Below are 108,033 nucleotides of genomic sequence, written 5' to 3'. Positions count from 1 at the left end.
GATTTGGTCGCGCCCGACGGGCACGCTGTTGGCTTTGAACATCAGAATATCGGCGGTCATTAAGATTGGGTAGCTGTATAAGCCCATTTCAATTTCGTAATCAGGGTCTTGATTTTCGGCGATATTTTTGTCCACAGAGGCTTTGTAGGCATGGGCGCGGTTCATCAAGCCTTTGGCGGTGATGCAGGTTAAAATCCAGTTGAGTTCTAGGATTTCAGGGATGTCGGATTGGCGGTAAAACGTGGTGCGTTCGGTGTCCAAGCCGCAGGCGAGCCATGTGGCGGCGACGGCGCGGGTGGATTCGTCTATCATCGCTGGGTCGTGGCATTTGATGATGCCGTGGTAGTTGGCGAGAAAGAGGTAGGATTGGGCGTTGTCTTGCGCGGCGGCGCGGATGGCGGGGCGAATGGCGCCTACATAGTTGCCCAGATGGGGGATGCCTGTGGTGGTTACGCCTGTGAGGATGCGGTGGGTCATGGGGATGCTCGTTGTGTTAAAAAGAGGGGGCAAATCTTAACACAGGCAGCCTGAAAAATCGCTATAATCGCGGTTTTTTCACACCCTATCAAAGGACACAACAATGAGCATTCAAGAGCAGATTAAAGAAGTGGTTACCACGCATCCGATTGTTTTATTTATGAAAGGCACGAAGCAGTTTCCGCAATGTGGGTTTTCTTCTCGCGCGGTGCAAATTTTGAAAGCGGCAGGCTGCGAGAGCTTTGCCACGGTGAACGTGTTGGAAAACGATGAAGTGCGCCAAGGCATTAAGGAATTTAGCAACTGGCCTACGATTCCGCAGCTTTATGTGAAAGGCGAATTTATCGGCGGGGCGGATATTTTGGCGGAGATGTTTGAGGCGGGGGAATTGCAGGAATTGTTGCAGAGCGTTGAAGCGTAAGCGTTGACGGATGTTTTCAGGCTGCCTTTGGGTTTGTTCCATAAGGCAGCCTGAAATGTTTTTGTAACAGGGGGATGGGGTTTCAGGCTGCCTTTGTTTACTTAAAGGCAGCCTGAAAATGAGATGCGCGATGGAGCGGTGACGGCTCGTCGCCAAATGTGTATTCAATGGACTTTGCTGGTTGGCAAGATGTCGGCGAGCCGCCGACGGGCTATCGGTTACAGGTTTGGCAAAGGTTTCAGGCTGCCTTTTGCGGTGCAATCCAAAGGCAGCCTGAAAACAAACGAATGCGGCATCATAATGAACGCGGGCGAAAATATTGGCAGCCTGAAATGGTTACCCCGCGTTCTTACGGCTTGCTGGCAAGCCGTGCGCTGGCAAAAGTTGAGGTTTAACGCGCGATTAGTCTTTTGGCGACGAGCCGTCGCCGCTCCATTTATGCGGCAGCCTGAAAACTATCATTACCCATTCTTGCGCTGAAATTCACGCATAAAGCTCGCCAGCGTTTCCACGCCTGCGAGCGGCATGGCGTTGTAGATGCTGGCGCGCATGCCGCCGATGGTTTTGTAGCCCGCCAGCGATTGCATGCCGTTTAGCGCGGCTTCTTGGATGAAACGCGCGTCTAGCTCGGGGTTGCCCGTGCTGAAAATCACGTTCATGCGCGAGCGGGCTTCGGGGGCGATGGGGTTTTGGTAGAAGCCGCCGCTTTGGTCTATGGTTTGGTAGAGTAGGGCGGCTTTGCGTTCGTTGACGGCGGCGATTTTTGCCACACCGCCTTGGGTTTGCAGCCAGCGGAACACCAAGCCTGCGATGTAGACGGCGTAGGTGCAGGGGGTGTTGTACATGCCGTTGCGGTCTAGGTGGACTTGGTAGTTCCACACGTTGGGGATTCGGTCGGTGCAGCGTTGCAGCAAATCTTCGCGGATGATGACCACGGTTGCGCCCGCCATGCCGATGTTTTTTTGCGCGCCTGCGTAAATCACGCCGAAGTCGGACACGTTAATCGGGCGCGACAGGATTTCGGAGGAAAAGTCGCATACCACGGGCGGCGCGTCGCTGCCGAGCTTGGGGACGGGGTGGTATTGCACGCCGTTGACGGTTTCGTTAATCACATAATGCACAAAGGCGGATTGGGGGCTGATGTCCCATGTTTCGGGCGCGGGCAGGTTGGTGTAGTTGAACTGTTCGCCACCGTGCGCGGCGATGTGAACATTGAGATGCGGCGAGAGTTTGCCCATTTGCTCGGCGGCGATGCGCGACCAGTTGCCTGTAATCACGGCATCTACGCGCTGATGGTTTTGCGCGAGGTTGAGGGCGACTTGGGTGAACTGCGCCAATGCGCCGCCTTGCAAAAATAGGATTTTGTAGTTGCCGGGGATGTTCATCAGGCTGCGCAGGTCTTGCTCGGCGTGGTGCAGGATGCTGAGAAAGGCATCGGAGCGGTGCGACATAGTCATCACGGATATGCCTGTGCCGTTGTAGTCCAGCATTTCTTGCTGGGCGGTGCGCAGCACGCTTTCGGGCAGGGTGGCGGGGCCTGATGAGAAGTTGTAAACGGGCATGGTGGGCGTTCCTTTTTGGGGTGGGGAAATGGTGGGGATTGTAGGCGCGGCGTGTTAAGTTTTGCAAGGATGGCGTGGCTGCGCTTAATTTTCAGGCTGCCTATTATTTCAGGCTGCCGTCTTTGTAAGAGCTGTAATCAATGGAGCGTCGGCGGCTCGTCGACATGGTGCCAACCCGTAAAGCTGTTACACATTAAACATGCTCTTTGGCGACGAGCCGTCGCCGCTCCATTTTGTGTTTCAGGCTGCCTATCGTTCCAGCAACGCCGCTAAATTCTGTTCACACGCGCCCGCCAGTTCATCCAGCGTCATGCCACGCAATTCGGCAACGATTTGGGCAACGCGCAACACGTTGGCAGGCGTGTTTTGCTTTTCAGGCTGCCCAAACGGGCTGTCGGTTTCCAATAACAAAGTGTCCAACGGCAACTGCTGCGCGGCAATGCGGGCTTTTTTGGCGCGCGGGTTGAGCAGCAGCGAGCCGATGCCGATTTTGAAGCCGCGTTGCATCAGCAGCCGCGCTTCTTCTAGGCTGCCTGAAAAGGCGTGGGCGATGCCGCCTTGCGTGAATTTTGCCGACTGGATGGCTTGGACGATGGCGGCGGTGGCGCGCAGATTGTGCAGAATAATCGGGCGGCGATATTGCTGGGCAAGCGCAAGCTGGGCTTGGAAGGCTTGGATTTGCGCGGCGCGGCGTGCGGGCGGCTCGGTTTTATCGTAAAAATCCAAGCCGATTTCGCCCACCAGCAGCGCAGGCTGTTGCGCCAAATGCTGCGCCAATTCGTGCAACACGCTGGCGTTGGCTTGCTCGGCATACCACGGATGGATGCCCAGCGCGATGGCGCGGATTTCAGGCTGCCTCAACAACGCGAGCGCGTTTGCCCAATCGGCGTGTTCGGCGGTGGGCACGATAAACTGGCTCACCTGTGCGGCGCGGGCTTGGGCGATGATTTGCGGCAGCCTGAAAAACAGGGCGGGGTGGGTGAGATGGGTGTGGGTGTCGGTGAACATGGCATTAATCGTTAACATAAAGCGTGTTACTTTTAACACAATTAAACAATGATTAAAATGGTGCGCACTCATCGGCGCGGCTGTTTATCGTTTAATAGGCAGCCTGAAAACGGGTTGAGCCGTGCCGTTTTAGCCGTTTTCAGGCTGCCTTTGGGAACTTTTATGCCGAACCATACCCCAACCCAAATCATCCAAACCGCGCAACAATGCGCACTCGCGCAACGCGCCCAGCAAGCCAACCATTTGAAACGCTGGAAACAGGCAGCATTTGCCGTTGCCATTTTTCCGCCGCTGTTGAGCCTGATTTTAGCGTGGCGACACACGGGCGAATTACCCACATCGCTGCTGCTGTGGTTTGCTGTGATGCTTTTGATTGCTGTTAACGTGTTCAAAAAGCCCCAATAACCCCAAGCCGTTTTCAGGCTGCCTTTCCATTCCAACCGATAGCTCCTTATGACCCGAAACACCCTCACCCTGCAAAACCGCGAACTCACCGCCTACCTCCCCGCCCGCCACCGCCCCGATGCCCCCACGCTGCTGATGTTCCCCGACAGCCCCGCCGAAGCCGACGCGCTCGCTGCACTGCTGCCCGACTACATCGCACTACTTGCCCTGCCCGAAGCCCACTGGGAACACGCCTTCACCCCGTGGCGCGCGCCCAAGCTGTTTGCCAAAGGCGCAGATTTTGGCGGCAGCGCAGACGAAACCCTGCGCCAATTAACCGAACAAATCCTGCCCGAAGCCGAGCGCGAACTCGGTTTGCAGCCGCAATGGCGCGGCTTGCTCGGCTACTCGCTGGCGGGGCTGTTCGCGCTCTATGCCGCCTACCGCAGCGATTTTTTCCAACGCATCGCCAGCGTTTCAGGCAGCCTATGGTTTGACGGCTGGGGCGATTTTGTTGCCACGCACACGCCCGAAACGCTGCCGCAAGCCGTGTATTTCTCGCTGGGCGGCAAAGAAGCGCAAAGCCGCAACCCGCGCATGGCCGCCGTGCAAACCGCCACCGAAGCCGTGTTCGCCTGTTGGCAGCAATACGCCTGCCCCACCACGCTGGAAATCAACGCAGGCGGGCATTTTGACAATGTGCCGCAGCGGCTAGCCCAAGCCGCAGCATGGTTGATAAAGGCAGTTTGAAAAGCGCATAATAGCGGCTTAGCGATTGTTTTTTGTGTGTTTTTTTTTTTGTGAAAGGATAGCACGATGAGCGACAACAAAATTCTCCCCGCCATCATTCTCGCCGCGGGCATCGCATCAGGCGCAGGGCTGCTGGGGGCGCAATTCAAAAACCTGCGCCAACCCGGCACGATTACCGTGAAAGGGTTAGCCGAAGCGCAACACAACGCCACACTCGGCACATGGCGCGTGGGCGTGGAAGCATGGGGGCAGGATTATGCCGCCGCGCTTAAAGCCAACAAGAAAAACCTTGCCGTGCTCCAAGGCTTTTTGAAAAAGCAAGGGTTCCCCGATGATGCCTTGCAGCTGGGGGAAGTGGACGTATCCGGCCACAGCGAAAGCTATTACGATGACAACGGACGCGAGCGCACGCGCAAAAACGGCTACGATGCCGCGCGCTACATCACCGTAACCACCAAAGACCTCGCCGCGCTGCAAAAAGCCCTGTCCGCCATCCAAGGCTTGCGCGCCGAAAACGAAAACATCACCTTTGGCGAACCCAAATACTTTTTGGACAATTTGGAAAGCATTAAGCGCGATTTAATCGCCAAAGCCACGCAAGATGCGAAAGTGCGCGCCGATGAGTTCGCCAAAACAGGCAACGCCCGCGTGGGCGCGATGACTTCCGCCTCGCAAGGCTCGTTTGACATCAAAGCCGCAGGCGTAACCGATGAAGACGGAGACGACAGCTACGGCGGCAGTTACAGCACCAGCACGATTGAGAAAAAAGTGCGGCTGGTGGTAACGATTCAATACACAATTGAATAACGGCTAAAACCACGCTTTGCCGCGCTGTTTACAGCAAAATCAGGATGACTAAATATTTTAGTCATCCTTTTTTTGTAAAGCATTTGACACACACGCTTACACATCCTTAACATACGCGACTACATCTCACTACATCCTAAGGAGAAAAGAATGACCGTTTCTGTAAGCGCATTGGGCGCAATCGTGGCATTGGTGGTTGCCATTGGTTTGATTTTGCGAAAAGTGCCGCCTGTTTACGGCATGATGGCAGGCGCGTTGATTGGCGGCTTGGTGGGCGGCGCGGATTTGGTGCAAACCGTTACGCTGATGATTGACGGCGCCAAAGGCATCACCACCGCCGTGATGCGGATTTTGGCGGCGGGCGTGTTGGCAGGCGTGTTGATTGAATCGGGCGCGGCAACCGTCATCGCCGAAACCATCGTGAAAAAGCTGGGCGAAACCCGCGCCTTGCTGGCATTAGCCGTTGCCACGCTGATTTTAACGGCGGTGGGTGTGTTTATTGACGTTGCCGTGATTACCGTGTCGCCGATTGCGCTGGCTTTGGCGCAGCGCGTGGATTTGTCCAAAATGGCGATTTTGGTGGCGATGATTGGCGGCGGCAAAGCGGGCAATCTGATGTCGCCCAACCCCAATGCGATTGCCGCTTCCGACACGTTTAAAATACCGCTTACCTCGGTGATGGTGGCGGGCATTATTCCCGCGGTTTTCGGGCTGGCGCTAACCTATTTGCTTGCCAAACGCCTAACCAAAACAGGCACGGCGGTCGCGCCCGAAGAAGCGATGGCGCACACGCCCGATGGGCACTATCCCTCTTTTGCCGCCGCGATTGCTGCGCCCGTGGTCGCCATTGTGTTGCTGGCGTTGCGCCCGATTGCGGATATTAAAATCGACCCGCTGATTGCTTTGCCTGTGGGCGGTTTGGTGGGCGCAATCATTATGGGGCGGTTTAGCAAAATCAACGATTACGCCGTAAGCGGCTTGGGCAAAATGTCGGGCGTGGCGATTATGCTGCTGGGCACGGGCGCGCTGGCGGGGATTATCGGCAATTCAGGCTTGAAAGACGTGTTGATTGATTCGCTCACCGCTTCGGGCTTGCCCGCCTATCTGCTCGCCCCCGTTTCAGGCAGCCTGATGTCGCTGGCGACCGCTTCCACCACTGCAGGCACCGCCGTTGCATCCAACGTATTCAGCGGCACGCTGCTGGATTTGGGCATCAGCAGCTTGGCAGGCGCAGCGATGATTCACGCAGGGGCAACGGTGTTTGACCATATGCCGCACGGCTCATTCTTCCACGCCACAGGCGGCAGCGTGGGCATGGCGATTAAAGAGCGGCTGAAAGTTATCCCTTATGAAACCGCGGTGGGCTTTATTATGACGGTCGTCTCCACCTTGATTTTTGGCGTGTTTCGCTGGTTTGGCTAGGCGGTTTGGTTTCAGGCTGCTTTGATGCGCAGAGGCAGCCTGAAAACAGGATTACCCATTTCAGGCTGCCTCAGCTAGGTTTAGCCAGAGCACGGCTTGCCAGCAAGCCGTAAGGGCGCGTGGACAATTTTCAGGCTGCCCACTATCGCGCCCGCGTTTAGCCGTAGGGTGGGCAACTCGTTTGCCCGCCGTAGCCAAGGGAAATATTTTCAGGCTGCCTCAAACGCAGGCGAAAATATTGAGGCAGCCTGAAAACAGTTTCGCGCCGCTAGATTGGCGTAGGGTGTGTGGCTTTGCCACGCACCATTTATTCAGCATGGCTAAACTGTGTGTGGCTGCCTGCGCCGCACACCCTACTTACTTGCCCAAATGCAGGCGTAAGATAAAGCAGCCTGAAACGCAATGGAGCGGCGATGGCTCGTCGCCAAACAGTTAATTCAACGTGGTTTGTTGGTTAGCAAGATGTCGGCGAGCCGCCGACGCTCCATCGGTTGCAGGTTTTGTAAAGATTTCAGGCTGCCTCAAACGCAGGCGAAAACATTGAGGTAGCCTGAAAACGGTTTCGCGCCGTAAGGTGTGTGGCTCTGCCACGCACGCGGTTTGAAAAATCTCAACCTAAGCCCGCGTGCGTGCCTACGGCACACACCCTACTTGCTAGGGCTGTTTGCAACAAGTGTGTAGGATGGGCAACTCGCTTGCCTACCGTAGCTAATGGAAAACATTTGCTGGGCAGCCCGTTGCCCACCCTACACCCCAAACTCCTTTTCAGGCTGCCTCCCCCTCGCCCCGCTTAAACGCGGGCGCAACATAAGGCAGCCTGCGTAGCGAAGCGGAGTTGCGAAGCTAAAACACCCCCCGCGCCCCCTACGGCTTGCCCGCAAGCCTTGCGCTTTCCCCAAACCAACAAGGACACCCCCATGAAAATCATCATCGCGCCCGATTCCTTTAAAGAAAGCCTCACCGCGCTGGAAGTCGCCGAGGCGATTGAAGCGGGCTTAAAAGCCATTATGCCCGATGCCCAATACGTCAAAATCCCGATGGCGGATGGTGGCGAAGGCACGGTGCAATCGCTGGTTGATGCCACCGCTGGCACGCTGCACACCGCCGAAGTAACCGCGCCGCTTGGCAATCGCATCGCCGCGCACTATGGCATTTCGGGCGACGGCAAAACCGCGATTATTGAAATGGCAGCAGCTTCGGGCTTGCATCTGGTGCCGCCCGGCGAGCGCAATCCGCTCATCACCACCAGCTATGGCACAGGCGAATTGATTTTGGCGGCGTTGAATCACGGCGTGGAAAAAATCCTGCTCGGCATCGGCGGCAGCGCAACCAACGATGGCGGCGCGGGGATGCTGCAAGCCTTGGGCGCAGATTTGCTGGATGAACACGGCGCAGCCATTGGCTACGGCGGCGGCAGTTTGGCGCAACTGGCGCGGGCGGATTTTTCCCGCTTGGATGCGCGTTTGCAGCAGGTCACGCTGGAAGTGGCTTGCGATGTGAACAATCCGCTGTGCGGCGAAAAAGGCGCGGCGGCGGTGTTCGCTCCGCAAAAAGGCGCAACGCCCGAAATGGTGCGCACGCTGGATGCCAATCTGGCGCATTTTGCCCAAATCATTCAACGCGATGCAGGCAAAGACATTGCCAGCGGCGCAGGCACGGGCGCGGCTGGCGGCATGGGTGGCGGCGTGTTGCTGTTGCCACAAGCGCAGCTGAAATCGGGCGTGCAAATTGTGATTGATTACGTCAAGCTCGCCGACCAAATTCGCGATGCCGATTGGGTGATTACAGGCGAAGGGCGGATGGATGCGCAAAGCGTGCACGGCAAAACGCCTGTTGGCGTGGCGCGGGTGGCGAAACAGTTTGGCAAGCCCGTGATTGCCTTGGTGGGCTGCCTGCGCGCCGATTATCCCGCTGTTTACGATTGCGGCATTGACGCGGTGTTCCCGATTATTCGCCAGTTAGACACCTTGGAAGCCACGTTGCAGCATGGCAGGGCGAATTTGCAATCGGCAGCGGAAAATGTAGCACGCTTGTATTTCGCTTTAAAATGAAAAACATGGCTCAACAAATCGGCTGATGCCAATCCAAACAGCCTCTTTTGTTGAGCCTTATTTTATTTTTAGATATTAAGAACGATTTGTATTTGCTACTCAACATCCGTATAATCCGCGCTTCGCTATTTTTTGTAAGAATAGGAAAATTTATGTTAGTGGCGTTTCTCATCATGCTGCGTGAGGGCATTGAGGCGGCTTTGATTGTTGGCATTGTGGCTGGCTTTTTAAAGCAGTCGGGTTATTCGCACATGATGCCGAAAGTGTGGGCGGGCGTGGTGCTTGCCGCGTTGATGTGTTTGGGATTGGGCTTGTGGATTCACAATAAAACAGGCGAAATCCCGCAAAAACAACAGGAATTTGTGGTGGGCGCGCTGGGCTTGTTTGCCGTTGCGATGCTCACTTACATGGTTCTGTGGATGAAAAAAGCTTCACGCAGCCTGAAACAATCGTTGCAGCAATCGGTGAGCAGCGCGTTGCAGCGCGGCGAAGGGCATGGCTGGGCGTTGGTGAGTATGGCGTTTTTAGCCGTGGCGCGCGAAGGCTTGGAAAGCGTGTTTTTCTTGATTGCAGTGTTTAACCAAGCGCCCACCGCAGAAATGCCGCTTGGCGCGGTGTTGGGCTTGGTTGCTGCCGCCGTAATCGGCTATTTGATTTACAAAGGCGGCGTGAAAATCAATCTGGGCAAGTTTTTCCAATGGACGGGCGTGCTGCTGATTTTTGTCGCCGCAGGATTGCTGGCGGGCGCATTCCGTGCGCTGCATGAAGCGGGTGTGTGGAATATCGGGCAAACTATTGTGTTTGACAGCTCGCATATTTTGCACAACGACAGCGTGATGGGTGTGTTGATGGGCGGCTTTTTCGGCTACACCGACCACCCTGTTGTGAGCGATTTGGTCTTGTACTTTGCGTATTTGATTACTGTGTTGTACTTGTTTTTCAGGCAGCAAAAGGCAGCCTGAAACCTTTGTTTGTTTTATTTTCTTAAAGGAATGTTTTATGAAAGCAAAATATTTATCCGTTGTAACTTTGGCTGCCTTGGTTGCTTTGACCGCTTGCCAACCGCCCGAAAGCAAAAAATCCGAGCCTGCGCCTAGTGCAGCATCTGGCGCGGCTTCCCAAGCTGCTGCTTCTGCGCCCGCTGGCGAAACCCCACGCAATGCCGATGGCAGCATTTCCGTTGCTGTGAACGACCACGCTTGCGAACCGATGCAAATCACCGTGCCCAGCGGTCAAACCGTGTTCCAAATTAAAAACGACAGCACCCGCAAGCTGGAATGGGAAATCTTGAAAGGCGTGATGGTGGTGGACGAGCGCGAAAACATCGCCCCATCGCTGTCTGACAAAATGACCATTACCCTGCTACCGGGCGAATACGAAATGACTTGCGGCCTGCTCACCAACCCGCGCGGCAAGCTGATTGTTACCGACAGCGGCTTTAAAGACACCACCGATGAAGCCGCGCTGGAAAAATTGGCGCAACCACTCGGCGAATACAAAAAATACGTTCAAGGCGAAGCCAAAGAGCTGGTAACCAAAACCGAAGCCTTTGTTGCCGCCGTGAAAGCGGGCGATATTGACAAAGCCAAATCACTGTTCGCTTCCACCCGCGTGCACTACGAGCGCGTTGAGCCGATTGCCGAATTGTTTAACGAGCTAGACCCCGCCATTGACGCGCGCGAAGACGACTTCAAACTGGGCGCAAAAGATTCCATGTTCACAGGCTTCCACCGCATTGAACACGCGCTGTGGGTGCAAAAAGACGTGAAAGACGTGCAAGCCACCGCCGATAAATTGCTGGCAGACGTGAAAAAACTGCAAGCCGAAATTGATGCCTTGTCATTCCCTCTGGGCAAAGTAGTCGGCGGCGCGGCAGAATTGATTGAAGAAGTCGCCAGCAGCAAAATCACAGGCGAAGAAGACCGTTACAGCCACACTGATTTGAGCGACTTCCAAGCCAACATGGACGGTTCACAAAAAATCGTAGAGCTGTTCCGCCCACAAATCGCCGAGAAAAACCAAGCCCTGCTGGATAAAGTGGACGCGAACTTCAAAACCGTCAACGACATTTTGGCGAAATACAAAAACGCAGACGGCAGCTACGCCGACTACGAAAAACTCACCAAAGCAGACCGCAACGCCCTGCAAGTGCCCATCAACGCACTGGCAGAAGACCTAGCGCAACTGCGCGGCACCTTGGGCTTGAAATAAGCCAGCAAAGGCAGCCTGAAAAGCCCACAATTGCTTTTCAGGCTGCCTTTTCACATTTATTTTGCTAGCGCACGGCTTGCCAGCAAGCCGTAGAGACGCGAATACCGTTTTCAGGCTGCCTATTCTGTCGCGCCCGCGCCCAAATATCGCAATCGCAACGCATAAGGCAGCCTGAAACGAAGTTCAGCGTAGCTAAAAACCATTCACCCAACGCAACCGCACCATACCCCCCAACAAAAAAGGAAACCCACCATGAGCGAACAACTCCAATCCCCCAGCAAACGCACCCTATTCAAAACCGCCGCCGCTGTTGGCGCAACCCTAGCCACAGGCAGCCTAATCGCCTGCCAACAACAGCCCGCCGCCAGCCCAAGCAACAGCCCAGCCAGCGGCGCATCAAATCCCACCCCCGCCAACAACGACGCTTGCGGCGGCAGCGGACACTCCAACACCAGCATTCCCTGCCACGGCGCACACCAAGCAGGCATCGTTACCCCCGATAAAGAACAGCCCTTCGGCACGCTCTGCGCCTTTGACGTGCTCGCCAAAACGCCCAAAGAGCTGGAAAACTTCTTCCGCACGCTCACCGCCCGCATAGAGTTTCTCACCCAAGGCGGCGAAATCGCCGATATTGACGACAAACTGCCCCCGCCCAGCAGCGGCATTTTGGGCAAACAAGTGCCGCCCGACGGCTTAACGATTACCGTTGGCGTGGGCGTGAGCTTGTTTGACAACCGTTTTGGCTTGGCAAAACACAAACCGCTGCGCTTGGAAGAAATGCGCGATTTTCCCAACGACAAACTGGTTGCCGATTGGTGCGACGGCGACATCAGCCTACAAATCAGCGCATTCAGCCCCGAAACCTGCCAAAACGCCCTGCGCGACATCATCAAAAACACCAGCCACGTCGCTACAATCCGCTGGTCAATCGACGGCTGGGCACCGAAAACCGAAGCCCCCGATGCTGCCGCCCGCAACCTATTTGGCTTTCGCGACGGCACAGGCAACCCCAATATCCGCGATCCCAAAGTCGCCGACACCATGCTGTGGACAGGCATCACCGAAAACAGCCAAGACGAACCCGCATGGGCAAAAAACGGCACCTACCAAGCCATACGCATCATTCGCCAAATGGTAGAATTTTGGGACAGAACCCCCCTGCAAGAACAACAAGACATCTTCGGGCGCGCCAAATACTCCGCCGCACCGCTGGGCAAAAAACACGAACACGACGCGCCCGACTACGCCAGCGATCCGGACGGCAAACGCATTCCCAAAGACAGCCATATGCGCCTTGCCAACCCGCGCGACCCCGAGTTTTTGAAACGGCACCAGCTTTACCGCCGCCCTTATAACTACTCGCTGGGCTTGTCCACCGCCAAGCAGCTGGATGTGGGCTTGATTTTGACCATGTATCAGGCGAATTTGGCAGACGGCTTTATTTTTGTGCAAAGTCTGCTTAACGGCGAGCCGCTGGAAGAGTACATCAAGCCGTTTGGCGGCGGCTATTTCTTTGTGCTGCCCGGCTTTGAGCAAGGCGGTTATTTGGGCGACGGCTTGATTAAGCTGGTTCAACCGCAGCAGTAAGCAGTAGTATCTGAATAAAAATAGGCAGCCTGAAAGCGTAGAAATGGCGTTTTAGCTTCGCAGAAGCTCGTAAAACCCGCTTTCAGGCTGCCTTTTGATTGAAACATGGTTTTCGCTTCGCTGAAATTTGCCTTGCTCGTTTTCAGGCTGCTCTTAAACCGTCAGGCAGCCTGAAACCTACTCCTGAGCAATCGCAATCACCTTCTCAGGCAGCAATTTGGTCATGCAATCAAAATGCCCCAGCGGGCATTCGCGTTTAAAACACGGGCTGCAAGCCAAATTCAGCGTGGCAATCTTCGCCTTGTCGCTCAACGGCGGCGTGTGTTCGGGGCTGGATGAGCCGTAAATCGCCACCAGCTTGCAGCCCACCGCCGCCGCAAGGTGCATCAAGCCGCTGTCGTTGCAAAATACGGTGTCGGCGCAGGCGAGCAAATCAATCGCTTCGTCCAAGCTCGTTTTGCCGCATAAATTGGTGCACAGGCAGCCTGAAAGCCGGTTAATCTCCTCGCCCAAAGCAAAATCTTTGTGCGAGCCAAACAGCCAAATCTGATAACCGCGTTGCGCGTAATGCTGCGCCGTGGCGGCAAAGTGGCGCGGCAGCCAACGCTTCGCCACGCCGTATTCCGCGCCGTGGCAAAACGCAATCACAGGCTTGTCCAAATCCAGCCCATGCGCCGCCAACGCCGCCGCTTGGCTTGCCGCGCTAATGGTAAAACTGGGCTGCGAAGATTGCCCGTTAAACGCCGCCTGCGATTCGTGCGCCAGCGCGGTGTACCGGTCCACCATCAGCGGCAACGCCGCCTTATCCAGCTTGCGGATGTCGTTCAGCAGCCCATAACGCTGCTCGCCCACATAGCCCGTGCGCTGCCTGATGCCCGTGGCAAACGCCAAAAAACCCATTTTCAGGCTGCCTGCGGTGGCAATCACTTGGTCGTAACCGCGCTTGCCCAGCATCCGCCCCACGCGCCAACGCTCGCGCAGTTGCAACGCGCCGTGCCCGAACGGGTTGTCCAAAATCTCGTTCACCTCGTCCATGCGCCGATACACCGCTTGCGACCACTTGGGTGCAAACACATCAATCACGCAATCGGGATGCAATTCGCTCAAGCGGCGCAACATCGGCTGCGTCATCACGCAATCGCCAATCCACGACGGCGACAAAACCAGTATTTTTTTAGCCATTTCATCCTGTTTTCAAAACAAAAAACGCGCCGATTGTAGGGCGAAAAACTGCCGCGCGCAAAAGTTTCAGGCTACAATGCCGCCTTTCGTTTACCAGCCCAACCACCCAACATGACCGCCACCCGACGCTACGCCAACGCCCGCCTCACCGCCATCCGCCATATCCCGCACGAAGACAAACTGATTTTGAGCTTTGATGAACACGAAGACTGCGAGTTCACCGGCGTGGTAGATTTTTCGCTTAACGGCTTTTATCCGCACAACATTTTGTTTGATTTATACGAATACGACCTCGCCTCGCTGCCCCCGCGCATTGCCGCCGATTTCCCCAATCTGTCGTATTACATCCACAGCGGCGAAAACTGGCAGATTTTCCACCTGTCGCCGCAAGCAGGCATGGGCGGCGTGATTGTGTGCGCCACGTTTTAGCCGCAAACCAGCGTTTTAGCTTCGCTACGCAGGCTGCCTTATCGCGCATAGGCAGCCTGCGTAGCGAAGCGGAGTTGCGAAGCTAAAACCCAAATATGGAGCGGCGGCGGCTTGTCGCCAAACGGCGCATAAAACGGCACAGGCTGCAACATCGGCAAGCCGAAAACACACTATGTCTAGTTTTCAGGCTGCCTCATCCCGCAAAAACCACACTCCGCCCCCAATTCCCCTATTCAGGCAGCCTGAAACTTCCCCCGCATCCCATTTTCCGTTAAAGTACACATCTGACAAAAACCCATAATCACAACAAGGATTTACACCGAAATGGCAAAAACCAAAAACAAAACAAGTAAAACAAACAAAACAACCAAAAGCAAAAACACCAGCCTACGCGCCCAAGACCCCTATCTGGCGCGTGAACAACAAAAATACCCCCACCCCTTGCCCAGCCGCGAATGGATAATCCAGCTCCTAGAAACCGCAGGCGTGCCGCAAAAAATCCCCAGCCTCGCCCAACAGCTGTCCATCAGCGAGGGCGAATACGAATTTTTTGAACGCCGCCTCAAAGCCATGGCGCGCGACGGGCAAATTCTGATTAACCGCCGCAATCTTGTGTGCGCCGCCGAAAAATTGGAAATCGTCAAATGCCGCGTGGAAATGCACAAAGACGGCTTCGGTTTCGCCGTGCCGCTCATCCCCACGGGCGAGGGCGATTTGGTGCTGTATGAACGGCAAACGCGCGGTGTGATGAACGGCGACATCGTAACCGTGCGCCCATTGGGGCTAGACCGCCGCGGGCGGCGCGAAGGGCAGATTTTAGACATCATCGAACGCGCCCAAACGTCTATCGTGGGCCGGTTTTACTTGGAACGCGGCATCGCCGTGCTAGACCCCGAAGACAAACGCCTCACGCAAAACGTGATTTTAGAGCCCGACAGCGTGGCGCAATTTGCCCCCAGCGAAGGGCAGGTGGTGGTGGCTGAAATCACCGCCTATCCCGAAAACCATCGCCCCGCCGTTGCCCGCATCACCGAAGTGTTGGGCGATTATGCCGACAGCGGCATGGAAATTGAAATCGCACTGCGCAAACACAAATTGCCGCACGAATTCAGCGCAGGCTCCCTGAAAGCCGCCGCTAAAATCCCCGAAAAAGTGCGCCCCGGCGACCGCAAAAACCGCGTGGATTTGCGCGATTTGCCATTGGTAACCATAGACGGCGAAACCTCGCGCGATTTTGACGACGCGGTGTACGCCGAAAAAATCGGGCGCAACTATCGCCTGATTGTTGCCATCGCCGATGTGAGCCATTATGTGAAGCCCGACGATGCCATCAACCAAGACGCGCAAGAACGCGCCACCAGCGTGTATTTCCCACGCCGCGTAATCCCGATGCTGCCTGAAAATCTATCCAACGGCATTTGCTCGCTCAACCCCGATGTGGAGCGGCTGTGCATGGTGTGCGACATGGAAATCACGTTTGCCGGCAACATCAAATCCTATCGCTTCTATCCCGCCGTGATGAAATCGCACGGCAGGCTTACCTATAACCAAGTGTGGGAATGGATTAGCCAAAAAACGCAAAATCCATACAGCGAGCAGCTCAACACTTTATACAAATTATTCAAAATATTGCAGAAAAAACGCCATGCACGCGGCGCGATGGAATTTGAAACCAGCGAAACGCAAATGCTGTTCAACGACAACGGCAAAATTGACCGCATCATCCCCGTGGTGCGCAACGACGCGCATAAATTGATTGAAGAATGTATGCTGGCGGCGAACGTGTGCGCGGCGGATTTTCTGTTAAAAAACAAGCATCCCGCCCTCTATCGCAATCATGCTGGTCCTACGCCCGAAAAACTAGCCGCGCTGCGCGAACAACTGGGCTTCCTGGGCTTGAAACTGGGCGGCGGCGATAACCCCACGCCCAAAGATTATGCCGCCCTTGCCGACCAAATCGCCGAGCGCGATGACCGCGAATTGCTGCAAACCATGCTGCTGCGCTCCATGCAGCAAGCCCAATACGAGCCGCACAACGCAGGGCATTTTGGGCTGGCGTATGAGCACTACACCCATTTCACCTCGCCCATCCGCCGCTATCCCGATTTGCTGGTGCACCGCGCCATCAAAGCCGTGTTGGCGGGCACACAATACCAAGCCGACTGGCAAGCGCTCGGCGCGCATTCGTCGCATTGCGAACGCCGCGCCGACGATGCCAGCCGTGATGTGGAAAACTGGCTGAAAACCTACTATATGCGCGACAAAGTGGGCGAAGTGTTCGCGGGCAAAATCAGCGGCATGGCGAATTTTGGCATTTTTGTTACGCTGGACGACATCCACGTTGAAGGCATGGTGCACGTGAGTGATTTGGGCGAGGATTATTTCAACTACCACCCCGAAACGCTGTCGATGATAGGCGAGCGCAGCGGCGTGCAATTCAAAATGGGCGACCGCGTAGTCATCAAAGTTGCCCGCGCTGATTTGGACACCAGCAAGATTGATTTGGTGCTGGTGTCGGGCGGCGAATCGCGCTCATCGCGCAAAGCGAAAAAACAAGCGGCGAACGATAGCGGCAGCCTGAAAAAGGCACGCGGCAAGAAAGCGGCGGAAACTGCGGCTGCACCTATTGAAGGCAGCGCGGGCAAGAAATCACGCAAAGCCAAAGGCAGCCTGAAAACGAGCAACGCGAGTTTCAGCGAAGCTAAAACCGAAGGCGCCAACGAAGCTAAAACGAACCAAGCAAAAACAGCGGATGCGAAGGCAAACCAAGCCAAACAAGCCGCTAAGCCAAGCTCATCGCGCAAAGGCAAAAAGCAAGCCACGGCAGAGGATTCAGGCAGCCTGAAAGCAGCGCATAGCAATGCCAACCCGACTGCCGGCGAAAAAGCCGCCGCGTCCATTGCCACCTCAGCCGCTGACGCACCCGTTGAAAAGATTGAACCCGCCCAACAAAAGCAATCGCGCAAAGGCAAAGGCAGCCTGAAAAGCAACCAAGCCAATCGCGATGCCGCCAAAGGCAGCCTGAAAACGAGCAACGCGGGTTTCAGCGAAGCTAAAACCGAAGGCTCCAATGAAGTGAAAACGGGCAAACCGCGCCAAGCCCAAAACCAAGCCGCGCCCGCCCCATCCGCCACGGGCACGCTCAAAATGGTCAATGGCAAAATCACCCTTGTGAAAAAGAAAAAATAGGCAGCCTGAAAACCCAAAACGGCACAGAATTCATCCTGTGCCGTTTTTTATTTGGGCTGCGCCAAACGCGCTTGCTCCGTTTCAACCTTGTTTTCAGGCTGCCTCATGCGTTTGCGCCGCCTGCAACGTATTCTCCAACAAACTCGCAATCGTCATCGGGCCCACCCCACCGGGTACAGGCGTAATCGCAAACGCGCGTTCTTTCGCCGCCGCAAATTCCACATCGCCGCACAGCGAGCCATCCTCCAAGCGGTTGATGCCCACATCAATCACCGTCGCATTCGGCTTAATCCACGCGCCTTTAATAAAATTCGGCTTGCCCACCGCCACAATCAAAATATCCGCCGTTGCCACTTCCAACGCCAAATTTTCCGTAAAACGGTGGCAAACCGTAGGCGTGCCGCCCGCCAGCATAATCTCCAACGCCATCGGCCGCCCCACAATATTCGACGCGCCCACAATCGTAACCTTTTTGCCTTTCACCGGAATTTGATACGCATTGAGCAGCGTAATCACCCCCTTGGGCGTGCACGGACGCAGCGTGGGCATCCGTTGCAGCAGCCGCCCCACGTTGTAAGGATGAAAACCGTCCACATCCTTGTCGGGATGAATGCGCTCCAACACCTCTTGGCTGTTGATATGCGGCGGCAAAGGCAGCTGCACCAAAATCCCATCCACATCATCTTGCGCGTTCAACGTGTCAATCAACGCCAGCAGTTCCGCTTCGCTGGTGTGCTCGGGCAAAATATGCGAAAACGATTGAAAGCCCACCTTGTCGCAGGCGCGTTGCTTATTGCGAACATAAACCGCGCTGGCAGGATTTTCGCCCACCAAAATAACCGCCAAACCCGGGGCGCGTTTGCCTTCGGTTTGGCGTTGTTGCACTTGCTCGCTGATGCGTTGCAAGCATTGCTCGGAAACTTCTTTGCCGTTGATGATTTGAGCCGTCATGGGGTTGCTTTCGTTGTCGTAAAAAGAAAGGCTTATTATCGCATTTTTACAAATGGGTTTACAAATAGCGGCAATGAGGCAGCCTGAAAGCCGAAGGCTTCAACGAAGTTAAAACGAGCAACGCGAGTTTCAGCGAAGCCAAAACAATGGGCAGGGATGATTTTCAGGCTGCCGCCGAAGTTTCGCCAAGGCTTTGCCTGGATATTGAAAATGCCCAATTCGCTGTTTTTAGATTTTTTATTCTTGTTTGTTTTAAAATTTTCCAAAATTAGTTTTGTTTAAAATCAAAAGATTGCATTTATTTTACAAAATAATAATAACTATCATTTGCATAAAGAAACGAAAAAGCGTACTATTCGTTTCACCAACTACACGGCAACAGAAATTGTTCGCAAACTTTGCTGCTGTGTAGTCCATTTGGTAGTGGTTTGTGTTCCTTTTGTGCCCCCGTTGAAAAACGTGGGGCAATTTTTTTGTGGCTGCGCTGTTGCGTGGCGCAGCGATTGGAATAAAAGTTTTAGAAATTGATTTTGAAATTTGCTGATTATTGGCGTTTTTTGTTTTAAATCCATTAATTTTTAAAATTAAATGGCTGCTTGCTATTTTGGCTTGTCAAGATTTGTAAGCAGGGATAGAATTCGGCTTACATTGAATTACAAAAATAAAAAATAACAGACGAGAAATATTCAACCTATTCGGTGCGGGTTTCGTGCAAGCGAAACTGTGTGCTAAATCGCTTTGCTGTGCTGCTTTTTCTCTCCTTTCGGGCAGCATGGCAGGGGCAGGCGAGAGCCTGCATTGTTTGTGAAGCGTAAAATCTCTGATTGAGGTATTTGTGGCAGCTCTTTTTGAGCTGCCTTTTTTTGTTTTCAGGCTGCCTATGCGGGGGAAGGCAGCCTGAAAACTCAATCATCCGGCAAAAAACCGTTTGGCAGAGCACCAAACGGTTTTGCTTTTTCAGACTGCCGCCGGCTTTTGCACAGTGCGGGTTTTCAGGCTGCCTCATCAAACCGCAACACCGCCCAGCCATGCGCTTGGGCGTGTGCCAGCAAGGTTGCGTCGGGATTAACGGCAACGGGTTCGTCCACAAGGTTCAGCAGCGGCAAGTCGTTTTGCGAATCGCTGTAAAAATAGGTTTTGCCGTAGCTGGCAAGGGTTTCGCCCCGCGCGGCGAGCCATTGGTTGAGGCGGGTGATTTTGCCTTCTTGCAGGCTGGGCGTGCCAACGATGTTGCCTGTAAACAAGCCGTTGGCATCGGTTTCTAGCTGCGTGCCGATGATGTTATCAATGCCGAAGATTTGTTGGCAGATGGGGGCGATGATGTATTCGTTGGTGGACGAGATAACCAGCAATTCGTCGCCTGCGCGGCGGTGTTGGTTTACCAAGTCTTTGGCGGCTTGGCTGGCATGGGGGGCGATGTATTGTGCTTGGAATGTTTGGTGCAATTTGTTGCGCTGCTCGGGGGTAAGCTGGGCGATGGGGCTGATTTGAAAGCGGACGAAATCGGCAACGTTGAGGCAGCCTGAAAGGTAGTCTTGATAGAATTTTTCGTTTTGCGCGGTGGCGTAGTCGGCATCCAGCAGCCCTTGTTCTATCAGGAATTTGGGGAAGGCGTTGTCGCTGTCTGTGTTGATGAGGGTGTGGTCTAAATCAAAGATGGCGAGGTTTTTCATGGGCGGGTTTTCTGTTGTTTGAGCAGGCGGCGCAGCAGGGGTAGGGTGATGGGCTTGCCTTGGCTGATGGAATAGTTGGCAAGGTCGTTGAACATGGTAATCAGGCTGCCGAGATCTTGCCGCCAATGGTCTAGCAGGTATTGGTAGATGCCGGGGTCGATGTTGAGCTGGCGGGTTTTTGCCATGTTGGTGAGCGCGGTAATTTTTTCTTCGCGGCTGAGCGATTTGACTTCATAGGCGAGGCAGTATGCCATGCGGGTACGCAAATCTTCGCGCAGGTGGAGTTTGCTGGGCGGGGTGTCGGCGGAAAGCAGCAGATGCCCGTGTTTGCTGTTGCGAAAGTGGTTGAAGATGTAGAACAGGGTGGCTTGCTCGGCATCGTTGAGTTTTTCTATTTGGTCGATGGCGACGAAATCGGCTTGCACGGCGCTGTCGGTGAGCGGGGTGGTGCCTGCGTCGATGTATACGGCAGTTTGCCAGTTTTGCAGGGCTTGCCCCACCCATGCTTGCAGGATGTGGCTTTTGCCTGAGCCTTGCTCGCCCCAGATGTAGAGGAATTGGTCGTGCTCTTGTTGCAGGATGTAGATGAGCTCGGCGTTGGCGTTGCCGAGCAGTTTGTCGAAACGGGGATAGGCGGGGTCGTTGAAATCGAAGGCGGTTTGTTGCACGGTGGGATGGGGTGTTTGCAAGATGGTGGGATGGGGGATTGTAATGTTTTGTGAAGGGGGGTGCAAAGGTTTCAGGCTGCCTTTGGGGTGGGCAGCCTGAAAATGGGTTGGGATGTGTTTTAGGCTGCCTTTTTATTCCAGCCAGTGCACGGCTTGCAAGCAAGCCGTAGGGGGCGCGGATTGGCGTTTCAGGCTGCCCAAGCATTTGTGCTCGCGGTTAGGCAGCCTGAAAGTTTGGTTGGTGCTTTGTGGTTGGTATTTGCGTAGTCTTAACCATGCGCTTCATGCCAGCGGGGCACTTACTTTTCTTTGCTTCGCCAAAGAAAAGTAAGCAAAAGAAAGGCAACCCCGACGTGCAGGTCTGCTTCGCAGACTTCCCTTACTCCGCATCCTTTTTTCGGCGCGTGCGAACTAGCCGCACTTCGTGCGTCGTCGAACAAGCGCACGCTTTTTCCCGAAAAAAGGATGCTTCGTTCGGCTGGACGTAGGGGAGATGGTAGTAGCATCAACCAAATATGATGGGATTAAGCAGCCTGAAACCCAATCTATCCATTAAAAAACTGTTTGGCAGAACGCTAAACGGTTTTATTTTTCAGGCTGCCTTAGGCTGTTAAGGCAGCCTGAAAATATGGAACGGGTAGGGAGTGTTGGGTATTTTTGTTGAGTGGATTGAGTTTCAGGCTGCCTTAAACGGCGTGCGCAGCAAAGCTGCACACCCTACGATTGTTCTGTTTAACCATAAATTTCAGGCTGCCTTAATCATCCAAGGCAGCCTGAAACTTAAATCCACCCCAACGTATTCGCAAACACCAGCAAAATTGCAATCGGCGCAACATAGCGCACGGCGGCGTGCCAAATGCGGGCGATAACGGGCGGCAAATCGCTGCCGAGTATCATGTGCTGCAACACGGTTTCGCGCTTCAACACCCAGCCCACCAGCACGCAAACTGCCAGCGAGCTCAGCGGCATAATCCACGAAGTAATCAAGTAATCCCACAAATCAAACACCGTTTTGCCGAGAATTTTGAATTCCGCCAGCGCGCCAAACGACAGCGCGGAAGGAATGCCCACGATAAAAATTGCCACGCCCGCCATCCACGAAATGCGGCGGCGGCAATGCGGCTGCTTTTGCACAAAATAAGCAATGGCGGTTTCCAGCATGGAAAACGCGGATGTGAGCGTGGCAAACGCCACCAGCACCATAAACACGGCAAACAGCAGCGTGCCGAACGGCATTTTTTGGAACACGGCGGGCAGCACGATAAAAATCAGGCTGGGGCCGGCATCGGGCTTAAAGCCCAGCGCGAACACGGCGGGGAAAATCACCAAGCCCGCCAGCAAAGAAACCAGCATATTCAACCACATAATGCTGTTTGCCGAGCGGAACAGGTCTTGCTTGTTATCCAAATACGAAGCGTAAGTCATCATGGTGGACACGCCTAGGCTGAGCGCGAAAAACGCTTGCCCCAGCGCGGTGAGCCATGTGGCGGGGGTTACTGCGCTGAAATCGGGTTGCAGCAAAAATTTCACGCCCACCATCGCGTTGGGCAGCGTGAGCGAGCGCACGGCTAACACCAAAAACATGATAAATAACAAGGGCATCAGGTATTTATTGGCGCGTTCAATGCCAGACGATACGCCGTTTTGCACCACCCAAATGGTTACCAGCATAAAGGCAGCCTGAAACCCCAAAACCATCGCGGGATTGCTGATGGTGCTGCCAAACAGCGCGGCAAAATCGGTGGTGGGTGTAATCGCGCCGCTGATGGCGTGCCAAACGTAGGCAAACACCCAGCCGCCCACCACGCTGTAAAACGACAGCAGCACGAAACACGCCGCCATGCCCATGCGCCCAATCCACGCCCAAGCGGGATGCGGCGCGATTTCTGTGAGCGCGTTCACGGGGTTTTTGCCGGTTTTGCGCCCGATAAAAAATTCTGCCAGCAACACGGGCAAGCCCACGAGCAGGGTAAACAACAGAAAAATCAGAAAAAACACCGCGCCGCCGTTGGTGCCTGCGGTGTAGGGGAATTTCCAGATTGCGCCTAAACCAATGGCGGAACCTGCGGCAGATAGGATGAAGCCGAGTTTGGATGTCCAAGTGGATGGGGATGACATGGGTTGTCCTTTATGCTGATAAAAACGTTTTCAGGCTGCCTCAAAGCGTTTAAGGCAGCCTGAAATCGGGCGCGATTTTAGCAATTTTTTACAAACTTTGCTTATTCTTCATCATCGGCATCGGCTATTTCGTTGACCTCCATTTGCTCGGCGATATGGTTTAAATCTAGCTCGGCGCGGTTTTCAGGCAGTCTGAAAATAATCGGCAGCTCGGAAATGCCGTTTTCGCCGTTGGGATAGGCATAGCTGCGGCTGTTGCTGCGGTGGATGATTTGGGTATCAAATTCCATGTGCACCACTTGCGTTTTGACTTCATCGGGCAGCTTAATCAGCTTATCGTAGGCGGCAAACAGCAGGCGATTGCGTTCCAGCTTCAATTCGTCCAATTGTTCCATTTGCTTGGCTTTGCGTTTGAACAGCTTATCCATCAAGCCTTCGGGTTTATCAACCAATCTTTGCTGCGCTTCAATCGCCGCTTGGCGCTTGCGGTATTCTTTAATATGCGTTTGGGTAACATCGCATGCGTATTGCGGGAAGGCGCGGATTTTGGCGTTGTTTTGCTGCACATCGTTCCATTCCAGCTGGGTGAACACATCGGCGCGGCGTTTTTCCAAGAAAGTAGCATAGGCAACCAATTGCCCGAAGAGTTCTTCAGCCTGGGCGTTCATCAGCAGCGCAGGTTGGGTTTGGAAATCTTGAAACGCGCCGATGATGCTGGCAAATAGCTGGCGCATACTCACATACAAATAATCAAATTCTTCTTCGCAATTGGGCAGACGGCGAATCATGTCGCTAAACCGTTGCAAAATGCCTGCTTTAAGCTCAATGGCGTATTGCGACAGCCGTTGCGCCACTTCTTTGTTGATGCTGCCCGATGAAGCATCAAACGGCGCAAACAGCAGCGGGATTAACGTGTTTTCGTGAAAGCCATCCAGCTCATCCATAAAATCAATAATCACTTGGCGCACATTGCCGCTGATGGTGATGATAAAGTTGATTTGCTTGCGAAACGCGGCATCCACTTGCGGATTATTGTTTTGCAACAGCGCGCTGTTGACCGCCGTGCCGTTGAGCAGCAATGTGCCGCCATAGAGTTTGTCTTCCTGCAAAAAGCGGCGGATGGTGAACGGGTTGGCGCCGTATGCCACCATGGGTGCGACCACAAACCAATAGCTGGATGCGCGCACGATTTCTAGCTGGCGGGTGCGCTGCTCTTGGCGCAGAAAATCGTTGATTAGCGGGCTGGGCGATTCGGCAAGCTGGCGGTTGCGCATGGTTTTAAACCAAAAGCCCAGCAGTTGTTGTTTCAGATAAATTTCGTTGATAAAGACTTTAACCGCGTTGGTGTGCAGCTTGCGGGCGTTTTCGGGCAGGATAAGCTCTTTATTTGCGGCGGATTTCATCGGCAGCGGCGTAGATAAACGCGCTGTGCAGCTTTTGTTTCCATTTTTGTTGTTCCAAATCGCCACGGGTGTTGGCTTCGGCGATTTGTTCCAAAATGTTTTCTAAAAAATCGGCAATTTTGACGGTTTCGGCATAGCCGCGCAGTTTTTCCATGCTGTTTTGGATGTTTACGCCCAAAATTTTGACGATTTTGAGCTTGGCGGGAATGCTGGCGACAAATTGCTCAAAGGTTTGCTCATTGGCATCTTGAAAAATAAATTTTTTGGCTTCGGCGTGCCATGTGATGCCCATGCGGCTTAATAGCTGCTGGATAACATTGCTGCGGTCTTGCGGCGAGAGCGTGGCGAACACTTCATGCAGGTGTTGTTGCCAAAAGACATCGAGTTTGGGGTCGATTTGGGTGATTTGGGCGCGGACGGGGTAGGGGATATAGTCAGCGGGATAGGCTATGCGCTGCGTTGGTTGGTTGGTTGGTTGGTTGGTTGGTTGGTTGGTTGGTTGGTTGGTTGGTTGGTTGGTTGGTTGGTTGGTTGGCACGATTATGTTCCTAATGGTGAAGTCAAGTGATTTTACGGGATGCAAACAAAGATTTACGTTTCAGGCAGCCTGAAAACGGGAAGCCGGCGCATGAAAATTCGGGCATGGCTGCCCGATGAGTTGGTTGGCTGCTGCTTTGAACGTAAACGGATTTTAACAAAAAAGGCAGCCTGAAACGCTTTTTTAACGGTTTCAGGCTGCCTGATGTTTGATTATCACAACAGGGCTGGCAGGCATGATAAACAGATATGGTTGGCAAGATTTGTGCCGGCGCGGCAAAAGGCAGCCTGAAACGGCTAAATGTGCGTTTCAGGCTGCCTTTTATCTGCGGGTTAATCGCGCCAAGGGCTGGGCACGCGGATGCGGGTGTAGCTGCCGTGTCGGGACGTGCGCTCTTGGTAGTCGAAGCGTTGCTCGGTGCGGTCGTTGCGCTCGAATTGGCGCGAGCGTTGCCCCATTTGTTCACGGTTGCGCTGCATGCGCTGTTCCAAGGTTTGCCCGTGTTCCATGCGCTGATGATGCTCTTGCATACGGTTGTCGCCTGCGCGGTGCATATCAAAATGTTCGCGGTGCATTTCGCCTGCTGGGTGATGCCCGTGAAAGCCTGCGCTGCCCACGCCATCGGTGACCACGCAGCCTGAAAGCAGGGCGGCGGCGAGGGCGAGGCTGGCGATGTGTTTGTGAGAAATCATGTATTGCTCCTTGCGGTAAAAAAGGCGGCTTTATACGGGATTGCGCGGGCGGCGTATAGCGGGGTTGTGCAAAAATGGGTGGGCGGTGGGTAAAGAATGTTAAGGCAGCCTGAAAACAGGAAAACTCGTTTTCAGGCTGCCCTCATGCAATGGGCTATTTAACGAATGCCATTGTTTTTTAACGCTTCTAGATTATCGCGGGCATCTGCTTTGGTTTCAGCATTCTCTGGTGTATCAGGCTGCGCCAGCACTTTTTGAAACCATGCTTTGGCTTGTTGGGGATTTTTTGCCACGCCAATACCGTCTGCATACATTATGCCTAAATTATCTTGCGCCCGAGCATCGCCTTGCTGCGCCGCTTTTTGCCACCATGCTTTTGCCTGCTGATAACTTTGTGCCACGCCACGACCTTCCGCATACATCACGCCCAAATTAGTTTGCGCCCGAACATCGCCTTGCTGCGCTGCTTTTTGATACCACGCCACGGCTTGTTTATCGTTTTTTGCCACACCGCGACCGTTGGCATACAGTAAACCTAAACTGGATTGCGCCCCAGCGTGCCCTTGCTGCGCTGCCTTTTGATACCACACAGCGGCTTGCTTATCATTTCGCGCCACGCCGCGACCGTTTTCATACATTAAAGCCAAATTGACTTGTGCCAAAGCAAACCCTTGCTGCGCTGCTTTTTGATACCACGCCACAGCTTGTTTATCGTTTTGCGCCACGCCAAGACCTTTTTCATACATCAAGCCCAAATTGTTTTGCGAACTGGCGTTGCCCTGTTGGGCAAGCGGTTGCAATAAACGAAAGGCTTGCTTGTAATTGCCTGCGTCATAAGCGGCATTGGCTTGTTGGAATTGCGCTTCGTTGTCCGCCCATGCAGGTGCAGCGCAAGCCAATAGCAACGTTGCCAAAGCGGCATTGAATGGTTTAAACAATTTTCGGGTAGGGGTAAACATCATTTTGCTTGTCTCGTTGATAAAAATTAGGCGGTATTTTGCCGCCATTGGGTTGAAAAATAGGCTTGTTGCCGAGTGTGGCGGATTGTAGCCGTTTCTTTACATGGCGTTTAATATCGTAAAAAGATGCTGGGAATATCAGAAAGGCAGCCTGAAAACAGGAAAACCCGTTTTCAGGCTGCCTCATCCATCACAGCCAATCAAAAATCACGCGCCGTAAACGGGATTTTTCGTGCACAAGGCTTGGGCTTTGGCTGCCACCGCCGCCAAGTTGGCTTCGTCGTTCGGATTGTCCAATACGTCAGCCACCAAGTTTGCCAGCTCGCGGGCATCGGCTTCGGTGAAGCCGCGTGTGGTAATCGCTGCTGCGCCCACGCGGATGCCGCTGGTTACGAAGGGTTTTTCGGGGTCGTTGGGGATGGCATTTTTGTTGATGGTGATGTGCGCTTTGCCCAAGGCTTCTTCGGCGGCTTTGCCGGTGATGTTTTTGGGGCGCAAATCCACGAGGAACACATGGCTTTCGGTGCGGCCTGATACGATGCGCAAGCCGCGTTTTACCAATTCTTCTGCCATCGCTTGCGCGTTGATTTTCACTTGTTTGGCGTATTGTTTGAACTCGGGTTCTAACGCTTCTTTAAAGGCAACGGCTTTGGCGGCGATAACGTGCATCAGCGGGCCGCCTTGCAGGCTAGGGAAAATGGCGGAGTTTAGGGCTTTTTCGTGCGTGTTGTCGCGGCACAGGATAACGCCGCCGCGCGGGCCGCGCAGGGTTTTGTGGGTGGTGGTGGTAACGAAATCGGCGAAGGGCACGGGGTTGGGGTATTCGCCGCCGGCCACCAAGCCTGCGTAGTGCGCCATGTCCACAAATAAATACGCGCCCACTTTGTCGGCGATTTCGCGGAATTTCGCCCAGTCGATTTGCAGGGCGTAGGCGGACGCGCCCGCCACAATCATTTTGGGTTTGTGTTCCAGCGCAAGGCGTTCTACTTCGGCGTAGTCCAGCACTTCGTTTTCGTCTAAGCCGTAGGTGATGGCGTTGTAGAGCTTGCCTGAGATGTTCACGCTTGCGCCGTGGGTTAAGTGCCCGCCATGCGCCAAGCTCATGCCGAGTATGGTGTCGCCTGGTTTGAGCACGCTGGCGTACACGGCTTGGTTGGCTTGGCTGCCTGAATGGGGCTGCACGTTTACATACTCTGCGCCGAAGAGTTTTTTGGCGCGGTCAATCGCCAGCTGCTCGGCAACGTCCACGTGTTCGCAGCCGCCGTAGTAGCGTTTGCCGGGGTAGCCTTCGGCGTATTTGTTGGTTAATTGGCTGCCTTGGGCTTCCATCACGGCGCAGCTGACGTAGTTTTCGGATGCGATAAGCTCAATGTGGTCTTGCTGGCGTTCTACTTCGGCGGCGATGGCGGCGGCGAGTTCGGGGTCGTATTTGGCGATGGTAAGGCTTTTGGAATACATGTAATGCGTCCTTTGCTAGGTTGTGGGGAAATGTAAACTGGCAGGATTGTAACGTAAATTTTTATTAAGGGCAGCCTGAAAACGAGTGAAGCAAATTTCAGGCTGCCTTTGTATGGCGGCTATTCAACCAGCCCAGCAGCCTGAAAAAAGCAGCGATAGGCTTCGGCTTTTTTAGCAAGGCTTAACGGATAGGCGCGAGAGGTGGAGGGCAGGCGGGTGAGTTGCAACTGCCGCTCGCCGCAGGGGTAGGCGATGGTTTCGCCTGTTTTGGGCAGCTTGGTTTTGCCGGGCAGCTTGCCGACGAGCACTTCGGTGGCTTTGCCGCCTGTGGTGCCGATGCGCTGCACCTTGGGCATTTGCGCGAGGATGGCGGGCAAATCCACGCTTTCTACAATCTGCAAAAAATCGTCCGAGGCGTTGCCGTGTCGGCGGATGGCTTTGAACACGGTGGGGCAGGAGGCGATGCCGCGCTGCCACAAGAAGTCTTTGATTTTGTCGGCATCAAAATGCTTGCCTGATGCAGCCTGAAAATGGCTGGGGTCGTCAAAAAACACGATGCCATACACGCGCCACATGTCGTTTTGAAAATTGGGATAGTGAAACGCCATGCTGCGTTTGTCGGCGGGCGGGGGGAAGGTGCCCATCAGCATCACCGTGGCGTGCGGCGGCAGAAAGGGCGGGAAGGGGAGGGATTCGATGGCGGGGGTGTTGTCTGTGTTTGCGTGTTCCATTTTCAGGCTGCCTTTGGTTAGGGGTAGAGGGAGACAGCCTGAAAATGGGTTTTAGGGTTTTAGCTTCGCAGAAGCTCGCAAGCTCGCTTTCAGGCTGCCTTTGATTAGGGATGTTGGATTTTGCTGTATTCTCGTTGCAAATCGTCTAATGAAAACAAATAGTCTCGGTCAAAATCGGGCGTATCAAATCCTGCCAAATACTGCAAAAAGGAAAACATGGGCGGGCTAACGGCGGTATCATCGCGCTCAATTTGTTTGATAAGCTGCGCGGCTCGGGTGGCGATGGTTTCTCGGCTTTCGCGCTGGGTAAGCAGTTGCTTGGCTAGATGGTGAATGGTGGCATCAATCGTTGGCATGATGGATTTTGTATGTTTGGGCAGCCTGAAAGTGGTTTTCAGGCTGCCTCTATCTTATTGTTTAACTGGGTTTTCTGCTACACACGGCAATAAACCCCATGCTCTGCGCGGGATCGTTAAACGTGCGGAACATGCGTTTGAACGTTGCGCGGTTTTCCGCTTTCAAGGCGTTGCGGATGATTTTGAACGTGCGCAGCCAGCCCTCATCGTGAATCAAACCTGCGGGCGAGAGCAGCGTCATGCCGCCGCGCAGCGTTTTCAAATCGGCAAAACCGCCTTGTCGGAACAAATCTTGCCAGCCGCTTTCGGTGAGCGGGGTAACTTTCACTTTAATCGTGTCGCGCAGGCGTTCCACAATCGCTTTGCTGTCGGTGTCGCTTACCACCACATCATGCGTGAGTAACACGCCGCCCGGTTTCAATACGCGGAAATATTCGGCAACCGCCGCCTGCTTGTTGGCAACAGGCAGCATGGTGAGCATGGCTTCGTTGATAACCACGTCAAAGCTGTTGTCGGGGAAGGGCAGCGCGGTGGCGTTGGCGTGTTGCACTTGAATCAGCGACGACAAACCCGCAGCGGCGATGTTGCGTTCGGCTTTTTCCAGCGCGTGGTGATCCAAATCCACGCCGTTGATGTGGCAGCCGAAGCGTTGCGCCAAGCCGATGGCGGTGGTTGCCATATTGCACGCCACTTCCAGCACTTGCGTTTGCGGCGTGAACTGCGCCTGCTCAATCAGCCAATCGGTGGCGCGTCGCCCTCCGGGGCGCAGGCGGGTTTTGCCGAGTTGGGCGAGAAAATGATGACCCGTTTGGCTTTTTTTGTCGTTATCAGACATGATGCTCTCCTTGTTGTGTGGTTGGTGGGAATTGGGGTGGTCTGAAACGTTGTTCTTGCGATACTTTAAATGGAAATAGCCATCTCAATAACTGATGATACATAATTGTCGTTTTCAAGTATTGAATCTCCTGAATATAAATAATCAGGATTTTTCAATTCATCAAATGCATAAAATATCATTATTCTTTTCTGTGGTAAGAATAATTTTTTGTCTTTTTTTCTTAAAAAATACATACTAGATTCCATTATTTTTCCGCTATCATCTATAAATCTAAAACTGTTTGGAATGCCTGTATGGTCCATACCTGTTTCAAAAATTTCTATTATTTCACCGCTGGTAACTATAGTTGGAATTGTGCCATTGTCAATATTGCGCCACCACTCATCTGAAGCAAATAATCCATGATTATATTTAATTTCCATTGTTTTTGACTCATCTAATGATAATTTATGTATTAAATCAATCTTATATTCATTGTATCTAATTTTATCTTTTTTGAATTCATAGATTAGATACATATCATTTTGGATATTTAAATAGCTCATTTCTTATCGCCAGTTTTAGTTAATGTCGCCACATTTGTATCAACAGCCATGACGGCATATTTCAGGCTGCCGCAAAATCAATCCGTGCCGCGCGCGCGGTTTTCGTGGAACTGCGCCTGCCAATCGGCAAACCGCCCTGCGTCAATCGCATCGCGCATCTCTTGCATAATCACTTGATAAAAATGCAGATTGTGAATGGTGTTGAGCTGTGCGCCCAAAATCTCGCCCACTTTATGCAGGTGATACAAATAGGCGCGGCTAAAATGGGTGCAGGCATAGCAAGTGCAGCTTTCGTCCAGCGGGCGCGTGTCGTGGCGGTGTTTGGCGTTTTTGATTTTGATGTCGCCAAAGCGGGTGAACAGCCAGCCATTGCGGGCGTTGCGCGTGGGCATCACGCAGTCAAACATATCCACGCCATGCGCCACACCGTAAACCAAATCTTCGGGTGTGCCCACGCCCATCAAATAATGCGGCTTGTTTTCAGGCAGCATCGGCGCGAGCGCGCGCAGCATGCGATACATTTCGGGCTTGGGCTCGCCCACGCTCAACCCGCCAATGGCAATGCCTTTGAAGCCAATGTCTTCCAGCCCGCGCAGCGATTCTTCACGCAAATCTTCATACATCGCGCCTTGAATAATGCCAAACAGCGCGTTGGGATTGCGTAAATCTTCAAACGCGCGTTTGCTGCGCTCCGCCCAGCGCAGGCTCATTTGCAGCGATTTTTGCGCGACAGCGTGGCTGGCGTTGCCTTCGGTGCATTCGTCTAACTGCATCACAATATCGGAATTGAGCACGGTTTGGATTTTCATGGAGATTTCGGGCGATAGGAATAATTTGTCGCCGTTAATCGGGCTTTTGAAGGTGCAGCCTTCTTCGGTGAGCTTGCGCATATCGGATAGCGAAAATACTTGAAAGCCGCCTGAGTCGGTTAAGATGGGTTTGTTCCAGCCGATAAAGTCGTGCAGCCCGCCAAATTGTTCTATCACTTCCAAGCCGGGGCGCAGCCAGAGATGGTAGGTGTTGCCCAAGATGATTTGCGCGTTGATGTCGTGCAGGTTTTGCGGGGTCATGGCTTTTACTGAGCCATATGTGCCCACGGGCATAAACACGGGGGTTTCTATTTTGCCGTGGTTGAGTTCTACCGTGGCGCGGCGGGCGTAGCCGTCTTTTTTGTGTAGGGTGAAGTTGAGCATAAAGGTCTTTCTGTGTTTTCAGGCAGCCTGAAAATAAAAGCCGCGATTATAACGGTTTTACCCGCAAACCGTATTTTAGGCAGCCTGAAAACCCGTTTGCCTTGTTTATCAAGCCTATCATCTCTATAATTTCGCGTTTTTTGGGCGCGGTTTAGACAGTCTAAAAGCGGTTTAGGCAGCCTGAAAACGTTATATACCCAATCCTGGAGCAACCATGTCTCAACTCAACATCACCCTACCCGACGGTAGCGTCCGCCATTACGAAGCCCCCACCACCATCGCCCAAATCGCCGCCGACATCGGCGCAGGGCTGGCAAAAGCCACCGTAGCAGGCAAAGTAAACGGCATTTTGCGCGATGCCAGCGACCCGATTACCGAAGACGCCAGCGTGCAAATCATCACCCCCAAAGACCCCGAAGGCGTAGAAATCATCCGCCACTCTTGTGCGCACTTGGTTGGGCATGCGGTGAAACAACTGTTCCCCAGCGTAAAAATGGTCATCGGCCCTGTGATCGAAGACGGCTTTTACTACGACATTTTCAGCGAAAAACCGTTCACGCCCGAAGACATCGCCGCCATTGAAACGCGCATGAAAGAGCTGATTAACCAAGACTACGATGTCATCAAAAAAATGACGCCGCGCGCCGAAGTGATTGAAATCTTTAAACAACGCGGCGAAGACTACAAACTGCACCTGATTGACGACATGGCAGACGACATCACCGCCATGGGCATGTATTACCACCAAGAATATGTGGATATGTGCCGCGGGCCGCACGTTCCCAACACCCGTTTCCTCAAAAATTTCAAGCTCACCAAAGTGTCGGGCGCATACTGGCGCGGCGACAGCAACAACGAGCAACTGCAACGCATCTACGGCACGGCATGGGCAACCAAAGACGAACTCAAAGCCTATATCACGCGCATTGAAGAAGCCGAAAAACGCGACCACCGCAAACTCGGCAAACAGCTAGACCTGTTCCACCTGCAAGACGAAGCCCCCGGCATGGTGTTCTGGCACCCGCGCGGCTGGACGCTGTGGCAAGTCATCGAACAACACATGCGCCGCGAACTCACCGCCGCAGGCTACCAAGAAGTCAAAACCCCGCAAATCATGGACAAAACCTTTTGGGAAAAATCAGGGCACTGGGCGAACTATAAAGACAATATGTTCCTAACCGCGTCCGAAAAACGCGAATACGCCGTCAAACCCATGAACTGCCCCGGCCATGTGCAAATTTTCAACCACGGCTTGCGCTCCTACAACGATTTGCCGATGCGCCTCGCAGAATTCGGCTCCTGCCACCGCAACGAACCCAGCGGCGCATTGCACGGCCTGATGCGCGTGCGCGGTTTCGTGCAAGACGATGCCCACATTTTCTGCACCGAAGACCAAATCGCCGAAGAAACCCGCGCGTTTAACCAGCTGGTGATGAAAATCTACCGCCAATTTGGCTTCCACGATGTCAGCATCAAACTCTCGCTGCGCCCCGAAAAACGCGCAGGTAGCGATGAAATTTGGGACAAAGCCGAACAAGGCTTGCGCGATGCGCTTACCGCCTGCGGCGTAACATGGCAGGAGCTGGAAGGCGAAGGCGCGTTTTATGGCCCCAAAGTGGAATATCACATCAAAGACGCGCTGGGACGCTCATGGCAATGCGGCACCATCCAACTTGATTTCGTGCTGCCCGAGCGGCTGGATGCCGAATACGTTACCCGCGACAACAACCGCGCCCGCCCCGTTATGCTGCACCGCGCTATATTGGGCTCGCTGGAACGCTTTATCGGCATCCTGATTGAACAACACGCAGGCTCGTTCCCGCTGTGGCTCGCCCCCGTGCAAATGGTGGTGATGAACATCACCGAAAAGCAAGCCGACTACTGCCGCGAAGTGGTTGCCAAACTGCAAGCCGCAGGCTTCCGCGCCGAGTTGGATTTGCGCAACGAAAAAATCGGCTACAAAATCCGCGACAACAGCTCGCAACGCTATCCGTACCAAATCGTAGTGGGCGATAAAGAAATGGAAAACGGGCAAGTTGCCGTGCGCAAAAAAGCTGAAGATTTAGGCAGCCTGAAAGTGGAAGCGTTTATTGAACGGCTGCTGGAAGAAATGAAAACAGAGTTTTAAGCGCTTTGAATATTGAGGCAGCCTGAAAATGTGTTTTTCAGGCTGCCCATGGCGACAGAAATCTTAAACAAACTTCACAAAACCCATACAAAACGTTTAAAATACGCCCTTTCATTCAGCGGGTTGCGCTAGGGCATAGAGGCAGCCTGAAACATCAATTTTTATAGGAGCATTCATCATCGCACAGCAAGAACGCGAAGCACGAATCAACGGCGAAATCACCGCCAAAGAAGTGCGCTTAATCAGTGGCGACGGCGAACAACTTGGCGTTGTGAGCCTAAAAGAAGCCATGTCTATGGCAGAAGAACAAGACGTTGATTTGGTAGAAATTTCTCCCACTGCCAAGCCGCCTGTTTGCAAACTGATGGACTTTGGCAAATACAAATACGAACAATCCAAAAAACGCGACGAAGCCAAGAAAAAGCAGAAGCAAGTCCAAATCAAAGAAATCAAATTCCGCCCTGGCACAGACGATGGCGACTACAACATCAAAATGCGGAAAGTGCGCGAATTTTTAGCCGATGGCGATAAAGTCAAAATCACCTTGCGTTTTCGCGGGCGAGAAATGGCGCACCAACAAATCGGCGCGCAGCTTTTGGAACGTGTGAAAGCCGATGTGGCGGAAGAAGCGCAAATCGAATCCTTCCCCAAGCTGGAAGGTCGCCAAATGGTGATGATGCTTGCGCCCAAGAAGAAATAACCGTATAATCCCGCGTTTTCCTGATACACGCCGCGTCAGGAAAATGTTTTTTCCAGCGGCACAAAACCGTGGTTTCGGGTTTTAAGCATTGCTGTATGGCAAACGCCCGATGCCTTATCTTAAAAATGAATGGAGTTTTCCCATGCCTAAAATGAAAACCAAGTCTAGCGCGAAAAAACGCTTCAAAGTACTGGGTAACGGTGGTGTAAAACGCGGTCATGCGTTCAAAAGTCATATTTTGACTAAAAAAACCACTAAAACTAAACGCCAATTGCGCGGCACCGCTATGGTGAACGAACGCGATATGGCTTCTATCGCTAAAATGTTGCCCTACGCTTAAAGGAGTTAAACTATGCCACGCGTAAAACGCGGTGTTACCGCTCGTGCTCGTCATAAAAAAGTGATTGCGTTAGCCAAAGGCTATCGCGGTCGTCGCAAAAATGTCTATCGCATCGCCAAACAGGCGGTGATGAAAGCCGGTCAATACGCATACCGCGACCGTCGCCAGCGCAAACGCCAATTCCGCCAATTGTGGATTGCCCGTATTAATGCAGGTGCCCGCTTGAACGGTTTGTCTTACAGCAAATTCATGAACGGCTTGAAACGCGCTGCGATTGAACTGGACCGCAAAGTATTGGCTGATTTGGCTGTATTTGATAAAGCTGCCTTTGCTCAATTGGTTGAAAAAGCGAAAGCTGCTTTGGCTTAATTCAAATAAGAAAACAAGGAAATCTGTTTGGCAGGTTTCCTTGTTTTTGTTTTCAGGCTGCCTTTTATGAAGCTCACCACGCCGCCGCTTGCGCCCAAAGTTATCCAAGCCTTAGCCCAATTGAATGTGCATACCGTGCGGGATGTGCAGGCGATGAATCCTTGTCGCGCTTTTTTGTTGTTGAAGCAATCGGGGTTAAGCGTAACCCGCAGTGTGTTTTGGCAGCTGGTGGCGGTAGGCAGCCTGAAAACGGTGCAGCAGCTTTCGCTGCAGGAGCGCGAATATTGGACGCAACAATTGCGCCAAATGCCGCCTGTTGCCCTGTTTCCGCCGCAAGACGAAATGGAGCGATGGATGCGCGCTGCGCTTTTTCAGGCTGCCGAAGCGGCGAAATTGGGCGAAGTGCCTGTGGGCGCGGTGGTGGTGCATCGTGGCGAAATCATTGCGCAGGCGCATAACCGTTGCGTGGCGGATTGCAGCATCAGCCATCATGCGGAGATTCAGGCGCTGGCGGCGGCGGGTCAGGTGCTGGGCAATTATCGCTTGAATGAATGCGATGTGTATGTGTCGTTGGAGCCGTGCGCGATGTGCGCGAGTGCGATGATTCAGGCGCGGGTGGCACGGGTGGTGTTTGCGGCGCATGAGCCGAAAACGGGGGCGGCGGGGAGTGTGTTAAATCTGTTTGCAAACAAGCAATTAAATCAACATACTGCCATGTTGGGTGGGCTGTTGGCGGATGAAGCGAAACAGCAGCTGCAAGCGTTTTTCAGGCTGCGGCGTTGAGGCAGCCTGAAAAGTGGGCATGATAAAAATTCTGCTTTTTACGCGGTTTAACGATTTAAAAATTCAATCTATATGGCAAATTAGCGTATAATCTGCCTAAATCCGAGTAAACCAGTATGATTTAAGAGAAGGAAAAATAATTAGATGAACAACGCTTTTGCACTATCGGTTCCAAGCGGTCATGGTAGCTTGGAGCAATATATTCACACGGTAAACAGCATCCCGATGCTGACATTGGAAGAGGAGACTTCGCTGGCGCAACGCCAATTGCGCGGTGATTTGGAAGCGGCAAAACAGCTGATTTTGTCGCATTTGCGCGTGGTGGTGTCGATTGCGCGCGGTTATGATGGCTATGGTTTGAATCAGGCGGATTTGATTCAAGAGGGCAATGTGGGCTTGATGAAGGCGGTGAAACGCTTTGAACCAACGCATGGTGCGCGTTTGTTTTCGTTTGCGGTGCATTGGATTAAGGCGGAAATTCACGAATTTATTTTGCGCAACTGGCGTTTGGTGCGGATTGCCACCACGAAACCGCAGCGCAAGTTGTTTTTCAATTTGCGCAGCATGCGCAAAAGTTTGAGCGCGTTGAGCCCGAAAGAGGCGCAGGATATTGCGGACGATTTGGGCGTGAAGCTCTCGGATGTGCTGGAAATGGAACAGCGCATGACGGGCAATGATGTGGCTTTGTTGGCAGACAACAGCGATGATGACGACAACAATTTCGCGCCGATTGACTGGCTGAGCGATGACAGCAGCGAGCCGAGCCAGCAGTTGGCGAAAAAAGCGCATTATGCGTTGCAAACCGAGGGCTTGCGCAATGCGCTTTCACAGTTGGACGAACGCAGCCGCCGTATTGTGGAAACGCGATGGTTGCAGGATGACGGCGGTTTGACGCTGCATGAGCTGGCGGCGGAATTTGGTGTTTCTGCGGAGCGAATTCGCCAGATTGAGGCGAAGGCGATGCAAAAATTGCGCGCACTGTTGGCGGAAAATGCGGATGATGTGATTGAAGATTGATTGCTTAATACAACATGGGAAACCGATGATGGGGAAAATCATCGGTTTTTTGTTTTGCTTGTGCTTTTCAGGCTGCCCAATGTGTTGAGGCAGCCTGAAAACGGTGTGCGGGTGTTTTGCCAATTCGGGCGGGTTCAGCAAGCATATTGGTGATGAGCCGTTGCGGCCTCATGTTGATTTTGCTTTTCAGGCTGAGCGCTTTGTAAAGGCTCAGAGGCAGCCTGAAATCTGAAATGGAGCGGCGACGGCTCGTTGCCAAATGGCATATTCAACAGGACGGTTGCAAAGATGCCTGCGGGCCGCCGATGCGCCATTGGTTAGGTTTGGCAAAGGTTTCAGGCTGCCTATTGTTGAGATAGGCAGCCTGAAAACCATGTTACGCGCCTAAATCAATGTTCAGCCGTTCTAGGCGATAGCGCATGGAGCGGAAGCTGATGCCGAGCGTTTTGGCGGCTTGGGTGCGGTTGCCTTGGGTAAGACGCAGGGCGTATTCCAGAATTTGGCGTTCAATGTCGTCCAGATAATCTTGGATTTGGGTGGTGCCCATTTGGAAGTTGGGCAAGCCGCTGATGACTTGGTGTTGGCTGGTGCCTTCCAGTTCTACGGCTGCGCTGCCGCCGCCAAGTGGGTCGGTGGTGATTTGCAAATCGCTTACGTCAATGGTGTGGTTGCTGGCGAGGGCGACGGCGCGTTCTAGGATGTTTTCTAGTTCGCGGAAGTTGCCGGGGTAGTTGTAGCGCAGCAGGGCTTCGCGGGCGGCGGGGGTCATGTTGATGTCGCCGCTGTGGTGTTTGCGTAAAAGATGGGCGATAAGGTTGGCGAGGTCTTCGTGCATTTCGCGCAGGGCGGGCATGTGCAGCGTTACCACGTTAAGACGGTAGAACAAGTCTTGGCGGAAGGCGCCGCTTTCCACCAGCGCGGGGAGATTTTTGTGGGTGGCGGAAATGATGCGCACGTCCACTTTCACTTCTTGCGCATCGCCAATGCGGCGCACGGCTTTTTCTTGGATGGCGCGCAAGAGTTTGACTTGCATGGCAAGCGGCAGGTCGGCGACTTCGTCCAAGAATAAGGTGCCGCCGTGGGCGTGTTGGAAGAAGCCGAGACGGTCTTGGTCGGCGCCTGTGAAGCTGCCTTTTTTGTAGCCGAAGAATTCGCTTTCCATCAGGTTTTCTGGGATGGCGCCACAGTTTACGGCGATGAACGGGCCGTCTTTGCGCGGCGAGAGTTCGTGGATGCTGCGCGCGGCTTGTTCTTTACCCGAGCCGCTTTCGCCCGAAATGTAAACGGGCACGTTGGCGGGGGCGAGCTTGCGGATAAGGTTGCGCACGGTTTCAATTTGCGGCGACGAGCCGAGCAGGCGCGGCAGGTCGGCTTCCATTTTGAGCTTGCTCTCGTTTACGGGCACGGCGGGTTTGCCGGCGGCGGCTTTGGCGGGGCTGCGCGGCAATTCGCCGGCTGCGTTTTCAGGCTGCCTGATGGTTTCGGGTTGTTTGGCGATGGGTTGGGCGGCGGGTGTTGCGGCAGCCTGAAAATCGTCTTCGTCATCGATATCGATGATAACGGGCGGCGATTGGGGCGGGGCGGCTTGCGGCTTGGGTTCAGCAGCGGCTGGCGGCGCGCTGTTGTCTTCTTGCACCTTGATGGCGGATTTCACCAGCGTGCGCAGTTGCGCCAGCGTGATGGGTTTTTGCAGATAGTCAAATGCGCCTTCTTTTAACGCTTGCACGGCTTGGTCGGCGCTGCCGAACGCGGTAATCACGGCAACGGGCACATCCAGATGCTGCTGGTTGATGTGTTGCACCACTTCCAAGCCCGAACCGTCGGGCATACGCATATCGGTGAGCACGAGGGAGTATTTGTTGCTGCTCAGTTTGCTTAACGCGGCGCGCACGCCCTCGGCGGTGTCTACGCGCAAGCCCATTTTCATCAGGGTCATTTCCATCAAATCGCGGATGTCGGCTTCGTCGTCAACGACTAATACGGGGCGGTTTAGGTTGTTGGTGCTCATTTGGGGGCTCTCGGTAGGATAAGTTCAAAGGATTTGGCGTGCGGCACATAGCATAGGTCGCCGTTGTTGGCGTGCGCCAGCTCGCGGGCAACGTATAGCCCTAAGCCTGTGCCTTCGGCTTCGGAAGTGTTAAATGGTTCAAATAGATGCTCGCGGATGGTTTCGGATACGCCCGGTCCATCGTCCCACACGCGCAGGCTGATGTTGTTTTTGCCAAACACGCGCAGGCTCACCACGATGCTGCCTTTTTGCTTGCGGCAATGCCGCCATGCGTTGTTGCAGAGATTCCACATGATTTGTTGCAGGTGGGCGGCATCAAACAGGGCGATGAAGCTGGAACCGTTGGGCACGTCAAGGCGCAGGCAGTTTTTAGCCTCGGGATTGGTGAGGTAAAACTCTTGGATGAAGCTGAGCCAGAATTGGGTGAGGTGGATGCCTTTGGTGTCGATGCGGTCGCTGCGGTTGAGCGAGGTGATGTCTTCCAGCATTTTGTCGATGCGGGTGATGTTTTTTTCGATGATGTCGCTGAGTTTGCGGTACATCGGGTTTGCGTCTTCTTCGGCGGTTTCTTGGATTAGGCCGCTGGCTTGGCGCATGGCAGAGAGCGGGTTGCGGATTTCGTGCGCCAGATTGGCGGTGAGCAAGCCCAGCGCGGTGAGTTTGAGCGTTTGCGCTTCGGCTTGGCGTTCGCGTTCGGCGCGGGCAAACAGCATCAGCAGCTCGGTGTCTTCTTGAATAATGGGGATGGCGCGAACATACATCAGCGTGGAGTTAATCGGCGATAGATTGGAAAAGGATTCTTCGGGTTTGAGCCGCCATGTTTTGACTAGACCGCTTAAAAAGGGGGCAAGCTCGTTACTTTCTAGTTCGGAGAAATATTGCTTGGCTTGGCGGTTGTGCGTCCACACAAGGCAATCTTGATCCACCACAATCACGGCTTCTTGGATGCGGTTGAGCACGATTTTGTTTAACGCGCTTAATCGCTCAAAGGCGGTGCGGTGGTTGCGCACGGAATCATCGGCGGTTACCAAATAACGGGCGGAAAGCGAAGTGAGCAGGGGCACGATGTAGCAGGCGGCCATCAGCAGGATTTTCCCTGTGAGCAACGAAAGGTTGCTGCGGATAACGTCCATGCTAAATGGATAGAATTTCCACAGGATGTCGCCTGTAATCAGCAAGGCGGCGTAGCTGCCGTAGAGCAGGGGATAGCGCCCGTAGCTGAGCACGCAGGCGGTGGCGAGAAAGGGCAGGGCGAGGATGCCGAAGCCTGAGGATACGCCGCCGGCAAGGGCGGTGAGAATGCCCATCATGGTGATGTCAGACACTGCGCTGGCGTTGGGCAGCGTGCGGGTTTTGGGTTGCAGCTGCCATTTGGGGTTGGCAAGGCTGAACATGATGATGGCGCCATACACGGTGCACCAGATTTGCAGCCAGCCTTCGTTTCGCACCATGGGGGCATAGGCGGCGAGGGTTTGCTCGGTGCCGCGAATGTTGTGGATAACGGCGAGGAAGATAAGCAAGGAGCAGAAGATGGAAATCCTTGCGATGTTTATCATGTTGATAACGCGCTTGCTTTGCTCGTCCCAGTCGTCGAGGATGCCGATGTCTTTGTCTTTGAGTGCTGCCATAGGGGGCTTTCGGGGTGGGGCTTCGTTTCAGGCTGCCTTTGGGGTTGAAGGGATGGGGGAACTGTGTTGCGTTGATGCGTTTTTAGTTACGCTGGACTTCGTTTCAGGCTGCCTCAGATGTTGGAAAATGTCGTGCTGTTATGCTTTTCAGGCTGCCTACCGTGTTTCAATCGCTTTCAGGCTGCCTGAAATATCCAACAGTTTGCCTTTGCCGGCGCGTTTGCCGGCAATGTCGGCGATGCGCAGCGTTTCTTGGTGCGCCGCGCCGCGCTTGCCGATGATGTGCAGCGTGTAGTGTTCGCTGCGGAGCGCGGCGGCAAGGGCGAGCGTGTCGCCGTCTGCCAGCTTGATAAGCTGCAAGCCGCGCCCTTTTGCCATGATTTTCATTTCGCTCACGGGGAAGGCGAGCAGGCGTTTGTTGGCACTTGCCAGCACGATGCGGCTATCGGGCGCAATCAGCCAATCATTCGCAATGCGAACGGGCGGCAGGGCGGTTTCGTTATCATCCAGCGTGAGCACGGCTTTGCCTGCTTTTTGGCGCGTGAACAAATCTTCCAGCTTGGCGATAAAGCCGTAGCCGTGGCAGCCTGAAAGCAGATAATAATCATCCGCCGCGCCCGCCAACAGCGCAACCACGCTGGCTTGGCTGGGCAATTCAATCAACGAAGCAATCGGCACGCCGTCGCCGCGCCCTTTGGGGATTTCGGCGGCATCCAGCGTGTAGCTGCGCCCATGCGAATCCCACACCACCACAGGCTGCACGGTGCGCGTTTCCAGCACTTGCTGCAAGGCATCGCCTTCTTTAAACGCAATTTGTGCGGCATCCACGCCATGCCCTGCACGGGCGCGTAGCCAGCCTTGTTGCGACAAAATCAGCGTGATGGGTTCATCGGCGGTGGTTTGCGTGAGCGTGGCGCGTTCGGCGGCGGCAACCAGCGTGCGGCGGGCATCGCCAAATTGCTTGGCATCGGCTTGGATTTCTTTGATGATGAGCTTGCGCTTTTCGTTTTCGTCGCCCAACAGCGTTTTCAGGCTGCCTGCTTCTTCGCGCAACTCGTTGAGTTCGCGTTCGATTTTGATGCCTTCCAAGCGGGCGAGCTGGCGCAGGCGGATTTCCAAAATGTCGTCGGCTTGGATTTCGGTGAGATTGAACGCCGCCATCAATTCGGGCTTGGGTTCGTCTGCCTCGCGGATGACGCGAATCACTTGGTCGATGTGCAAAAACGCAATCATGCGCCCGTCTAAAATATGGATGCGCTTTTCCACGGCATCCAAGCGGTGCTGCAAGCGGCGCGTTACCGTGGCGGTGCGGTAATCCAGCCATTCTTGCAAAATGGTTTTCAGATTTTTTTGCGCGGGGCGGTTATCCAGCCCCATCATCACAAGGTTTACAGAAACATTGCCTTCCATGCTGGTTTGCGCCATCAGCGTGTTGATAAACGTTTCAGGCTGTATTCGGCTGGATTTTGGCTCAAATACAAGGCGCACGGGGTGTTCGCCATCGCTTTCATCGCGCACTTTTTCCAGCAAATCCAGCATCAGCTTTTTAGTGTTGAGCTGGTCTTGGTTAAGCTGTTTTTTGCCCGCTTTGGGCTTGGGATTGGTTTGCTCTTCAATTTCTGCCAAGATTTTGGCGGCGGAAGTGTTGGGCGGCAATTCGCTTACCACCACGCGCCATTGTCCACGCGCCAGCTTTTCCACGTCATAACGCGCGCGCACGCGGATGCTGCCTTTGCCTGTTTCGTAAATTTGCGCGATGTCTTTGGCGGGGGTAATGATGTGTGCGCCGCCAGCAAAATCGGGCGCGGGGATGTGGTGCTGCAAATCGGCGGTAGTGAGCGCGGGATTTTTCAGCAACGCCACCGCCGCTTGCGCCACTTCGCCCAGATTGTGCGATGGAATTTCGGTTGCCATGCCCACTGCGATGCCGCTTGCGCCGTTGAGCAGCACCATTGGCAGCCGCGCGGGCAGCGATTCGGGCTCTTCAAACGCGCCGTCATAATTGGGGATAAAGTCCACCGTGCCTTGGTTGATTTCGCTCAATAGCAGCTCGGCAAGCGGGGTTAAACGCGCTTCGGTGTAACGCATCGCCGCCGCGCCGTCGCCATCGCGCGAGCCAAAATTGCCAATGCCGTCAATCAGCGGATAGCGCAGGGTGAAATCTTGCGCCATGCGCACCATGGCTTCGTAGGCGGAGCTGTCGCCATGCGGATGGTATTTGCCGAGAATTTCGCCAACCACGCGGGCGGATTTAACAGGCTTTGCGCCATGGGTTAAGCCCATGTCTTTCATGGCAAAGAGAATGCGCCGCTGCACGGGCTTTTGCCCATCTTGCACGGCGGGCAGGGCGCGCCCTTTGACCACGCTCATGGCGTATTCTAGGTAGGCGCGTTCGGCGTATTGGGCGAGATTGAGCGTGTTTTCGGCGGCGTTGAACATGGGTTTAATGGCGTGAAAAAATGGCGTATTTTAAACGAAAGAAGGGCAGCCTGAAAACTGCGGACGGGGCGTTCAGGCTGCCTTTGGGCTGTGTTATTCAGCCGTACAGTTTCTCTCGCACCTTAACCAGCGCATCAATCGCCGCTGCGCGGTTTACCGTTTCAGGCAGCCTGAAAGCGTTTTGCGCGAACAAATCGTCAATTTCTGCCATCAGTTCTTCTGCTTGCGCTAGCAGCTCTTCGTAGGCAAATGCGCCGCGTTTAATCGCCAGCAGCTCTTCGCGGTTTTCTCGCCATACGCGAATTTCGCCATAAAGCGCGATGTCGCGGGCGGTTTGCAGTAGGCGGAAGGTGTGCATCATGTTTTTGGCATCGTAGCCTTGCCCGTGCGCGGCGGTGCTTTGGTAGCGGGTTTCGTTGCGCTCGGCAAGCCATGTTTGGTAGGAGGTGTATTCGCGGCAGTAGCTGCTGTATCCGTCTTGGTTGAAGAATAGATAGCCTTGTGGCGTTTCGCCTGCGGGGATACTGCTTAATGCGAGATGATTGGCGGTGTCTTTTTGCATCACGCCATGATAGTTGCGTGTGCCGTTGGTATCGTAAAACAAGGCAAAGAGGTTGCGTGCGTGTGGCACATTCACCAGTCCGATGCGCTCTTGTTGCCAGTTGCGTGTGTTTAGCCAGTGTTGCAGTGGAATGGTGTTTATGCCGTCAATCATGTGGCAGAAATCCAGCACGGTTTTCTTTTCAGGCTGCATGGGGTTAACGATTTTTTTGTTTAGTCCGCGTGCTTTGCGAATTTGTCCCAATGCGTAGCCTGCGAAACTTTGGCGACAGGCGAGTGAGATAAACCATTCAGGGCGGAATGCGCTCATCAGCGGGGAGCGATGGCGCACGCAGTCGGCGGGAGAGGCGAGCAGTTCTAGGGTGTTGGGGTTGCTTTGCAGTAGGAGTTCTATGAAGCGACCGAGTTCGTAGTACACGATGTCGTTGGTTTTGTTGGCGATTTGGGGGATGTAGCCCAGCCCGTAATACAGGTGGTGCGGCAGGTAGAACACGCCTTTGATGTCGGTGTCGGATTCGGGCGTGGCGAGGTTGTAGGCGCGGCTGCCTGATAGGGCTTCTAGGAGGATGAGATTTTGTTGGTGGAGGTCGGTTAGGGTGAGCATGATGGGGTCTCGCTGTGGTTTGAGGCAGCCTGAAAAGGTTTGATTAGGCTTTCAGGCTGCCTTTGCCCACACGCGCCGCAGCGTTGCCCGAAACAGCTCGTCCAGTGGTTCGCTTGGCATGGCAACAGGTGCTGAGACTTGCAGCACGGTGGTTTCATCTGCCAAGTCTCGCGTAAAGCGTTTCAGGCTGTCTGAAAGGGTGTGGCGGTAGCTTTCGTCTTGCTCGGCTTTGTGGGTAATAAGGTCGGTTATTTCTTGCACGATTGCGTTTGGCACGCTGTCTAACAGTTCTGCCAGCGTCATGGGTGGAATGCCGCCATGTGTGACTGCCCAGCGTGCTGCCAGCAGGGGGCGGATAACATAAAACCATTTTTTCAGGCGGATTTCGCCGTGCAAATCCATGTTGGACAAGGCGTTGCGGGCGATGCCGCGATAATGGTGCAGCAGCGGGGCGGTTTGGGCGTATTGCGGAGCGAGTTCGGCAAGGGCGTGAACAAATTCATCATCTTGCGCGTAAACCATCGGCGAGCGCAGCCATTCCAGCAGCACGGCATTGCTTTTGCGCAGCAAGCGTAGAGCTTTGCGAATGTCCCAGCCGCCTACGTCAAACCATTGGTTTTCAATGTATTCAAAGGTGTCTTTTTGTTCATCGATGCAAAGGTAGTTTTCAGGCTGCTTGATGTAGATGGCGCGCACATCGTAATCGCTGTCGGGTGAGGGGAAGCCCCATGCACGGCTACCGCTTTCTACGGCAAGCAGGAGATGTAAGGGTTCGCTGGTGGCGATTTGGTGGAGTTTGGTTTGGATGGATTGATACATTTTATGTTTCCTATTTTCAGGCTGCCTTAGGCAAATAAACATCAAACCGCGTAGATTTGCCTTCATATTGATACGCAGGTTTTTCGCCGCATAAAAACACCCCCAAGCGCGGGCGTTTGACCACCACGCGCTTTTTGGCAACGGTGCGGGCAGCCTGAAACAGCGCGGCATCATCGGCATTTTCAGGCTGCCCCACCAGCTCATGAAAATACGCCATTTCTTTTTTTACTGCGGCGGACTTTTGCCGCTCGGGATACATCGGGTCAAGATACACCACATCGGGCTTGCCGATTTGCGCGGCAAGCGTTGCCATTTGCGCGGCGGCGTTGCCCTGATGCAGCGTGATGCGCGCGGCGATGGCGGCGATTTCGGGCGATTGCGCGGCGCGGTGTAAACCGTCTTGCAACAGCGCGAACACGGCAGGATGCTGCTCAAACGTGTGCACGGCAAGATTCAAATTCGCCAACACAAAACTATCGCGCCCCAGCCCACCCGTTGCATCCCAAACCACGGGGCGCGCGGTATGTTGCACCGCTTTGGCAATCAATTCGCCACCGCCCTTAGTGCGCCGATATTGCGCCGCGCCGCTGGCAAAATCCACTTGCACCACGCCTTTTTCGCCTTGCTTGCACAGGGATAAACCGCGCTCGTCGTAGCGCAGGTAAACATCGGTTTCAGGCTGCCTTAACACATTGGCGTGGGCGAGATAATCAGGCAAGGGAATTTGGCTAACAATAGAGAGAGTATTCATAATCAAGATAAAAGTTTTGGCTTTGCAAAGGCTTGCGAACTTATTTTCAGGCTGCGTTCGTTAAACAGGGCAACACGATAGGCAGCCTGAAAACCACAACCACGCCCTTTTCAGGCTGCCCAATCCAGCAACAAGCGCGAGCGATTGTAGCCTTGGCAGCGCAAACTTGCCACAAGCGCATTTCAGGCTGCCTAGTCTTGTATAATAGGCAGCCTGAAAACCACACACAGACCATCATGCAAACCCTTCCTGCTTATCTTGCCAACATCCGCATCGTGCTTTCGCGCACCCGCCATCCTGCCAACATCGGCGCCGCCGCCCGCGCTATGAAAACCATGGGTTTAACCCAGCTCACGCTTGTTGCCCCCAACATCATGGCAACGCCGATGACCCCCGATCCGCCCGAATTCATCGCCGAGCAAGCCACCGATTTCAGGCTGCCCGAAGAGAGTTTCGTGTTGTCATCAGGCGCAAGAGATGTGCTGGAACGCGCCCAAATCGTTGCCACGCTGTCCGAAGCCATCGCAGACGCCACACTAAGCTGCGCCCTAACCAGCCGCCGCCGCGAACTCACCACGCCGCTGCAAACCCCGCGCCAACTCGCCCCCAGCCTGCTTGCCGCCGCCCAAGCGGGGCAGCAAATCGCGCTGGTGTTTGGCAACGAAACTTATGGGCTTAGCATCGACGAAGTGCAACAATGCAACCGCCTGATGACCATTTCGGGTAACCCCGATTACTTCTCGCTCAACCTTGCCCAAGCCGTGCAAGTGGTGTGCTACGAGCTGTTTAGCCATGTAAACATGGACATGAGCCACCTGATTCCCGAGCGCAATCTGGCGACTGCCGAGCAAGTGGCAGGCATGGTGCAGCATTTGGAAGACACGATGGTGCAACTGGATTTTTTTCGCCGCCGCAACCAAGAGCGCATGATGCGCCGCCTGCATTCGCTGTTTAACCGTGCCGACACCACCACGGAAGACATTGATATTTTGCGTGGATTTTTAAATAGGGTGCAGCAGAAGCTGCCCAAAGAATGACTTTCAGGCTGCCTAATACGTTGAGGCAGCCTGAAAATCGTATTTCTGTTTACCCATCATCAACCCCATTACCCAAGAAAGCCCAGCCATGAACCTAGAAGAATTTTTAGCCAACGAAAAAACCGCCGCCGAAGGCTATCGCTGCGGCTTTATCGCCATTGTGGGGCGGCCCAACGTGGGCAAATCCACGCTGATGAACCACCTGATTGGGCAAAAAATCAGCATCACCAGCAAAAAAGCCCAAACCACGCGCAACCGAGTAACGGGTATCTATACCGACGACACCGCGCAATTTGTTTTCGTGGACACCCCAGGCTTCCAAACCTACCATCGCAACGCCTTGAACGACCGCTTAAATTTAAACGTAACCGAAGCCGTGAGCGGCGTGGACGTGATTGTTTTTGTGGTGGAAGCGCTGCGTTTTTCCGATGCCGACCGCATTGTGCTGAAACAATTGCCCAAAAACACGCCTGTGATGCTGGTGGTAAACAAAATTGACAAAAACAAAGCCAAAGATGCCGCAACGCTTGATGCATTCATCGCCGAAGTGATGCAAGAATTTGATTTTGCAGGCTATGAAGTGGTGAGCGCCAAGCATGGGCTACGCATTGCCAACTTGCTGGCGAAGCTGAAAAGCTATCTGCCCGAAAGCGTGCCGATGTACCCCGAAGACATGATTACCGATAAATCCAGCCGTTTTTTGGCGGCGGAAATCGTGCGCGAAAAGCTGTTTCGCTATCTGGGCGAAGAGCTGCCTTACGCGATGAACGTGGAAGTGGAAAAGTTTGACGCGGGCGAGGGCATTTATCATATTTATGTTGCCGTGTTGGTGGATAAGGAAAACCAAAAGCCGATTGTGATTGGCAAGGGCGGCGAAAAGCTGAAAAAAATCTCCACCGAAGCGCGGCTGGATATGGAAAAGCTGTTTGACTGCAAGATTTTCTTGAAGGTTTGGGTGAAGGTGAAATCGGGGTGGGCGGATGATGTGCGGTTTTTGAATGAGTTGGGGTTATGAGAGAGCCTAGATTAGCGTTGGTTTTATTGACTTTTTTGGTAATGCTATCCATGGCATTGGTGGCATTTTTATTGGCGCGAATGCCGCAAAAAATCAGTGAAAAATTTGATTCCACCCACCGTGATTCACCATTGGATGGTTTGCGCGGCGTGTTGGCAACTTTTGTGTTCGCTCATCATTTTTATTTGCTGCATCGTTGGAGTTTGCAAGGAGAGTGGGCTGTTGCTGATAACTTTGGCTTGCATTGGATGTATTTTGCACAAAACCTTGGCGCGATTCCCGTTAGCCTGTTTTTTATGATTACAGGCTTTCTTTTTCTTAATAAACTCAAACAAAAAGAAATCAATTGGAAAAACTTATACATCGCGCGCATTCGGCGGATTATGCCGTTGTATCTGCTGTCGCTACTGTTTGTGGTGTATGCCAGCTTTAAAGCAGTGGGTGTGGAAAATGTGGCGTTTTGGGATGGTGCAGATTGGCTTTTTCACTGGGCAACTTTTCGCTATCAGCCACTCAATGGCTTTATCAGCTTTGTTTCCAATGCAGGCGTGCAATGGACGTTGCTTTATGAATGGGGGTTTTATTTCAGCCTGCCGTTTATTCATACGGCAATGCACCAATTGCCTGCGAGCAATAAAAAACAATGGGGCGTGATGGCATTATGCGGCGCATTGTTTGTTTGGATTATCACGCAAACCGATACCCACCATTATTGGCAATTTGTGCTCTCCGCTGCGGCGGTGAGTTTGAGCGGGGTGCTGTTGCCATGGATACAACAATATAAAAAATGGCTGAATGTGGCAGTGCCGCTTTTGCTATTGGCAACGGCATTTTTATTTCCGCCTTACACACCGCTTAACCGCATTTTGGTGGCGTTGCTGTTTGTGATGCTGGCGGGTGGTTACGATTTTGGTGGTATTTTGCGCCATCGCGGCATGAAAATGCTGGGCGACATGAGTTACAGCATTTATTTGATGCATGGTGTGGTGTTGTATAGCGTGTTTGCGCTGGGTGGTTGGTTTGATTTCCAAGCACATGGTTTGTTGGTTTATATAGCAACATTCCCGCTGATTTTTGTGCTGGTGTTATTGCTGTCGTGTACTACTTATTTTGGTGTGGAACGTTCATTCTTGCGGAAGCGACAATAGAGTAGGGCATTCATCTACACCACAAAAAAGGCAGCCTGAAAACGGTTCTCCCCATTTTCAGGCTGCCTCAATCATACTGGCTTACAAATACACAATCTCCCCGCTGCGCCCCTTGCTTTGCTCGCTCGCCCACCAAACAAAATCAGGCGTAATGTCTGCCATATCCTTGCGCTCCGCCGCCGTTTCCCCAGGGTGCGTTTTAATGCGCTGCGGCGAGTTAATAGACCCAGGTACCAGCACATTTGCCCGCAAATTCGGAAAACGCTCCCACTCATCCGCCGCCACTTTACACAAATAATTCAACGCCGCCTTGCTCGCGCCAAAGCCGCCCCAATAAGCCTGCGGCGTTTCACCATGGCTTTCGCCCACAAAAATCACCGAAGCATCGGGCGATTCTTTCAGCATCGGCAACACCGCCCGCGTCAAGGCCATCGGCGCCACCGTGTTAATGCGATATTGGTTCACCCACTCGGCAACCGTTTGAAAATCCAGCGGCGAGAGCGCATAAAAATAGCTCGCGCAATGAATCACCCCATCCAATTTACCCTGCGTCGCCTCTGCCAACGTGCGCGCCAGTTGTTCAAATTCCAGCTCCTGCGCGCCCATCATGTCAAAGCAAATCGCAAACGGCTCCACATCGCCCGCCGCCAACACCTCGTCATACACCTTTTCCAATTTCTTTTGACTGCGCCCCAGCAACACCACCGTTGCCCCCGCCGCCGCGCAAGACTTCGCCACTTCCGCGCCCAAGCCCTGCGATGCCCCCGTTACCAAAATCACTTTATTTGCTAATGCGTTGTTTTCCAATGATTTCGTTGTCATTTCAATCTCCTTGTCTCTAAAAAATTTCAGCCGAAGCCAGCAGCAACGCGCGGCAGCCTGCGTAGCGAAGCGGAGTTGCGAAGCTAAAATCCAACCCCAATTTAGCATAAAATAACACGTTTTAACATAAGCATCTATAATGCCCGCTTTCTTTCAGGCAGCCTGAAAGCGTGGTTAATCCCCAAAGGCAGCCTGAAAACAAAAAACGTCCATTTCAGGCTGCCTGTTGTTTATTTTTTGCCCGAGCAGGCGTTTCGCCGCCTACCACGAGCAGGGGCAAGCCCCTGCACCCCGCGCTATATCTACCATTCGCAGCAATCATCAAGGCAGCCTGAAAGCCAAAGGCTTCAACGAAGTTAAACCCCCCAATCAACAAACTATGCCCGCCATCCTCCTTATCCGCCCCGAAAACCGCCTCGCCCCCGACATCGCCATCTGCGCCGCCGCAGGCTGGCAAGCCATCCCCTTTTCCCCCATCCGCATCGCCCCCATCCCCGATACCCTTTTCAGGCTGCCGCAAACCATCGCTCCCGCCCAAGCCCTGTTTTGGGTGAGCCCCACCGCCGTAGAAATCGCCGCGCCCCATATAGGCAGCCTGAAAACAAAAATCCCACACATCGCCGTTGGCAGCCAAACCGCCCAAGCCCTGCGCCAACAAGGCTTCGCCAACATCCACACACCGCAACACGGCAACGACAGCGAAGCCGCCCTCGCCTTACCCATCTGGCACACGCTGCCCCAAGGCGGCACCATCGTCATCATCCGTGGGCAGGGCGGGCGCGAACACCTCGCCCAAACCCTGCACCAACGCGGCTTCGCTGCGCAATACGCCGAATGCTACCAACGCATTCCCCAACCGCTCAACTGGCAAACTTTTCAGGCTGCCCAAGCCCAAGCCGCATGGGTAACCTCATCGCAGCTCGCCCAAGAGCTGTTTACGCAATGCCCGCAAGCGTTTACGCAAAATCTCAAATCCTTGCTATACTTCACACAACACACGCGCATCGCCCAAACCCTAACCGCGCTCGGCGCAAGCCACGTTCACACCGTAGCCCGACTCAGCGATGCGCTTCACCATTTTTCATCACGGAGCATTCCCAAATGACCGACAACACACCCAACCGGCAGCCTGAAAACCAAGCTGCCCGCAGCGAACCAGCCATTGAAACCCAAACAACCGAACCCCAAACGCAGCCTGAAAAACCCGCCGAACCCGTTGCCCAATCTGCTCCGCAAAAGCAGCCTGAAAAACAGCCGGCACAACAATCCGTAAAACAGCCCGTAAAACAACCGGAACCCGCGCCGCAACCACAACCCATCGTCATCCAACAAAAAAGCAGCGGCGGGCGCGGCATCGCCACAGGCGCGCTCGTGCTCTCGCTGATTGCACTGGGCGCAAGCGGCTTTTTATTCGTGCAAGGGCAAAACGTGCTCAAACAACAAGAAATGCGCATCGGGCAAGATTTAAACAAAGCCGCGCTGGGCAACAGCGAAAACGCCGCGCTGCTGCAATCCACCCTCGCCAAACAAGCCGAGCTAGACGCACAGTTAAGCAAAATCCTGCAAAACGAAAGCGACACCGCGCAAACGCTAGACGGCATCCACCGCGCCTACGCCGAGCTGCTCAAAGGGCGCGTAAACTGGCTGGTGGACGAAATTGAAGTAACGCTCAACACCGCATCGCAACAGCTCTTGCTATCGGGCAATGTGCCCGTTGCCACCGCCGTTTTGGAAAACGTTGAACAACGGCTCAGCCGCTTTGAGCAGCCTGAATTGCTGCCCATCAAACAAGCCATCAGCCAAGATTTGGCCGCGCTCAAAAACCGCCCCTATCTCAACGTTTCCGCCACCGCCCTGCGCCTAGACCGCCTAGAAAGCGCGGTGGACAGCCTGCCGCTGCTGGTGGACAGCACCATGAACGCCCAAAACGCCGAGCCCGCGCCCACATCCAAAGCAGGCAGCTTTTGGACACGCGCATGGGACAACACCAGCGAGCTAGTCAAAAGCATGGTAGAAGTGCGCAAACTGGATAACAACGATGCCATGCTCATCGGCTCGGAACAAGTGTTCTACCTGCGCGAAAACCTGCGCATGCGCCTGTTGGACGCGCGGCTTGCCCTGTTGCAGCACAACAGCGAAGTCTATCAAAACGACCTTGCCGCCATCGAAGAAACCGTTAAACGCTATTTTGACGTGCAATCGCCCAACACCCAAACATGGCTCAAAGAAGTGGGCGAGCTCAAATCGGTAGAAATCCGCATGATTTCAGACGAATCGCTCAAAGCCAGCCTTGCCGCCGTGCGCGATTATCAAAACAACGTGCGCACCGCGCTGCCCGTTGTGCTGCCTGAAAGCAAGCCTGCCGCGTCCGCTGCGCAAGCGGCATCCGCGCCCAAAGCGGCATCGCAACCCGCGCCTGCTGTTGCGCTGCCCGCCGCGTCTGAGCCCAAATCCGAAAAATCAGACAGCAAAGCCGCCAGCCAGCCTGCATCCAAACCATCCGCCTCCGAGCCGGCGGCTAAACCCGCCAGCGAAACCAAAGGAGCCAAAGCATGAAACAGCTCATTTGGATAATCTTCCTATTTCTCTGCGCCATCGGGCTTGCCATGCTCGCCAAAACCTACACCGGCAACGTTTATTTCGTGGTGGAGGGCTATTCGCTGCGGATGAACCTGAACTTCTTCATCATTGCTGCTTTGCTGAGCGTATTCGTGTGGTATTTGCTGATTAAATTGTTGGTGAGCATTTTCGGCACGCCGCACCGGTTAAGCCAGTTTGGCGCATCGCGCCGCAGCCGCAAAGCTGCGCAGGAGCTCAACGCCGCAGGCTTGGCATATTTTGAAGGCAAGTTCCAAGAAGCCGCGCAACATGCCGATAAAGTACTGGCAAACAAACAAGCAGGCGACAACCGCATTCTTGCGCTAATGCTCGCCGCGCACGCCGCCGACCAAAGCCACAACACCGAAGCGCGCGACCAATATCTGAACGACATCGCCCAGCTGCCCAGCAAAGCCCAGCTATCGCGCCATTTGCTGCTGGCTGAAAGTGCGTTGAATCAACAAGATTACGACACCGCCACCACCCATCTCACCGCCGCCGCCCAAATCAACCCGCGCCTTACCCGATTGGCGCGCTTGCAACTGCGCATGGCGTTAGACAAGGGCGACGCGCTGGATATTTTGGACAAAACCGAAAAACTGCACCGCGCGGGTGCGATGAACGAAACCGAAGCGCAACAAACCGCCGAAGTCGCCTACCGCAAACTGCTGGATTTGGCGACCGATGCCGCGGGCATGAAAGCCTGCCTCAAACGCATCCCCGAAACCCTGCGCAACAACGCCCTGAACGTTGCCATCGCCAGAAAATACAACGAGTTGGGTTTATACGACCAAGCCATCGCATGGGTAAACACCCATTACCCCGCCACGCGCGATGCCAACTTGCTGCCCCCGTTCGTTGCCAGCGTGCGTTATTTGGACGACCGCCGCCAGCAAAAAGCCATTGACACGGGCGACGCATGGCTCAAAGACAACCCCAAAGACGCACGCCTGCTGATGTATCTGGGCGAACTTGCCGCGCAAAAACAACTGTGGGGCAAAGCCCAAGGCTATCTGGAAGCCAGCCTTTCCCTGCACCCCACGCCGCAAACCCGCCTTGTGCTCGCCAAAGTGTACGACCATTCAGCGCGCCAAGATGCCGCGCAAGAGCAGCGCCGTTTGGCGTTGGACAGCATCAGCGAAGAATAGCGTAAACCGTTTCCGCGTCGCCAAACCGCGTTTCAGGCTGCCTATGGAAGATGAGGCAGCCTGAAAACGTTAAACGCATCACACGGCGCACTAAGGCAGCCTGAAACACCGTTTGGCGCAGCAACAACGCATTCTTGCAAATAGACAAGCCCGCGCCCGCCACAACCCCAAAGGTAGCCTGAAAACCAGTCCAGCCAAGCAAACACCATTCAACCCCGTTTTCAGGCTGCCTCATCCCGCAAAAAGGAATCCCCATGACCGACCCCGTCCGCCTATCCAAACGCATGGCAGAACTCGGCATCTGCTCACGCCGCGAAGCCGACAGCTACATAGAAAAAGGCTGGGTGCGCGTAAACGGCATTCCCGCCGTGCTTGGGCAAAAAGTCAGCCCCGCCGACCGCATAGACCTCAACAAACAAGCCCACGAACAACAAGCCAACCGCGTAACCATTTTGTTGAACAAACCCGTCGGCTTCGTGAGCGGGCAGCCTGAAAAAGACTACCGCGCCGCCGTTGAGCTCATCACCGCCGAAAACCAATGGGAAGGCGACACCAGCCGCATCGCCTTTCACCCCAGCCACACCCGCAACCTTGCCCCCGCAGGCAGGCTGGACATCGATTCGGTCGGCCTGCTGGTGCTCACCCAAGACGGGCGCATCGCCAAACAGCTCATCGGCGACAACAGCAACAGCGAAAAAGAATACCTTGTGCGCGTGAAAGGCAGCCTGAAAGAAAACGGGCTTGCCCTGCTGAACCACGGATTAAGCTTGGACGGCGAAAAACTGCGCCCCGCCCAAGTAAGCTGGCAAAACCAAGACCAGCTGCGCTTCGTGTTGAAACAAGGAAAAAAACGCCAAATCCGCCGCATGTGCGAACTGGTGGGGCTGCGCGTGGTCGGCTTAAAACGCATCCGCGTCGGGCGCATCAAACTGGGCGCGTTGCCGCAGGGAAAATGGCGCTATCTACAAGCGAACGAACGCTTTTAACCGCGCCGCCTACACCCCGTCCCGCCGCCAAAAACCGCTTGCAATTCTGCCGCAAAACCGTATAATCCGCGCTTTCACACGAAACGCGGATGTGGCGAAATTGGTAGACGCACCAGATTTAGGTTCTGGCGCCGCAAGGTGTGAGAGTTCGAGTCTCTCCATCCGCACCAAGATATTTAATATAAACAATAATTTGCAAGTAGCTTGGTGTAAGTTTGGTGCAAATGCATTTTTCAGTAAAAGGAGCATTCAAGATGGAATGCTCCTTTTTTCATACTGCCGCGCGCTTTTCTTTGTTTCGTTCCAGCCATATCATCACTTCACTTTGTTTCCACCAAAATTTACGTTTGGATATGGCGATACGACCGGGGAAATCAGGACGAATAGCATAACGCTCTAAAAAAGTTCGCTTGGAAAGGCATAATATCTTGGCAACGTCTTCCGGCGTCAATAATTCATCATTGGTCTCGGATTGTTTCATTCTTGCTCCTTCAAATTTTCAAATCAACTCTTTCATAAGCTGCGTGGCAATCTTAGCTTCCCGCGCTTCTAGGTTTCTGCCCACAAACACGCCTGTTTGCTGCTCGGCTTGGCGGCATAACCAGCGGGCGATGGAAGCGCGGTTTCCCACGCGCAGGTTGTAGTCATATTCCCGCCCTCTCATCAGGAAAAACGATAGGCACGGCATCAATAAACCGTTTGATTTTTCTCTCGTCAAAATGAGATATATGGCATTCGTCCCTTGAAATCCCTAAATGTGCCGCCATTCGTGCATAGGCTTTTTTTCTGCGGATTGTCCCATTCCTCCAAACAGGGTCAAATAGGCTATGTGCTTTCATCCGTAGCTTACGTAGGACGGCATTCGCGGGGACGCCAAGGGGAAGAGTGCCGTCTGATATAACGATTCCTCCATTCTGGTTAACCCGTGCGCCTTTTTTGTGGCATCCCGTATATGCCCCGCAATTCGGGCATGCCCAAAAATTCAGCTCGTATAAGTCTCGGCGGTGCGGATAGACGTACTGCCCAGTCTTTATTTCGGTCTGCATATTGCAGTATCCGCAGATTGGGGGAATATTCATCACACATCCCCCCTGCAAATCGCATTCAACACATCGGCGTGGGCTTGGGCGGCTTCGCGGGATAAGTGAATCATACGATTCTCCAACAGGTCGAAATCGGTTTCATCGCCGCTCCAAATCAAATCATCAGGAGCGAAACCTTCTGGATGCAGTCTGATAACCCAATAGATTGTGTCTTTTTCAGGGGTAAAGGCAATCGGTTTCGGAAACTCCCATTTGCCGACTTTGATAGTTTGGGGTTTGCGGCGGTATTTCATATTAACTTCCCAGACGGGGGGATTCGAACACGGATACCACGACTTATCATCAAACCACTCCCACCGCTCCCACGGCTTATCCGTCTCCATTGCGTCTTTCGCGTATTGCAGCATCAAAGCTGCGTGTTTATGTGCTGCCATTATTTATCTCCTTGTTTGGCGGGGTTGGAAGCGGTTGCCAGTGGGTTACTTCGCAAATATACGAATACAAAAAATCATACCAATCTTGTTCTCCTTCGGGTTTTTCGCAGTCATGGTGTAATTCGAGCCTGTCTACACATTGAGATAATTTGCCATTCCAATTTCTTAATACCAAGACAGACTGGTTTACCTCAGGCATCCTGTCCTCTATGCTTATCCATTCCGACTGCGCCGCATGGCTCTTCGCGGCGCGCCATGCGAGATACATGTTTTCCGTTTCAGGATTGCGAAAGCGGCCGTTCGGGTAGCGTTTCATTCCGATAGATTCGCTTGTTTTGCTGCAATACCATTCTTCAAACGCCTTGCGTTCCAAATTTTCTTTTCCGTCTGTCATTTCTGTTTCCTTTATGGATTAGTTGAATCGGTTATTTCGTGTTGGATTCTCTTGCCGATAAATCTCATCACGGGGACGGCCATGCTGTTGCCTACGGCTTTGTATCGCGGGCTGTCCGGGCATTCGGCGGCGGGTTTGCCGCGCCACGGGATTTGCGTGTGGTTGTCGGGGAATCCCTGTAAACGTTCGCATTCGGTGGGGGACAACCGGCGGATGTGCAGCCCGTCGGATATGACGTGCCGGTCGGTGGCGGTCAGGGTGTAGCTTGTTCCGTCCTGTATCGCGCCCGTACCGTTGCCGCCGTTGTGGTGCTGCCTGCCTATGGTGTTGCCGTGGATGCAGACAAGCAGCGTTTCGCTGCCGCCCTGCAATGCCCCGCCGCTGGCTTTCACCGTTCCGCCGACGGCGGATTGCCTGTAAGTTCCAAAGCTGCCTTCAATAAAGGCGGCAGGGTCTTCCCGCGTTTCCGCGCCCGCTCCAAAATCCCCTGTTTCGCCCTGTCGCTCAAAAAGTATTTCTGCGGGGTCTGCGTTTCCAGCACTTGCGACAAGGAAGACGCGGCGGCGGCGTTGGGGCACTCCGAAATATTGCGCGTCAAGGATGCGCCACGCGATGCGGCGTTTGTGTCCAAGCACACAACCTGCGTTCGTCCATTTTTTCCCTGTTGGGACAAGCGGCATATATTCTCCAGCCAGCCCGCCCAAAAAGCATCCGAAGGCGTTGTCTTTGGTGCTGAGTACGCCCGGCACGTTTTCCCAAACGAGGATGCAGGGCGGCTGCCCGTTTCGGGCGCGAATAAAGTCAATTGCATCTAAAATCCTGATTAAGGTAAGGGTCAAATTGCCGCGCTCGTCTTGCAGGCTGCCGCGCAGTCCTGCCACGCTGAACGCCTGGCAGTTGTGAACGACGGCGTTGTTGACGATATAGCTGTGGTCGTCGGCAACTTCGATGTTGTAAACGGTTTGTGCGGCGGTTTCTTCAAATGCCTGCACGGTTCGCAGCAGGCGGTTTGCGTCGGTGCGGCTTTTTCGCGAGCCGTCCAGACGGAAACAGCGCATTTGGAAATAGTCGCTTTGGTTCACGGTTCGTCCCTGTATTACGGTGGTTGCGGCGGTTTTCACTTTGGCTACGGATGCGGCGTATCCCAATGTCTGCGCCAAAGCGGATATGCCGTAGGCGAGTGCTTGGGAAACGGTGTTCGCGGCGTATCCGTTGCCGGTACGGCTTCCGTCCGTGCGCATATAGCCGTCGAACAGTGCCTGCCTGTGCGGATGGGACAAAACCCATGCGGGCAGGGTTTTGCCCGCCGCCTTTTCGCCAAATTCCGCCGAAAGCAGTCCGGCAAGCTCCGTGTCGCAAACGGTAACTTTGACAACGGTCTTTTCCTGCGACACGCAATGTGCGACGTCCGGAAAGCTGCTGCGGAAATCTTGGTATTTTTCGGCATTCAGCCCGAAAACCACGGCTTTTTTGTTTTTATCCGTCCAACGGCGTATCCAGCCGTCTCCCAAGTAGAAGCCTGCGATATGCATAACGTCTGCATCTGCCAGCCTGCTGTGCAGCTTCGCTGTGCGTGGCACGTCAAACGCGGTCAGTGAAATCCACTGCCTGCCTGGCATTTCGGCGGCAGCAGTCCATTCCGGGGAGGTTATGGAGACGTCTCTAAAATATCTGCCGTTCTGTTTGGCGGGCTTTGCCTGCCAAATCTGCGAGTAAAAAGGGTGCTCCGGCGTGCAGGTTATTCCCTGCGGTTGCCCGACGGCTTTCATGCGCCCTACCGTTTTCACCGTGCGGCCCACACGGACAACTGGTTTCAGGCGGCCTTGATGGGTTACGACCAAATCATCCGGGCGGATGTGTTCGATGGGCTTGTAACCTTTTTCGGTCAGTACAAGATGTCCCGCCGTGAAGCACGGCGTGCCGCCGACCAAAACATCAGGGGCTTCAACCGTGCCGTTGAGTATTTTGCCGACCAGCCGCGTCATGTCGCCGTGATTGGGGACGTGCGGCCAATGGTGGGACAGGACGGCGCAGGGAAACGGTTCGATTTCGGCGAACCATGCAGGCTGCCAGCCCAACGGTTCCCACGCTACGGATGCGGCTTCGATGCCGCTGCACAGGCTGCCGTAGCGCATTTCAGGCTGCCTTTTCGCGCATAGCGGTGTCGATGGCTTCTCTGACAGTGCAGCCGCCGTGCGGCTTTTCTCCATGCCAGCATCCGACTTCTATTGGTGCGCAGCCGTGTTTTATGTCTTCTGCGATGTTGTGGTACAAGATTGCGCGGTTCTTTTCCAGCCAATCCAGCCGCACGGTGTCGGGGTGAGAAATCAGGGTTAAATTACTAATTAACACAGCCCCTGATACGCCTGTTTCACTCACCACATGGGCGCGTCCGTCGCCTTTGTCATGAATAAATAAAAAATCAGTAGCACGGTATTTCACGCGGTCGCCAAATTTAAATTGTTGGGTCATTTGGGCTCTCCTGTTTCGTGAATGGTTTTGCGCTGCTTGAGTACCAGGGCTTTGAGTTGGGCGCGCATGGGTTTTTGCAGGCGTTTGGGGTATTGGTTCAGGCGGCGGTAGATTTCGATGATTTGCATTGCTTTATCCTGTGGTTGAGCATGGCGCGGGCGATAAAGGCGCGGCGCAGGCTCGGGGGTTGGTGTTTGTAGCCCCAGCGGTTTAGGGTTACGGATACGGCGCGGGGGATGGCTATCAGGTTGTCGGGGGCGTCGTTGTAGCGGTCGCCGTCGATGTGCAGGACAACGTATCCGATGGGAAAGGTGCCCAGAACAAGGCGACCGCGCGGTATCCAACCGTTTTCGGTTTTGACTTCGATGCCGTCTCGGGTTTTGCGTTCGCTGCCGACGGGGCGCTCTTTCCAGCATTTGTTGCCTTTTTGAAAGCCGTTGATGGGTTTGGGCATGATGCCTTTGCTGCCTTTGTTCCACGGTATTTGCCCTTTTTTGAATTGGCCGGCGTTCATTCGAGTTTCTCCAATAGCGGGCTGTTGATGCCGCGCCCGACCATTTCGGCGGCGGCAAGGGTGAGGCGGCCGGTTTCGATGATGTCGCCACTGACCAGGTGGACGGCGCGGGCGCGTTCGATTTCGGCATTCATGCGTTCGGTGTCTTCGGGGTCGAGCCTTTCGAGACGGTCGAGTTGGTCGAACAGGGCGTCGGTGAGGCGGGCGATGCTCATAGCTGCTCCTTCAGTTGGCGGTATTTTTCGGCGATGGCGGCTTCTTCGCTGGCGGTGGGTTTGCTTTGTTTTTGGTTTTTCAGGGCAATCAGGCGGTTTACGCGCGCTTGGCCGATTTTGTCTTCAAGCCAGCGGGCGGCTTCGGGGACGTCTTTGGAATACCAGTAGTTGTGGCAGTGGTGGCACAGGGCGGCGGCATTGTCGGGGTCAAAGCGAATGTTGTAGTGGCGGCGGCTGAAGTGGTGGCTGCACTGCAGGCCGTTGCTTTTGGCTTTGTACTGTTTGCCGCAGCGCTCGCACCGGTAGCCTGCGCGGGCGCGGATGTAGTCGGAAAAGGCGGCGTCGGCGGGGGTGTGGGTAAATTCTTCAAACACTTTTTTACCTTCGTCATTTAGGGCTTTTTCCTGCTTTTTGATGTGGGCGGCGGTTTCGGCCAACAGGTCGTACAGGCCAGTCTGATTGGATTTTTTGGCGTCGCGCTGCCATGTTTTCAGGCTGCTTAGGATTTGCTCGGTAGGGCTTTGGTCTTTGACGGTGATAACGGTCATTGCGGGGTTCCTATACTTCGGGTTTCAGGCTGTCTTTCAGGCGTTGATAAAATTCAATCGGCGATACACTTCGCGGGTGGCGGCAACGTCGCGGGCGCAATAGTCGACGACTTCTTGCACGCGCCCTGCTTGGATAGCATCCCACACTTGGCTGCCGTCTAGGCTGTCTTTGGGGGTGGGGATGTTTAGAATGGTGCATAGCTCGTCTAGTTTGATGTGGCTGCCGTAGCCTGCCCATGCTTGCATGGTGTCAAACAGGTGTTCGCTGTATCGGTTGTGGATTAGGTGGGCGGCTGGGGCGATGCGGTTAATCACGAAGCGGTGGTAGAGAAAGCGCAAGTCCCATTCTATGTTGTGCCCGATAAAGTGGATGGCGTTTTTGGGCAAGCCGTTCAGTTGCTCGGTTATCCATTGGTTAAATTGTTGCAGCAGGGTGGCTTCGTTGGCGTTTTCCAGCACGCTTACAGGGTTGTCGTTGGCGGCGATGCCGATTAGGCGGACTTGCCCGTAGCCGCCGTTTAGGGCGGTTTTGCGGTGCTTGGCTTGGGCTAGTTCAGGGGCTTTGGTGTCGCGCATTTCGGCTTCCCATTGGGCAATCATGGTGGCTTTGGATGTGTATTTGATGGCGTCTTTGTCGCTGATGCCTAAATCGGCGGCGGCTTGTTCTTTGGTGAGGTCGCCGGGGGCTTTGAAGTTGGCTTTGGTGGCTTCTAGCGTGGCTTCATACGCGCTGGGGCGCTGGTCGGGAATGGTTTCTATGTCTAGGTAGATTTTGAGCATGGTGTTTTGGTCTTTCTGGTTGGGGCAGCCTTTTCAGGCTGCTTTTTTTGCTAGAAGGGAATATCGTCGTCAATGTCGTCTACGGGGAGCGCGGGGGCGGGCTGTGTTGCTTGTCGTTGCGGCGGTTGTGGTGCGCTTTGCGTTTTGCGTTTGTCGTGCAGGGGTTTTTCGGCGATGTATGCCATGATTTTGCCTAGCTTTTCGGGCTGCGTTTTTTGGTCCAGCACTTCGCTGGCGGTTAGCTCGGTATCGGCTTCAAATAGGCTGTATAGGCGGGGTTGGGGTTTGTCTTGTCCGTCTTGCCATTCCATTTGGACAACGATGCCGATGCGTTTGTTGTGTAGCTTGGTAAAGCATTCGCGTTGGACTTGTTCGTCTTGTTTACTGTCGGGGTTGTATTCAGTAATGGTGGCGGGGGTGGGGTCGCCGCTGTCGCGCTCGCGTAGGCATACGAGTAGGGCGTTGATGGTTTGGATGCCGCCGTCGTTGGGTATGCCGTTCTGGTAGCTGGTATTGATGAAGAAGGTGGCTTTTTGTTTGCTGTCGCTTTCAAACACGAGTTTGACGTTTTCGCTGCGCCCTTTGGGGCTTTCGCCGATGTGCCACACGGCGGCTTTGATGATGCCTGTGTATTTGCCTGCTTCGTTGATGTAGCCGCCGCGTTGGTCGTAGGCGCGGGCTTGTTGGGTGTTGATTTTGAACATGGTTTTACTCCTGTTTGAGTTGGTAATAGTCGCAGATGGTTTGGTCTATTGCGGCTAGGTCGTTGGGGATGGTGTCGGTGTCAAATAAGCCGATGGGGCTTTTTACGGTGTCGTTGCCGTTGTTTTGAGTGCGGAAGCTGTATTGCCCGCTTTCTACTTGGGTTCTTAAAACAATGGTAAACAAGCCTTCTAGTGTGATTTTTTCGTCTAGCATCTTGCCTATGGTTTTGGCTTTGACTTTGCCAAATTCGTCTGTTTGAGTGTGCGCCATGATGTAGATGCGTTTTTGGTTGGGCAGGGTTGTGGCGGTGTTGATGACGTCCCATGCGTGGCGGGCAATCTCTGTGAATTTGTCGTAGCCTTTTTGTTCGCTGCGGCGCATGAATTCGTTTGCCATCAAATACTGGAAGTCGTCTATCACTATGATGTCTTTTGTGATTTTGAGCAGGATGTGGCAGATTTGCTCGCTAAGGTCGGTGATGTAGATGTTGCCGCCTTGCCCTGTGGCTTTCAGGCTGCCTTGTTGGTTTTCGGCGGCGGTTTGCCAGCCTTTGGGGCGGAATGGCAGGGGCTTTTTGACAATTTGGATGAGGGCGACTTGGGCCGGGTCTAAATTCATCATGCTGCTGCTTTTGCCTGTACCGCTTTCGCCTAGAATTAGGGTGGTGATGCTCATGTTTGCTCCTAGAATGGCGGGAAAGTTTCGTCTGTTTCTATGGGGTCGGGCTGGGTTTGGGCTTCCAAATCCTGCCATTGCTCCCATTGCCCGACTGTTTGCCAGTATTCGCTGTTGTCGTCGTCTTGGTCGTATTCCATGTTTTTGCTCCTAGATGTAGCGGTAGTGGTTGCCGTGGCGGTCGGTTTGTTGCTCTTGGCATAACCTTGCTATGGTTATGCGGGATGCGCCCATGTATCGGGCTGCTTGTACGGTGCTGTTAAAGCGTTTGATTTCGCCGCTCGGGGTGCGTATCTCTATGGATTTTGGTTTGCTGGATGGTTTGCCGCCTACCGGTTTGTTGGCGAAGGTTTTTTCTAGCTTTGTCGGGGTTAAGAGTTGCGTCCAGCTATTCATCGCCGCGCTCCAATACGATGCCTGCGGTTGGGTCTTTGTCCCATGTTTTTTGCAATAGCAGGGCATTGCGTTGTTGCTCGCATTGGTCGCGCAGGCGTTGGATGGGATGGGCGGCGGATGGGTTGGTTTGCAACTCGCCGGGAATGTCTTGCAGGGTGTCGCAGTCGTAGGTTTTGATAACGGGCTGCGGTTTGGGTTGTGTTTCTGGTTTGGTTGCTTGGGCGGCGCTGAATGCGCCTAGCACAAAGCCAAAGATTAGGGCTGCGGTGGCTGTGATGCGGGTTTTCATGTCGGTTTCCTGTGGTGGGTAAAAGTATTTCATGGGGTTTCAGGCTGCCTGAATGGGTGTTAATAATCGCGTTCTAGGATGTTGGCGTGGTAGTGCCGCACCATTTTGTGCCATGCGTTTTGCTTTTGTTGTTCGTCTTGCTGGGTTTGGATTTCTGTCGTGGTTTGCGCGGTGATGCATCGGTCGGTTAGCTCGCGCAGGCTAATGTCTTGCTCGTCGCCGTTGAGATAGCGGGCGATGTAGCCTAATAGGCTGTTGAGTTCGTTGTTAGGGGTGTATTCAACCAAAATATCGGCGGCTTCATCATCTGGCAGGGCTTGCGTCCAGTCGCAGAGTTGTTCGTCGCCGCTGGATAGGTCGGCATCTACTTGTTGGATGGCTTGGCTTAATTGGTTGTTGTATAGGGCGTTGTTTGGGGCGGCGTGCATGGTGGTCTCCTTGTGGGGGCTTGCGCCCCCTTTGGGTTAGAGTGTTTTTAGCGTTGCGATGCTGTCCGCGCTTAAAAAGTAGGTGCTGGGGTTGTTGCGGTAGGTGTTGCGTTGCAGCCATGCCCATGCTTCGTTTAGGGTGGGAAACTTCATCACTTCTTTGCGTCCGGTAAACCTTAACTCTGCCTGCTTTCCGTGTTTGGTGGCTTTTGCATGAGCTATGGTGCGGTCGGCTTTGCCGCGGGTGTGTTCTACTAGGGTTAGTTTGACTTCTTTCATTTTGGTCTCCTTAGGGCATGCCGCGCATAAAGTTGTATTGGGCGCGGGTTTGGTTGCGGGTTTGTTTGGGTTGGGGTTGATAGTCTTGCTTGGGCTGTTTGAGTTGCTCTTTGTGCTGCTCAATCTTGGCTAGGGCTTCGGTTAGGGTCATTTCTGTTGCTCCTTGAAAGCTGTTGTTTGTTGCGATGAGTGAATAATACTATTGTACTTAATACTTGTAAATACTATTGTACTTAAAATTTCGCAAGAAAACACTATCCCATTGTTTTTAAACAAAACAAAGTTTTCACAAGGCGCAAAAAACCGCCCTCAAAAAGGGCGGTTGCTGAAAAATATTTAAAAAATGTGTTGTTTATTTGCCTCTGCGGCGGAAATTTTCATCATCGCAACAGAAAGCATAGGATTCGCGCACCAACCATGATAGGCGGAATATGTTTTCGGGAATGTCTATGATGATGTGTTCGCCTTGCATTTCCAAGCCGTTACGTTCTATGGCTTGGATGTCTGATTCTTCTAGCTGAATAGGGAAAATAACGGATGGGCGTTTTTTGTTGTCAAAGTAGCGCAATATCCAGCGGTTTGCTTTGCCAAAGGCTAGGATGTTGTAATAGGTCTCGGTGTCTTTGGCTTCTATTTCTGCATCATCGGGTAAGATGGATTGCGTAAACGCCAAAACTTGCCGCTCGGCGTAGGTGGTAACGATTTTACTGTTGTTGGGGTCAACAATGGGCAGTTTAAAATCCTCGTCGGCGGTGTTATCGGATTCTGCGGGGGTGTTTAAGCCTGAAACCACCATTGAGCTTACGGCGGTTTGGATGGCTTGTTTTACCAATGGCTGCATGCTTTCCAAGAATTTTTGTGTGAGTGTTCTTTGTACGCGGGCGCGGGTGGCGATGTAGCGGATGAAATCGGTATCAGCTTCTTTTAGGCTGGTGGTAATGGCTTCTGTTAACGCGCTTAAATACACGCTTTCTTCGGCTAGGCTGCGCAAGGCTTCGGGCTGGAATTGGTCGTGGCGGAATTGGTAAAGCTGGGCAATATCCAGTTCGTTTAGGGTGGTGATGTCTATGGTAAGGAACGGGTCATCATCCATGATGTTTTTGTTATTTAAGTCCGTAAAAAATCGCCACTCCTTGCCGTTGGTGATGGCGCAAACGGAAACTTCGGGTGTGGCGTTGAAATAGCGGGCAAGTTGCGGACAATGGTTGTCCAAATCTTCAACGTAGGCTTTGGCTTCAATAAACATCACGGGCTTGCCGTCGCAAAATAGTGCGTAGTCCACGCGCTCGCCTGATTTAACGCCTTTGAAGTCGGCTTGGTATTCGGCTTTAACTTTGCGCGGGTCGTAAGCGGAAAAGCCTAAAATATCCAGTAAGGGTAGGATTAGGGCTTGTTTGGTGGTTTCTTCGGTGTTGCATAATGTGCTCATTCTTTGGATGTGTTCGGAATGGGCGTGCAGCCGCTCCTGAAACGCGGTATCTATATCAGGAACTTTAATAGCAAGGGGTTTTGGGGGCTGGGCAGCGGGCTTGGTAGGCTTTTTCTTTTCAGCGGGTGCCGGCTCGGAAAGGTTGTTAAATGCTTCGGGGTGTTCCTCGCGCAATTTTTTGTCATAACGGGCGCGGATATAGCTATTGAGTAGCCATTCTTGGCTTTTTTCCAAATAAACGCTTGGTACTTTTTGCGTTTCTTTGGCTTGCTCAATGGCAGCCTGAATTTGCTCGGCTGTGGCGGTGGGTGGAATGCCCAGTGATTGATAGAGGTTAATCATTTTGTTTGTCTCCAATTTTGCTTTCTGATTTAAATGAGTTGCTGCGTTATTTCAATATGGATAATGCGTGGCGATGCGGGCTAATCCAACACGCTCCACCAAAACACGCGCCCGATGATGCGGATGTCTTCGCCATCTACTATTTCGTCCTCGTAGTTTTCGTTTTCGCTGCGGATGCGGACTTTGTTGCCCGGCAAACGGGAAAGGTATTTCACGCGGAATAATTCGCCATGTTGGAAGGCGTAGATTTTGCCGTCCCTGATGTTTTCTATCCCCTTATCTACGGCAATGGTGGCGTATTCTGGTATGCGCGGCTCCATGCTGTCGCCTGTGAGCGTGCAGCAAATTACGTTGTCGGGCATGATGCCTTTGCGGTGTAGCGTGGCTTTGCCAAAAGGCAGCCTGAAACCGTTGTAGTCGGGGATTTCAAACGAGCCATCGCCGCCCCTAAGTTCGGTTTCTTTTAAAAACGGTGCGAATACATAATCATCTTTGGGCAATGGGGTGTTGTTGCTCCACAGCATCGGGCGGTGGATGTCGTGCAGTTCGTTGATGCGCGGGGCGAAGTTGGCGGGGTTTAGGGAGGCGGTGGTGATGGGGTACATCTCGCCTTGTCCTGTTTCCAGCCACATAGGCGATACGCCTAGAACATCCGCAATTTTTGCAATATGTGTTGTGCCTTGATTGCGACCAGTTTCAAGCGCAGCAATAGCGGATTGTGATTTCCCTATTGCTTTTCCAAGAGCCGTTTGGCTCATCTTTTTTTGTTCTCTCGCATAAACCAAGCGTTCTTTTAGCGTTTTCACAGTAATACCTTTCTATCAACAAATACGATTGTATTTTCTTTTAAAAGTACTATGGTGCTTTACATTCTAGTACGATAGTATTTATAATGCGGTAATTTTTAGAGGAGTACTCAATGACCCCAGATGTTTTGTTAAAAGAAATCGGGCAACACGGGATGAGTACAGCGCAAATTGCAGATGAGATTGACGTATCTACTGATTATCTCGTGAAGCTACGCAGCGGCGAAAGAAAAACGCCGTCTTACATCATCATGGACAAAATCCGAGAGCTTCATAAAAGGGTTGTCAATGACTGAATTATCCCCCGCCCAACAAGAAAACGCCCGCAAGAATGAACGCGCGATATTGCACGCGCTTGCGGTGGTATCGCAAAAGCGAGTAGCCGAGCTATCGGGCATTTCGGAAACAAGATTAAGCCGCCTGAAAGATGGCGATTTGGAAAAGTATTGCGCGGCTTTGGCTGCGCTGGATTTGAAGCTAGTGCCTGCTGATGCTGCCATTGTTACCCGCGCGGAACGTAAGTTTATGGCGGAAAAGATGGTTGAGCATTATCAGGCGATAGCGGATGAGGATTAAAGAAAAAGCCCACGCGCTAACGTGGGCAATGACTGAATTACTTAGGAGATTTGATTATGACCGAATTATTTGTACTCGTCAATCGCCCCGTAGCAGGGCAGGCGCAACAAACGGTAAACGCGCGTGAGCTTCATGCGTTTTTGGAAAGCAAACAGGAATTTTCAAACTGGATAAAAAATCGCATTGAAGATTACGGCTTTTTAGACGGCGTGGACTTTTTGACAAATTTATCAAAAACCCAAGGCAGACCGCGCATTGACTACTTTTTGTCGCTAGACATGGCAAAAGAACTCTCAATGGTGGAGCGCAACGCCAAAGGCAAGCAGGCGCGGCAGTATTTTATTGACTGCGAGAAACGGCTTTCAGGCAGCCTGAATATCCCGCAAACCCTGCCCGATGCTTTGCGCTTGGCTGCTGATTTAGCGGAGCGCAATCAACAGCAAGCGGCGCAGATTGCCGAGCTTGCGCCCAAGGCGGAAGCATTGGCACGGATTGAAGTGGCGCAAGGCGATTTGACGGTTACGCAGGCGGCGAAGATGTTGAAGATGCAGCCCAAGCAGTTGTTTGACTGGCTGGCGCAGCATGGTTGGTTGTATCGCAGCGGGGGCAGCGGGGTGTGGCTGGGCTATCAGGACAAGGTGCACAGCGGTTACGTTACCCATAGCGTGTATCGCTACACGAGCCAATCCACGGGCGCGGAGCGTGTGAATACACAGGTTTATTTAACGCCTAAGGGCATGAGCAGGATTGCAGAGAAGTTGGGAGTGGCGGCATGAGCATCATCCGAACCAAGCGAAGTAACAATTTCACAGTCGTTGATAACGATGTTTTCAAGGCCGGGGGCTTGTCGTGGGATGCGCGCGGGCTGCTATGCACGCTGCTTTCCAAACCAGATGATTGGCATGTGATTGTGAAAGCCTTGGAAAAAGAAACCGAGGGTACGCGCAAACATACCAAAGAACGCGGTCTGTGGGAGATTTTTAAAGAGCTTGTTGAAGCAGGTTATGTTGTACGCAAAAAGCGTCAAAGCGGGGAGATGGACTATTACGTTTACGACACGCCGCAGACTGCTAAAAGCGCAGACTGCGAAAACCGCAGACTGCTAAAAGCGCAGACTGCGAAAACCGCAGACTGCTAAAACCGCAGACTGCTAAAAGCGCAGACTGCGAAAAAAGCAGTGTATTACAAAGAACTGAAACTACTTACCAAGAACTGAAAAAAGATAAACAAGAACTGATTTGCGACCCATCTTGCGGTTTCGCTTGCGAAATCGCAGCCGCCGATTCTGTTGCAGACGATTTCAGGCTGCCTGAAAACGCTGTTGGTGCGGATGCTGAAACCTTGCCTGCGGGCAAACCTAAAAAACCTGACCCGCGCAGCAACCCTGACAACGTGAAAACATGGGAAGCCTATGCCCGTGCCTATCGGGCGCGCTATGGCGTGTTGCCGATGTCCAACGCGAAGGTGCGCGGGCAAGTGGCGCAGTTTGTGAAGACGGTGGGAGCGGAACTTGCGCCTGTGTTGGCGGCTTACTACCCCTCCCACAACAAGCAGTATTTCGTGCAGCGCCGACATGATTTTGGCGCATTGCTGCACGATTACCAGCAAGTTGCCACCGATTACCAAATCGGGCAGCAGATGACCGGCGTGCAAGCGGCGCAAGCAGAGAAAACCCAAGCCAACCGCAGCAGCCATGACGAGGCGTTGGCAATTTTGAAAGCGAAAGGATTGGCATGATGAGCCCGATGGAAGAGATTTTGCAGGCGATTACCGTGGTGTGCGAACTGACGGCAACCGAGATGAGCGGCGTGGCAAAGGCGGCTATGGCGGAAGAATTGTTGCCTTACCCGTTGGCAGATGTGTTGGCAGCTTTGCGCCGCTGCCGCCGTGAATTGACGGGACGCTTAACCCTTGCCGCCGTTTTGTCGCGCATGGATACGGGCTTGATTAGCTCGGATGAGGCGTTCGGGCTGTTGGTGGATAGCTGGAAAAACGAGAGTTTGACGCTGGTTATCCCTGAAATTGCCATGCAGGCTATGGGCATGGGCGCACAGGGCTTGCTCAATGCGGGCGACAAGGTGGGTGCGAGAATGGCATTCAAGGAAGCCTATAACCGCCTTGCGGGCAGCCTGAAAACGGGGGAGAAGCCCCAATGGTTTGTATCGGCGGGTACCGACAAGCAGCAGATGACGCAAGCGATTATGCAGGCGGTGGAACAAGGTAGATTGACCAAACCGCACGCCAATGCGCTGTTGCCCGGCGAAGCGGACGAAGCCAGACATTTGCTGGAAACAGGCAAGCCGTTGAGCCTTGAAGACAAAACCAAGCAAGCCAAACGCATTGCCGCGTTGCTTGAACCTTTGAAAGCGAAAATCGGGCAGCCGCATTGGTTGGAAGCGGAAGCGGAAAGGGAACGCCAAGCCGAGCGCGAACGGTTTGAACAGGCGCGGCAGAAAGCGTTGGCACAGGGGGCGGAATATGCAGCCTGAAATCTGTCTCAACTGCCAACACGCCGACTTTCGCGCAGCGGCGGATTACTGGGGCTGGAAATCGGCATCGGTGGTGTGCAAAAAGGGGGAGCCGTGGCGGTTTATCCCTTGTCGGTTTGAATGCAGCAATGGGCGTTTTCAGGCTGCCTCGGATGATGTGATTGCCAAGCGGCGGGCGTATGTGGAGGTGTTGCTGGGATGGGACTAAATGCAATGTATCGCCAACGTGCAGCGCAAGATGATTTTATGTGGCGTTTTCGCGCGCTGCTGCACGAGAAGGGCTTAATCAGCAACCCGAATGCAACGCGTATCTACGCCGAATCGGACAATGTGTTGGGTGCATGGCGGCGCAGCAATCCGCAAGTGCTGGTGAGCGTAATCGCGGTGCAGGATTGGCTAAATGGCGAGCGGCTGCCCAAATGGGGAACGGTGCAGGCGTTGGCGGATTGGTTGGATTGCGAAGTGGGGGATTTGTTGGATAGGCGGTTTTGGGATTGTTGTGTGGGGTTTGTGAACCGTGGGCATGATGACCACAGTTGAACCGTGTGCATTATGCACACAGTTAAACCGCAGCCATGATGAGTACGGTTGGAATTTTCCGATTTGAAATCGGGAAAAATAATGTTGAGAGGTTTTCCGATTTGAAATCGGACAACTGGCCGATTGAAAAAGGAACAACACAATGAAAACTTGGTACATCGGCATAGACACAGGCGTTAAAACAGGCTTTGCCTACTGCTTGGACGGCAAGCTGACCAACGTGCTGACCCTGCCCATTCATCGCGCCATGAGCGAAGTGCGCCACGCGCTTTCAGGCTGCATCAGGGACGGCGACAAGCTGCATATCGTGGTGGAAGATGCCCGCAAACGCAAATGGTTTGGTGATAAAGGGCGCGAAGCCTTGCAAGGCGCAGGCAGCGTGAAACGCGATGCCAAGATTTGGGAGGATTATTTGTGCGACCTGCAACAGCAATATCCCAACGTAATCAGCTTTGAGATGGTGTCGCCCGCCGCCAATACTACCAAACTATCCAAAGAGGCGTTTGCCCAATTGACGGGCTGGACGGAGCATAGCAGCGAGCATGGACGCGATGCGGCGATGTTGGTTTGGGGGCGGAAATGAATGAACGCAAATTCCGCTGCCAGGTGTCCAACCAGCGCCCTTTGTTTGAAAACCTATACAAAAACATCGTCCCCGAGCTACTGGCAGCGCATGGCGATTTGGAAGTGGTTATCCGCCCGTATAAAGCCAAGCGCAGCTATGAGCAAAACCGCCGCTTGTGGAGCTTGTATAACCAAATTGCCGAGCAGGTTTGGCTGGACGGGCGGCGATACGGCGCAGATATGTGGCACGAGTATTTTAAACAGCAGTTTATCGGCTGCGACGAGCGGGTGTTGCCCAATGGCGAAATCCAAAAAATCGGATTATCAACAACCAAGCTGAACACGCAGCAAATGGTGGATTATCAAACACGCATTGAAGCATGGGCAGCCGAGCAAGGAGTGATTTTTGAATACTGATAAAGATTTTCAGGCATGGGTGCGGCGGCAGCCAAGTTGCATTTCAGGCTGCTTTTCGGAGTGGCAGGATGGAGAAGGGCGCTGCGAGTTTGCCCATGTGCGCCGTGTGTCGCGTGGCAGCGGTGTGGGCATCAAGCCGTTGTTTTCGGGGGTGCCGCTGACGCACGCGGAACATGCCATGCAGCATCAGCACGGCGAAGCGTATGTGTTGGCAGCCAATGGAATTATTGCCGAGGATGCGGCGGCTTGGTTTGAGGCGAAAGCGGATGAGTATTTGGAGAGATGGAGAAAGGGTTAATTTGAAGCACTACAAAAAAGCACCATTGCCGTTTATCGGGCAAAAGCGCAATTTCATTAAACACTTTATCCCGCTATTACAACAGCATATTCACGATGATGGCGCGGGGTGGACGATTGTAGATGTGTTTGGTGGCAGCGGTTTGTTAGCACATACAGCCAAGCGCACGCTGCCTGCGGCGCGGGTAATTTACAACGACTTTGACGGTTACGCCCGGCGATTATGGCATATAAACGATACGGAAAAACTGCGCCAGCAATGCGCGGCGATTATCGGTAATCGGAGAGATGAACGAAAATTAAGCGAGCAAGAAAAACAACAACTAATTGCTTTGATTGAAACGTTTGATTTTGTAGATATGCAAACGCTGGCATCGTGGTTTTTATTTAGCGGCAATCAAGCGGGAAGCTGGCAGGAATTGAAGCAAAAAATTTGGTGGAATAATTTGCCTAAATCGCCCTATACCGATGCCAGCGATTATTTGGACGGCTTGGAAATTCGCCATCAATGCTTTACCGATTTACTGCCTGAATTTGCAGGGCAGCCTGAAACATTGTTGCTGCTTGACCCGCCTTATCTTTCCACCATGCAAGGAGCGTATGCCAAAGAAAACTATTTCAGCTTGATTGACTTTTTGAAGATGACGGAACAAATCAAACCGCCATTTATGCTGTTTGGCAGTACGCGCAGCGAAGTGTTGGATTATGCGGCATGGACGGTGCAGGAAAAACGCACAGGCTGGCAGCATTGGGATGGGTATCAGGTGCAGAGCTTGGAGACAGGGGTAAACCATTCTGCCAAATATCAAGACAATATGGTTTGGCGGTTTTAGGAGAAAAAATGTATCGTAATTTGGATGAGTGCTTATCGCAGGTGTACAAAATCAGCAGCGTGATGATTGAGCCGCGCGGCAACACGGCAAGCGTGATTAGCCATATTCAGGGTGATTGCCCCAGCAGCAGCGGTTTAACACAGGCGGAATGGCACGCCAACGCGGCGATGATACGCTCGCAGGTTTCAGGCTGCCTGAATAGCCCGTTGTTGGTTGCCGTGGTGGAATGCGAATACGGCAAATTGGACGGCTTACTGATTATTGCTGGCGTGCTGGTGGCGAAAAAGATTTGCGATGATGTGTATCTGGCAGCGGATATGTTGCGCCATATTTACAGCGAGATGCCTAAGCGGGTGGCGATTATGGATAAATATGACTTGCCAAATATGACCTTTACACGCAGGCGCGAGCGCATCAGCAATCATTTGGCGAATTGGGAGCGTGTCGCACGGTTTAAATTGCAAGAATGTTTTAGAGAAAAAGGGATTATTGGGCATTGATAAAGTGGTAACTTTTTGATACAATTTTGCTATATTCGGGACGTTGTTGCGAGTGGGCGCAATGTTTCGTGATTCAGAGAGAGTTTGATGGCTTTCTCTGTTTTTATTTTGCAAAAACAATCCAACATAAAACCCGCCAAGAGCAGTAGTCGTCTTGGCGGGTTTTGCTTTTGTGATCCGTTTCAGGCTGCCATTACAATATCCAACCGTTTGCCCAATTGCACGGCGGCTTGTTCCACAAATTCCAGTTTGGTGCTGTGGCGCAAGTCTAGCAGGCGGTCAATTTGGGGCATGTGGACGTTTAGCCGTCGTGCCATTTCTGCTTTTTTCACGCCCTGCGAAAGCATCTCGTTGAGCAGCAGGATTTTGGCAGTTGGCAGGGCTGGCAAGGTTAATACTGCTTGCCCTTTTTTGGCACGGCTGGGCGCAGGAATAATGCGTTTGTCGGCGAAATAGCCATCTAGGGCGCAGAGTAAACCGTCCATGGCTTCAATTACGGCAGCTTCTTTGTCCTCGCCTGTGGTGGCGGCTTCGGGAATGTCGGGAAACGTTACCAACCATTCGCCGTTGTCGTCTTGGGTTAAATCGTAGGGATAAGCTAACATGGTTTTTCCTTGTGGCAGATAGCAGCCCTTTCGGGCTGCCTTTGTGGTTACTTCAAATCTAAATCGCGCTTAATCTTGTTTACCAACCCAGTGCCGATTTCTTTTGCGCCGTGGTCGGGGAAAACGGATGTTTTGCCGTTTAACCTGATTAAGATGTGGCTGCCGCGCTGGGTGGTAAATTCTACGCCTTGCGCTTTGAGCCACCGTTTGAATTCGTTGTATTTCACATAACTGCCTTTCGTTGTTGAGATGGCTGAATAATACAACATTTATGTTGTGTTTGCAAGTATTATATGCAACTTTTTTGTTGTTTTTTAGCTGCCTTTGGGCGGCTTTTTTTGTTGGAGTGTAAACATGTGCGATTCGTGCAACAGAAGTTGGGGCGATGTTGTGCATGGCGCAGTTGGGCTGGCAAAAAACATACTGCATATAGAGCAGGTGGATGATGCCACGCGCAAGAGTCGACTAGCACAGTGCGCAGCTTGTGATGATTTGAAACGCTATCATCCGCTGCCCAAAGGTGCGGATGTGTCGCTGCTGGATACTTGCGCTAATTGTGGTTGTATCGTGCGCGAGAAAGTGAAGCTAGAAAATGAGCAATGCCCAAAAGGAAAATGGTAAGAGCTGGCGCGCAGGCAAGAACAGTGGCGAGCGCGGATACGGCAGCCGATGGCAAAAGGCGCGGCACTATTTCTTATTGAAGCATCCCTTATGTGTGTATTGCCGGAAACAAGGCAGAGTAACCGCCGCCACCGTAGTTGACCATATCAAACCACACAAAGGCGATATGGAATTGTTTTGGGATAGTGATAACTGGCAGCCATTATGCAAATCCTGCCACGATAGCATCAAAGCGCGTGAAGAAGCGCGTGGCGAAAAGCTGGTTGTGTTTGGATTGGATGGCTACCCTATTGATGGAGATGAGTAATGGATACGCCCTTTATGAACTTTTGCATTGGTGCGTCTATTTTGAGCTTGGCTGTGAGCGGCTCAATCGCGATTGTAATGTGGGCGATGCACCTTGGTTGAATGCGGGGGGGTAGTCGCCAAAATTGGGACGTTGCCGCTCCTAACCGTCTGCGCAACTTTTTTTAAACGCTAACCGTAAAAACGCCCCTACGCGCGTGCGCGCGCGAGAAAGCCAGCCATGACAACTAAAAAACGCCCCCGCAGCGACAGCGCAGCCGCCGCCGTCGCCGTCTTTGCCGCTAGTGCAGCCACCGTAGAGCCGCCCATGCCATTAAGCGAAGCCGAGCTGTACTACTGGAACGCCATTATCCGCGCCCGCCCGTTGGATGAATGGACAGCCATAGACAAACTGCACGCATGGAACTTGTCCAAAACCATGCAATACATCGCCGACAGCCATGCCGACATTGCCACCAACGGCTTAACCATAGTGAACGAGCGCGGTACACCGATAGACAACCCCGCTATTCGTCGCCTAGAAACCCTATCGCGCTTGAGCATCACTTATTCCGTCAAGCTCCACATCCATGCCGAAGCCACCGTCGGCAGAAGCGAAGACAGCGCCAAGCGAGCCACTAAACAACGCCAAGCCCAAGACACCCTAGGCAGCCTGAAAACGCAAGAACACGAGCTAAGCGACTTTATCAACACCCCTGTGAATTAACATGACACTCGGCAATAAAATTATCGCATTCATCGAATGTCTCAACATTCCCGAAGGCGCAAAGGTTGGGCAACGCATCCAGCTAGATGACTTCCAAAAACGATTCATCCTTGATGTGTACGACAACCCCGCCCGCACCAAAACCGCCATCCTAAGCATCGCCCGCAAAAACGGCAAATCTGCCCTGATTGCGGGCTTATTGTTGGCGCATTTGGTAGGACCTGCCGCTGTGCAAAACAGCCAAATCGTGTCGGGCGCAATGAGCCGCGAGCAAGCCGCCCTCGTGTTCAAACTCGCACACAAAATGGTGATGCAAAACCCCACCCTACAAAAAATCATCAAAGTCATCCCATCCGGCAAAAGCCTAATCGGCTTGCCGATGAATGTGGAATACAAAGCCATCGCCGCCGACGGCGCAACCGCGCAAGGCTTGTCCCCCGTACTGATTATTTTTGACGAAGTCGGGCAAGTCAAAGGCAGCCAAAACGACTTCTACGATGCCCTGCTTACCAGTCAAGGCGCACACGCCGCCCCCCTGATGATTAACATCAGCACCCAAGCCCCCAAAGACGACGACCTACTCTCCATTCTGATAGACGATGCCCAAAGCAGCGGCGACAAACAAACCATCTGCCACGTTTACAGCGCCCCCGAAGATTGCGACCTGATGGACGAGACCGCATGGAAAGCCGCCAACCCCGCATTGGGCAGCTTCCGCAGTCTAGACGATATGCGCAGTCTCGCCCAAAAAGCCCAGCGCATGCCTAGCTTTGAAAACACCTTCCGCAATCTCAATCTCAACCAGCGCGTGAACCCTATTGCTCCCTTTATCCCCGTCAGCGAATGGAAAAAATGCCAACAAGCCCCAAACCACGACTTTCAGGCTGCCTTTGAACACGGCGAAGTGTATGCAGGCTTAGACTTATCCGCACGCAACGACCTAACCGCCTTTGTCCTCGTTGCCCAACACAACGGCATCTGGCACGCCCAAGGCGAGTATTGGACACCCCGCGCCACCCTCGCTGAGCGCGCCAAAACCGACCGCGCCCCCTACGAAGTCTGGGCAAAACAAGGCTATTTAACCCCATTAAGCGGCGCAACCATAGACTACAACGAAGTCGCCGAACGCATCATCACCTTATGCGAACAATACAACATCCGCGCCATCGCCTACGACCGTTGGCGGATAGACGTATTCAGAAAAGCCCTAAACGGCATAGAACTGCCCCTAGTGGAATGGGGACAAGGCTTCAAAGACGCCACCGTTGGTATAGAAGCCCTAGAAGAAGCCATTTTCAATAATAAGTTTCGCCACGACGGCAACCCCGTGCTCAATATGTGCGTGCACAACGCCCGCATCATTGCCGATGCCGCCAACAACCGAAAATTTGAAAAAGCCAAATCCACAGGGCGCATCGACGGCATCGTTGCCCTAGCTATGGCAATGGGCGTAGCCAGCCGTGAAGCAGCACCCGAGCAAGCCGACTACCAAATCCACTTCATATAGGCAGCCTGAAAACACGTTTAGGCGCAGCCAAAACTAAACCGCCCCAAGGGCGGATTTTTTATGGGAGACAGCATGAACCAATACACCAAAGCCTACGGCAAATTTGAAATTAAAGAAGCCAGCGAAAGCAGCGACGCGCGCATCATCAAAGGCATTGCCACCACCCAAACCCTAGACCGCGACGGCGATATTGTAGAGCCCAGCGGAGCAGAGTTTGCCCTACCCATCCCCTTTTTATGGCAACACCAACGCGACAAACCCATCGGCGAAGTGATTGCCGCCCGCGTAACCGACAAAGGCATAGAAGTAGAAATCCAACTCGCCCAAATCAACGAAAGCGGTAAGCTAAAAGAGCGGCTAGACGAAGCCTGGCACAGCATCAAAAGCGGTTTGGTTAAAGGCTTATCCATCGGCTTTCGCGGCAAAGAATACGCCTACACAGAAAGCGGCATCCACTTCACCAAATGGGACTGGCACGAGCTTTCCGCCGTAACCGTCCCCGCCAACAGCGAAGCCACCATCACCGCCATCAAAGCCGCCGCATTAGGGCAGCCTGAAAAGCAATCTGAACCCCTTTCGCCGCCCACGGCGGCAGAAACCGCGCCCACCAAAGCGCAAAGCGAAGCACCCGCTTCATCTTTTTTAACTGTAAAACTGCCCATCACCGGGCAAGGAGTCAAACTATGAACTACGCAGAAATGCTCGCCGCCGTGAATCAATCCTTGGCGGAAAAACAAGCCCAAATTGGCGAGATTATGAGCCAAGCCGTAACCAAAGGCGCAACGCCCGACGAAGCGCAAGAAGCCCAAATCAAAGCCCTAGAAGCCGAGATTGAAGTGGTAGAAGCCAACCAAGCTCGCCTAGAAAAACTGGTTGCCGCCGAAAAAGCCGTCCAGCAAAATGCAACACCTGTGCAAGGCGACACCCCAGAAAAAGGCAAAAACGCCAGCGCAGGCATCGTCAAAGCCCAAAACCTCGGCGAGCTGGAAAAAGGTATTGCCTTTGCCCAATACGCGCGCGCCAAAATGTATGCCGCGTTGGAACTCAAAAACGGCAATTACCTCTCCCCTGTTGATGCCGCCAAACAGCTGGGCTACAACGACAGCGTAGTAGAATTTACCAAAGCCGCCCTTGGCACAACCACCGACACAGGCTTTGCCAAGCCCCTCGTAGAACCCCATGTATACACCGCCGACTTTGTAGAACTACTGCGCAACGCCAGCGTGTTTGACAAACTCAAAGGCTTTCATAGCGTCCCCTTTAACGTCAAAATCAACGGGCAGCTTACAGGCGGCATTGCATCATGGGTAGGAGAAGGCGAGAAAAAACCGCTCACCAACCCCACCTTTGGGCAAGTTGAAGTGGGCGAACACAAACTCGCCGCCATTACCGTTTACACCCAAGAATTGCTGCGCCGCGCCGACCCCGCTATTGATAAGCTCATCCGCGACGACTTAATCGCCGCAGCTACCGCGCTGGTGGATAAAACCTTTTTGGACGACCAAGCCAAAAACGACACTCGCCCAGCAGGTATTTTGAATGGCGCAACCAAAATCACCAGCACAGGCGACACCGCCGACAAAGTAGAAGCCGACCTATTGAGTTTGTTGAGCGAATTTGCCAAAAACAACCTCTCCGCCGACAACAGTTACTTCATTATGAGCGAAACCCGCGCCATGAAATTAGCCCTGTTGCGCGACGCGCTGGGCAGAACCTACTTTGAAGGCATGGCATTTGCAGGCGGCAGCCGCCACTTGCTCGGCGTGCCCGTAGTAACCAGCCAAGCCGTCGGCAACCACATTATCCTTGTGAAAATGAGCGAATTGCTGGTTGCCCAAGACGGCGGCGTAGATGTGAGCTTCAACGACACCGCCACGCTGGTTGATGGCGCGAACACGCACAACTTATGGCAAGAAAACAAACTTGCCGTGCGCGTAGAACGCTTTATCACATGGGCAAAACGCCGCCCATTAGCCGCTGCGTATATTGAATATACCAATTAAGGCAGCCTGAAACGCAAAAAACCCCGCAAAGTTCGCAGCTTTGCGGGGTTTAACCTTAACTAATAAGGACAATACGTTGTGAAAGATTATATAGAACTTTTCCTGAAATGGGTAGAGAAAATGGAAAAATTATCCAATAAACGGCTGTTGCTTTTATGGTTTGTGGTGATTAGCTGTATTTTTGCATGGCAATTCGCCCCGATTTTGAATGCGATTAGTCAATTAATTCAAGCATCAAAAGGGTAAAAAATTTGCCGATGTTGGCAAAGCAGTGGCAGCTTTTCAGGCTGCCTTTTTTAATTGATTTGGAGATTTAATTATGAATCCAGAGAAACAAAAAACTTATGTTAAACTTATCAAAAGTTTGTTTAATGGCATGGTTGATGCTGAACCGTATCAAATCACGGAAGAAGTCGTAGAAATGGTGGATACCATGTTTGACGAAATTTCCACTTGCCATGAGCGCATCCGTCCGTTAGCTATTATGGCTGATTTCATTGCAGGCAGCGTGTACAAACTCTTGCCCAATGAACTAACCTATTTGTTTGGACACAAAAATTTTACCGAATATCTGAAAGCTACCGCACGCGATGAAGTCATGTCTTTTTTACGACAAAGCAAGACAAATGCAGCTTTGAAAGTGATGGAAGCCTTTGTTGATAGTTGGCTGAAATACACTGCCAAAGACCGCCGCATGAAAATTTGTATTGTTTCAGGGCAAACTCGCTGGCGTTCGGCAATAACTAACGCCTTAATGGGCATTTAAGGAGCAAGCGATGTGGGATAAATTCAAGAAAAACATGGATATTATCCTTTGGTTAGTCTTAACGATTTGGATTGTCTTTTTTCCCGATACCGACCCCGAAGCATTAAAATATGCGCGGCATGGTTATTGGAATATCCATTCGCCCTTGTATCCTTATGCCCGCATCGCTTTTCCCATTATTGTTGGCTGCGGCATTATTTACCGCAGAACCCGAAAATAACTACGCCTAGATTAGAACCTAAAACGCGAAAACCCCGAAAGTTCCAGCTTTCTGGGTTTTCTATTTGATTGTAATTAAAGGAAATCCCATGAACAAAAACTTACTGCAAACCCTATCCCAGCTTGCCGAACAAGGCGAACAGCTTGTTCCGATTGCAGGCTACGACGGCATGCACGTCAAAATCCACACCGTAGGCAGCCTGAATGCCGTAAGCGAACGCGCACAAGAGCTGCGCAATAAATACCCTAACGACCCCTATTTATCCGAACGGCTTGCCGCGCTGGATTTTTACGACGAAAAAGGGCAATGGCTGTTTGACAGCGACAATACCGAACAAATGGCAATGTTGCAAAAACTGCCCTTTGGCATCCGTCAAGAATGGCAGCAAGCCGTGGAAGCCGCCCTATCCAGCCAAACCCCAAAAAACTTAGCGATAGGCAAACCTTCCTGATTGACCTATCGCTCAATTTAGGCAAAACCCTAGCCGAAATTCGCCAAATGAGCGAATACGACTTGCAACTTTACGCCGCCTATGCCGCCGAACACATGCTGCCCACGCGCCGCGCCGAAATCTACGCCGCGCAAACCGCCTATATCGTGGCGCAAACTATGGGCGGCTACAAAGGCGTGTTTGAGGACTTTTTGCTGCATAAGGCAGATGAGCCAAGTGGGCAAGATTTCTTTGATGATTTTGACCCAGTTTAAAAGGAAACCCTATGTTCAAACTCTGGCAAAACGAAACCATGACCACCGAATACGGCAGCCAAGGCGCAAACAGCCGCTTTCAAACGCTCAACTTTGATGCGGCAGGTGGCAGCATAGATTTGGTGATGTATTTTGGCAGCCCAAACAAAGCCTACACTTTGCGCACCGCCAAAAACAGCGGCATTGACAACATCATGCTCACCGTTGCCGATGCCCTTGTCGACCGCGCCGACAACACCGCATACGCCCAAGGCGCAATCGTAGAACCGGCAGGCGGCAATGGCTATTTGTATCAATGCAGCAAGGCAGGCAGCAGCGCAGCATCCGCACCCCGCTTTCTCACCACCGTAGGCGCAACCATAGCCGATGGTACAGCCGTGTGGACGTGTCTAGGCAAACGCCACGCCCCCAGCGAAATCAAACTCGCCCTATCGCAAGCAGGGCTAGACAGCGCAACCGCGGGCGGCGCGTTATCGCTGGGCGCAGAACTCAAAGGCGGCGCAGCTATCGCTATTTATGTGCGCATCACTTCCGCCGTAAACGACCTATACAACGCAGGGCAAACCCCACAACTCGCTATCAACATCAATGAGTGCGCTATTGGTGCAGCCTGAAAAGGATAAAACATGGAAATCCGCTATTTAACCCCCACTCACAACGCCCAAGCCGGCGACATTCAAGACATCCCCGAAGCCCAAGCCAACGTGTTAATTTTGCTTAAAATCGCCGAAAAAGTAGAAAAAACACCAAAAAAAGCCCCTAAAACTACGCAAAAAGGCTAAATCATGGGATTATTAAGCAGACTGTTCACGCCAAAATCCATGCAAAGCGTGCCAACGCAAGGCTGGATGCGCGCCTTTGGCGTTGGTTTTCAAGACTTCGCCCCGCGCGCAAATCAAGACAACATTCATAGTTTTTTTGCCGTGTTTGCCTGCGTGTCCAAAATCGCCCACGACATCAGCAAATTGCCACTCTTAACCAAAGTCAAACAAAAAGACATTTGGGTAGAAAAAGCCGTAGCGGATTACCTTGTACGCCCCAATCCTTATCAAACCGTGCAGCAATTTTTTGAATGCTGGTTAAGCAGTAAGCTACTCAACGGCAACGCCTATATCTACAAGCAGCGCGACATTAAAGGCAGCGTAAATGCCCTTTATGTGTTAAATGCCGACCTTGTGCAGCCCATGATAGATGAGACAGGCGCGGTTTGGTATCAAGTGGGCGGTGACAAATTGGCAAACATCCAATACACCGCCCTTTTTGCCGCCGAAGACATCATCCACGACCGCTGGAATTGCTTTTATCATCCGCTGATGGGGCTGCCGCCGATTATGGCGTGCAACATCGCCGCTGGCAACGGTTTGGCAATTCAAGAAAGCAGCCGCAACTTCTTTGCCAACCGCGCCTTGCCCAGCGGCATCTTAACCGCCCCTGGGCATATTGACCATGAAAGAGCCAAAGATATGAGGCAACGCTGGAACGAAGCCTACGGCAACGGCAAAATCGGCAAAACCGCCGTGCTGGGCGATGGCATGAGCTACCAACAGCTTAGCGTGAACGCCGTAGATAGCCAGCTTATTGAACAACTGCGCCTATCCGCCGAAATTGTATGCAGCGCGTTTCACATGCCCGCGTTTCTCATCGGCTTTGGCAGCCTACCCGCAGGCATGAAAGTGTCCGATTTGAACGAACTGTATTATTCAGGCTGCCTACAAAGCCTGATTGAAGCGATTGAAGCCCTGCTTACCAACGAGCTAGGCGAGGCACGCGCCGAATTTGACTTGCACAGCCTAATCCGCATGGACGCGCAAAGCCAAATGCAAGTCATCACCGATGGGGTAAAAGCCAGCGTGCTTACTATCAACGAAGCCCGCAGCAAACAAGGCTTGCCTGCCGTGGCGGGCGGCGACACGCCCTATATGCAACAGCAAAATTACAGCCTTGCCGCGCTGGCAAAACGCGATGCGCAAAACAATCCGTTTGCGCACCAGCCATCTTATCGCCAAAGGCAGCCTGAAAGCCCCTAAATGCAAAAGTTATGCTAAAATGCAAAAAATATTCCAACAGTCGGAACAAAACAGATGATATTCACGCGAATTTTTTTGGATAATTGCTTCAACTTTCAACAAGCTCAGCTGGATTTAACGCTCAAAAAAGCCGTACATAACAGCACTGTGCCGTTTGAATATCTGGAAGAATGCCCCAAATTCCGCTTTCGCCGCGTGTGTATTCTTTCAGGTGCCAATGCCAGCGGCAAAACATCGCTGGGCAGAGTGATGAGTGTTTTCCAATCGCGCATCCGAGAAGCGGATTTGCGCGGCATCCTGAATTTTTTGCACGTTAGCCAATACGACAAAACGCGTCCAGTAGTGGCTGAATTTGAATTTGCCACCTTAACGCCGCCACGCCTTCACCGCATCTGCATCAGCACCGAAGACGAACACGGCAACATACGCTATGCTGCCACGCCGATACGCACCAACGACAGCGCACAAACGACCCGCCGCACGTTGGATCTTGTTTGGGAAAACCAAAAAACGGGACGCAAACAAGTTTATTACGCCTTTTCGTTAGACAGCTCCGTAGCATCCGTCACCCAAGCGAGCCAAATGCTGGACGAAATGAGCAAACATATCCGTTGCGGTTGGTATTATTTACTGTCAAGCAATCAACCCGAAACAGGGCATGATTTTGCAGAAGCCCCCGCCGACAGCAAGCTGATGTACCGTATTTTGCATACCTTTGACTCGTCTGTAATCGATGTATTAGACAGTCGGGACGATGACGGGTTAAACGGCTACACCGTCAAATTCAGCAACGGGCACACCATCAAGCTGGATTTGGAAGGCAACCCCACTTCGCAAGAGCGTCTGTCGCGCGGCACGTTTGATGCCATCCAGCTGGTCGGCTTTATCGCTTTCATGATGAAAATATCGTCAGACAGAATGGCTAATGATTCTGGCAGTATGACTTATTATTTAGACGAGCGCATGGCATTTGCCCATTCCGAGCTAGAACAAGCAATAGTGAATCTGATTACCGAAAAACTGGGACGGCATTCGCAATTTTTTTATACCACGCACAATTACGACATACTGGATTTAAATTATCCCGTGCATTCCTATGTTTTTTTAAGAAAAGAAGGCGCGCAAAGCCAGTTTGTGCAACCCGAGCAAACGTTTAATAAAAACGACCGCCGTCTGTTGAACTACGTTAAAAACAATTATTTTCATACCTTGCCCGACACATCCTGCGTGGAGGATTTGTTGTATGAAGATTAAAAAAAACAGTCAGCAACTGCTTATTTATGTGGAAGGGGAAACGGAAAAAGCGCTTGTTTCCGATTTAAACGTGTTAGGGAGGATAAGTAAAATCAATTTATGGGAAAAACCGCTGCATCCGCTTATCCGCACTTTGCGTCCAAACCAAAAAGTATTGGTTATTTATGATACCGATCATGTTCAATCGCCTGTCAATATTGAGCGCTTTATTGCCAATATCTGGCTGCTTGAAAAGTACCGCGCCTTGTTTGGCATCATGCAGCAAACCCAAAATTTGGAAGACGAACTGGTTGCTGCCTGCGCCAGTCTGAATGACAGGCAGCAGCTGTTCCGTCTGTTTGACGCGACAGGTGCGAACGAATTCAAAGAGCTGTTTATTAAGGCGGGCAACAGAATAGTTAAGCTGCAAAAAAACGGCTTTAACGCCGACAATTTATGGAGGCAGGCAACACATAACAAATTGTCAATTTTGGATGCCCATCGCACCTTCCATGCCAATTTACCAAAAAAATAACGCTGTCCAACCGTTATCTGATTTTTAGGCTGCCTATTGGCAGCTTTTTTATTTCTGAACAATAAAGGAACCTCCATGCCCATGCTCACCCTAGAAGAAGTCAAAGCCCATCTGCGCTACGACAGCGATGATAACGATGCCGCCCTGCAAATCATGCTGGATGCTGCCGAGCAAGCCATCAAAACCCATTGCGACCCCAATCAAGACCTAAACACCGCAGCCATCAAACAAGCCGCCTTGTTGCTGATAGGCTATTGGGACAACAACCGCAATGCCGAAAAAGACGATGCCAACGATTGGTATTTGCCGCAGCCCGTTTTAGCCTTGCTTACCCCCTATCGCACCCCTGTTGCCGTGTAAAGGATAGCCCATGAAAGCCAGCAACCTTACGCAACGCATCCAAATAGAACGCCCCATTATCCGCCGCGACGACTACGGCGCAGAAATCATCGAATGGCAGCCTGAAAGCACCGTGTGGGCAAACATCCGCTTCCCCAGCGGCAAAGAATACCAAGCAGGCGGCGTGGATTTACACAGCGTTGCCGCATCGTTTCGCATCCGCCTGAACCGCCGCATTACCCACCAAATGCGCATCATTTTTCGCGGGCAAATCTACGCCATTCTCGCTATCTTGCACGACGAGCAAAACCGCGAATACACCGATATAGTCGCCAACCTGCAAGCAGGCGAAGGCAAATAGCGTTAAAAATTCCCATTTTTTAAACCTATTTTCTTGATATATCCATCCCATCAACAGGAGCAACACTATGTCCCGTTATGGCAAAAACATGACTGTAAAAGGGCTAGACCAGCTAATCCAGCACCTAGAACACTTGCCCGATGAGATACGCGGCAAAGTTGGCAGAGCCGCCACCGCCCGCGCCGCAGATTTTTTGCGCAACGAAATCATCAAAAACACGCCGCGCGCCGCCCAAGCCTACCGCGTAACCCTTGGCGACGGCACACGCATCACGCGCAGCCCAGGCGATTTAGCGCGCGCCCTGATTATCAAATACATCCCCGAATCCGAGCGCAAACGCAACGCCGCATCCTGTCACAAAATCACCTTCAAACGCGGCGCGGATGTGCACGGCATCGGCTACATTGCCCACTTTTTGGAATACGGCACATCGCCGCACGAAATCACGCTGAAAAACGGCAACACATGGCAACACCCCGGCACGCAGGCGCAGCCTTTTATTGAGCCAACCTTTAAAGCCAATAAAAAGCAAATTGAGCAAATCATCAAACAAGCGATTCAAGAAGCCGTGAGAAATGCAATATGACCGCCGAACAGCAAATTTACGCCCTGTTATCCCCCTTGTTGGGCGTTTTCCCCGAACACTTGCCCAACAACACGCCGCTGCCTGCGCTGTTTTACCAACGCATCGGCGCGCAAAAACGCAGCACTAATTGCGGCTATGATGAGCAGCCTGAAATCCGCCTCACGCTGTTTGCGCCTTATCCCAAAGAACGCGCCGCGCTGGTGGCGCAAATTAAAGCCGTATGCGCGGCGGCAGGCTTGGAGCAAGACAACCCCACCCAATACAGTTTTGATTACGCCACCAAAGCCCATGTAGCGATATGGAGCTATCGCGTGGACGAATAGGCAGCCTGAAAAGGCTATTTTTGCCCCCTAGGGGCTTTTTTTATGGAGTAAAACAATGGCACGAGCTATTAAATTCAACCAAACCCAAATCAAAATCGCGCTAGGCTATGCCACGCAAACGGTTACGCCAAGCAAGATAGAGCGCACCGACCCACGTGCCCCCGTGTTCACATCGGCAAAACACGGCTTGGCAACAGGCGATGTGATTTTTCTAAGCGGCACGGATTATTCCACCGCCAGCGGCTATTTCAGCGTGGCGGTAAGCGATGAAAACACCTTTACCGTTTCGCGCCCCGATTTTTCGCTGCTATCCGCCGCCGATTTAGCCAAGCTGGTTTACGCCAAAGCCGAAATGTCGGGCTTGTGCGAAGCTAAGGATATTGACATTACGCCGTTTAGCGTGGACTATGAAACCGTAACCACCAACTGCGACGAAGTTTCGCGCGAAGAAGGCACGGTTAAAGCAGGCGAAGGCAGCATGAATATTTATTGGAGCATGGATAAAGAGCTGCATTTGAAATTGGAAGAAATGGGGCAAAACCAAATCGCCACCTATTTCCAATTTCGCCAGCCTAACGGTAAGCGCGTGCGTGGCTACCAATGCGCCGTTTCCGAGTTTAGCTATTCGGGCGAAGCCGACGGCAACTATTCGGGTAAAGTGGGCTTCAAGTTCCAAAGCCTGAAGCATGATGTGTTGTTACCTTAATGCAAAACGCCCCCTTGTGGGGCTTTTTTAAAGCGAGAAAATCATGGCGCAAAACCCAACATTGAGCGGTGCGCTTATCCAATGGGCTTTTACTCAATACAACCCGCAATATATGAGTGGCGATTTATTGCAACTTGCCTTTGCCCAACGCCATCCCATCGCAGGCAGTCTATTGGATTTAGGCTTTGCCCAACAAAGCACGCTGGCTGGCAGCCTGATTGAGTTGGCTTTCAGCCAAAACCGCCCGCTTACAGGCAGCTTGTTGCAATATGGTTTTACCCAACACCATGCCACGCGAAAATTCAAATTCAAAGGCAGCCAAACGCAAGGTTTTGGCGATTTTGATATTGCGGTTTATATCGGCGGCGTGGCGGTGAACATGTGCGAGTTCGCCCAAAGCATGACCATTTCGCACGGAGAAAACGAGAGTTATTTGTGCAGCTTTGTGATTCGTCCACGGCGTGATCGCAAGTTGCCGCGCGAGATTGATTTGTATCGTTGGTATGCGCAGCCTATTGTGGCGCAAGCCGTCAGCGCAAGCGAAACGGTGCAGTTGTATCAAGGCGTGGTGGACAGCGTGGACTACGATATGCAAGGCGCATTGACCATTCAATGCAGCGACCGCCGCGAGCAGCAAATCAACGCATTGCCACACAGCACCATCGCCGCTATTGGCTACACTTCCAAAGCCGCGCACGGCAACCAATTTGACACGCAAAAAGACGAGCTGGATAAACGCCTAGCCACCATTCCCGCTAGTTTTGAATTTGATGCCTACGGCACACCTTATTTAACCCCATGGCAGCCCAAAGCCGTTGCCGATGCCGTGCTATCGCCTTGTGTGATATACAAGCGCGAGCCCAAATTATCGCTTGCCAGCGTGGGCGGCGTAACCAACGCGGTTGAAGTGGAAGTGTCGTTGCAGCACACGCGCCTGTTGCAGCGCAGCCATGTGATTAGCATGAATTTGGGCATAGGTGTGTGCGAATACGCCAAATTTGGGCAACTGCCCGATTTGAACGAAATCAACAGCGCAGTCAATGAAACAGGCTGGACAATGTGGGGATTTAGCTTGGAGCGCGTAGCCCGCACAGGCTGGTATAACTGCAATGGGCGGCAAATGGCGTGGTATCGCGATGGCAACGCGCGGCAATACGACGACAACGGCAAGCTGGTCAGCAAAAGCAAGCTGTTTAACAGCGATGTGGTGTCAGGCGAAATTGAAATGATTAAACGTTGGACGCAAAACATCGCGCAAACCATCAAGCTGCGCGTGGAAAACCGCGCTTCCATCGCCCGCTATCAAGAAGTGAAGCAAGGCATCAGCTTTAATGTGAACGTTGAGCCGCCCAAAGGGCTAGATTGGGATACTGCCGATAATCCACACGCGGATAAAGTGCAATACGAGGCGAGCAGTCAAAATAGGCTGGATTACCCATTTTCCCGCCAAGGCAATTTTCCGCGCATCCCCCATGCTCGTTTTCAGGCTGCCGATAATGGCGATTGGTATGCCGATTTTGACGATTCGGGCGGCGAGTGGGCGCGCACCTTGCAAGTGGCGTATCACACGGCATACACGATGATTCTTGCCGCGCATCGGCAAAACACGGTGGAATTGGAAGTGAAATTTATGCCGCACCTAGACCTGCGCCACACGCATGAAATCCAGCATCCGCTGTTTCACGGCAAAGCCAAGGTATCGCATTTCACCCACAGCTTTAACTTTGAGACCAAGCTGGGGCAAACCACCGTGCAATACCGCTTTTTCCAAAACGCCGAAGACAATGGGCAATACACGCCATTTAGGCAGCCTGAAAACCCTACGCAGACCTTTCCGCGCTACACGAATCGCAGCAGCGTGGGCAAAGTGTTGTTGCCCAAGGGTGGTGAAGATGAAATCGCCGGCAGCATGATGGGCGGCAGCCTAGAAATAGGCATGGAACGCTATCGCTACGGCATGATTTATCAGCGCGTGAATGGCGCGGTGGTGCAAGGCAAGGAGCAAGAGAAGTATCAAGCCGTTGTGCTGCGCTTTAAAGCCCCCGATATTGAAGCAGCGAGCACGGATACGCGCACCTTGGAGCGTAAATTAACGTATAGCGTGGGCGTGCCCAATGACGCAATCAGCGTGAGGATTTAAATGGATTCCAACGAATTAAGCCAAGCCATCCGCAAAATCATCGGCTATCCCGAAAAAAACAACCAAAGCCAAGAAGCCCGCCAAGGCAAGCGCGTGTTGGGCGGGGTGGGCGAATATTGGTACAACGGCGGGGGAAGTAGCAAGAATGGCGATAAAAAAGGGGATGACAAAAAAGGGGATGACAAAAAAGGCGACAAGAAAAAGGGCGGGAAAAAAGGCGATGACCAAAAAGACCCCATCGGCGACCCGCTGCGCCGCCCACAAGTAGGCGAGCCGATGCCGCGCTTGGAAGGCTTGCACGATTGCGACACAGGGCAATGCGTTGCGGTGAATTTTGACCCTAATATGGTTAAAAAACCCGACGGCTGGCAAGACCCTTGCACGCCGCCTGCGGCGAAAAAAGGGGAGGAAGTATATGAAATTCCACTGAGTTATTGGGAGAATGGGTGGAGTAAGGCAAAATTGATTAAGGTGGTTTATACACGTAACCCTGAAAAGATTGAAAGTATTGCCCAACGACTTGTTAGCGAAGTTAAATTTCCTACTAATGTGAAGCAAGAACCAAATGATGAACCACCTAATTTCCCTTATTCTTTAAGTAAAGTTTATTATGGGTGGGGCATGTATAGTAGAAAAATGTGGTACGGCGGAGAGCTACGCGCGGATGCATGGGTGCCTTTGTTGTATCAACCCATTATTGCAGACGGCGGCGAGCCTGTAGATGATGGAAGTGGCGGCAAACCAGCCGATTGCGCCGAAATGGTAGCCACCTCAGGCGGCTTTAAACCTGCCTGCGAAAACACAAGCAGCTATCCGCCTGCCTTGCAAGGCTCAACCACAGGCTTCACGCTGTGCGATGCCAACGGAAATCCTGTGGACATTGAAACCAATGGGCGCGGCTGGAAAATCACCACCAAAGACTACACCGCGATTGTGGATGAAGAGTTTACCGTGCAATCGGTAACAGATAATTAAATCAGGCAGCCTGAAAGCTGCCTTTTTTGTGGAGTAAAACATGGCAGCCACCGATATATCCATCAACCTAGATGCAAGCGGTTTAAACAGCAGCACGCAATCGGCGATTGATAGCTTAACGCGGATGCGCGGCAGCTTGGGCAGTTTGTCGCGGGAACTGCAACGCAGCGAAGCTTATTTGCGCGGCGGCGCGAACGCGGTAACAGCGTTGCGCATCCAGAATGTGAACGCCACCGATGCACAACGTGCCACTTTGAACGCCGTGCATCAACACAATATCGCGCTTGCCGAGCTGCGCAACCGCATTGAAGCGCAGGTTGCCGCTGAAAATCGCCGCCGCGCTGCGGTAGAAAGCACCTTATCGGGCTTACGCAACCAAACCCTTGCCATCGGGCGCACCGCCGCGCAGATGCAGCTTATGGAGTTGCGCAGCAACGGTGCAACCGCCGCGCAAATCCGCCAAGCGCACGCCATGCAAAACTTGATTGCCGCTCACGAGCGCATCAACCTCAGCAGCGGCAGTTCGTTGGGCAACGCCGCAATTGCCGCAATCGGCATTGGCAGCGTGGCAGGCATCGCGCAGATGATGGACAAGTGGACGGAGTTTAACAACCGTCTGAAGCTGGTTACCGCATCCAGCCAAGAGTTGCAAACCGCGCAAAGCGAGCTGTTAAACATCGCCACGCGCACGGGGCAGAACTTGGACGGCGTGGCGAGCGTGTATCAACGCTTTGCCGCCAACGCCAAGCAGCTAGGTATCAGCCAGCAAGACACGCTGGGCATCACCGAAACCGTGAACAAAGCCATTGCCATAAGCGGGGCGAGTGCCGCTAGCGCCAACGCAGCGCTTATCCAGTTTGGGCAGGCGTTGGCAAGCGGCGTGTTGCGTGGCGAAGAGTTTAACTCGGTGATGGAAAATGCCCCAGGTCTCTCCGCTGCGATTGCCAAAGGGCTGGATGTGCCTGTGGGCAAATTGCGCACGTTGGCGAACACGGGGCAGCTAACCGCCGATGTGTTGGTTAAAGCCTTGCAACGTGCATCAAGCAGCGTGGATGCCGATTTTGCCAAAACCGATAAAACCATTTCGCAAAGCATGACCAATCTCAAAACGCGGCTGGTGGAATTTGTTGGCAAGTCGGGCGAATCATCGGGCGCGGTGAAAGTGCTTTCAGGCAGCCTGAATTTGCTGGCGAACAACATCAAGCCTGTGGTAACGCTGCTCACCGCATGGGCGGGCGTGAAGCTGGTTTCGTGGCTGGTAACGTCTGCCGCGTCTATGGCACAAAACGTCGCCGCGCATATTGCCTTGCGCCAAGCCGCCGCCACATCTGCCATTGCCAACGGCAGCAACGCGGTGGCGATTACTCGCGCAGGCACGGCGGCGCAGATTGCCGGTTTGCAGGTAACAGGCTTTTCAGGCAGCCTGCGCGTGTTGGCAGCATCGGCAAGGGTGAGCACCGCATCGTTGCACAGCTTTGCCAGCACGCCTGTGGCGGCAGGGCTGGGCAAATGGTCGTTGGGCTTAACTGCCGTGGCGGCGGGCTTTACGGGGCTTGCCGCCGCCATCCAAGCCGCGCAAGGCAAAAGCGCGGACAACTGGATTTATGGCATGGCAAACAGCTTGGTTGGGCTGGATAACGAAACCGAAAGCATCGGCACCAAGCTATACGATTGGCTGCACCCGATAGACCAAGCCACGCAGAAGCTGCAAGAACAGCAGAAAATGGCGCAGAAGCTGCAAGAAACTTTGGGCAACACCCAACAATCCACCGCCGAGAAAATAGCCCAAGCAGGCAGCGTTGCCGCCTACAAAGCGGAGAACACCAAGCTGGATGATTTGCGCAAATCGTTGTCCGGCAGCGTGGTTAAGTACACCGAGCAAAACGAGCAACTGGGCAAAAGCAAGGAGCAGTTGGAAAAATTGCGCTTGGAGCAGGAAAAAGCCGCCGCCATCATCAAAGCCCGCGCCGAGATTGAAAAATCGTATGCACAATACACGGGCAGCGACAAGCAGGATTTAATCAGTAAAGATTTGGCGCAGGCATCCAAGCAGATTGAGCAGGATTTCCAGGCTGCCACGCGCGAGCTGGATAAATACACCCAAGCGCAAGCCGCCGCAGCCGCTGCCACCAAGGCGCGCGAAGCGGTAGAAAACAGCATCAATGGCTTGCAAGAGAAGCTGAAATTGTCCTACGCGGCAACGCAAGACGAAGCCGAGCGCATGAAATTAGCCATGCAAGGCGCGAGCGCGGCGCAGTTAAAGCAGGTGGAGGCTTTGCAAACTGCCGTGGCGCTGCAAGAAAAACAGAACAAGGTAAATCAAACCTTGGAAGACTTGCGCCAAGAATTGCAGCGCGTGGGTAAATCCGCCGCTGAAATCAAGCTGATGGATTTGAAAAATGCAGGCGCAACCGCCGAGCAATTGCAAGAAGCCCGCGCCTTGCTGGATGCCACCGCTGCCAAAGAAGCCAGCTTCAAAACCATTGAAGGCGCGGGCAACAAAATGGACAAGGCGGCAGACAAAATGCTGCAAGCCAACGGCGAAAGCAGCATCGACGCGCAATGGACAAAATACAAGGCGCAGGCGGATGAATACAACGCCACGCGCAAGTACAACGCGCCGCTGCAATCGCTTGCCAAGGCAGGCATAGACCCGCAAACAGGCGAGAAGCTAGATAAAGCTGCCGCCATGCAAGAGCGCATCGCCAACGTGATGCAAGCCGTTGCCACGCTGCAAGGCAACGCTACGCAGCAGCAAACCGCTAGCATGGAGCGGGCATCCACGGCAATGCAAACCGCCGCGCAAAACCTTGCCACGCCTGCCGCGCAAAACAGCGAAACCCTGTTTAGCCAAGCGGTGAATGCGTTTGGCGCGGCGGTGGGCAGCTTTGCGGGCATGATGGGCAAGCAGGATGCGATGCAACACATTACGCTGGATTTCAGGCTGCCTGATGGCAAGGCATTAAGCGGCAAGCTGTTTGCCGAAAGCAGCTTTGTGGAGCAGTTGAAAAAAGTGAGCCAACAGGCGATGTTTGAAACGCTACAAGGCGCGGCGCGGGCGAAATCTTAATCTACTGTACTTGATACAAATAATTGATTTTTATTAAATTATTTATTTTTGTTGTACCTAAATATAGGCAGCCATTTTCAGGCTGCCTTTTTTTATGGAGAAAAGCATGGATTTAAATGGCAGAAAGGAGCGGCAATGCCAGTAAACACAATCAACACCGCTGCGGCGGTCAATATCAGCGCAATCGGCATCGCGGGGACGTTTTTTGGTATGCCGATTGAAGCCCTAGTGCTGGGCGCGGTGGGCGGTGCGGTGGCTTTGGGGCGCAGCGAGCCGAGTGGACGGCGGCAGGCGGTGTCAGGGCTGATTGCCAGCATGATGTTGGCGGGGACGGCATCGCCACTGGTGGTGGAAATGGGGGCGCATTATCTGCATTTGAGTGATGCGTCGCTGCTCAAAGCCTTTGTGCCGTTTGCCATCGGGGCGACGTGGCAATGGTTTTTGCCCAAGCTAACCGTGTTGGCGGAAGCGTGGTTGCAGAAAATCTTTAAAAAGGGAGACGGGCAATGAATGAATATCTGGATATGCTTTGCGGAATGATTATTTTTGTGTATTGCGCGTGCCGTTTGGGCGGACGTTGCTGGCGTTGGCATGATTTGGAATTTTGGGCGCATTTGGTGCTGATTGGCAGCGCGGTGGCGATTGTGGCGCAACGCGAAGATGTGCCGATGGAAGCGGTGCTGTTCCGCTTGGGCGTGGCGGGCTATTTTTGCGCGCAGACGTGGAAGATTTGGCAGATGCAGCGGCGGATGAAACGTTGTGAATGATGGCAGCTTTTTCAGGCTGCCTTTTTTTTGCGCCCATGTGGCGCGTTTTTTATGGAGTGAACTATGAGCTATAAATTAGGCAATACCAGCCAACAACGCCTTGTCGGTGTGCATCCGAACTTGGTTAAAGTGGTGCAGCGGGCGATTGAAATCACCGCGCAGGATTTCGCTGTAAACGAGGGTTTGCGCACTTTGGAACGCCAACGCCGCCTTGTGGCTTCTGGCGCATCGCAAACGCTTAACAGCAAGCATTTGAAGCAGGCGGATGGCTTTGGGCACGCGGTGGATTTGGTGCCGTGGGACGATTTTGACGGCAACGGCACATCGGAAATGAGCTGGCATTGGGGGCATTTTTACCCCATCGCCGAAGCGATGCGGGCGGCTGCCAAGGAATTAGGCGTGCGCGTGCGCTGGGGCGGCTGTTGGCAATGTTTAAACGACACCACTAAACCCGCGCAGGAATTGGTGGCAGATTATGCGGCGGCGCGGCGGGCGGCGGGCAAAAAGGCGTTTACGGACGGACCGCATTTTGAGTTGTGTTGATTGGAGGTTATCCGATGAATATCTACTGGAAATTTGGGCTGGCGTTGGGCGTATTCGCTGCGCTGGTTTCAGGCTGCCTGATGTATGGGCGGCAGGAATATCAGCGCGGACACGCAGCGGCAACAGCCCACTACGAAAAACAGGCGTTGGCAGCCGAAAACGCGCGAATAGCCGCCGTGCGCCAAACCGAACAAAAAGCCGCGCAGGATTACGCGGCGAAATTGCAAACCATTGAACAGGAGAAACAAGATGCGAAAAACGCTAATCTTACTTTGCGCCGCGAGCTTGACCGCTTGCAGCAGCGTGTCGCCCAACAAAGTCGTCAAGGCGGAAGTGTCAAAAACCTGCCCCAAACCGCCCGCCCATCCGCCGATGCAAACGCTGCCCAAGGCTGGGTTTTATTCGGAGAGTGCGGCAAACACTATGCAGCAATGGCTGAAATAGCGGATGGGCAACGCGATAAGCTGGCAGAGTGGCAGGCTTGGGGGGAAGTGGTGGATGGGATGTAGCTAATCCAGCATATCGGGCGTTGCAGCCGAAACGGGATTAGAATGCTTGGGCGGTACTCAATAATTTATTTGATGGTGGCGACATAGGCGTCGCTGCCATTTTTGAAAGGGAAACCCAATAAAAAAATCCGCACGGGGCGGATTTTGGGGAAGCCGTTATTCTTCGGTGTTCCTCTGTTTTTCCAAAACCTGGGCCTTGCCCCGGTTCAGCCCGGCGAAGTAGCCCAAAAGCACTGCCCCACCGATTTTAATCAGTTCCAGTGCGATTTCCGTATTGCCCGTCATCATGGCGCAAATGAGAACGAGTGCGATGAGCAGCGATACGACGCCGAACAGCATGAGACGCGATTTGCTGACCGAGGCAAACACATTGCCGCGCTTGTCAAAGTCCTCCTTTTGCGCGGCGATGGTTGCCAAAGCGATGCGCTCGTTCGAGGCGATTTCGTCGCGGCGTATGTCGAGCTCGGCGCGTTTGTTGGCAAGCTCCTGTTTTTGGTATTCCAAAAATTCGCGTACCAGTTCCTGCTGGTTGTCCGGCTGTTCGGGCAGCATGTTCATACCTCTGCCAAAACGGGGACTTTATAGTGCACACGGAAAAAGCCGTAGCCGTCTTTGCCCAATTTGGGCGGGACGAACTCCACTTTTTCTATGTTGTCTGATTTATTTTTGATTTCGTCAAGATAGGTTCGGGCGTCAAAAACGCGTTCTTTATACGGAATAAGTATTTTCATATCGAATCTCCTTAAGGGGATTAACTTACTGCGCGAAATTATCGCGGGATAATAACCGCCGCAAGGCAAACTTGTCAAACGAAAGGACAAAACATGAACGAAAACTTGAAAGTAGATGATTACGGCCTCGAACTGCTGGAAAAATTCGAGGGTAAAAGCCATCAGGCATACCGCGATAGTGTGGGCATCCCGACTATCGGCATCGGCTTTATCCGCTACACGCTGGGCGATAAGGCGGGACAAAAGGTGCAGATGGGCGACGTGATGACGGACGGCGAAATCCGCGCCGAACTTGCGAGCCAAATCCAAACCTACGAAAAAGCAGTGCGTGATGCGGTGCGGGTCGAACTGACCCAATCACAATTTAACGCCTGCGTGAGCCTATGCTACAACATCGGCGCGAAAGCGTTTGCGGGTTCGAGCGTGGTGCGTGAACTGAACCAGCGAAAATATCAGGCAGCCTGCAAAGCCTTTGAGCTGTGGAACAAGGCGGGCGGCCGCGTGGTGCAGGGGCTGGTGAACCGCCGCGCGGCAGAACAGAAAGAGTTTTTCCGCAATGGTTAGACGGGATACGGCCTAATCCAGCATATCGGCAATTTCTGCCATATCGGGTCGGTAGTACACATTGAGCAAGATGCTCAAATCGCGGTGCCCTGATATTTTTGCCAGCGTTTCCACAGGCACTTTTTTGGATAGTCGCGTTAGGGCTTCGCGGCGGCTGTCGTGGAAATGCAGGTCTGTGATGCCGCAGTTGTCGCGGGCGCGGCGAAACAGCACGTCTAGGCTGTGCGCTTGGATTTTGAACACGCTAATCGGGTCAATCGGGCGCAGTTTTTCCAATAGGGCGATGGCACGTTTGGTTAGAGGGACATCGCGCGGATGCCCGTTTTTGCTTTGGGCAACGTGGGCGATGCGGCGGTCAAAGTGGATGTTTTCCCATTTGAGCGCGCAGATTTCGCCTGCTCGCATGGCGGTCTCTATAGCAAAGAGTAGGGCGATGGCGCAACGCTGGGTAATCAGATGCGGTGTTCCGTTTTCGGTGTAGTGTAGGGCTTCGCAGATTTGCCGGATTTCTTGCGCGCTGGGGCGGCGGGTGCGCTCTTTGGATGCTTGTGGTTTGCTGATTTTGCGCACGGGGTTTTCGCGCAATAGCCCCCATTCTTTCATGGCGTGTTCGCAGACGGCGGAAAGTGTGGATAATTCGCGTATTACGCTGTCGGTTGATACTTGTCGCAGGCGCTCGTCGCGCCAGTCGGCAAAGTCTTGCGGGCGCAGGTCTTCCAGGCGGATATGTGATAGCGGCGATTTTAAAATGCCGTTGATGCGATAGGTTTCGGAACGGCTGCCGCGTTTTTTGACGGTTTCGGTGCTCAAATATCGTTGTAAAATGTCGCCAAAGAATACGTTTCGGCTTTGATTGCCTTGTATCCCGTCTCGGATTTCTGTTTCTACGCGCGCCGCCCATGCTTTGGCATCGGAATGCCGCTCAAAGGTGGCAGAACGCGAAACGCCGCGCATTCGGATTTGCACGCGCCATTTGTTGCCTCGTTGGATAATGGTTGCCATGGTGTTTTTGGTGTAATTTTTGGTGCAATCATTATCGGTTAAAAGCGGTTTTGTGTGTAGGTTTGGTGGGCGTGTTATTTTTTAATACGTTGTTTTATAGAGTGAAATAGGGTGTTTGTGTAGGATGAGTGGGCGTTTAGAGTTGCTCTCCATCCGCACCACACTCAAAAAGCAGCCTGAAACGGCTGTTTTTTTACGTCTTAACGGCATGAAGGTTGAACGGATGTTGCTTGCGGCTGAAATCCCAAAAGCGCGAACCATGCTGTTAATTTCCGCAGTAGGCAGCCTGAAAACTATGGCATAATTGTGTGTGATTTTGTAATAAAAGGTAAACACCATGACAACCTCCAAAGGCAATGTATTCGTTATCTCTGCCGCATCGGGCACGGGCAAAACCACGCTGGTTTCGCGTTTGACCGCACACAATCCGAACATTCGCGTGTCCGTTTCGCACACCACGCGCGCGCCGCGTGAAAACGAGCAGCACGGCAAGCATTATTATTTCACCACGCGCGAGCATTTCACCGAATTGGTGGGGCAGGGCGCGTTTTTGGAGCATGCCGAAGTGTTTGGCAATTTGTATGGCACCAGCGCGGCGGCGGTGCAGGAAATGTGCGCGCAAGGCTTGGATGTGATTCTGGAAATTGATGTACAAGGCGCGGAACAAGTGCGCAAGGCGTTGCCCGAAGCGGTGAGTATTTTTATTCTGCCGCCTTCGCTTGCGGTGTTGGAGCAGCGTTTGCGCAACCGCCAAACCGACAGCGAGGAAGTCATCTCGCGGCGGCTGAGCGAAGCGGAGCAGGAAATCCGCTATGCGTTTGCGTTTGACTATATTGTGGTGAACAACGATTTGGTGCAGGCGGAGAGCGATTTGCTGCATATTTTTAAGGCGCAACGCTTATTGCTGCGTAATCAAACGTTAAACGTTGAAAAAATATTGCAAAATCTTTAAAATTCAATTCTTAACAATATTTTCAGGCTGCCTTATATTTTAGCTTTGCTACGCAGGCTGCCTCAAACCCACCCGCAACAAGGAAATAAGCAACATGGCCCGTATCACTGTTGAAGAATGCATTGAAAAAATCCCTAATCATTTTGATTTGACCCTTGCCGCCGCGCGCCGTGCCCGCCAGCTTGAAAACGGCACCACGCCTTTGGTGGAGGATATCCGCCACGACAAGCCTACGGTAACGGCGTTACGCGAAATCGCCGCCAGGCAGGTTACCAGCGAAGAGATGTTGTCGCGCGTTAAATAATGGTTTTCAGGCTGCCTATTGCGTTTGCTTGCGCGTTGGGCAGCCTGAAATGTTTAGAACCTGCATTCACTATTTACATAGGCATCTTTTATGCCCTAAAAACGCGGCTACCGCGTTAAAAATGCCCGCAAGGTGTCCGACCTTGCTGCGCTTTTTGTCTTGTACCCGCGCTTTTATGTCATAAAATCTACCTATGTAAATAATGGATACAGGTTCTTATAACTGGAAGGAATCATCATGTTAAAAAAATTGGTTTTGCTCGCCCTGATTGCCCCCGTGTTGGCAAACGCATCTTGGTTGGAAGAGCGCCGCTGCGGCAATCTTTACGAAGCAGGCTTTGCCACAGGCTTGTATTTGGGGCAATGCGGCGTATCCGCCGAAGCCATGCGGCAAAAATACGAACCGCGCTTAACGCAGGCGCTGAATAAGCATAACTGCGCCCAATACAACGAAAAAAACATCGCCAAGCTGAACCAAAACACCGAAGCGCTGAAAGCTAAATATTTGAAAAAAGCCGGCGCGCCCAATTTCTGCGCGAATTTTGATGCAGAAATCGACAAGCTGTTTCGCAAGTATGAATAGTTGCATTAAGGCAGCCTGAAAACCTGTTTGCCGTGTTCAACACGCATGCCCGCTGCACGGTTTTCAGGCTGCCGGATTGCTTTAAGCGTCGGCCATGCGCAAAACGCATGATGCCTTTTTCAGGCTGCCTAAACTCACGCGCAAAGGCAGCCTTGCTCCTTTGCCCTGAGTATAAAAGGGCATACCACAGCGCAACACGCAAGTTAATCAAGTCCCAACACCCCCATGCCCATTCCCTCTCTCCAAGCCTCTTACGACCCGCTCACCGCCGATTACCGCAACAAGCTGTTTCGCGAAGCCGGCTATCTTTCCGATGCCGAGCAACGGCAGCTTGAAACCGCCTGCGCCTACGCCTTTCGCGCCCACGACGGGCAAACGCGCAAAAGCGGCGAACCCTACATCACCCACCCCATCGCCGTCGCCACCGAGCTTGCCCGTTGGCACATGGACATCCAAACACTCAGCGCAGGCTTGATGCACGATGTATTGGAAGACACGCCCGTAACCAAAGCGCAAATGGCAAGTGATTTTGGCGACACCATCGCCGAAATGGTGGATGGTTTGTCCAAATTGGAAAACCTAAAATTTGACAGCCAAGCCGAGCAGCAAGCCGAAAGTTTCCGCAAGCTGATTTTGGCGATGACCAAAGACGTGCGCGTGATTATCGTCAAGCTGTCCGACCGTCTGCACAATATGCGCACGCTGGGCGCAAAAAGCCCCGCCAGCCGCCGCCGCATCGCCACTGAAACGCTGGAAGTCTATGCCCCCATCGCCAACCGCTTGGGGCTGAACCACGTTTACCGCGAGCTGCAAGATTTGTCGTTTTACGCCATGCACCCCCATCGCTACGAAATTCTCAAACGCGCCATGACCGCGTTCAAAAAAAATCGCCACGACGTGATAGACCGCGTGTTGCGCGACATCAACCTGCGCCTTGTTGCCTGCAATATTGAAGCGCAAATTCGCGGGCGCGAGAAAAATCTCTACAACATTCATCAAAAAATGCTGTCCAAAAAACTCAAATTTGAAGAAGTGTTGGACATCTACGGCTTTCGCGTGATTGTGAACAGTATCCCCGCCTGCTATGCCGCCTTGGGCGCGTTGCACAGCTTGTATCAACCGCGCCCTGGTAAAATCAAAGACTACATCGCCATCCCCAAATCCAACGGCTACAAATCGCTGCACACCACGCTCAACGGCCCATACGGCTTGCCAATTGAAGTGCAAATCCGCACGCGCGAAATGCACGCCATCGCCGAAGTGGGCGTGGCAAGCCATTGGGCATACCAATCCAGCAAGGAAGATGAAGCCACGCTGCGCACCAACCAATGGCTGCAAAATATTTTGGATTTGCAAGCGCGCAGTGCCAACGCGATGGAATTTTTGGAACACGTTAAAGTGGATTTGTTCCCCAACGAAGTCTACATCGTTACGCCCAAGGGCAAAATTATCACGCTGCCGCGCGGGGCAACGCCGATTGATTTTGCCTACACCATCCACACCGACATCGGGCATCGCTGCGTGGGCGCGCGCGTGAACCGCGTTGCCGTGCCGCTCAACACCACGCTTAAAACGGGCGACACGGTGGAAATCATCACCTCCGCGCAGGGCAAGCCCAACCCCGCTTGGCTCAATTTCGCCAAGTCCAGCCGCGCCCGCAGCGCCATCCGCAGCTACATCAAAAACACCAACCATGCCGACGCGATTGCCTTGGGCGAACGCCTGCTCGCGCGCGCGTTAAACAGCTTGCTGCCCAAAAAAGTGGCGCAGTCTGAAACGCTGAAAGACAAATATTTGCAATCGCTGGAAGAGAAAAAACAAACGTTTGAAAACGTGTTGTATCAAGTGGGCATGGGACGGCTATTGCCCGTGTCGGTGGCGATGGAAATTGCCGATTTGGCGGGTGAACATTGGGGCGGCGAAGTGAAATTAAGCCCAATTCAAGTGAACGGCAACGATATGCCGCATGTGCATTTGGGCAAATGCTGCCTGCCCCTGCCGGGCGACAGCGTGCGCGCCGTGATTGTGGCCGACCAAGGGGTCATTATCCACCGCGACAACTGCGCAGCCTTGCTTAAAACCGACAGCGAGCACCAGCTTGATGCCGATTGGGCGATGCTGCCCGACAACGCCGGCCGAACGTATGACGCGGCGGTGGTGGTTTCGTCGCTGGATGCGCACGCGCTGCTGGCGGCGATTACTTCCGCCATTTCCGACAACGGCGCGGACATTGCCTCGGTAGACACGCTGTCCAAATCGCAAAGCGGCACGGAAGGTTTTGTGGCGTTCCGCTTTAACTTGAACGTGCGCGATTTGGCGCATTTGAACGCGGTGATGGCGGCGTTGCATCAGATTCCGCAGGTGCGCAAGGTTACGCGGGTGTGAGGTGGCTTGAGGCAGCCTGAAAACCATGCCAAACGGTTTTCAGGCTGCCTCATCGTGTATGCGCTGCATTGCCGTTAACGCGATGCATTATTTCCCGCCCCCAAAAACATTTCAGGCTGCCCATCATTATCAAGGCAGCCTGAAAATCATCTTGCGCTTACTTGCGTTCGCATCATTCCGCAGCGGGCGCAGTCGTTTCCACTTGTTGCAACGCAGGTTTGTTGCTGTTGCCGTCGTGTTGCACGCTTACTGCGCGGGCGGGAACAATGGTAGAAATCGCGTGTTTGTACACCATTTGCGTAACCGCCGTGTTGCGCAGCAGCACCACATATTGGTCAAACGATTCCACTTGCCCTTGCAATTTAATGCCGTTTACCAAATAAATGGAAACGGGAACGTGTTCGCGGCGTAATGCATTCAAAAAAGGGTCTTGTAGAAGTTGTCCTTTGGTTGTCATTGTTATTAAACTCCGATGTTATTATTGCGAACCTGTTTTCAGGTTCAAAAACGGGCGCAAACGCCCAGCCGTAAAGGATTTGAATTGTAATTCAAACCGCTGCTTTTACCAAATTGTTTTTGTTATTTGGCTTATAATTTTTGACCGTAATCATATTCACTGCGCAAAAATGCGTTTTCAGGCTGCCAAACCATGACTTTCCCACCCACCTTGTTCCCCTATCTTGCGTAAACAGGCGCGCAAAGTATCGCCGGCTTAACCGCGCTGGCGATTTCGCCCGATGAACGCGCCGAACACGCGGCGGTGTTGCGCCAAATTTTCACCGAGCAAAACGGCTATTTGTCGCGCGAACAAAGCGGCGCGTATTATCCCGCCGAGCTGTTGGAATACGCGCTGTATCACCCCGAGCACGCCCAAGCCTACACCATGAGCGTGTTGATTTTGTTGCAAACGGCGGTGTGGCACAGGCAGTTTCCGCCCGATTTAGAAATGGCGGCGCAGCGTTATCAGCAAGAGGTGCGCGAAACATTGCCCGCCAGTATGCGGCAGGCGTTGGATGAGGCGTTTCGCTATGCAGCAGGTATGTTCAGGTGGATTGAGTAAACCATTTTTCAGGCTGCCTCTGGCTATGCCACACGCCAAAATAGGCGAATAACAAACATTATATTAATCAACAACATAAGGCAGCCTGAAAACGGATGCAGCGCGTGGGGCAAACGCAAAATAAACGCAAACCACATCCCATCGCGCAACGGCTTTTAGCTTCGCCACTCCGTTTCGCTACGCAGGCTGTCGCCATCATGCAAAGTAAAACCATGAAATTGAACCCCCAACAACAAGCCGCCGTGGAATATTTGGGCGGCGCATTATTTGTGCTGGCGGGCGCGGGCAGCGGCAAAACGCGCGTCATTACTGAAAAAATCGCCTACATGATTACGCAGGCGGGCTACAAGCCGCACCACATCGCGGCGATTACGTTCACCAACAAGGCGGCGAAAGAAATGCAAGAGCGCGTGCTGGCGCGGCTGGGGCGCGAGCAAACGCGCGGCTTGACCGTGTGCACGTTTCATTCGCTGGGGATGCGGATTTTGCGCGAAGAAGCGCAACACATTGGCTACAAAAAGAATTTCTCTATTTTGGATGCGTCCGATAGCGCGCGAATTATCGGCGAATTGCTCGGCAGCACGGGGCGCGAGGCGGTGTTTAAGGCGCAGCATCAGATTTCGCTGTGGAAAAACAATTTGCAAACGCCCGAAGCGGCTTTTCAGGCTGCCGATGATGATTGGGCAAAGCAAATCGCGCAGGTGTATGCCGCGTATCAAACCACGTTGGCGCATTATCAAGCGGTTGATTTTGATGATTTAATTCGGTTGCCCACGCTGCTGTTGCAGCAAAATTCGGAGGTGCGCTTGAAGTGGCAACAGCGTTTGCAATATTTGTTGATTGACGAATGCCAAGACACCAACGCTTGCCAGTATGCGCTGATGCGCGCGCTGGTGGGCTTGGAGGGGCGGTTTACGGCGGTGGGCGATGATGACCAGTCTATTTATGCGTGGCGCGGGGCGAATATGGAGAATTTGCGCCGTTTGCAAGAGGATTATCCACAGATAAAAATCATCAAATTGGAGCAGAATTATCGTTCCACCGCGCGGATTTTGAAGGTGGCGAACCAAGTGATTGCCAACAATCCCAAGCTGTTCCCCAAAACGCTGTGGTCGCAGCTGGGCGAGGGCGAAGTGGTGCGCGTGGTGGCGTGCCAAAGCGAAACGCACGAGGCGGAATTTGTGGCGCAGCAGATTGCGCGCAACAAGCTGATTTATGGTGCAAATTTTGCCGATTTTGCCATTTTGTACCGCGGCAACCACCAAGCGCGGCTGTTTGAAGATGCGCTGCGTTCGGCGCGGATTCCCTATCAGATTTCGGGCGGGCAAAGTTTTTACGACAAGGCGGAGATTAAAGACGTGTTGTCGTATCTGCGCCTGCTGGCGAACCCCGACGACGACCCCGCGTTTTTACGCGCGGCAACCACGCCCAAGCGCGGCATTGGCGACACCACGCTGGGCAAGCTCAACGATTACGCCAAGCAACATGAATGCAGCTTGTTTCAGGCTGCCCAAAGCATGGAGGCGTTGGCGGCGTTGAGCGCGAAAAACCGCGAGGCGGTGCAGCAATTTGTATATTTGATGCAGGATTATCAGGCGCGAGCGGCGGCGGACGACGCGGGCGAAGTGGTGCAAAATTTGTTGCAAGAGATTGAATACGAAGCCTATTTGGCAGGCGCAGATGAGGGCGGCAAGGCAGCGGAAATGCGTTGGCAAAATGTGCAGGATTTAGCTGGCTGGTTGGCGAAAAAGGGCGAAGAGGGCGAGAAAAATTTGATTGAACTCACGCAAACCATCGCGCTGATGACGCTGCTGGAAGGGCGCGACGATGGCGAAATAGACGCAGTGAAAATGTCCACCCTGCACGCCTCTAAGGGCTTGGAATATCCGTTTGTGTATTTGGTCGGCTGCGAAGAAGGGCTGTTCCCCCACGCCGACAGCGTGGAAGCGGGCGCGTTGGAAGAAGAGCGGCGGCTGATGTATGTCGGCATCACCCGCGCCAAGCAGCAGCTCACGCTCACGCACTGCATCAAACGCAAGCGGCAGGGCACGTTTGTGTTCCCCGAGCCGAGTCGTTTTATCAACGAAATGCCGCAAGGCGATTTAGATATTTTGGGGCGCAAGGGCGGCAAGCCGATTGTGTCCAAAGAAGAGGGGCGCGAGCGGCTGGGCAATATGCTGGCGATGCTGAAAGCGAAAACGGGGCGGGAATAGCTTTTCAGGCTGCCCAAGCATTGATGCAGCCTGAAACAGAACATGGCGTATCGCCGCCATACCCACTCTTTCCATTGCCGTAGCGCAAACGTTTCAGACTGCCTTTGGGCAATGCAAAGGCAGCCTGAAAACACAATACGCAATGGAGCGGCGACGGCTCGTCGCCCAATGCTAACTGATTGCGCCAAGGCAGCCTGAAAACACAAAACCGCTTGGGCATTGCACCATTCCATTTTTACTGAATAGATTGCCTTTCAGGCTGCCTAACTATTCACGAATGGTTAATACAACTGCCCATTCCCCTACGTCCAGCCGAACGCAGCATTCTTTTTTCGGGAAAAAGCGTGCGCTTGTTCGACGACGCACGAAGTGCGGCTAGTTCGCACGCGCCGAAAAAAGGATGCGTAGTGAGGGAAGTCTGCGAAGCAGACCTGCACGTCGGGGTCGCCTTTCTTTTGCTTACTTTTCTTTGGCGAAGCAAAGAAAAGTAAGTGCCCGCTGGCATGAAGCGCATGGTTAAAACTACACCCAAAGCTAACCACAAAGCACCCACCCAAAGCGTGGTGTGCGGCGCAACGCACGTTCTGGCAAAAATTCATTTGGCGTTGCCACACCCTATTTACCACCCGCCCACAAACTTTTACTTACCACCAATTTGCGTTAAAATCGCGCATTCCAACACAGGTATCACCATCATGACAAAATTCATCTTCGTAACGGGCGGCGTTGTTTCTTCATTGGGTAAAGGCATCGCCGCCGCTTCTATTGCCGCCATCCTAGAATCGCGCGGGCTAAACGTAACCATGCTCAAACTAGACCCCTACATCAACGTGGACCCAGGCACCATGAGCCCGTTTCAGCATGGCGAAGTGTTTGTAACCGACGATGGCGCAGAAACCGATTTAGACCTCGGACATTACGAACGCTTTATCCACGCCACGCTCACCCGCGCCAACAGTTTCAGCTCGGGGCAAGTGTATGAAAATGTTATCGCCAAAGAACGGCGCGGCGACTATTTGGGCGGCACGGTGCAAGTCATCCCCCACATCACCGACGAAATCAAACGCCGCATCCACGAAGGCGCGGCAGGCAAAGACGTGGCAATTGTAGAAATTGGCGGCACGGTGGGCGACATTGAATCGCTGCCGTTTTTGGAAGCCATCCGCCAAATGCGCAGCCAGCTCGGTCGCGCCAACACCTTGTTCGTGCACCTGTCTTTCGTGCCCTACATTGCCGCCGCCGGCGAAATCAAAACCAAGCCCACGCAGCACACCGTTAAAGAAATGCTCAGCATCGGCTTGCAGCCCGACATCCTTATCTGCCGCATGGACAGAATCTTGCCCGATGAAGAACGCCGCAAAATCGCGCTGTTTTGCAATGTGGAAGAACGCGCCGTGGTGGGCAGCTACGATGCCGACAGCATTTATGAAGTGCCCGAAATGCTGCATAATCAAGGCATTGACACCATTATTTGCGAACAGTTGCAGCTTAACGTACGCCAAGCCGATTTAACCGAGTGGAAAAAAATTGTTTATGCAATCAAAAATCCGCAGCACAAGGTAAACATCGCCATGGTGGGCAAATATGTGGATTTAACCGAGTCATACAAATCGCTCACCGAAGCCCTGCGCCACGCGGGCATTCACACGCAAACCGATGTAAACATTACATATATTGACAGCGAAACGCTGGAACAAGACGGCACAGGCAGCCTAAAAAACTTTGATGCCATCCTTGTACCGGGCGGCTTTGGCTCGCGCGGTGTGGAAGGCAAAATCGCCGCCGCCCGTTTTGCCCGCGAGCACAACATCCCCTATTTGGGCATTTGCTTGGGGATGCAGATTGCGCTGATTGAATACGCCCGCGATGTGGCAGGCTTGGCAGGCGCAAACTCCACCGAGTTTGATTTGAAAGCTGCCCACCCCGTTATTGCGCTGATAGACGAATGGCAAACCGCTGATGGCAGCGTGGAAACGCGCGATGAAAACACCGATTTGGGCGGCACCATGCGCTTGGGCGCGCAAGAAGTGGAATTGAAGCCAAACAGCCTGGCCGCCAAAATCTACGGCGCAACCCAAATCCGCGAACGCCACCGTCATCGCTATGAAGTGAACAACCATTATGTGCCGCAGCTGGAAGCGGCAGGCTTGGTGATTGGCGGCGTGTCGGCAGGGCGCGAGCGGTTGGTGGAAACGATTGAGATTCCGAACCACCCTTGGTTCTTCGCCTGCCAGTTCCACCCCGAGTTCACATCCAATCCGCGCAAAGGGCATCCGCTGTTTACCGCGTTTGTGAAAGCGGCGTTGCAGCATCAGAAGTGACGGATGAACACATAGGCAGCCTGAAAACGGGATAAACCGTTTTCAGGCTGCCTTTTATGGCGGGTTAAAATAAAAACGAGGCAAGGCGACGATTACCAACGGATGGATGGCTTTTCAGGCTGCCTTATCTCTTGCCGCCAGCAAATCCGCCAGCAGCCGCGCCGATTGCTGCAAACGCGCGATTTCGCCCACCAAATCTTCCTGCGTGGAAGCCAGCCGCGCGCGCAATTCGGCGCAGAACTGTTGCGGCTCATCGCGCAGGCAATCGCGCATCAGTGCCAAATCTTTCAGCGGCACGCCCGCGCGGTTGAGCTGCGCGGCTTTGCCGATAAACACCGCATCCGCCGCATCGTATTCGCGCCAGCCTTGCGCAGTGCGGCGCGGCATCAGCAGCCCCGCCGTTTCGTAAAAACGCAGCATCCGCACGCTCACGCCGCATTGCCGCGAAAATTCGCCAATTTTCATTTTGCTTTTCCTATTGCTTCTCACATGGTGTCAGGCTGTATGCTGGCCGCTTTCCATTTTTTGAGAGGGCAAACCGACCATGAGCCGCCGTCAATTTTGCACCACCGCCGCCGCAGGCGTGCTTACCGCGTGCGCCAAACTGCCCCGCCGCAGCAATCGCCCCACTATGTTTATTATCCACGGCTACGGTGCAACCATAAACAACCACTGGTTTGGCTGGCTGCAAACCCAGCTAGAACAGCGCGGCATCGCCGCTGTGCGCGTGCCGATGCCCGATAGCACGCAGCCCGATTTTGACCGCTGGCAGCAAACGCTGGCGCAGTATATCGGCAAACCACAGGAAAACCATATATTTGTGGCGCACAGCTTGGGCACGATTTCGCTGCTGCATTATCTCACCGCCACCCAGCCGCGCAAAATTGGCGGGCTGGTGCTGGTATCCGCCTTTGGCGCGCGCATTCCCACGCTGCCCGAAATCAACGGCTTTAATATTGATGCCTACGTTGACCGCTGCCGCATTGATTTTGCCGCCATCGCCCGCATGGCAGGCAACCGCATTGAGCTGATTAGTGCCGATGACGACACCATCGTTCCCGTTGAAAACACGCGCTATGTGGCAAAAGAGTTGAACGGCTATTTGCATATCCGCGCCACGGGCGGGCACTTTTTGGATAGGGACGGGTTTACCCAATTCCCGCCCGTGCTGGAATCGGTGGAGCGGATTGTGCAGATGTTGCAAGAATAGGGCATTGAGGCAGCCTGAAAATGGGTTTGGTGTTTCGGGCTGCCTAAACCGTTGCCAACAGCCAGAGGCAGCCTGAAAATACTCCACGCCAATAAAAAGGAAACCCATGCCCCGCCGCATCATCGCCCTCATTTTTCTCGCCCTTTCCATTATGTTTGTAGAACAAGCCTTGACGAATTACGCCTTTCAAGACTGGCTGTTTGCGCGGCATCACAACATATTAAGCTGGTATATCCGCCCGCTGCTGCTGATTCCCATTATGCTGGCGGCGTGGTGGCGCAGTTGGGCGGGGCTGATGGCGGGCATCTTCGCGCTGCTCACCAGTATGGCATGGTTTCCCGCGCCCGCCATTGCCGATGCCAACGTTACGCGCTTTCTTGCCGATGAAGTCGCCTTTTTGCGCGGCGGCTGGACGCTGCAAACAGGGCTGTACACGCTTGCCGTGTTGGCGTATTTCGCGTTGCTGCTGGGCGCGGCTTGGCAGCGCAGCGGCAAAGGCTTGGCGGCGGTTTTAGCCGCAGCAGCGGTGGGCAAAGTGGCGTTTAGCCTGATGGGCAGCGGCGCATCTGCCCGCGCATTGATTGCGCCCGCATTGCTGGGCTTGGCGATTGGGCTGGGCGTGGTGTGGCGGTTGTGGCGGGCGAAGCAGAAGTAAGGCAGCCTGAAAGCAGGATACGCAATGGAGCA

Annotated in this window: 134 protein-coding genes and 1 tRNA gene (1 of these 135 cut by a window edge); 78 read left to right on the top strand and 57 right to left on the bottom strand. The window is 53.2% G+C overall.

Annotated elements, in window-relative coordinates:
• A protein-coding gene (gene trpS, locus JDW22_RS03275) for a tryptophan--tRNA ligase (RefSeq protein WP_200521693.1) crosses the window boundary here: on the bottom strand, window positions 1–477 show its beginning. 531 nt of this gene lie to the left of the window's left edge; 477 of the gene's 1,008 nt are visible here — the first part of the coding sequence; the start codon lies at window positions 475–477; its stop codon lies off the left edge, out of view.
• A 103-nt stretch (window positions 478–580) separates the two neighbouring features.
• Here trpS and grxD point away from each other — a divergent pair, with 103 nt between their 5' ends.
• Both grxD and JDW22_RS03265 read left to right on the top strand, forming a co-directional pair.
• Window positions 581–898: a Grx4 family monothiol glutaredoxin gene (gene grxD, locus JDW22_RS03270; RefSeq protein WP_003794676.1), complete on the top strand. Its 318-nt coding sequence runs from the start codon at window positions 581–583 to the stop codon at window positions 896–898.
• Window positions 899–1,065: 167 nt separating this feature from the next.
• Entirely contained in the window at window positions 1,066–1,293 is a 228-nt protein-coding gene (locus JDW22_RS03265) for a hypothetical protein (RefSeq protein WP_200521692.1), read from the top strand.
• 66 nt (window positions 1,294–1,359) lie between these two features.
• Here JDW22_RS03265 and serC read toward each other — a convergent pair whose 3' ends face one another.
• Both serC and JDW22_RS03255 read right to left on the bottom strand, forming a co-directional pair.
• Entirely contained in the window at window positions 1,360–2,460 is a 1,101-nt protein-coding gene (gene serC / locus JDW22_RS03260; protein WP_200521691.1) for a phosphoserine transaminase, read from the bottom strand.
• 249 nt (window positions 2,461–2,709) lie between these two features.
• The gene (locus tag JDW22_RS03255; RefSeq protein WP_200521690.1) at window positions 2,710–3,468 is read right to left on the bottom strand and encodes a TatD family hydrolase; all 759 of its coding nucleotides are present in this window, start codon (window positions 3,466–3,468) and stop codon (window positions 2,710–2,712) included.
• Between the two features lie 57 nt (window positions 3,469–3,525).
• Between JDW22_RS03255 and JDW22_RS03250 the strand changes: the two genes are divergently transcribed.
• The 9 genes from JDW22_RS03250 (at window position 3,526) to efeB (ending at window position 12,680) form a co-directional block, all read left to right on the top strand.
• Window positions 3,526–3,873: a hypothetical protein gene (locus JDW22_RS03250; RefSeq protein WP_200521689.1), complete on the top strand. Its 348-nt coding sequence runs from the start codon at window positions 3,526–3,528 to the stop codon at window positions 3,871–3,873.
• A 48-nt stretch (window positions 3,874–3,921) separates the two neighbouring features.
• Window positions 3,922–4,602 carry an alpha/beta hydrolase-fold protein gene (locus JDW22_RS03245; RefSeq protein WP_200521688.1) on the top strand — a complete coding sequence of 227 codons (681 nt, stop codon included), beginning with the start codon at window positions 3,922–3,924 and terminating at the stop codon, window positions 4,600–4,602.
• 66 nt (window positions 4,603–4,668) lie between these two features.
• On the top strand, window positions 4,669–5,409 hold the full coding sequence (locus tag JDW22_RS03240; protein ID WP_200521687.1) for an SIMPL domain-containing protein: 741 nt from the start codon (window positions 4,669–4,671) through the stop codon (window positions 5,407–5,409).
• A gap of 150 nt (window positions 5,410–5,559) precedes the next feature.
• Window positions 5,560–6,831 carry a GntP family permease gene (locus tag JDW22_RS03235; RefSeq protein ID WP_200521686.1) on the top strand — a complete coding sequence of 424 codons (1,272 nt, stop codon included), beginning with the start codon at window positions 5,560–5,562 and terminating at the stop codon, window positions 6,829–6,831.
• 96 nt (window positions 6,832–6,927) lie between these two features.
• Window positions 6,928–7,083, top strand: coding sequence for a hypothetical protein (locus tag JDW22_RS03230; protein ID WP_200521685.1), 156 nt, complete (start codon window positions 6,928–6,930; stop codon window positions 7,081–7,083).
• 665 nt (window positions 7,084–7,748) lie between these two features.
• Entirely contained in the window at window positions 7,749–8,882 is a 1,134-nt protein-coding gene (locus tag JDW22_RS03225) for a glycerate kinase (RefSeq protein ID WP_200521684.1), read from the top strand.
• Between the two features lie 152 nt (window positions 8,883–9,034).
• Complete coding sequence (gene efeU / locus JDW22_RS03220; RefSeq protein ID WP_200521683.1) at window positions 9,035–9,844, top strand: iron uptake transporter permease EfeU; 810 nt, start codon at window positions 9,035–9,037, stop codon at window positions 9,842–9,844.
• A gap of 37 nt (window positions 9,845–9,881) precedes the next feature.
• Window positions 9,882–11,093, top strand: coding sequence for an iron uptake system protein EfeO (gene efeO, locus JDW22_RS03215; protein WP_200521682.1), 1,212 nt, complete (start codon window positions 9,882–9,884; stop codon window positions 11,091–11,093).
• A 252-nt stretch (window positions 11,094–11,345) separates the two neighbouring features.
• Window positions 11,346–12,680: an iron uptake transporter deferrochelatase/peroxidase subunit gene (gene efeB / locus JDW22_RS03210; protein ID WP_200521681.1), complete on the top strand. Its 1,335-nt coding sequence runs from the start codon at window positions 11,346–11,348 to the stop codon at window positions 12,678–12,680.
• A 177-nt stretch (window positions 12,681–12,857) separates the two neighbouring features.
• Here the strand turns inward: efeB and waaF are convergent, their stop codons facing one another.
• Window positions 12,858–13,862 (bottom strand): lipopolysaccharide heptosyltransferase II, encoded by a 1,005-nt coding sequence (waaF, locus tag JDW22_RS03205; RefSeq protein WP_200521680.1) that lies wholly within the window; start codon window positions 13,860–13,862, stop codon window positions 12,858–12,860.
• A gap of 111 nt (window positions 13,863–13,973) precedes the next feature.
• Here waaF and JDW22_RS03200 point away from each other — a divergent pair, with 111 nt between their 5' ends.
• Together JDW22_RS03200 and rnr are read left to right on the top strand one after the other, a co-directional pair.
• Window positions 13,974–14,291, top strand: coding sequence for a hypothetical protein (locus JDW22_RS03200; protein ID WP_200521679.1), 318 nt, complete (start codon window positions 13,974–13,976; stop codon window positions 14,289–14,291).
• A 324-nt stretch (window positions 14,292–14,615) separates the two neighbouring features.
• Window positions 14,616–17,480: a ribonuclease R gene (rnr, locus tag JDW22_RS03195; RefSeq protein ID WP_200521678.1), complete on the top strand. Its 2,865-nt coding sequence runs from the start codon at window positions 14,616–14,618 to the stop codon at window positions 17,478–17,480.
• A gap of 93 nt (window positions 17,481–17,573) precedes the next feature.
• Here the strand turns inward: rnr and folD are convergent, their stop codons facing one another.
• The 15 genes from folD to tgt form a co-directional block, all read right to left on the bottom strand.
• Window positions 17,574–18,431 (bottom strand): bifunctional methylenetetrahydrofolate dehydrogenase/methenyltetrahydrofolate cyclohydrolase FolD, encoded by an 858-nt coding sequence (gene folD, locus JDW22_RS03190; RefSeq protein ID WP_200521677.1) that lies wholly within the window; start codon window positions 18,429–18,431, stop codon window positions 17,574–17,576.
• A gap of 35 nt (window positions 18,432–18,466) precedes the next feature.
• A complete protein-coding gene (locus tag JDW22_RS03185) occupies window positions 18,467–18,697 on the bottom strand; it encodes a hypothetical protein (protein ID WP_200521676.1) in 231 nt (76 codons plus the stop codon).
• A gap of 726 nt (window positions 18,698–19,423) precedes the next feature.
• On the bottom strand, window positions 19,424–20,104 hold the full coding sequence (locus tag JDW22_RS03180; RefSeq protein ID WP_200521675.1) for an HAD family hydrolase: 681 nt from the start codon (window positions 20,102–20,104) through the stop codon (window positions 19,424–19,426).
• On the bottom strand, window positions 20,101–20,772 hold the full coding sequence (gene hda / locus JDW22_RS03175) for a DnaA regulatory inactivator Hda (protein ID WP_200521966.1): 672 nt from the start codon (window positions 20,770–20,772) through the stop codon (window positions 20,101–20,103). The genes JDW22_RS03180 and hda overlap by 4 nt, the downstream gene beginning before the upstream one ends.
• A gap of 780 nt (window positions 20,773–21,552) precedes the next feature.
• Window positions 21,553–22,890, bottom strand: coding sequence for a sodium-dependent transporter (locus tag JDW22_RS03170; RefSeq protein WP_200521674.1), 1,338 nt, complete (start codon window positions 22,888–22,890; stop codon window positions 21,553–21,555).
• A 101-nt stretch (window positions 22,891–22,991) separates the two neighbouring features.
• Complete coding sequence (locus tag JDW22_RS03165) at window positions 22,992–24,293, bottom strand: hypothetical protein (protein WP_200521673.1); 1,302 nt, start codon at window positions 24,291–24,293, stop codon at window positions 22,992–22,994.
• Complete coding sequence (locus JDW22_RS13560; protein WP_329610690.1) at window positions 24,274–24,831, bottom strand: PT domain-containing protein; 558 nt, start codon at window positions 24,829–24,831, stop codon at window positions 24,274–24,276. The genes JDW22_RS03165 and JDW22_RS13560 overlap by 20 nt, the downstream gene beginning before the upstream one ends.
• A 332-nt stretch (window positions 24,832–25,163) precedes the next feature.
• Window positions 25,164–25,523, bottom strand: coding sequence for a hypothetical protein (locus tag JDW22_RS03155; protein ID WP_200521672.1), 360 nt, complete (start codon window positions 25,521–25,523; stop codon window positions 25,164–25,166).
• A gap of 158 nt (window positions 25,524–25,681) precedes the next feature.
• A complete protein-coding gene (locus JDW22_RS03150; RefSeq protein ID WP_200521671.1) occupies window positions 25,682–26,485 on the bottom strand; it encodes a tetratricopeptide repeat protein in 804 nt (267 codons plus the stop codon).
• 204 nt (window positions 26,486–26,689) lie between these two features.
• The gene (gene glyA / locus JDW22_RS03145) at window positions 26,690–27,940 is read right to left on the bottom strand and encodes a serine hydroxymethyltransferase (protein ID WP_200521670.1); all 1,251 of its coding nucleotides are present in this window, start codon (window positions 27,938–27,940) and stop codon (window positions 26,690–26,692) included.
• A 119-nt stretch (window positions 27,941–28,059) separates the two neighbouring features.
• The gene (locus tag JDW22_RS03140) at window positions 28,060–28,671 is read right to left on the bottom strand and encodes a DNA glycosylase (protein WP_200521669.1); all 612 of its coding nucleotides are present in this window, start codon (window positions 28,669–28,671) and stop codon (window positions 28,060–28,062) included.
• 104 nt (window positions 28,672–28,775) lie between these two features.
• Window positions 28,776–29,027 (bottom strand): hypothetical protein, encoded by a 252-nt coding sequence (locus tag JDW22_RS03135; RefSeq protein ID WP_200521668.1) that lies wholly within the window; start codon window positions 29,025–29,027, stop codon window positions 28,776–28,778.
• A gap of 61 nt (window positions 29,028–29,088) precedes the next feature.
• Window positions 29,089–29,862: an SAM-dependent methyltransferase gene (locus JDW22_RS03130; protein WP_200521667.1), complete on the bottom strand. Its 774-nt coding sequence runs from the start codon at window positions 29,860–29,862 to the stop codon at window positions 29,089–29,091.
• Window positions 29,863–29,927: 65 nt separating this feature from the next.
• Entirely contained in the window at window positions 29,928–30,410 is a 483-nt protein-coding gene (locus tag JDW22_RS03125) for a hypothetical protein (protein WP_200521666.1), read from the bottom strand.
• A gap of 77 nt (window positions 30,411–30,487) precedes the next feature.
• The gene (gene tgt / locus JDW22_RS03120; protein WP_200521665.1) at window positions 30,488–31,603 is read right to left on the bottom strand and encodes a tRNA guanosine(34) transglycosylase Tgt; all 1,116 of its coding nucleotides are present in this window, start codon (window positions 31,601–31,603) and stop codon (window positions 30,488–30,490) included.
• Between the two features lie 214 nt (window positions 31,604–31,817).
• Here tgt and thrS point away from each other — a divergent pair, with 214 nt between their 5' ends.
• The 6 genes from thrS to rpoH all read left to right on the top strand — a co-directional run bounded on the left by thrS (window position 31,818) and on the right by rpoH (window position 36,940).
• Window positions 31,818–33,731: a threonine--tRNA ligase gene (thrS, locus tag JDW22_RS03115; RefSeq protein WP_200521664.1), complete on the top strand. Its 1,914-nt coding sequence runs from the start codon at window positions 31,818–31,820 to the stop codon at window positions 33,729–33,731.
• Between the two features lie 178 nt (window positions 33,732–33,909).
• Entirely contained in the window at window positions 33,910–34,431 is a 522-nt protein-coding gene (infC, locus tag JDW22_RS03110; protein WP_200521964.1) for a translation initiation factor IF-3, read from the top strand.
• Between the two features lie 142 nt (window positions 34,432–34,573).
• Window positions 34,574–34,771, top strand: a complete 198-nt coding sequence (gene rpmI, locus JDW22_RS03105) for a 50S ribosomal protein L35 (RefSeq protein ID WP_200521663.1) — start codon at window positions 34,574–34,576, stop codon at window positions 34,769–34,771.
• Window positions 34,772–34,783: 12 nt separating this feature from the next.
• Window positions 34,784–35,140: a 50S ribosomal protein L20 gene (rplT, locus tag JDW22_RS03100; RefSeq protein WP_003794776.1), complete on the top strand. Its 357-nt coding sequence runs from the start codon at window positions 34,784–34,786 to the stop codon at window positions 35,138–35,140.
• A 66-nt stretch (window positions 35,141–35,206) separates the two neighbouring features.
• Window positions 35,207–35,923: a tRNA adenosine(34) deaminase TadA gene (tadA, locus tag JDW22_RS03095; RefSeq protein WP_200521962.1), complete on the top strand. Its 717-nt coding sequence runs from the start codon at window positions 35,207–35,209 to the stop codon at window positions 35,921–35,923.
• Between the two features lie 144 nt (window positions 35,924–36,067).
• Window positions 36,068–36,940, top strand: coding sequence for an RNA polymerase sigma factor RpoH (gene rpoH / locus JDW22_RS03090; protein ID WP_003794782.1), 873 nt, complete (start codon window positions 36,068–36,070; stop codon window positions 36,938–36,940).
• A gap of 376 nt (window positions 36,941–37,316) precedes the next feature.
• Here the strand turns inward: rpoH and JDW22_RS03085 are convergent, their stop codons facing one another.
• The 6 genes from JDW22_RS03085 to JDW22_RS03060 all read right to left on the bottom strand — a co-directional run bounded on the left by JDW22_RS03085 (window position 37,317) and on the right by JDW22_RS03060 (window position 45,750).
• Window positions 37,317–38,948: a sigma-54-dependent transcriptional regulator gene (locus tag JDW22_RS03085; RefSeq protein WP_200521662.1), complete on the bottom strand. Its 1,632-nt coding sequence runs from the start codon at window positions 38,946–38,948 to the stop codon at window positions 37,317–37,319.
• On the bottom strand, window positions 38,945–40,576 hold the full coding sequence (locus JDW22_RS03080; RefSeq protein WP_200521661.1) for an ATP-binding protein: 1,632 nt from the start codon (window positions 40,574–40,576) through the stop codon (window positions 38,945–38,947). The genes JDW22_RS03085 and JDW22_RS03080 overlap by 4 nt, the downstream gene beginning before the upstream one ends.
• 156 nt (window positions 40,577–40,732) lie before the next feature.
• A complete protein-coding gene (gene parC, locus JDW22_RS03075; protein ID WP_200521660.1) occupies window positions 40,733–43,015 on the bottom strand; it encodes a DNA topoisomerase IV subunit A in 2,283 nt (760 codons plus the stop codon).
• 97 nt (window positions 43,016–43,112) lie between these two features.
• Window positions 43,113–44,180 (bottom strand): DNA polymerase beta superfamily protein, encoded by a 1,068-nt coding sequence (locus JDW22_RS03070; protein ID WP_200521659.1) that lies wholly within the window; start codon window positions 44,178–44,180, stop codon window positions 43,113–43,115.
• A 51-nt stretch (window positions 44,181–44,231) separates the two neighbouring features.
• On the bottom strand, window positions 44,232–44,999 hold the full coding sequence (locus JDW22_RS03065; protein WP_200521658.1) for a nucleotidyltransferase domain-containing protein: 768 nt from the start codon (window positions 44,997–44,999) through the stop codon (window positions 44,232–44,234).
• A gap of 16 nt (window positions 45,000–45,015) precedes the next feature.
• Complete coding sequence (locus JDW22_RS03060) at window positions 45,016–45,750, bottom strand: class I SAM-dependent methyltransferase (RefSeq protein ID WP_200521657.1); 735 nt, start codon at window positions 45,748–45,750, stop codon at window positions 45,016–45,018.
• 236 nt (window positions 45,751–45,986) lie between these two features.
• Between JDW22_RS03060 and JDW22_RS03055 the strand changes: the two genes are divergently transcribed.
• From JDW22_RS03055 to JDW22_RS03045, 3 genes are all read left to right on the top strand, one after another.
• Complete coding sequence (locus JDW22_RS03055; RefSeq protein ID WP_200521960.1) at window positions 45,987–46,787, top strand: RNA methyltransferase; 801 nt, start codon at window positions 45,987–45,989, stop codon at window positions 46,785–46,787.
• Between the two features lie 88 nt (window positions 46,788–46,875).
• Complete coding sequence (gene era, locus JDW22_RS03050; protein ID WP_003794800.1) at window positions 46,876–47,802, top strand: GTPase Era; 927 nt, start codon at window positions 46,876–46,878, stop codon at window positions 47,800–47,802.
• Window positions 47,799–48,950, top strand: coding sequence for an acyltransferase family protein (locus JDW22_RS03045; protein WP_200521656.1), 1,152 nt, complete (start codon window positions 47,799–47,801; stop codon window positions 48,948–48,950). The genes era and JDW22_RS03045 overlap by 4 nt, the downstream gene beginning before the upstream one ends.
• An 81-nt stretch (window positions 48,951–49,031) precedes the next feature.
• On the opposite strand, the gene JDW22_RS03040 is transcribed toward JDW22_RS03045, so the two are convergent.
• Window positions 49,032–49,772 (bottom strand): SDR family oxidoreductase, encoded by a 741-nt coding sequence (locus tag JDW22_RS03040; protein WP_200521655.1) that lies wholly within the window; start codon window positions 49,770–49,772, stop codon window positions 49,032–49,034.
• Window positions 49,773–49,998: 226 nt separating this feature from the next.
• Here JDW22_RS03040 and JDW22_RS03035 point away from each other — a divergent pair, with 226 nt between their 5' ends.
• The 3 genes from JDW22_RS03035 to JDW22_RS03025 are packed head-to-tail and all read left to right on the top strand — an operon-like array spanning window position 49,999 to window position 53,518.
• Entirely contained in the window at window positions 49,999–50,877 is an 879-nt protein-coding gene (locus JDW22_RS03035) for a uroporphyrinogen-III synthase (protein ID WP_235964686.1), read from the top strand.
• On the top strand, window positions 50,874–52,328 hold the full coding sequence (locus JDW22_RS03030; protein WP_200521654.1) for a uroporphyrinogen-III C-methyltransferase: 1,455 nt from the start codon (window positions 50,874–50,876) through the stop codon (window positions 52,326–52,328). Before JDW22_RS03035 ends, JDW22_RS03030 begins: the two co-directional genes overlap by 4 nt.
• Window positions 52,325–53,518 carry a heme biosynthesis HemY N-terminal domain-containing protein gene (locus JDW22_RS03025; RefSeq protein WP_200521653.1) on the top strand — a complete coding sequence of 398 codons (1,194 nt, stop codon included), beginning with the start codon at window positions 52,325–52,327 and terminating at the stop codon, window positions 53,516–53,518. The genes JDW22_RS03030 and JDW22_RS03025 overlap by 4 nt, the downstream gene beginning before the upstream one ends.
• Here JDW22_RS03025 and JDW22_RS03020 read toward each other — a convergent pair.
• Entirely contained in the window at window positions 53,505–53,774 is a 270-nt protein-coding gene (locus tag JDW22_RS03020) for a hypothetical protein (RefSeq protein ID WP_200521652.1), read from the bottom strand. The two genes, JDW22_RS03025 and JDW22_RS03020, sit on opposite strands and share 14 nt — an antisense overlap.
• On the opposite strand from JDW22_RS03020, the gene JDW22_RS03015 reads away from it, so the two are divergent.
• Window positions 53,773–54,504, top strand: coding sequence for a pseudouridine synthase (locus tag JDW22_RS03015; protein ID WP_200521651.1), 732 nt, complete (start codon window positions 53,773–53,775; stop codon window positions 54,502–54,504). The genes JDW22_RS03020 and JDW22_RS03015 overlap by 2 nt on opposite strands.
• Before the next feature lie 85 nt (window positions 54,505–54,589).
• Window positions 54,590–54,674, top strand: a tRNA-Leu gene (locus JDW22_RS03010).
• Window positions 54,675–54,775: 101 nt separating this feature from the next.
• Here the strand turns inward: JDW22_RS03010 and JDW22_RS03005 are convergent.
• The 22 genes from JDW22_RS03005 to JDW22_RS02910 form a co-directional block, all read right to left on the bottom strand.
• A complete protein-coding gene (locus JDW22_RS03005) occupies window positions 54,776–54,985 on the bottom strand; it encodes a helix-turn-helix transcriptional regulator (protein ID WP_200521650.1) in 210 nt (69 codons plus the stop codon).
• 18 nt (window positions 54,986–55,003) lie between these two features.
• The gene (locus tag JDW22_RS03000) at window positions 55,004–55,168 is read right to left on the bottom strand and encodes a hypothetical protein (RefSeq protein ID WP_200521649.1); all 165 of its coding nucleotides are present in this window, start codon (window positions 55,166–55,168) and stop codon (window positions 55,004–55,006) included.
• On the bottom strand, window positions 55,149–55,583 hold the full coding sequence (locus tag JDW22_RS14145; RefSeq protein ID WP_200521648.1) for a zinc-finger-containing protein: 435 nt from the start codon (window positions 55,581–55,583) through the stop codon (window positions 55,149–55,151). Before JDW22_RS14145 ends, JDW22_RS03000 begins: the two co-directional genes overlap by 20 nt.
• The gene (locus JDW22_RS02990) at window positions 55,583–55,981 is read right to left on the bottom strand and encodes a hypothetical protein (protein ID WP_200521647.1); all 399 of its coding nucleotides are present in this window, start codon (window positions 55,979–55,981) and stop codon (window positions 55,583–55,585) included. The genes JDW22_RS14145 and JDW22_RS02990 overlap by 1 nt, the downstream gene beginning before the upstream one ends.
• Window positions 55,968–56,375: a DUF551 domain-containing protein gene (locus JDW22_RS02985; protein WP_200521646.1), complete on the bottom strand. Its 408-nt coding sequence runs from the start codon at window positions 56,373–56,375 to the stop codon at window positions 55,968–55,970. The genes JDW22_RS02990 and JDW22_RS02985 overlap by 14 nt, the downstream gene beginning before the upstream one ends.
• Before the next feature lie 11 nt (window positions 56,376–56,386).
• Window positions 56,387–58,585: a DNA cytosine methyltransferase gene (locus JDW22_RS02980; protein WP_200521645.1), complete on the bottom strand. Its 2,199-nt coding sequence runs from the start codon at window positions 58,583–58,585 to the stop codon at window positions 56,387–56,389.
• The gene (locus tag JDW22_RS02975) at window positions 58,512–58,847 is read right to left on the bottom strand and encodes a hypothetical protein (RefSeq protein ID WP_200521644.1); all 336 of its coding nucleotides are present in this window, start codon (window positions 58,845–58,847) and stop codon (window positions 58,512–58,514) included. The genes JDW22_RS02980 and JDW22_RS02975 overlap by 74 nt, the downstream gene beginning before the upstream one ends.
• Window positions 58,844–58,975 (bottom strand): hypothetical protein, encoded by a 132-nt coding sequence (locus tag JDW22_RS13850; protein ID WP_268884206.1) that lies wholly within the window; start codon window positions 58,973–58,975, stop codon window positions 58,844–58,846. The genes JDW22_RS02975 and JDW22_RS13850 overlap by 4 nt, the downstream gene beginning before the upstream one ends.
• A complete protein-coding gene (locus JDW22_RS02970; RefSeq protein ID WP_200521643.1) occupies window positions 58,945–59,361 on the bottom strand; it encodes an HNH endonuclease in 417 nt (138 codons plus the stop codon). Before JDW22_RS02970 ends, JDW22_RS13850 begins: the two co-directional genes overlap by 31 nt.
• A complete protein-coding gene (locus JDW22_RS02965) occupies window positions 59,358–59,576 on the bottom strand; it encodes a hypothetical protein (RefSeq protein ID WP_003794833.1) in 219 nt (72 codons plus the stop codon). The genes JDW22_RS02970 and JDW22_RS02965 overlap by 4 nt, the downstream gene beginning before the upstream one ends.
• The gene (locus JDW22_RS02960) at window positions 59,573–60,124 is read right to left on the bottom strand and encodes a restriction endonuclease subunit S domain-containing protein (protein ID WP_200521642.1); all 552 of its coding nucleotides are present in this window, start codon (window positions 60,122–60,124) and stop codon (window positions 59,573–59,575) included. The genes JDW22_RS02965 and JDW22_RS02960 overlap by 4 nt, the downstream gene beginning before the upstream one ends.
• A 36-nt stretch (window positions 60,125–60,160) precedes the next feature.
• Window positions 60,161–60,904, bottom strand: coding sequence for a 3'-5' exonuclease family protein (locus JDW22_RS02955; RefSeq protein ID WP_200521641.1), 744 nt, complete (start codon window positions 60,902–60,904; stop codon window positions 60,161–60,163).
• Window positions 60,905–60,954: 50 nt separating this feature from the next.
• Window positions 60,955–61,608: a hypothetical protein gene (locus tag JDW22_RS02950; protein ID WP_200521640.1), complete on the bottom strand. Its 654-nt coding sequence runs from the start codon at window positions 61,606–61,608 to the stop codon at window positions 60,955–60,957.
• A 4-nt stretch (window positions 61,609–61,612) separates the two neighbouring features.
• On the bottom strand, window positions 61,613–62,284 hold the full coding sequence (locus JDW22_RS02945) for an AAA family ATPase (protein ID WP_200521639.1): 672 nt from the start codon (window positions 62,282–62,284) through the stop codon (window positions 61,613–61,615).
• A gap of 8 nt (window positions 62,285–62,292) precedes the next feature.
• On the bottom strand, window positions 62,293–62,424 hold the full coding sequence (locus JDW22_RS13845) for a hypothetical protein (protein WP_268884205.1): 132 nt from the start codon (window positions 62,422–62,424) through the stop codon (window positions 62,293–62,295).
• Between the two features lie 10 nt (window positions 62,425–62,434).
• Window positions 62,435–62,680 carry a hypothetical protein gene (locus JDW22_RS02940; RefSeq protein ID WP_200521638.1) on the bottom strand — a complete coding sequence of 82 codons (246 nt, stop codon included), beginning with the start codon at window positions 62,678–62,680 and terminating at the stop codon, window positions 62,435–62,437.
• Window positions 62,673–62,969 (bottom strand): hypothetical protein, encoded by a 297-nt coding sequence (locus tag JDW22_RS02935; protein WP_200521637.1) that lies wholly within the window; start codon window positions 62,967–62,969, stop codon window positions 62,673–62,675. Before JDW22_RS02935 ends, JDW22_RS02940 begins: the two co-directional genes overlap by 8 nt.
• Before the next feature lie 59 nt (window positions 62,970–63,028).
• Entirely contained in the window at window positions 63,029–63,397 is a 369-nt protein-coding gene (locus JDW22_RS02930; protein WP_200521636.1) for a hypothetical protein, read from the bottom strand.
• A 36-nt stretch (window positions 63,398–63,433) separates the two neighbouring features.
• Window positions 63,434–63,676 (bottom strand): hypothetical protein, encoded by a 243-nt coding sequence (locus JDW22_RS02925; protein ID WP_200521635.1) that lies wholly within the window; start codon window positions 63,674–63,676, stop codon window positions 63,434–63,436.
• 10 nt (window positions 63,677–63,686) lie between these two features.
• Complete coding sequence (locus tag JDW22_RS02920) at window positions 63,687–63,827, bottom strand: hypothetical protein (RefSeq protein ID WP_200521634.1); 141 nt, start codon at window positions 63,825–63,827, stop codon at window positions 63,687–63,689.
• Between the two features lie 201 nt (window positions 63,828–64,028).
• Entirely contained in the window at window positions 64,029–65,447 is a 1,419-nt protein-coding gene (locus JDW22_RS02915; protein WP_235964684.1) for a type I restriction endonuclease, read from the bottom strand.
• Between the two features lie 80 nt (window positions 65,448–65,527).
• Window positions 65,528–66,259, bottom strand: a complete 732-nt coding sequence (locus JDW22_RS02910) for an XRE family transcriptional regulator (RefSeq protein WP_407929576.1) — start codon at window positions 66,257–66,259, stop codon at window positions 65,528–65,530.
• A gap of 107 nt (window positions 66,260–66,366) precedes the next feature.
• Between JDW22_RS02910 and JDW22_RS02905 the strand changes: the two genes are divergently transcribed.
• From JDW22_RS02905 to JDW22_RS02845, 13 genes are all read left to right on the top strand, one after another.
• Window positions 66,367–66,549, top strand: a complete 183-nt coding sequence (locus JDW22_RS02905; RefSeq protein ID WP_200521632.1) for a hypothetical protein — start codon at window positions 66,367–66,369, stop codon at window positions 66,547–66,549.
• Window positions 66,542–66,829 carry a CII family transcriptional regulator gene (locus JDW22_RS02900; protein ID WP_200521631.1) on the top strand — a complete coding sequence of 96 codons (288 nt, stop codon included), beginning with the start codon at window positions 66,542–66,544 and terminating at the stop codon, window positions 66,827–66,829. Before JDW22_RS02905 ends, JDW22_RS02900 begins: the two co-directional genes overlap by 8 nt.
• Window positions 66,830–66,885: 56 nt before the next feature.
• Window positions 66,886–67,605 (top strand): phage antirepressor KilAC domain-containing protein, encoded by a 720-nt coding sequence (locus JDW22_RS02895; protein ID WP_200521630.1) that lies wholly within the window; start codon window positions 66,886–66,888, stop codon window positions 67,603–67,605.
• Window positions 67,602–67,967: a hypothetical protein gene (locus tag JDW22_RS02890; protein WP_200521629.1), complete on the top strand. Its 366-nt coding sequence runs from the start codon at window positions 67,602–67,604 to the stop codon at window positions 67,965–67,967. Before JDW22_RS02895 ends, JDW22_RS02890 begins: the two co-directional genes overlap by 4 nt.
• A gap of 254 nt (window positions 67,968–68,221) precedes the next feature.
• On the top strand, window positions 68,222–68,566 hold the full coding sequence (locus tag JDW22_RS02885; RefSeq protein ID WP_200521628.1) for a hypothetical protein: 345 nt from the start codon (window positions 68,222–68,224) through the stop codon (window positions 68,564–68,566).
• Window positions 68,563–69,318, top strand: a complete 756-nt coding sequence (locus JDW22_RS02880; RefSeq protein WP_200521627.1) for a hypothetical protein — start codon at window positions 68,563–68,565, stop codon at window positions 69,316–69,318. Before JDW22_RS02885 ends, JDW22_RS02880 begins: the two co-directional genes overlap by 4 nt.
• Window positions 69,308–69,526, top strand: coding sequence for a hypothetical protein (locus JDW22_RS02875; protein WP_200521626.1), 219 nt, complete (start codon window positions 69,308–69,310; stop codon window positions 69,524–69,526). Before JDW22_RS02880 ends, JDW22_RS02875 begins: the two co-directional genes overlap by 11 nt.
• Before the next feature lie 5 nt (window positions 69,527–69,531).
• A complete protein-coding gene (locus JDW22_RS02870; RefSeq protein ID WP_200521625.1) occupies window positions 69,532–69,858 on the top strand; it encodes a hypothetical protein in 327 nt (108 codons plus the stop codon).
• A 142-nt stretch (window positions 69,859–70,000) separates the two neighbouring features.
• Complete coding sequence (locus JDW22_RS02865) at window positions 70,001–70,441, top strand: hypothetical protein (RefSeq protein WP_200521624.1); 441 nt, start codon at window positions 70,001–70,003, stop codon at window positions 70,439–70,441.
• A gap of 41 nt (window positions 70,442–70,482) precedes the next feature.
• Window positions 70,483–70,839: a recombination protein NinB gene (locus JDW22_RS02860; RefSeq protein ID WP_200521623.1), complete on the top strand. Its 357-nt coding sequence runs from the start codon at window positions 70,483–70,485 to the stop codon at window positions 70,837–70,839.
• Window positions 70,829–71,137, top strand: a complete 309-nt coding sequence (locus tag JDW22_RS02855; protein ID WP_200521622.1) for a hypothetical protein — start codon at window positions 70,829–70,831, stop codon at window positions 71,135–71,137. The genes JDW22_RS02860 and JDW22_RS02855 overlap by 11 nt, the downstream gene beginning before the upstream one ends.
• Window position 71,138: 1 nt before the next feature.
• A complete protein-coding gene (locus JDW22_RS02850; protein ID WP_235964682.1) occupies window positions 71,139–71,969 on the top strand; it encodes a DNA adenine methylase in 831 nt (276 codons plus the stop codon).
• Between the two features lie 8 nt (window positions 71,970–71,977).
• Entirely contained in the window at window positions 71,978–72,469 is a 492-nt protein-coding gene (locus JDW22_RS02845; protein WP_200521620.1) for a hypothetical protein, read from the top strand.
• 182 nt (window positions 72,470–72,651) lie between these two features.
• Here the strand turns inward: JDW22_RS02845 and JDW22_RS02840 are convergent, their stop codons facing one another.
• Complete coding sequence (locus JDW22_RS02840; RefSeq protein ID WP_200521619.1) at window positions 72,652–73,074, bottom strand: type II toxin-antitoxin system HicB family antitoxin; 423 nt, start codon at window positions 73,072–73,074, stop codon at window positions 72,652–72,654.
• Between the two features lie 47 nt (window positions 73,075–73,121).
• Window positions 73,122–73,301 (bottom strand): type II toxin-antitoxin system HicA family toxin, encoded by a 180-nt coding sequence (locus JDW22_RS02835; protein WP_101127819.1) that lies wholly within the window; start codon window positions 73,299–73,301, stop codon window positions 73,122–73,124.
• A 127-nt stretch (window positions 73,302–73,428) separates the two neighbouring features.
• Between JDW22_RS02835 and JDW22_RS02830 the strand changes: the two genes are divergently transcribed.
• The 28 genes from JDW22_RS02830 to JDW22_RS02695 all read left to right on the top strand — a co-directional run bounded on the left by JDW22_RS02830 (window position 73,429) and on the right by JDW22_RS02695 (window position 94,022).
• Window positions 73,429–73,695, top strand: a complete 267-nt coding sequence (locus JDW22_RS02830; RefSeq protein ID WP_200521618.1) for a hypothetical protein — start codon at window positions 73,429–73,431, stop codon at window positions 73,693–73,695.
• On the top strand, window positions 73,667–74,002 hold the full coding sequence (locus JDW22_RS02825; protein ID WP_200521617.1) for an HNH endonuclease: 336 nt from the start codon (window positions 73,667–73,669) through the stop codon (window positions 74,000–74,002). The genes JDW22_RS02830 and JDW22_RS02825 overlap by 29 nt, the downstream gene beginning before the upstream one ends.
• 219 nt (window positions 74,003–74,221) lie before the next feature.
• Window positions 74,222–74,707, top strand: coding sequence for a hypothetical protein (locus JDW22_RS02820; protein ID WP_200521616.1), 486 nt, complete (start codon window positions 74,222–74,224; stop codon window positions 74,705–74,707).
• A 1-nt stretch (window position 74,708) separates the two neighbouring features.
• Window positions 74,709–76,214, top strand: coding sequence for a terminase large subunit (locus JDW22_RS02815; RefSeq protein ID WP_200521615.1), 1,506 nt, complete (start codon window positions 74,709–74,711; stop codon window positions 76,212–76,214).
• A 72-nt stretch (window positions 76,215–76,286) separates the two neighbouring features.
• On the top strand, window positions 76,287–76,901 hold the full coding sequence (locus JDW22_RS02810; protein ID WP_200521614.1) for an HK97 family phage prohead protease: 615 nt from the start codon (window positions 76,287–76,289) through the stop codon (window positions 76,899–76,901).
• Window positions 76,898–78,217: a phage major capsid protein gene (locus tag JDW22_RS02805; protein WP_200521613.1), complete on the top strand. Its 1,320-nt coding sequence runs from the start codon at window positions 76,898–76,900 to the stop codon at window positions 78,215–78,217. Before JDW22_RS02810 ends, JDW22_RS02805 begins: the two co-directional genes overlap by 4 nt.
• Before the next feature lie 78 nt (window positions 78,218–78,295).
• Window positions 78,296–78,463, top strand: a complete 168-nt coding sequence (locus JDW22_RS02800; protein WP_200521612.1) for a hypothetical protein — start codon at window positions 78,296–78,298, stop codon at window positions 78,461–78,463.
• Window positions 78,464–78,536: 73 nt separating this feature from the next.
• Window positions 78,537–78,983, top strand: a complete 447-nt coding sequence (locus JDW22_RS02795) for a hypothetical protein (protein ID WP_200521611.1) — start codon at window positions 78,537–78,539, stop codon at window positions 78,981–78,983.
• 10 nt (window positions 78,984–78,993) lie between these two features.
• Complete coding sequence (locus JDW22_RS02790) at window positions 78,994–79,203, top strand: hypothetical protein (protein ID WP_200521610.1); 210 nt, start codon at window positions 78,994–78,996, stop codon at window positions 79,201–79,203.
• Window positions 79,204–79,291: 88 nt separating this feature from the next.
• The gene (locus JDW22_RS02785; protein ID WP_200521609.1) at window positions 79,292–79,654 is read left to right on the top strand and encodes a hypothetical protein; all 363 of its coding nucleotides are present in this window, start codon (window positions 79,292–79,294) and stop codon (window positions 79,652–79,654) included.
• A complete protein-coding gene (locus tag JDW22_RS02780; protein ID WP_200521608.1) occupies window positions 79,582–79,908 on the top strand; it encodes a hypothetical protein in 327 nt (108 codons plus the stop codon). The genes JDW22_RS02785 and JDW22_RS02780 overlap by 73 nt, the downstream gene beginning before the upstream one ends.
• 11 nt (window positions 79,909–79,919) lie before the next feature.
• Window positions 79,920–80,522: a hypothetical protein gene (locus JDW22_RS02775; protein WP_200521607.1), complete on the top strand. Its 603-nt coding sequence runs from the start codon at window positions 79,920–79,922 to the stop codon at window positions 80,520–80,522.
• Window positions 80,523–80,534: 12 nt separating this feature from the next.
• A complete protein-coding gene (locus JDW22_RS02770; RefSeq protein WP_200521606.1) occupies window positions 80,535–80,690 on the top strand; it encodes a hypothetical protein in 156 nt (51 codons plus the stop codon).
• Window positions 80,691–80,693: 3 nt separating this feature from the next.
• Window positions 80,694–81,935 carry a phage portal protein gene (locus tag JDW22_RS02765; protein ID WP_200521605.1) on the top strand — a complete coding sequence of 414 codons (1,242 nt, stop codon included), beginning with the start codon at window positions 80,694–80,696 and terminating at the stop codon, window positions 81,933–81,935.
• 75 nt (window positions 81,936–82,010) lie between these two features.
• Window positions 82,011–83,189: an ATP-binding protein gene (locus JDW22_RS02760; RefSeq protein ID WP_200521604.1), complete on the top strand. Its 1,179-nt coding sequence runs from the start codon at window positions 82,011–82,013 to the stop codon at window positions 83,187–83,189.
• A complete protein-coding gene (locus JDW22_RS02755) occupies window positions 83,179–83,703 on the top strand; it encodes a hypothetical protein (RefSeq protein WP_200521603.1) in 525 nt (174 codons plus the stop codon). Before JDW22_RS02760 ends, JDW22_RS02755 begins: the two co-directional genes overlap by 11 nt.
• A 75-nt stretch (window positions 83,704–83,778) precedes the next feature.
• Window positions 83,779–84,063, top strand: a complete 285-nt coding sequence (locus JDW22_RS02750; RefSeq protein WP_200521602.1) for a head-tail connector protein — start codon at window positions 83,779–83,781, stop codon at window positions 84,061–84,063.
• 10 nt (window positions 84,064–84,073) lie between these two features.
• Window positions 84,074–84,403 (top strand): phage head closure protein, encoded by a 330-nt coding sequence (locus tag JDW22_RS02745; protein ID WP_200521601.1) that lies wholly within the window; start codon window positions 84,074–84,076, stop codon window positions 84,401–84,403.
• Window positions 84,404–84,470: 67 nt separating this feature from the next.
• Entirely contained in the window at window positions 84,471–84,989 is a 519-nt protein-coding gene (locus JDW22_RS02740) for an HK97-gp10 family putative phage morphogenesis protein (protein ID WP_200521600.1), read from the top strand.
• Entirely contained in the window at window positions 84,986–85,312 is a 327-nt protein-coding gene (gene gp17, locus JDW22_RS02735) for a tail completion protein gp17 (RefSeq protein WP_200521599.1), read from the top strand. Before JDW22_RS02740 ends, gp17 begins: the two co-directional genes overlap by 4 nt.
• A 55-nt stretch (window positions 85,313–85,367) precedes the next feature.
• The gene (locus JDW22_RS02730) at window positions 85,368–86,018 is read left to right on the top strand and encodes a hypothetical protein (RefSeq protein ID WP_200521598.1); all 651 of its coding nucleotides are present in this window, start codon (window positions 85,368–85,370) and stop codon (window positions 86,016–86,018) included.
• Between the two features lie 43 nt (window positions 86,019–86,061).
• Window positions 86,062–88,158 (top strand): hypothetical protein, encoded by a 2,097-nt coding sequence (locus JDW22_RS02725; protein WP_200521597.1) that lies wholly within the window; start codon window positions 86,062–86,064, stop codon window positions 88,156–88,158.
• On the top strand, window positions 88,159–89,133 hold the full coding sequence (locus JDW22_RS02720; protein WP_200521596.1) for a hypothetical protein: 975 nt from the start codon (window positions 88,159–88,161) through the stop codon (window positions 89,131–89,133). It abuts the gene before it with no gap.
• Between the two features lie 40 nt (window positions 89,134–89,173).
• Window positions 89,174–92,203 (top strand): tape measure protein, encoded by a 3,030-nt coding sequence (locus JDW22_RS02715; RefSeq protein WP_200521595.1) that lies wholly within the window; start codon window positions 89,174–89,176, stop codon window positions 92,201–92,203.
• Between the two features lie 135 nt (window positions 92,204–92,338).
• Window positions 92,339–92,713: a hypothetical protein gene (locus JDW22_RS02710; RefSeq protein ID WP_200521594.1), complete on the top strand. Its 375-nt coding sequence runs from the start codon at window positions 92,339–92,341 to the stop codon at window positions 92,711–92,713.
• On the top strand, window positions 92,710–92,970 hold the full coding sequence (locus JDW22_RS02705; protein ID WP_200521593.1) for a hypothetical protein: 261 nt from the start codon (window positions 92,710–92,712) through the stop codon (window positions 92,968–92,970). Before JDW22_RS02710 ends, JDW22_RS02705 begins: the two co-directional genes overlap by 4 nt.
• A gap of 63 nt (window positions 92,971–93,033) precedes the next feature.
• The gene (locus JDW22_RS02700; RefSeq protein ID WP_200521592.1) at window positions 93,034–93,513 is read left to right on the top strand and encodes a M15 family metallopeptidase; all 480 of its coding nucleotides are present in this window, start codon (window positions 93,034–93,036) and stop codon (window positions 93,511–93,513) included.
• A 14-nt stretch (window positions 93,514–93,527) separates the two neighbouring features.
• Complete coding sequence (locus JDW22_RS02695) at window positions 93,528–94,022, top strand: hypothetical protein (RefSeq protein ID WP_200521591.1); 495 nt, start codon at window positions 93,528–93,530, stop codon at window positions 94,020–94,022.
• Window positions 94,023–94,178: 156 nt separating this feature from the next.
• Here the strand turns inward: JDW22_RS02695 and JDW22_RS02690 are convergent, their stop codons facing one another.
• Both JDW22_RS02690 and JDW22_RS02685 read right to left on the bottom strand, forming a co-directional pair.
• Entirely contained in the window at window positions 94,179–94,580 is a 402-nt protein-coding gene (locus JDW22_RS02690) for a hypothetical protein (RefSeq protein WP_200521590.1), read from the bottom strand.
• Window positions 94,577–94,753: a hypothetical protein gene (locus JDW22_RS02685; protein WP_200521589.1), complete on the bottom strand. Its 177-nt coding sequence runs from the start codon at window positions 94,751–94,753 to the stop codon at window positions 94,577–94,579. Before JDW22_RS02685 ends, JDW22_RS02690 begins: the two co-directional genes overlap by 4 nt.
• Before the next feature lie 93 nt (window positions 94,754–94,846).
• Here JDW22_RS02685 and JDW22_RS02680 point away from each other — a divergent pair, with 93 nt between their 5' ends.
• Window positions 94,847–95,317, top strand: coding sequence for a lysozyme (locus JDW22_RS02680; RefSeq protein WP_200521588.1), 471 nt, complete (start codon window positions 94,847–94,849; stop codon window positions 95,315–95,317).
• A gap of 12 nt (window positions 95,318–95,329) precedes the next feature.
• Here JDW22_RS02680 and JDW22_RS02675 read toward each other — a convergent pair whose 3' ends face one another.
• Window positions 95,330–96,319, bottom strand: a complete 990-nt coding sequence (locus tag JDW22_RS02675; RefSeq protein ID WP_200521587.1) for a tyrosine-type recombinase/integrase — start codon at window positions 96,317–96,319, stop codon at window positions 95,330–95,332.
• Window positions 96,320–96,656: 337 nt separating this feature from the next.
• Here JDW22_RS02675 and gmk point away from each other — a divergent pair, with 337 nt between their 5' ends.
• The 4 genes from gmk to JDW22_RS02655 all read left to right on the top strand — a co-directional run bounded on the left by gmk (window position 96,657) and on the right by JDW22_RS02655 (window position 100,542).
• A complete protein-coding gene (gene gmk, locus JDW22_RS02670; RefSeq protein WP_200521586.1) occupies window positions 96,657–97,271 on the top strand; it encodes a guanylate kinase in 615 nt (204 codons plus the stop codon).
• 94 nt (window positions 97,272–97,365) lie between these two features.
• Window positions 97,366–97,575 carry a DNA-directed RNA polymerase subunit omega gene (gene rpoZ / locus JDW22_RS02665; RefSeq protein WP_200521585.1) on the top strand — a complete coding sequence of 70 codons (210 nt, stop codon included), beginning with the start codon at window positions 97,366–97,368 and terminating at the stop codon, window positions 97,573–97,575.
• A 237-nt stretch (window positions 97,576–97,812) separates the two neighbouring features.
• Window positions 97,813–98,157, top strand: coding sequence for a hypothetical protein (locus tag JDW22_RS02660; protein ID WP_003795011.1), 345 nt, complete (start codon window positions 97,813–97,815; stop codon window positions 98,155–98,157).
• A 225-nt stretch (window positions 98,158–98,382) separates the two neighbouring features.
• On the top strand, window positions 98,383–100,542 hold the full coding sequence (locus JDW22_RS02655) for a RelA/SpoT family protein (RefSeq protein WP_200521584.1): 2,160 nt from the start codon (window positions 98,383–98,385) through the stop codon (window positions 100,540–100,542).
• 172 nt (window positions 100,543–100,714) lie between these two features.
• Here the strand turns inward: JDW22_RS02655 and hfq are convergent, their stop codons facing one another.
• Window positions 100,715–100,999, bottom strand: a complete 285-nt coding sequence (gene hfq / locus JDW22_RS02650; protein WP_003795017.1) for an RNA chaperone Hfq — start codon at window positions 100,997–100,999, stop codon at window positions 100,715–100,717.
• Window positions 101,000–101,305: 306 nt separating this feature from the next.
• On the opposite strand from hfq, the gene JDW22_RS02645 reads away from it, so the two are divergent.
• Entirely contained in the window at window positions 101,306–101,602 is a 297-nt protein-coding gene (locus tag JDW22_RS02645; RefSeq protein WP_200521583.1) for a hypothetical protein, read from the top strand.
• Between the two features lie 212 nt (window positions 101,603–101,814).
• Window positions 101,815–103,815 (top strand): DNA helicase Rep, encoded by a 2,001-nt coding sequence (gene rep / locus JDW22_RS02640; RefSeq protein ID WP_200521582.1) that lies wholly within the window; start codon window positions 101,815–101,817, stop codon window positions 103,813–103,815.
• A 4-nt stretch (window positions 103,816–103,819) separates the two neighbouring features.
• Here the strand turns inward: rep and JDW22_RS02635 are convergent, their stop codons facing one another.
• Complete coding sequence (locus JDW22_RS02635) at window positions 103,820–104,035, bottom strand: hypothetical protein (protein WP_200521581.1); 216 nt, start codon at window positions 104,033–104,035, stop codon at window positions 103,820–103,822.
• A 475-nt stretch (window positions 104,036–104,510) separates the two neighbouring features.
• Between JDW22_RS02635 and JDW22_RS02630 the strand changes: the two genes are divergently transcribed.
• The gene (locus JDW22_RS02630) at window positions 104,511–106,136 is read left to right on the top strand and encodes a CTP synthase (RefSeq protein WP_200521956.1); all 1,626 of its coding nucleotides are present in this window, start codon (window positions 104,511–104,513) and stop codon (window positions 106,134–106,136) included.
• Window positions 106,137–106,250: 114 nt separating this feature from the next.
• Here the strand turns inward: JDW22_RS02630 and JDW22_RS02625 are convergent, their stop codons facing one another.
• Window positions 106,251–106,601 (bottom strand): MerR family DNA-binding transcriptional regulator, encoded by a 351-nt coding sequence (locus JDW22_RS02625; protein WP_200521580.1) that lies wholly within the window; start codon window positions 106,599–106,601, stop codon window positions 106,251–106,253.
• A gap of 79 nt (window positions 106,602–106,680) precedes the next feature.
• Between JDW22_RS02625 and JDW22_RS02620 the strand changes: the two genes are divergently transcribed.
• Window positions 106,681–107,346 (top strand): RBBP9/YdeN family alpha/beta hydrolase, encoded by a 666-nt coding sequence (locus tag JDW22_RS02620; RefSeq protein WP_200521579.1) that lies wholly within the window; start codon window positions 106,681–106,683, stop codon window positions 107,344–107,346.
• A 106-nt stretch (window positions 107,347–107,452) separates the two neighbouring features.
• A complete protein-coding gene (locus JDW22_RS02615; protein WP_200521578.1) occupies window positions 107,453–108,001 on the top strand; it encodes a hypothetical protein in 549 nt (182 codons plus the stop codon).
• Window positions 108,002–108,033: the final 32 nt, after the last annotated feature.

The sequence above is a fragment of the Kingella bonacorsii genome (assembly GCF_016623605.1).
Classification (GTDB): domain Bacteria; phylum Pseudomonadota; class Gammaproteobacteria; order Burkholderiales; family Neisseriaceae; genus Kingella_B; species Kingella_B oralis.
The sequence above is the reverse complement of the archived record's forward strand: the minus strand, read 5'-3'. Positions and strand labels throughout refer to the sequence as shown.

Excerpts from the sequence above, each read along its gene's own strand:
- grxD (WP_003794676.1), top strand. The coding sequence starts at position 581 with ATGAGCATTCAAGAGCAGATTAAAGAAGTGGTTACCACGCATCCGATT.
- JDW22_RS03265 (WP_200521692.1), top strand. The coding sequence starts at position 1,066 with ATGGACTTTGCTGGTTGGCAAGATGTCGGCGAGCCGCCGACGGGCTAT.
- serC (WP_200521691.1), bottom strand. The coding sequence starts at position 2,460 with ATGCCCGTTTACAACTTCTCATCAGGCCCCGCCACCCTGCCCGAAAGC.
- JDW22_RS03255 (WP_200521690.1), bottom strand. The coding sequence starts at position 3,468 with ATGTTCACCGACACCCACACCCATCTCACCCACCCCGCCCTGTTTTTC.
- JDW22_RS03250 (WP_200521689.1), top strand. The coding sequence starts at position 3,526 with ATGGTGCGCACTCATCGGCGCGGCTGTTTATCGTTTAATAGGCAGCCT.
- JDW22_RS03245 (WP_200521688.1), top strand. The coding sequence starts at position 3,922 with ATGACCCGAAACACCCTCACCCTGCAAAACCGCGAACTCACCGCCTAC.
- JDW22_RS03240 (WP_200521687.1), top strand. The coding sequence starts at position 4,669 with ATGAGCGACAACAAAATTCTCCCCGCCATCATTCTCGCCGCGGGCATC.
- JDW22_RS03235 (WP_200521686.1), top strand. The coding sequence starts at position 5,560 with ATGACCGTTTCTGTAAGCGCATTGGGCGCAATCGTGGCATTGGTGGTT.
- JDW22_RS03225 (WP_200521684.1), top strand. The coding sequence starts at position 7,749 with ATGAAAATCATCATCGCGCCCGATTCCTTTAAAGAAAGCCTCACCGCG.
- efeU (WP_200521683.1), top strand. The coding sequence starts at position 9,035 with ATGTTAGTGGCGTTTCTCATCATGCTGCGTGAGGGCATTGAGGCGGCT.
- efeO (WP_200521682.1), top strand. The coding sequence starts at position 9,882 with ATGAAAGCAAAATATTTATCCGTTGTAACTTTGGCTGCCTTGGTTGCT.
- efeB (WP_200521681.1), top strand. The coding sequence starts at position 11,346 with ATGAGCGAACAACTCCAATCCCCCAGCAAACGCACCCTATTCAAAACC.
- waaF (WP_200521680.1), bottom strand. The coding sequence starts at position 13,862 with ATGGCTAAAAAAATACTGGTTTTGTCGCCGTCGTGGATTGGCGATTGC.
- JDW22_RS03200 (WP_200521679.1), top strand. The coding sequence starts at position 13,974 with ATGACCGCCACCCGACGCTACGCCAACGCCCGCCTCACCGCCATCCGC.
- rnr (WP_200521678.1), top strand. The coding sequence starts at position 14,616 with ATGGCAAAAACCAAAAACAAAACAAGTAAAACAAACAAAACAACCAAA.
- folD (WP_200521677.1), bottom strand. The coding sequence starts at position 18,431 with ATGACGGCTCAAATCATCAACGGCAAAGAAGTTTCCGAGCAATGCTTG.
- JDW22_RS03180 (WP_200521675.1), bottom strand. The coding sequence starts at position 20,104 with ATGAAAAACCTCGCCATCTTTGATTTAGACCACACCCTCATCAACACA.
- JDW22_RS03170 (WP_200521674.1), bottom strand. The coding sequence starts at position 22,890 with ATGTCATCCCCATCCACTTGGACATCCAAACTCGGCTTCATCCTATCT.
- JDW22_RS03165 (WP_200521673.1), bottom strand. The coding sequence starts at position 24,293 with ATGAAATCCGCCGCAAATAAAGAGCTTATCCTGCCCGAAAACGCCCGC.
- JDW22_RS03155 (WP_200521672.1), bottom strand. The coding sequence starts at position 25,523 with ATGATTTCTCACAAACACATCGCCAGCCTCGCCCTCGCCGCCGCCCTG.
- JDW22_RS03150 (WP_200521671.1), bottom strand. The coding sequence starts at position 26,485 with ATGATGTTTACCCCTACCCGAAAATTGTTTAAACCATTCAATGCCGCT.
- glyA (WP_200521670.1), bottom strand. The coding sequence starts at position 27,940 with ATGTATTCCAAAAGCCTTACCATCGCCAAATACGACCCCGAACTCGCC.
- JDW22_RS03140 (WP_200521669.1), bottom strand. The coding sequence starts at position 28,671 with ATGGAACACGCAAACACAGACAACACCCCCGCCATCGAATCCCTCCCC.
- JDW22_RS03135 (WP_200521668.1), bottom strand. The coding sequence starts at position 29,027 with ATGCCAACGATTGATGCCACCATTCACCATCTAGCCAAGCAACTGCTT.
- JDW22_RS03130 (WP_200521667.1), bottom strand. The coding sequence starts at position 29,862 with ATGTCTGATAACGACAAAAAAAGCCAAACGGGTCATCATTTTCTCGCC.
- JDW22_RS03125 (WP_200521666.1), bottom strand. The coding sequence starts at position 30,410 with ATGAGCTATTTAAATATCCAAAATGATATGTATCTAATCTATGAATTC.
- tgt (WP_200521665.1), bottom strand. The coding sequence starts at position 31,603 with ATGCTCAACTTCACCCTACACAAAAAAGACGGCTACGCCCGCCGCGCC.
- thrS (WP_200521664.1), top strand. The coding sequence starts at position 31,818 with ATGTCTCAACTCAACATCACCCTACCCGACGGTAGCGTCCGCCATTAC.
- rpmI (WP_200521663.1), top strand. The coding sequence starts at position 34,574 with ATGCCTAAAATGAAAACCAAGTCTAGCGCGAAAAAACGCTTCAAAGTA.
- rplT (WP_003794776.1), top strand. The coding sequence starts at position 34,784 with ATGCCACGCGTAAAACGCGGTGTTACCGCTCGTGCTCGTCATAAAAAA.
- tadA (WP_200521962.1), top strand. The coding sequence starts at position 35,207 with ATGAAGCTCACCACGCCGCCGCTTGCGCCCAAAGTTATCCAAGCCTTA.
- rpoH (WP_003794782.1), top strand. The coding sequence starts at position 36,068 with ATGAACAACGCTTTTGCACTATCGGTTCCAAGCGGTCATGGTAGCTTG.
- JDW22_RS03085 (WP_200521662.1), bottom strand. The coding sequence starts at position 38,948 with ATGAGCACCAACAACCTAAACCGCCCCGTATTAGTCGTTGACGACGAA.
- JDW22_RS03080 (WP_200521661.1), bottom strand. The coding sequence starts at position 40,576 with ATGGCAGCACTCAAAGACAAAGACATCGGCATCCTCGACGACTGGGAC.
- parC (WP_200521660.1), bottom strand. The coding sequence starts at position 43,015 with ATGTTCAACGCCGCCGAAAACACGCTCAATCTCGCCCAATACGCCGAA.
- JDW22_RS03070 (WP_200521659.1), bottom strand. The coding sequence starts at position 44,180 with ATGCTCACCCTAACCGACCTCCACCAACAAAATCTCATCCTCCTAGAA.
- JDW22_RS03065 (WP_200521658.1), bottom strand. The coding sequence starts at position 44,999 with ATGTATCAATCCATCCAAACCAAACTCCACCAAATCGCCACCAGCGAA.
- JDW22_RS03060 (WP_200521657.1), bottom strand. The coding sequence starts at position 45,750 with ATGAATACTCTCTCTATTGTTAGCCAAATTCCCTTGCCTGATTATCTC.
- JDW22_RS03055 (WP_200521960.1), top strand. The coding sequence starts at position 45,987 with ATGCAAACCCTTCCTGCTTATCTTGCCAACATCCGCATCGTGCTTTCG.
- era (WP_003794800.1), top strand. The coding sequence starts at position 46,876 with ATGAACCTAGAAGAATTTTTAGCCAACGAAAAAACCGCCGCCGAAGGC.
- JDW22_RS03045 (WP_200521656.1), top strand. The coding sequence starts at position 47,799 with ATGAGAGAGCCTAGATTAGCGTTGGTTTTATTGACTTTTTTGGTAATG.
- JDW22_RS03040 (WP_200521655.1), bottom strand. The coding sequence starts at position 49,772 with ATGACAACGAAATCATTGGAAAACAACGCATTAGCAAATAAAGTGATT.
- JDW22_RS03030 (WP_200521654.1), top strand. The coding sequence starts at position 50,874 with ATGACCGACAACACACCCAACCGGCAGCCTGAAAACCAAGCTGCCCGC.
- JDW22_RS03025 (WP_200521653.1), top strand. The coding sequence starts at position 52,325 with ATGAAACAGCTCATTTGGATAATCTTCCTATTTCTCTGCGCCATCGGG.
- JDW22_RS03015 (WP_200521651.1), top strand. The coding sequence starts at position 53,773 with ATGACCGACCCCGTCCGCCTATCCAAACGCATGGCAGAACTCGGCATC.
- JDW22_RS03020 (WP_200521652.1), bottom strand. The coding sequence starts at position 53,774 with ATGGGGATTCCTTTTTGCGGGATGAGGCAGCCTGAAAACGGGGTTGAA.
- JDW22_RS03005 (WP_200521650.1), bottom strand. The coding sequence starts at position 54,985 with ATGAAACAATCCGAGACCAATGATGAATTATTGACGCCGGAAGACGTT.
- JDW22_RS03000 (WP_200521649.1), bottom strand. The coding sequence starts at position 55,168 with ATGAGAGGGCGGGAATATGACTACAACCTGCGCGTGGGAAACCGCGCT.
- JDW22_RS14145 (WP_200521648.1), bottom strand. The coding sequence starts at position 55,583 with ATGAATATTCCCCCAATCTGCGGATACTGCAATATGCAGACCGAAATA.
- JDW22_RS02990 (WP_200521647.1), bottom strand. The coding sequence starts at position 55,981 with ATGGCAGCACATAAACACGCAGCTTTGATGCTGCAATACGCGAAAGAC.
- JDW22_RS02985 (WP_200521646.1), bottom strand. The coding sequence starts at position 56,375 with ATGACAGACGGAAAAGAAAATTTGGAACGCAAGGCGTTTGAAGAATGG.
- JDW22_RS02980 (WP_200521645.1), bottom strand. The coding sequence starts at position 58,585 with ATGGAGAAAAGCCGCACGGCGGCTGCACTGTCAGAGAAGCCATCGACA.
- JDW22_RS02975 (WP_200521644.1), bottom strand. The coding sequence starts at position 58,847 with ATGACCCAACAATTTAAATTTGGCGACCGCGTGAAATACCGTGCTACT.
- JDW22_RS13850 (WP_268884206.1), bottom strand. The coding sequence starts at position 58,975 with ATGCAAATCATCGAAATCTACCGCCGCCTGAACCAATACCCCAAACGC.
- JDW22_RS02970 (WP_200521643.1), bottom strand. The coding sequence starts at position 59,361 with ATGAACGCCGGCCAATTCAAAAAAGGGCAAATACCGTGGAACAAAGGC.
- JDW22_RS02965 (WP_003794833.1), bottom strand. The coding sequence starts at position 59,576 with ATGAGCATCGCCCGCCTCACCGACGCCCTGTTCGACCAACTCGACCGT.
- JDW22_RS02960 (WP_200521642.1), bottom strand. The coding sequence starts at position 60,124 with ATGACCGTTATCACCGTCAAAGACCAAAGCCCTACCGAGCAAATCCTA.
- JDW22_RS02955 (WP_200521641.1), bottom strand. The coding sequence starts at position 60,904 with ATGCTCAAAATCTACCTAGACATAGAAACCATTCCCGACCAGCGCCCC.
- JDW22_RS02950 (WP_200521640.1), bottom strand. The coding sequence starts at position 61,608 with ATGTTCAAAATCAACACCCAACAAGCCCGCGCCTACGACCAACGCGGC.
- JDW22_RS02945 (WP_200521639.1), bottom strand. The coding sequence starts at position 62,284 with ATGAGCATCACCACCCTAATTCTAGGCGAAAGCGGTACAGGCAAAAGC.
- JDW22_RS13845 (WP_268884205.1), bottom strand. The coding sequence starts at position 62,424 with ATGGAATACGACCAAGACGACGACAACAGCGAATACTGGCAAACAGTC.
- JDW22_RS02940 (WP_200521638.1), bottom strand. The coding sequence starts at position 62,680 with ATGAATAGCTGGACGCAACTCTTAACCCCGACAAAGCTAGAAAAAACC.
- JDW22_RS02935 (WP_200521637.1), bottom strand. The coding sequence starts at position 62,969 with ATGAAAACCCGCATCACAGCCACCGCAGCCCTAATCTTTGGCTTTGTG.
- JDW22_RS02930 (WP_200521636.1), bottom strand. The coding sequence starts at position 63,397 with ATGCACGCCGCCCCAAACAACGCCCTATACAACAACCAATTAAGCCAA.
- JDW22_RS02925 (WP_200521635.1), bottom strand. The coding sequence starts at position 63,676 with ATGAAAGAAGTCAAACTAACCCTAGTAGAACACACCCGCGGCAAAGCC.
- JDW22_RS02920 (WP_200521634.1), bottom strand. The coding sequence starts at position 63,827 with ATGACCCTAACCGAAGCCCTAGCCAAGATTGAGCAGCACAAAGAGCAA.
- JDW22_RS02915 (WP_235964684.1), bottom strand. The coding sequence starts at position 65,447 with ATGATTAACCTCTATCAATCACTGGGCATTCCACCCACCGCCACAGCC.
- JDW22_RS02905 (WP_200521632.1), top strand. The coding sequence starts at position 66,367 with ATGACCCCAGATGTTTTGTTAAAAGAAATCGGGCAACACGGGATGAGT.
- JDW22_RS02900 (WP_200521631.1), top strand. The coding sequence starts at position 66,542 with ATGACTGAATTATCCCCCGCCCAACAAGAAAACGCCCGCAAGAATGAA.
- JDW22_RS02895 (WP_200521630.1), top strand. The coding sequence starts at position 66,886 with ATGACCGAATTATTTGTACTCGTCAATCGCCCCGTAGCAGGGCAGGCG.
- JDW22_RS02890 (WP_200521629.1), top strand. The coding sequence starts at position 67,602 with ATGAGCATCATCCGAACCAAGCGAAGTAACAATTTCACAGTCGTTGAT.
- JDW22_RS02880 (WP_200521627.1), top strand. The coding sequence starts at position 68,563 with ATGATGAGCCCGATGGAAGAGATTTTGCAGGCGATTACCGTGGTGTGC.
- JDW22_RS02875 (WP_200521626.1), top strand. The coding sequence starts at position 69,308 with ATGCAGCCTGAAATCTGTCTCAACTGCCAACACGCCGACTTTCGCGCA.
- JDW22_RS02870 (WP_200521625.1), top strand. The coding sequence starts at position 69,532 with ATGTATCGCCAACGTGCAGCGCAAGATGATTTTATGTGGCGTTTTCGC.
- JDW22_RS02865 (WP_200521624.1), top strand. The coding sequence starts at position 70,001 with ATGAAAACTTGGTACATCGGCATAGACACAGGCGTTAAAACAGGCTTT.
- JDW22_RS02845 (WP_200521620.1), top strand. The coding sequence starts at position 71,978 with ATGTATCGTAATTTGGATGAGTGCTTATCGCAGGTGTACAAAATCAGC.
- JDW22_RS02840 (WP_200521619.1), bottom strand. The coding sequence starts at position 73,074 with ATGTTAGCTTATCCCTACGATTTAACCCAAGACGACAACGGCGAATGG.
- JDW22_RS02830 (WP_200521618.1), top strand. The coding sequence starts at position 73,429 with ATGTGCGATTCGTGCAACAGAAGTTGGGGCGATGTTGTGCATGGCGCA.
- JDW22_RS02825 (WP_200521617.1), top strand. The coding sequence starts at position 73,667 with ATGAGCAATGCCCAAAAGGAAAATGGTAAGAGCTGGCGCGCAGGCAAG.
- JDW22_RS02820 (WP_200521616.1), top strand. The coding sequence starts at position 74,222 with ATGACAACTAAAAAACGCCCCCGCAGCGACAGCGCAGCCGCCGCCGTC.
- JDW22_RS02815 (WP_200521615.1), top strand. The coding sequence starts at position 74,709 with ATGACACTCGGCAATAAAATTATCGCATTCATCGAATGTCTCAACATT.
- JDW22_RS02810 (WP_200521614.1), top strand. The coding sequence starts at position 76,287 with ATGAACCAATACACCAAAGCCTACGGCAAATTTGAAATTAAAGAAGCC.
- JDW22_RS02805 (WP_200521613.1), top strand. The coding sequence starts at position 76,898 with ATGAACTACGCAGAAATGCTCGCCGCCGTGAATCAATCCTTGGCGGAA.
- JDW22_RS02795 (WP_200521611.1), top strand. The coding sequence starts at position 78,537 with ATGAATCCAGAGAAACAAAAAACTTATGTTAAACTTATCAAAAGTTTG.
- JDW22_RS02790 (WP_200521610.1), top strand. The coding sequence starts at position 78,994 with ATGTGGGATAAATTCAAGAAAAACATGGATATTATCCTTTGGTTAGTC.
- JDW22_RS02785 (WP_200521609.1), top strand. The coding sequence starts at position 79,292 with ATGAACAAAAACTTACTGCAAACCCTATCCCAGCTTGCCGAACAAGGC.
- JDW22_RS02780 (WP_200521608.1), top strand. The coding sequence starts at position 79,582 with ATGGCAGCAAGCCGTGGAAGCCGCCCTATCCAGCCAAACCCCAAAAAA.
- JDW22_RS02775 (WP_200521607.1), top strand. The coding sequence starts at position 79,920 with ATGTTCAAACTCTGGCAAAACGAAACCATGACCACCGAATACGGCAGC.
- JDW22_RS02770 (WP_200521606.1), top strand. The coding sequence starts at position 80,535 with ATGGAAATCCGCTATTTAACCCCCACTCACAACGCCCAAGCCGGCGAC.
- JDW22_RS02765 (WP_200521605.1), top strand. The coding sequence starts at position 80,694 with ATGGGATTATTAAGCAGACTGTTCACGCCAAAATCCATGCAAAGCGTG.
- JDW22_RS02755 (WP_200521603.1), top strand. The coding sequence starts at position 83,179 with ATGAAGATTAAAAAAAACAGTCAGCAACTGCTTATTTATGTGGAAGGG.
- JDW22_RS02750 (WP_200521602.1), top strand. The coding sequence starts at position 83,779 with ATGCCCATGCTCACCCTAGAAGAAGTCAAAGCCCATCTGCGCTACGAC.
- JDW22_RS02745 (WP_200521601.1), top strand. The coding sequence starts at position 84,074 with ATGAAAGCCAGCAACCTTACGCAACGCATCCAAATAGAACGCCCCATT.
- JDW22_RS02740 (WP_200521600.1), top strand. The coding sequence starts at position 84,471 with ATGTCCCGTTATGGCAAAAACATGACTGTAAAAGGGCTAGACCAGCTA.
- gp17 (WP_200521599.1), top strand. The coding sequence starts at position 84,986 with ATGACCGCCGAACAGCAAATTTACGCCCTGTTATCCCCCTTGTTGGGC.
- JDW22_RS02730 (WP_200521598.1), top strand. The coding sequence starts at position 85,368 with ATGGCACGAGCTATTAAATTCAACCAAACCCAAATCAAAATCGCGCTA.
- JDW22_RS02725 (WP_200521597.1), top strand. The coding sequence starts at position 86,062 with ATGGCGCAAAACCCAACATTGAGCGGTGCGCTTATCCAATGGGCTTTT.
- JDW22_RS02720 (WP_200521596.1), top strand. The coding sequence starts at position 88,159 with ATGGATTCCAACGAATTAAGCCAAGCCATCCGCAAAATCATCGGCTAT.
- JDW22_RS02715 (WP_200521595.1), top strand. The coding sequence starts at position 89,174 with ATGGCAGCCACCGATATATCCATCAACCTAGATGCAAGCGGTTTAAAC.
- JDW22_RS02710 (WP_200521594.1), top strand. The coding sequence starts at position 92,339 with ATGCCAGTAAACACAATCAACACCGCTGCGGCGGTCAATATCAGCGCA.
- JDW22_RS02705 (WP_200521593.1), top strand. The coding sequence starts at position 92,710 with ATGAATGAATATCTGGATATGCTTTGCGGAATGATTATTTTTGTGTAT.
- JDW22_RS02700 (WP_200521592.1), top strand. The coding sequence starts at position 93,034 with ATGAGCTATAAATTAGGCAATACCAGCCAACAACGCCTTGTCGGTGTG.
- JDW22_RS02695 (WP_200521591.1), top strand. The coding sequence starts at position 93,528 with ATGAATATCTACTGGAAATTTGGGCTGGCGTTGGGCGTATTCGCTGCG.
- JDW22_RS02690 (WP_200521590.1), bottom strand. The coding sequence starts at position 94,580 with ATGAACATGCTGCCCGAACAGCCGGACAACCAGCAGGAACTGGTACGC.
- JDW22_RS02685 (WP_200521589.1), bottom strand. The coding sequence starts at position 94,753 with ATGAAAATACTTATTCCGTATAAAGAACGCGTTTTTGACGCCCGAACC.
- JDW22_RS02680 (WP_200521588.1), top strand. The coding sequence starts at position 94,847 with ATGAACGAAAACTTGAAAGTAGATGATTACGGCCTCGAACTGCTGGAA.
- JDW22_RS02675 (WP_200521587.1), bottom strand. The coding sequence starts at position 96,319 with ATGGCAACCATTATCCAACGAGGCAACAAATGGCGCGTGCAAATCCGA.
- gmk (WP_200521586.1), top strand. The coding sequence starts at position 96,657 with ATGACAACCTCCAAAGGCAATGTATTCGTTATCTCTGCCGCATCGGGC.
- rpoZ (WP_200521585.1), top strand. The coding sequence starts at position 97,366 with ATGGCCCGTATCACTGTTGAAGAATGCATTGAAAAAATCCCTAATCAT.
- JDW22_RS02660 (WP_003795011.1), top strand. The coding sequence starts at position 97,813 with ATGTTAAAAAAATTGGTTTTGCTCGCCCTGATTGCCCCCGTGTTGGCA.
- JDW22_RS02655 (WP_200521584.1), top strand. The coding sequence starts at position 98,383 with ATGCCCATTCCCTCTCTCCAAGCCTCTTACGACCCGCTCACCGCCGAT.
- hfq (WP_003795017.1), bottom strand. The coding sequence starts at position 100,999 with ATGACAACCAAAGGACAACTTCTACAAGACCCTTTTTTGAATGCATTA.
- rep (WP_200521582.1), top strand. The coding sequence starts at position 101,815 with ATGAAATTGAACCCCCAACAACAAGCCGCCGTGGAATATTTGGGCGGC.
- JDW22_RS02635 (WP_200521581.1), bottom strand. The coding sequence starts at position 104,035 with ATGCCCAAGCGGTTTTGTGTTTTCAGGCTGCCTTGGCGCAATCAGTTA.
- JDW22_RS02630 (WP_200521956.1), top strand. The coding sequence starts at position 104,511 with ATGACAAAATTCATCTTCGTAACGGGCGGCGTTGTTTCTTCATTGGGT.
- JDW22_RS02625 (WP_200521580.1), bottom strand. The coding sequence starts at position 106,601 with ATGAAAATTGGCGAATTTTCGCGGCAATGCGGCGTGAGCGTGCGGATG.
- JDW22_RS02620 (WP_200521579.1), top strand. The coding sequence starts at position 106,681 with ATGAGCCGCCGTCAATTTTGCACCACCGCCGCCGCAGGCGTGCTTACC.
- JDW22_RS02615 (WP_200521578.1), top strand. The coding sequence starts at position 107,453 with ATGCCCCGCCGCATCATCGCCCTCATTTTTCTCGCCCTTTCCATTATG.